Origin of the sequence: Thermosipho sp. 1244 (assembly GCF_018588215.1) — a bacterium.
Taxonomy (GTDB): Bacteria; Thermotogota; Thermotogae; order Thermotogales; family Fervidobacteriaceae; genus Thermosipho; species Thermosipho affectus.
Genome location: NZ_LNGA01000014.1, coordinates 1 through 109,302 on the forward strand (window position 1 = coordinate 1; position 109,302 = coordinate 109,302).

General features: G+C 31.4%; 101 protein-coding genes, 2 tRNA genes and 2 riboswitches. Of the genes, 41 read left to right on the plus strand and 62 right to left on the minus strand.

Going from position 1 to position 109,302, the window contains the following annotated elements; all coding sequences use genetic code 11:
- Positions 1-153 precede the first annotated feature (153 nt).
- The 6 genes from AS157_RS03360 to AS157_RS03385 all read left to right on the plus strand — a co-directional run bounded on the left by AS157_RS03360 (position 154) and on the right by AS157_RS03385 (position 5,245).
- Positions 154-230 (plus strand) — tRNA-Thr (locus AS157_RS03360).
- Positions 231-292: 62 nt separating this feature from the next.
- Entirely contained in the window at positions 293-1,192 is a 900-nt protein-coding gene (locus tag AS157_RS03365) for an ABC transporter substrate-binding protein (RefSeq protein WP_077289389.1), read from the plus strand.
- Positions 1,189-1,923, plus strand: a complete 735-nt coding sequence (locus AS157_RS03370) for an ABC transporter permease (RefSeq protein WP_075665939.1) — start codon at positions 1,189-1,191, stop codon at positions 1,921-1,923. Before AS157_RS03365 ends, AS157_RS03370 begins: the two co-directional genes overlap by 4 nt.
- Positions 1,907-2,572: an ABC transporter ATP-binding protein gene (locus AS157_RS03375; protein WP_077289388.1), complete on the plus strand. Its 666-nt coding sequence runs from the start codon at positions 1,907-1,909 to the stop codon at positions 2,570-2,572. Before AS157_RS03370 ends, AS157_RS03375 begins: the two co-directional genes overlap by 17 nt.
- Positions 2,565-3,896, plus strand: a complete 1,332-nt coding sequence (locus AS157_RS03380; protein ID WP_143611767.1) for an RtcB family protein — start codon at positions 2,565-2,567, stop codon at positions 3,894-3,896. Before AS157_RS03375 ends, AS157_RS03380 begins: the two co-directional genes overlap by 8 nt.
- Complete coding sequence (locus AS157_RS03385; RefSeq protein WP_077289387.1) at positions 3,893-5,245, plus strand: MFS transporter; 1,353 nt, start codon at positions 3,893-3,895, stop codon at positions 5,243-5,245. Before AS157_RS03380 ends, AS157_RS03385 begins: the two co-directional genes overlap by 4 nt.
- 2 nt (positions 5,246-5,247) lie before the next feature.
- Here AS157_RS03385 and AS157_RS03390 read toward each other — a convergent pair whose 3' ends face one another.
- Positions 5,248-6,021: an alpha/beta hydrolase gene (locus AS157_RS03390; RefSeq protein WP_077289386.1), complete on the minus strand. Its 774-nt coding sequence runs from the start codon at positions 6,019-6,021 to the stop codon at positions 5,248-5,250.
- A 95-nt stretch (positions 6,022-6,116) separates the two neighbouring features.
- Here AS157_RS03390 and folP point away from each other — a divergent pair, with 95 nt between their 5' ends.
- The 3 genes from folP (at position 6,117) to glpX (ending at position 8,728) form a co-directional block, all read left to right on the plus strand.
- A complete protein-coding gene (folP, locus tag AS157_RS03395; protein WP_077289385.1) occupies positions 6,117-6,917 on the plus strand; it encodes a dihydropteroate synthase in 801 nt (266 codons plus the stop codon).
- Positions 6,904-7,596, plus strand: coding sequence for a pseudouridine synthase (locus tag AS157_RS03400; RefSeq protein ID WP_077289384.1), 693 nt, complete (start codon positions 6,904-6,906; stop codon positions 7,594-7,596). The genes folP and AS157_RS03400 overlap by 14 nt, the downstream gene beginning before the upstream one ends.
- Before the next feature lie 115 nt (positions 7,597-7,711).
- Positions 7,712-8,728, plus strand: coding sequence for a class II fructose-bisphosphatase (gene glpX, locus AS157_RS03405; RefSeq protein WP_077289383.1), 1,017 nt, complete (start codon positions 7,712-7,714; stop codon positions 8,726-8,728).
- Between the two features lie 48 nt (positions 8,729-8,776).
- On the opposite strand, the gene AS157_RS03410 is transcribed toward glpX, so the two are convergent.
- The 9 genes from AS157_RS03410 to AS157_RS03450 form a co-directional block, all read right to left on the minus strand.
- Entirely contained in the window at positions 8,777-10,450 is a 1,674-nt protein-coding gene (locus AS157_RS03410; RefSeq protein WP_077289382.1) for a S8 family peptidase, read from the minus strand.
- A gap of 136 nt (positions 10,451-10,586) precedes the next feature.
- On the minus strand, positions 10,587-11,087 hold the full coding sequence (locus tag AS157_RS03415; protein WP_077289381.1) for a cob(I)yrinic acid a,c-diamide adenosyltransferase: 501 nt from the start codon (positions 11,085-11,087) through the stop codon (positions 10,587-10,589).
- Positions 11,053-12,054, minus strand: coding sequence for an aminotransferase class I/II-fold pyridoxal phosphate-dependent enzyme (locus tag AS157_RS03420; protein ID WP_077289380.1), 1,002 nt, complete (start codon positions 12,052-12,054; stop codon positions 11,053-11,055). The genes AS157_RS03415 and AS157_RS03420 overlap by 35 nt, the downstream gene beginning before the upstream one ends.
- Positions 12,003-12,839, minus strand: a complete 837-nt coding sequence (cbiB, locus tag AS157_RS03425; protein WP_077289379.1) for an adenosylcobinamide-phosphate synthase CbiB — start codon at positions 12,837-12,839, stop codon at positions 12,003-12,005. Before cbiB ends, AS157_RS03420 begins: the two co-directional genes overlap by 52 nt.
- Positions 12,823-14,202: a cobyric acid synthase gene (locus tag AS157_RS03430; RefSeq protein ID WP_231450336.1), complete on the minus strand. Its 1,380-nt coding sequence runs from the start codon at positions 14,200-14,202 to the stop codon at positions 12,823-12,825. Before AS157_RS03430 ends, cbiB begins: the two co-directional genes overlap by 17 nt.
- An 8-nt stretch (positions 14,203-14,210) precedes the next feature.
- Positions 14,211-14,903 (minus strand): adenosylcobinamide-GDP ribazoletransferase, encoded by a 693-nt coding sequence (locus AS157_RS03435; RefSeq protein WP_077289377.1) that lies wholly within the window; start codon positions 14,901-14,903, stop codon positions 14,211-14,213.
- Positions 14,893-15,510, minus strand: a complete 618-nt coding sequence (gene cbiR, locus AS157_RS03440) for a cobamide remodeling phosphodiesterase CbiR (protein ID WP_077289376.1) — start codon at positions 15,508-15,510, stop codon at positions 14,893-14,895. The genes AS157_RS03435 and cbiR overlap by 11 nt, the downstream gene beginning before the upstream one ends.
- Positions 15,507-16,004, minus strand: coding sequence for a bifunctional adenosylcobinamide kinase/adenosylcobinamide-phosphate guanylyltransferase (locus AS157_RS03445; protein ID WP_077287459.1), 498 nt, complete (start codon positions 16,002-16,004; stop codon positions 15,507-15,509). Before AS157_RS03445 ends, cbiR begins: the two co-directional genes overlap by 4 nt.
- A 54-nt stretch (positions 16,005-16,058) precedes the next feature.
- Positions 16,059-16,223, minus strand: a riboswitch (cobalamin riboswitch).
- 26 nt (positions 16,224-16,249) lie between these two features.
- A tRNA-Pro gene (locus AS157_RS03450) sits at positions 16,250-16,326 on the minus strand.
- Positions 16,327-16,400: 74 nt separating this feature from the next.
- Between AS157_RS03450 and AS157_RS03455 the strand changes: the two genes are divergently transcribed.
- Positions 16,401-17,876, plus strand: coding sequence for a GGDEF domain-containing protein (locus AS157_RS03455; RefSeq protein WP_077289375.1), 1,476 nt, complete (start codon positions 16,401-16,403; stop codon positions 17,874-17,876).
- Here the strand turns inward: AS157_RS03455 and AS157_RS03460 are convergent.
- The 15 genes from AS157_RS03460 to AS157_RS09705 all read right to left on the minus strand — a co-directional run bounded on the left by AS157_RS03460 (position 17,870) and on the right by AS157_RS09705 (position 33,441).
- On the minus strand, positions 17,870-18,607 hold the full coding sequence (locus AS157_RS03460) for an early set domain-containing protein (RefSeq protein WP_077289374.1): 738 nt from the start codon (positions 18,605-18,607) through the stop codon (positions 17,870-17,872). The genes AS157_RS03455 and AS157_RS03460 overlap by 7 nt on opposite strands.
- A gap of 83 nt (positions 18,608-18,690) precedes the next feature.
- Positions 18,691-19,008 (minus strand): sodium:proton antiporter, encoded by a 318-nt coding sequence (locus tag AS157_RS03465; protein ID WP_077289373.1) that lies wholly within the window; start codon positions 19,006-19,008, stop codon positions 18,691-18,693.
- Complete coding sequence (locus AS157_RS03470) at positions 19,002-20,225, minus strand: proton-conducting transporter transmembrane domain-containing protein (protein ID WP_231450334.1); 1,224 nt, start codon at positions 20,223-20,225, stop codon at positions 19,002-19,004. The genes AS157_RS03465 and AS157_RS03470 overlap by 7 nt, the downstream gene beginning before the upstream one ends.
- 74 nt (positions 20,226-20,299) lie before the next feature.
- Entirely contained in the window at positions 20,300-21,484 is a 1,185-nt protein-coding gene (locus AS157_RS03475) for a 6-phosphofructokinase (RefSeq protein ID WP_077289372.1), read from the minus strand.
- Between the two features lie 67 nt (positions 21,485-21,551).
- Positions 21,552-22,691, minus strand: a complete 1,140-nt coding sequence (locus AS157_RS03480; RefSeq protein ID WP_077289371.1) for an iron-containing alcohol dehydrogenase — start codon at positions 22,689-22,691, stop codon at positions 21,552-21,554.
- A gap of 4 nt (positions 22,692-22,695) precedes the next feature.
- Positions 22,696-23,595: a GTPase Era gene (era, locus tag AS157_RS03485; RefSeq protein ID WP_077289370.1), complete on the minus strand. Its 900-nt coding sequence runs from the start codon at positions 23,593-23,595 to the stop codon at positions 22,696-22,698.
- A gap of 1 nt (position 23,596) precedes the next feature.
- Complete coding sequence (gene pheT / locus AS157_RS03490; protein ID WP_077289369.1) at positions 23,597-25,933, minus strand: phenylalanine--tRNA ligase subunit beta; 2,337 nt, start codon at positions 25,931-25,933, stop codon at positions 23,597-23,599.
- An 18-nt stretch (positions 25,934-25,951) separates the two neighbouring features.
- Entirely contained in the window at positions 25,952-26,566 is a 615-nt protein-coding gene (locus tag AS157_RS03495; RefSeq protein WP_077289368.1) for a hypothetical protein, read from the minus strand.
- A gap of 1 nt (position 26,567) precedes the next feature.
- The gene (locus tag AS157_RS03500) at positions 26,568-26,987 is read right to left on the minus strand and encodes a tetratricopeptide repeat protein (RefSeq protein WP_077289367.1); all 420 of its coding nucleotides are present in this window, start codon (positions 26,985-26,987) and stop codon (positions 26,568-26,570) included.
- Complete coding sequence (locus tag AS157_RS03505) at positions 26,962-28,449, minus strand: NHL repeat-containing protein (protein WP_077289366.1); 1,488 nt, start codon at positions 28,447-28,449, stop codon at positions 26,962-26,964. Before AS157_RS03505 ends, AS157_RS03500 begins: the two co-directional genes overlap by 26 nt.
- Positions 28,446-29,048, minus strand: coding sequence for a glycerol-3-phosphate 1-O-acyltransferase PlsY (gene plsY, locus AS157_RS03510; protein WP_077287439.1), 603 nt, complete (start codon positions 29,046-29,048; stop codon positions 28,446-28,448). The genes AS157_RS03505 and plsY overlap by 4 nt, the downstream gene beginning before the upstream one ends.
- Positions 29,045-29,836 (minus strand): hypothetical protein, encoded by a 792-nt coding sequence (locus AS157_RS03515; protein WP_077289365.1) that lies wholly within the window; start codon positions 29,834-29,836, stop codon positions 29,045-29,047. Before AS157_RS03515 ends, plsY begins: the two co-directional genes overlap by 4 nt.
- Before the next feature lie 85 nt (positions 29,837-29,921).
- Entirely contained in the window at positions 29,922-31,292 is a 1,371-nt protein-coding gene (locus tag AS157_RS03520; RefSeq protein ID WP_077289364.1) for a glycosyltransferase family 4 protein, read from the minus strand.
- Between the two features lie 4 nt (positions 31,293-31,296).
- Positions 31,297-32,364: a non-hydrolyzing UDP-N-acetylglucosamine 2-epimerase gene (gene wecB, locus AS157_RS03525; protein WP_077289363.1), complete on the minus strand. Its 1,068-nt coding sequence runs from the start codon at positions 32,362-32,364 to the stop codon at positions 31,297-31,299.
- Positions 32,365-32,370: 6 nt separating this feature from the next.
- Positions 32,371-33,441, minus strand: coding sequence for an MFS transporter (locus AS157_RS09705; protein ID WP_077289362.1), 1,071 nt, complete (start codon positions 33,439-33,441; stop codon positions 32,371-32,373).
- 166 nt (positions 33,442-33,607) lie between these two features.
- On the opposite strand from AS157_RS09705, the gene AS157_RS03535 reads away from it, so the two are divergent.
- The 8 genes from AS157_RS03535 to AS157_RS03570 all read left to right on the plus strand — a co-directional run bounded on the left by AS157_RS03535 (position 33,608) and on the right by AS157_RS03570 (position 42,576).
- Positions 33,608-34,855, plus strand: coding sequence for an ABC transporter substrate-binding protein (locus AS157_RS03535; protein WP_077289361.1), 1,248 nt, complete (start codon positions 33,608-33,610; stop codon positions 34,853-34,855).
- Positions 34,856-34,891: 36 nt separating this feature from the next.
- Entirely contained in the window at positions 34,892-35,812 is a 921-nt protein-coding gene (locus AS157_RS03540; protein WP_077289360.1) for a carbohydrate ABC transporter permease, read from the plus strand.
- Positions 35,809-36,618, plus strand: a complete 810-nt coding sequence (locus AS157_RS03545; protein WP_077289359.1) for a carbohydrate ABC transporter permease — start codon at positions 35,809-35,811, stop codon at positions 36,616-36,618. The genes AS157_RS03540 and AS157_RS03545 overlap by 4 nt, the downstream gene beginning before the upstream one ends.
- Before the next feature lie 35 nt (positions 36,619-36,653).
- On the plus strand, positions 36,654-38,222 hold the full coding sequence (locus AS157_RS03550) for a sensor domain-containing diguanylate cyclase (RefSeq protein WP_077289358.1): 1,569 nt from the start codon (positions 36,654-36,656) through the stop codon (positions 38,220-38,222).
- 218 nt (positions 38,223-38,440) lie between these two features.
- Positions 38,441-39,502: a non-hydrolyzing UDP-N-acetylglucosamine 2-epimerase gene (gene wecB / locus AS157_RS03555; RefSeq protein WP_077289357.1), complete on the plus strand. Its 1,062-nt coding sequence runs from the start codon at positions 38,441-38,443 to the stop codon at positions 39,500-39,502.
- A gap of 43 nt (positions 39,503-39,545) precedes the next feature.
- A complete protein-coding gene (locus AS157_RS03560; RefSeq protein ID WP_214494962.1) occupies positions 39,546-40,190 on the plus strand; it encodes a metallophosphoesterase family protein in 645 nt (214 codons plus the stop codon).
- Positions 40,191-40,205: 15 nt separating this feature from the next.
- Complete coding sequence (locus tag AS157_RS03565) at positions 40,206-41,405, plus strand: glycosyltransferase family 4 protein (protein WP_077289355.1); 1,200 nt, start codon at positions 40,206-40,208, stop codon at positions 41,403-41,405.
- A gap of 1 nt (position 41,406) precedes the next feature.
- Positions 41,407-42,576, plus strand: a complete 1,170-nt coding sequence (locus AS157_RS03570; protein ID WP_077289354.1) for a glycosyltransferase family 4 protein — start codon at positions 41,407-41,409, stop codon at positions 42,574-42,576.
- Here AS157_RS03570 and AS157_RS03575 read toward each other — a convergent pair whose 3' ends face one another.
- The 5 genes from AS157_RS03575 to AS157_RS03595 form a co-directional block, all read right to left on the minus strand.
- A complete protein-coding gene (locus AS157_RS03575) occupies positions 42,577-43,722 on the minus strand; it encodes a glycosyltransferase (protein ID WP_077289353.1) in 1,146 nt (381 codons plus the stop codon). It lies immediately after the preceding gene.
- Between the two features lie 14 nt (positions 43,723-43,736).
- Positions 43,737-44,825, minus strand: coding sequence for a glycosyltransferase (locus AS157_RS03580; protein ID WP_077289352.1), 1,089 nt, complete (start codon positions 44,823-44,825; stop codon positions 43,737-43,739).
- Between the two features lie 12 nt (positions 44,826-44,837).
- Entirely contained in the window at positions 44,838-46,283 is a 1,446-nt protein-coding gene (locus tag AS157_RS09710) for an oligosaccharide flippase family protein (protein WP_214494963.1), read from the minus strand.
- Positions 46,274-47,380, minus strand: a complete 1,107-nt coding sequence (locus tag AS157_RS03590) for a hypothetical protein (RefSeq protein ID WP_077289350.1) — start codon at positions 47,378-47,380, stop codon at positions 46,274-46,276. Before AS157_RS03590 ends, AS157_RS09710 begins: the two co-directional genes overlap by 10 nt.
- A 109-nt stretch (positions 47,381-47,489) precedes the next feature.
- On the minus strand, positions 47,490-48,056 hold the full coding sequence (locus AS157_RS03595) for an acyltransferase (RefSeq protein WP_077289349.1): 567 nt from the start codon (positions 48,054-48,056) through the stop codon (positions 47,490-47,492).
- 149 nt (positions 48,057-48,205) lie between these two features.
- Here AS157_RS03595 and AS157_RS03600 point away from each other — a divergent pair, with 149 nt between their 5' ends.
- On the plus strand, positions 48,206-49,282 hold the full coding sequence (locus AS157_RS03600) for an NAD(P)H-dependent flavin oxidoreductase (protein ID WP_077289348.1): 1,077 nt from the start codon (positions 48,206-48,208) through the stop codon (positions 49,280-49,282).
- Here AS157_RS03600 and AS157_RS03605 read toward each other — a convergent pair.
- A complete protein-coding gene (locus tag AS157_RS03605) occupies positions 49,279-50,184 on the minus strand; it encodes an alpha/beta hydrolase (protein ID WP_077289347.1) in 906 nt (301 codons plus the stop codon). The two genes, AS157_RS03600 and AS157_RS03605, sit on opposite strands and share 4 nt — an antisense overlap.
- Positions 50,185-50,342: 158 nt before the next feature.
- Positions 50,343-50,504 (minus strand): multidrug transporter, encoded by a 162-nt coding sequence (locus AS157_RS03610; RefSeq protein WP_077289346.1) that lies wholly within the window; start codon positions 50,502-50,504, stop codon positions 50,343-50,345.
- A gap of 294 nt (positions 50,505-50,798) precedes the next feature.
- On the opposite strand from AS157_RS03610, the gene AS157_RS03615 reads away from it, so the two are divergent.
- Positions 50,799-52,970 carry a heavy metal translocating P-type ATPase gene (locus tag AS157_RS03615; RefSeq protein WP_077289345.1) on the plus strand — a complete coding sequence of 724 codons (2,172 nt, stop codon included), beginning with the start codon at positions 50,799-50,801 and terminating at the stop codon, positions 52,968-52,970.
- 27 nt (positions 52,971-52,997) lie between these two features.
- Entirely contained in the window at positions 52,998-53,204 is a 207-nt protein-coding gene (locus AS157_RS03620) for a heavy-metal-associated domain-containing protein (protein ID WP_077289344.1), read from the plus strand.
- Between the two features lie 25 nt (positions 53,205-53,229).
- Here the strand turns inward: AS157_RS03620 and glyA are convergent, their stop codons facing one another.
- The gene (gene glyA / locus AS157_RS03625; RefSeq protein WP_077289343.1) at positions 53,230-54,504 is read right to left on the minus strand and encodes a serine hydroxymethyltransferase; all 1,275 of its coding nucleotides are present in this window, start codon (positions 54,502-54,504) and stop codon (positions 53,230-53,232) included.
- 371 nt (positions 54,505-54,875) lie between these two features.
- Here glyA and AS157_RS03630 point away from each other — a divergent pair, with 371 nt between their 5' ends.
- The 10 genes from AS157_RS03630 (at position 54,876) to AS157_RS03675 (ending at position 64,946) form a co-directional block, all read left to right on the plus strand.
- Positions 54,876-55,289 carry a type II secretion system protein gene (locus AS157_RS03630; protein ID WP_214494968.1) on the plus strand — a complete coding sequence of 138 codons (414 nt, stop codon included), beginning with the start codon at positions 54,876-54,878 and terminating at the stop codon, positions 55,287-55,289.
- Positions 55,290-55,464: 175 nt separating this feature from the next.
- A complete protein-coding gene (locus AS157_RS03635; protein WP_077289342.1) occupies positions 55,465-56,472 on the plus strand; it encodes an ROK family transcriptional regulator in 1,008 nt (335 codons plus the stop codon).
- Positions 56,472-57,809: a glycoside hydrolase family 3 N-terminal domain-containing protein gene (locus AS157_RS03640; protein WP_077289341.1), complete on the plus strand. Its 1,338-nt coding sequence runs from the start codon at positions 56,472-56,474 to the stop codon at positions 57,807-57,809. Before AS157_RS03635 ends, AS157_RS03640 begins: the two co-directional genes overlap by 1 nt.
- Entirely contained in the window at positions 57,806-59,014 is a 1,209-nt protein-coding gene (locus AS157_RS03645) for an extracellular solute-binding protein (protein WP_077289340.1), read from the plus strand. Before AS157_RS03640 ends, AS157_RS03645 begins: the two co-directional genes overlap by 4 nt.
- A 35-nt stretch (positions 59,015-59,049) precedes the next feature.
- Positions 59,050-59,937, plus strand: coding sequence for a carbohydrate ABC transporter permease (locus AS157_RS03650; protein WP_077289339.1), 888 nt, complete (start codon positions 59,050-59,052; stop codon positions 59,935-59,937).
- Positions 59,934-61,106: a carbohydrate ABC transporter permease gene (locus AS157_RS03655; protein WP_077289338.1), complete on the plus strand. Its 1,173-nt coding sequence runs from the start codon at positions 59,934-59,936 to the stop codon at positions 61,104-61,106. Before AS157_RS03650 ends, AS157_RS03655 begins: the two co-directional genes overlap by 4 nt.
- The gene (locus AS157_RS03660) at positions 61,103-62,002 is read left to right on the plus strand and encodes an SIS domain-containing protein (RefSeq protein ID WP_077289337.1); all 900 of its coding nucleotides are present in this window, start codon (positions 61,103-61,105) and stop codon (positions 62,000-62,002) included. The genes AS157_RS03655 and AS157_RS03660 overlap by 4 nt, the downstream gene beginning before the upstream one ends.
- A gap of 10 nt (positions 62,003-62,012) precedes the next feature.
- A complete protein-coding gene (gene nagA / locus AS157_RS03665; RefSeq protein WP_214494964.1) occupies positions 62,013-63,065 on the plus strand; it encodes an N-acetylglucosamine-6-phosphate deacetylase in 1,053 nt (350 codons plus the stop codon).
- A riboswitch (cobalamin riboswitch) is annotated at positions 63,044-63,244 on the plus strand. (Overlaps the previous gene by 22 nt.)
- A gap of 51 nt (positions 63,245-63,295) precedes the next feature.
- Positions 63,296-64,312 carry a nicotinate-nucleotide--dimethylbenzimidazole phosphoribosyltransferase gene (gene cobT / locus AS157_RS03670; RefSeq protein ID WP_077289336.1) on the plus strand — a complete coding sequence of 339 codons (1,017 nt, stop codon included), beginning with the start codon at positions 63,296-63,298 and terminating at the stop codon, positions 64,310-64,312.
- 1 nt (position 64,313) lies between these two features.
- Positions 64,314-64,946 carry a Dph6-related ATP pyrophosphatase gene (locus AS157_RS03675; protein ID WP_077289335.1) on the plus strand — a complete coding sequence of 211 codons (633 nt, stop codon included), beginning with the start codon at positions 64,314-64,316 and terminating at the stop codon, positions 64,944-64,946.
- Between the two features lie 20 nt (positions 64,947-64,966).
- Here AS157_RS03675 and guaA read toward each other — a convergent pair whose 3' ends face one another.
- Genes guaA through AS157_RS03690 form a run of 3 tightly spaced genes read right to left on the minus strand, consistent with a single transcriptional unit; the run spans position 64,967 to position 68,803 of the window.
- Positions 64,967-66,508, minus strand: a complete 1,542-nt coding sequence (guaA, locus tag AS157_RS03680) for a glutamine-hydrolyzing GMP synthase (RefSeq protein ID WP_077289334.1) — start codon at positions 66,506-66,508, stop codon at positions 64,967-64,969.
- A 24-nt stretch (positions 66,509-66,532) separates the two neighbouring features.
- Positions 66,533-67,072, minus strand: a complete 540-nt coding sequence (locus AS157_RS03685; RefSeq protein ID WP_231450333.1) for a LemA family protein — start codon at positions 67,070-67,072, stop codon at positions 66,533-66,535.
- A 9-nt stretch (positions 67,073-67,081) separates the two neighbouring features.
- Positions 67,082-68,803 carry a DUF2207 domain-containing protein gene (locus AS157_RS03690; RefSeq protein ID WP_077289332.1) on the minus strand — a complete coding sequence of 574 codons (1,722 nt, stop codon included), beginning with the start codon at positions 68,801-68,803 and terminating at the stop codon, positions 67,082-67,084.
- A 112-nt stretch (positions 68,804-68,915) separates the two neighbouring features.
- Here AS157_RS03690 and AS157_RS03695 point away from each other — a divergent pair, with 112 nt between their 5' ends.
- From AS157_RS03695 to AS157_RS03710, 4 genes are all read left to right on the plus strand, one after another.
- Positions 68,916-70,187 (plus strand): HD domain-containing phosphohydrolase, encoded by a 1,272-nt coding sequence (locus tag AS157_RS03695; protein WP_077289331.1) that lies wholly within the window; start codon positions 68,916-68,918, stop codon positions 70,185-70,187.
- Positions 70,188-70,335: 148 nt separating this feature from the next.
- On the plus strand, positions 70,336-70,776 hold the full coding sequence (locus AS157_RS03700; RefSeq protein WP_077289330.1) for an OsmC family protein: 441 nt from the start codon (positions 70,336-70,338) through the stop codon (positions 70,774-70,776).
- A gap of 408 nt (positions 70,777-71,184) precedes the next feature.
- Entirely contained in the window at positions 71,185-71,730 is a 546-nt protein-coding gene (locus AS157_RS03705) for a C40 family peptidase (RefSeq protein WP_077289329.1), read from the plus strand.
- Positions 71,731-71,847: 117 nt separating this feature from the next.
- Positions 71,848-73,527, plus strand: coding sequence for a methyl-accepting chemotaxis protein (locus AS157_RS03710; protein WP_077289328.1), 1,680 nt, complete (start codon positions 71,848-71,850; stop codon positions 73,525-73,527).
- Positions 73,528-73,567: 40 nt separating this feature from the next.
- Here the strand turns inward: AS157_RS03710 and AS157_RS03715 are convergent, their stop codons facing one another.
- From AS157_RS03715 to AS157_RS03735, 5 genes are all read right to left on the minus strand, one after another.
- Entirely contained in the window at positions 73,568-74,020 is a 453-nt protein-coding gene (locus tag AS157_RS03715; protein WP_077289327.1) for a hypothetical protein, read from the minus strand.
- Positions 74,017-74,646: a hypothetical protein gene (locus tag AS157_RS03720; RefSeq protein ID WP_077289326.1), complete on the minus strand. Its 630-nt coding sequence runs from the start codon at positions 74,644-74,646 to the stop codon at positions 74,017-74,019. Before AS157_RS03720 ends, AS157_RS03715 begins: the two co-directional genes overlap by 4 nt.
- A 1-nt stretch (position 74,647) precedes the next feature.
- Positions 74,648-74,848, minus strand: a complete 201-nt coding sequence (locus AS157_RS03725) for a helix-turn-helix transcriptional regulator (RefSeq protein ID WP_075665874.1) — start codon at positions 74,846-74,848, stop codon at positions 74,648-74,650.
- A gap of 88 nt (positions 74,849-74,936) precedes the next feature.
- Positions 74,937-77,264, minus strand: coding sequence for a homocysteine S-methyltransferase family protein (locus AS157_RS03730; RefSeq protein ID WP_077289325.1), 2,328 nt, complete (start codon positions 77,262-77,264; stop codon positions 74,937-74,939).
- A gap of 60 nt (positions 77,265-77,324) precedes the next feature.
- Positions 77,325-78,923, minus strand: a complete 1,599-nt coding sequence (locus tag AS157_RS03735) for a methyl-accepting chemotaxis protein (RefSeq protein ID WP_231450330.1) — start codon at positions 78,921-78,923, stop codon at positions 77,325-77,327.
- 227 nt (positions 78,924-79,150) lie between these two features.
- On the opposite strand from AS157_RS03735, the gene AS157_RS03740 reads away from it, so the two are divergent.
- Positions 79,151-80,470 (plus strand): hypothetical protein, encoded by a 1,320-nt coding sequence (locus AS157_RS03740; RefSeq protein WP_077289323.1) that lies wholly within the window; start codon positions 79,151-79,153, stop codon positions 80,468-80,470.
- Positions 80,471-80,549: 79 nt separating this feature from the next.
- Entirely contained in the window at positions 80,550-82,988 is a 2,439-nt protein-coding gene (locus AS157_RS03745) for an alpha-amylase family glycosyl hydrolase (RefSeq protein ID WP_214494965.1), read from the plus strand.
- 32 nt (positions 82,989-83,020) lie between these two features.
- On the opposite strand, the gene AS157_RS03750 is transcribed toward AS157_RS03745, so the two are convergent.
- From AS157_RS03750 to AS157_RS03800, 11 genes are read right to left on the minus strand one after another with little or no spacing between them, the layout of a single operon-like run.
- On the minus strand, positions 83,021-83,494 hold the full coding sequence (locus tag AS157_RS03750) for a peroxiredoxin (RefSeq protein WP_077289321.1): 474 nt from the start codon (positions 83,492-83,494) through the stop codon (positions 83,021-83,023).
- A gap of 10 nt (positions 83,495-83,504) precedes the next feature.
- On the minus strand, positions 83,505-84,995 hold the full coding sequence (locus tag AS157_RS03755) for a permease-like membrane multi-spanning protein (protein ID WP_077289320.1): 1,491 nt from the start codon (positions 84,993-84,995) through the stop codon (positions 83,505-83,507).
- A gap of 12 nt (positions 84,996-85,007) precedes the next feature.
- Positions 85,008-85,751, minus strand: a complete 744-nt coding sequence (locus AS157_RS03760; RefSeq protein ID WP_077289319.1) for an ABC transporter ATP-binding protein — start codon at positions 85,749-85,751, stop codon at positions 85,008-85,010.
- Positions 85,726-86,352 carry a hypothetical protein gene (locus AS157_RS03765; protein ID WP_077289318.1) on the minus strand — a complete coding sequence of 209 codons (627 nt, stop codon included), beginning with the start codon at positions 86,350-86,352 and terminating at the stop codon, positions 85,726-85,728. Before AS157_RS03765 ends, AS157_RS03760 begins: the two co-directional genes overlap by 26 nt.
- A complete protein-coding gene (locus AS157_RS03770; protein WP_077289317.1) occupies positions 86,349-86,882 on the minus strand; it encodes a transcriptional regulator in 534 nt (177 codons plus the stop codon). Before AS157_RS03770 ends, AS157_RS03765 begins: the two co-directional genes overlap by 4 nt.
- A gap of 46 nt (positions 86,883-86,928) precedes the next feature.
- The gene (locus AS157_RS03775; RefSeq protein WP_077289316.1) at positions 86,929-87,225 is read right to left on the minus strand and encodes a hypothetical protein; all 297 of its coding nucleotides are present in this window, start codon (positions 87,223-87,225) and stop codon (positions 86,929-86,931) included.
- Entirely contained in the window at positions 87,225-88,481 is a 1,257-nt protein-coding gene (gene hisS / locus AS157_RS03780; protein WP_077289315.1) for a histidine--tRNA ligase, read from the minus strand. Before hisS ends, AS157_RS03775 begins: the two co-directional genes overlap by 1 nt.
- On the minus strand, positions 88,466-89,143 hold the full coding sequence (locus tag AS157_RS03785) for a hypothetical protein (RefSeq protein ID WP_231450328.1): 678 nt from the start codon (positions 89,141-89,143) through the stop codon (positions 88,466-88,468). Before AS157_RS03785 ends, hisS begins: the two co-directional genes overlap by 16 nt.
- Positions 89,133-89,963 (minus strand): HAD family hydrolase, encoded by an 831-nt coding sequence (locus AS157_RS03790; RefSeq protein ID WP_231450326.1) that lies wholly within the window; start codon positions 89,961-89,963, stop codon positions 89,133-89,135. The genes AS157_RS03785 and AS157_RS03790 overlap by 11 nt, the downstream gene beginning before the upstream one ends.
- On the minus strand, positions 89,960-91,039 hold the full coding sequence (locus AS157_RS03795) for a glucose-1-phosphate thymidylyltransferase (protein ID WP_077289312.1): 1,080 nt from the start codon (positions 91,037-91,039) through the stop codon (positions 89,960-89,962). Before AS157_RS03795 ends, AS157_RS03790 begins: the two co-directional genes overlap by 4 nt.
- A 21-nt stretch (positions 91,040-91,060) precedes the next feature.
- The gene (locus tag AS157_RS03800) at positions 91,061-91,594 is read right to left on the minus strand and encodes a hypothetical protein (protein WP_077289311.1); all 534 of its coding nucleotides are present in this window, start codon (positions 91,592-91,594) and stop codon (positions 91,061-91,063) included.
- Positions 91,595-91,941: 347 nt separating this feature from the next.
- Here AS157_RS03800 and AS157_RS03805 point away from each other — a divergent pair, with 347 nt between their 5' ends.
- Both AS157_RS03805 and AS157_RS03810 read left to right on the plus strand, forming a co-directional pair.
- Entirely contained in the window at positions 91,942-93,915 is a 1,974-nt protein-coding gene (locus tag AS157_RS03805) for a methyl-accepting chemotaxis protein (protein WP_214494966.1), read from the plus strand.
- 82 nt (positions 93,916-93,997) lie between these two features.
- Positions 93,998-96,457, plus strand: a complete 2,460-nt coding sequence (locus tag AS157_RS03810) for a sensor domain-containing protein (protein ID WP_077289308.1) — start codon at positions 93,998-94,000, stop codon at positions 96,455-96,457.
- A 23-nt stretch (positions 96,458-96,480) separates the two neighbouring features.
- Here the strand turns inward: AS157_RS03810 and AS157_RS03815 are convergent, their stop codons facing one another.
- From AS157_RS03815 to AS157_RS03855, 9 genes are all read right to left on the minus strand, one after another.
- Entirely contained in the window at positions 96,481-97,806 is a 1,326-nt protein-coding gene (locus AS157_RS03815; RefSeq protein ID WP_214494967.1) for a glycoside hydrolase family 36 protein, read from the minus strand.
- Positions 97,807-97,851: 45 nt separating this feature from the next.
- Positions 97,852-98,685 carry a carbohydrate ABC transporter permease gene (locus AS157_RS03820; protein WP_075665856.1) on the minus strand — a complete coding sequence of 278 codons (834 nt, stop codon included), beginning with the start codon at positions 98,683-98,685 and terminating at the stop codon, positions 97,852-97,854.
- A 9-nt stretch (positions 98,686-98,694) separates the two neighbouring features.
- A complete protein-coding gene (locus AS157_RS03825; RefSeq protein ID WP_077289306.1) occupies positions 98,695-99,561 on the minus strand; it encodes a carbohydrate ABC transporter permease in 867 nt (288 codons plus the stop codon).
- Between the two features lie 41 nt (positions 99,562-99,602).
- On the minus strand, positions 99,603-100,916 hold the full coding sequence (locus AS157_RS03830; RefSeq protein WP_077289305.1) for an ABC transporter substrate-binding protein: 1,314 nt from the start codon (positions 100,914-100,916) through the stop codon (positions 99,603-99,605).
- Between the two features lie 223 nt (positions 100,917-101,139).
- Positions 101,140-102,798, minus strand: coding sequence for a hydroxylamine reductase (gene hcp / locus AS157_RS03835; protein ID WP_077289304.1), 1,659 nt, complete (start codon positions 102,796-102,798; stop codon positions 101,140-101,142).
- 12 nt (positions 102,799-102,810) lie between these two features.
- Positions 102,811-104,004 (minus strand): DUF438 domain-containing protein, encoded by a 1,194-nt coding sequence (locus tag AS157_RS03840; RefSeq protein ID WP_077289303.1) that lies wholly within the window; start codon positions 104,002-104,004, stop codon positions 102,811-102,813.
- Positions 104,005-104,064: 60 nt separating this feature from the next.
- On the minus strand, positions 104,065-104,733 hold the full coding sequence (locus AS157_RS03845; RefSeq protein ID WP_077289302.1) for a Crp/Fnr family transcriptional regulator: 669 nt from the start codon (positions 104,731-104,733) through the stop codon (positions 104,065-104,067).
- 42 nt (positions 104,734-104,775) lie between these two features.
- Positions 104,776-106,482, minus strand: a complete 1,707-nt coding sequence (locus AS157_RS03850; protein WP_231450332.1) for a phospho-sugar mutase — start codon at positions 106,480-106,482, stop codon at positions 104,776-104,778.
- 13 nt (positions 106,483-106,495) lie between these two features.
- A complete protein-coding gene (locus AS157_RS03855) occupies positions 106,496-106,870 on the minus strand; it encodes a CoA-binding protein (RefSeq protein ID WP_077289300.1) in 375 nt (124 codons plus the stop codon).
- A 101-nt stretch (positions 106,871-106,971) separates the two neighbouring features.
- Here AS157_RS03855 and AS157_RS03860 point away from each other — a divergent pair, with 101 nt between their 5' ends.
- Together AS157_RS03860 and AS157_RS03865 are read left to right on the plus strand one after the other, a co-directional pair.
- Positions 106,972-107,436 carry a peroxiredoxin gene (locus AS157_RS03860; RefSeq protein WP_077289299.1) on the plus strand — a complete coding sequence of 155 codons (465 nt, stop codon included), beginning with the start codon at positions 106,972-106,974 and terminating at the stop codon, positions 107,434-107,436.
- A 4-nt stretch (positions 107,437-107,440) separates the two neighbouring features.
- On the plus strand, positions 107,441-108,262 hold the full coding sequence (locus tag AS157_RS03865) for a PhzF family phenazine biosynthesis protein (RefSeq protein ID WP_077289298.1): 822 nt from the start codon (positions 107,441-107,443) through the stop codon (positions 108,260-108,262).
- On the opposite strand, the gene pcp is transcribed toward AS157_RS03865, so the two are convergent.
- On the minus strand, positions 108,237-108,845 hold the full coding sequence (gene pcp / locus AS157_RS03870) for a pyroglutamyl-peptidase I (protein ID WP_077289297.1): 609 nt from the start codon (positions 108,843-108,845) through the stop codon (positions 108,237-108,239). The genes AS157_RS03865 and pcp overlap by 26 nt on opposite strands.
- Positions 108,846-109,302 lie beyond the last annotated feature (457 nt).

Here is a 109,302-nt window from a genome sequence, read left to right on the forward strand (position 1 = left end):
TATTGTTAGAAAAGGTTATTCAAAGGTAATTCAAAAGTATTTTATTATATTTTTGTATCTATTTTTTGATTTCGGATTAGTCTCTTACTATTTTTGAAACAGACTCTGAAAATATTGACAACTAAAACCTAATTTGTTAAAATATTTCTGGTTGCAGGCGTAGCTTCAAGAGGTGGAGCGCCTCCTTGGTAAGGAGGAGGGTGTGGGTTCGAGTCCCACCGCCTGCTCCAGAGAGGGACCTCGTAGGAGGTCCCTTTTTGTTGTGGTATAATTTATATTGGAGGTGATAAATATGAAAAAATTAATTGTTTTTCTATTATTACTTGCAGTTCTCCAATTTCCACTTACACTGTTAAATCCATTTGGTCCAACTATATTTCCAGTTGCACCAATATTAAATAAAAACGTAACTGGGAATGTAGACTTAACGGTTGAATTTTGGAAAAATCTAGATGACGTTATTGCAAAGGTTGCCACAAAGTACGCAAAATTTGTCGTATTACCCATTACCACTGCAGCAAACCTTTATACCAAAGGTATAGACATAAAACTAGTTGGGGTACACGAATGGAAGGTATTTTACCTTGTATCAAACACAGATTTTAAAGGTCTAAAATCTCTAAAAGGAAAAACAGTGTACTCTGCACACGGACGAGGACAAACTGTAGATGTGCTTTTGAGGTATCTCTTAACAAAAGAAGGACTTACTCCCGACAAAGATGTAAAATTTGCATATGCTCCACCACAAGAAATCGTTGCACTATTTAACTCTGGAAAAATAAGCTTTGCTGCTCTTCCTGAACCTTTTGTCACAATGTGTCTGTCCAAAGGAAAGATTGTTTTAGATTTTCAAGAAGAATGGAATAAAATATCGAATTCAAAACTTGGTATTCCAATTGCAGGACTTTTCGTAATAGATGATATTTCAAAGTACAAAAATACCATACTTGAAGTGGAGAAAATATTCAAAGAAAGTGTTTCATACGCAAATACTCATGTAGATGAAAGTCTTGAAATTACAAGCAAGTATTTACCAATTCCAAAACCCGTTCTCAAAAAATCACTTGAAAGAACACAATTTAAATACGTGTCTGATTGCAAAGATGAAGTCTCAAAATTTCTCGAAACGATGCATAACCTTTATAAAGAGGGGATACCAAAAATTCCAGACGAAGGATTTTATCTAAAATGAAATTTGCATATGGACTTGTTTTATTCTTGATTATTTGGTATTTTTTAGCCTTGGTTATAAATTCATCTTTAATACTCCCTACTCCACTGGAAGTAGGGAGGATTTTTATTACACTTATATTTTCTAAAAGCATTTGGAATTCCATATATTCTACACTATTAAAAGGATTTATTGCACTTTTTTTTACATTATTATTGGGATTTATATTCGGTTTTGTAATGGGGATATGTGAAAAATGCTTTGAGTTACTAAGACCTATATTTACAATATCTCAATCTGTACCAATAATATCTTGGTTAGTGCTTGTAATATTTATATGGGGAATTGGTATTACAGGACCAATAATCATCACCGTGTTATCCCTCATACCTAACGTTACTTTTTCAGTTGCACACGGTGTGAGAAACACAGATAAAAAATTATTGGAAATGGCTCAAATATATAATGTCTCAAAGAAAAAAATTATAAAAGATATATACTTTGGCTCCGTTATTCCATTTTTATTAAGCGCACTTGAAGTAGTTTCTGGTAACTTATGGAAGGTTATAATAGTTTCAGAATACCTTGCTGGAAAAGAAGGAATAGGTGTACAAATATCATGGGCAAGACAATATGTAAACATTCCAAAAGTTTATGCTCTGACTATAATAGCCGTAATACTTGGAATATCAACCGAAAGAGCTATTAAATTCCTAACTAAAAAGGTGATATTATATGATATTAAAGATTGAAAACCTAAATAAAAGTTTTGGAAGTCTAAAAGTTTTAGAAAACATCGAATTTAAAATTAAAAGAGGAGAAAAAATCACCTTTTTAGGTCCTTCGGGATGTGGTAAAACCACACTACTAAGGATTATAGCAGGTCTTGAAAAATACAGCGGAAAAGTAAAAAAAAGCTTTAAAAAAATAGGATACATATTTCAAGAACCGAGGTTAATTCCCTGGAAAACGGTATATGAAAATCTTAAATTTGTGGGAAAAGATGACCAAAAGATAAAGGAAGTTCTAATTTCACTTGATTTATTTCAATTCAAAGATTACTACCCGGCAAAGTTAAGTGGTGGAATGAATCAAAGAATAAATCTCGCACGCGCACTAATTGTAGAACCAGAAATTCTACTCTTAGATGAACCTTTTTCTTCGCTTGATATACATATAAAGTGGAAGTTGATAAATGATATTAACGCACAAATAAAAAAAAGAAAGATAACCACTATACTTGTAACCCACGACATAAAAGAGGCTATTTCACTTTCAGATAGAATCTTAATCTTATCAAACAGACCGGCAAAGATAATAAAAGAATTCATTACAAACGAAATTAATGAATTCTTTTTAGAAAGAGAAGTAATAAAACTTTGGGGTGATAAATATGTATAGGATAAAAAAGAGCGGAAAGATGAAAGTCGATGCCTTTGTACTTACAGATAGTTTAAATGAAATATCTGAAGCTATTGAACAACTCAAAAATGTTGCATCTTTACCAAGTATAGTGAAAGCTGCATATGCAATGCCCGACATACATTGGGGATATGGATTTCCAATTGGTGGTGTTGCGGCATTTTCAGAAATTATAAGCCCTGGAGGTGTGGGGTTTGATATAAATTGTGGCGTTAGACTATTAAAAAGTGAAGTTACATACAAGGAAATTTCAAAACACATACAAAAAGTTTTAGAAAAGATATACAAATTAGTACCCGTAGGACTTGGTTCAACTTCAAAAAAATTTGAAAAAAAACTCTTTAAAAAAATAATAGAAAATGGCACAAAAGCAGTTATCGAACTAGGTTTTGGTTATGAAGAAGACTTAAATTTTATAGAAGACAACGGCACATTATTACCCGCAAATATGCTAGATGTATCAGACACTGCCTACAAAAGAGGCAAAGAAGAGTTAGGTACTTTAGGCTCTGGAAATCATTTTATCGAAATTCAAAAAGTAGAAGAAATATACGATAAAAAAATAGCAAATGTATTAGGGCTTTTTGAAGGACAAATCACTGTAATGATCCATACGGGAAGCAGGGGATTTGGTCATCAAGTTGCAACGGATTACATTAAACTAATGAGAAATCTAAATATCGACCTTCCAGATAAACAACTTGTCTATGCTCAATTTAAAAGTGAAATCGGTCAAAAGTATTATTCTGCAATGAACTGTGCCGCAAATTTTGCATTCTCAAACAGACAAATAATCACACATCTTGTTCGAAAGGCTTTTTCTGATATTTCAAAACTATATTTGGTATATGATGTAGTACACAATATAGCAAAAGTTGAAATTCACGATGGTCAAAAAGTTATAGTCCACAGAAAGGGCGCAACCAGGGCTCTTGGCCCTGGTCAAAAAGAATTACCTGAAAAATACGAAAATATAGGTCAACCAGTCATAATCCCTGGTGACATGGGAACTTTCTCGTATATTCTAGTAGGAACAAACGAAAACTTTGCATTTTCTTCTACTGCACATGGAGCGGGAAGAATCCTGGGTAGAAGGCAAGCCTTAAAAAAATTAAAACTAAACGATATACTTTCAAATCTTGAAAGAAAGGGTATAATATTAAAAAGTAAATCCAAAAGAACTATAATAGAAGAAGCACCAAATGCTTACAAAGATATAGATAAAGTAGTGGAAATAGTGGACAAATTAAGACTTTCCAAAAAAGTAGCCAAATTAGTACCTTTGGGGGTTATAAAAGGTTGAATAAAAACGAAAAATTTTTAATTTTAGAAGGTATATTTTCAAACTTTTATTTTTTACTTACCCAAGGTGTTGTATTTACAGCACTTGCTTTGTATTTCAAATTTAACGAAATTCTACTTGGGATTACAGCTGCTTTTCCCATGGTCTTCCAACTACTCCAAATAGTAACGCCATACATAATAGAAAAATTTAAATACAGAAAAAAATTACTTGCAGTCTTCAACTCCTTTAAATTTTTATGGATTGTTGTACTAATCTCCATATTAACAAATAGCAAATCCCCTTTAATATTAATAACAATTTTTGCAATTTCTCAAGCTTTTACATCCCTTGCGGGAAACACGTGGTCCTCACTTGTTTCAGATATAATCCCATCAAATAAAAGGGGGAAATATTTTGGTATTAGAAGTGTTTTAATATCTTTTTCTACACTTATAATATTTTACGTTTTTTCATACATAATAGACAACGTATCTGCTCCTTTTAATTTTGTATACGTTATTTTAATTACTCTAATAGGAAATCTACTTGCACTTTTATCCTTAATTCCCGTAGATGACCCCCCCGTAAAAAGTTTGGGAACTTTAAGTGAAATAAAAGAAGTTTTTAAAGAAAAAAACTTTATGAAACTTTCTTTTGCAAACATGTACTGGAATTTTATCCTTTTACTAACCGCTCCCTTTTTCTCATACCACCAATTAAAAAATCTAAAAATATCCATGACTTACATAAGTTATGCAACCATTGCAATGACTCTAATTTCCATGATTTTTTACTTTGTTTGGGGAAAGATAAGTGATAAATACGGGAATAAAACCGTTATGATTTTAGGACTTTCGTTTGTCTCTGTTACTCCTATTATCTGGATATTAATGAATGAACAACATTGGCCTTTTGCAATGACCCTTGATGCAATAATATCAGGTGTTGGATGGGCAGCTATAAATATATCATTGTTAATTTTGCCAATGGAAACGGCAAAAAGAATGTCCCCCATGTATTTTGCCGTTTTTGGTTTTTTTGGGGGACTTGGTGGACTTATTGGTTCTATACTTGGCGGATACTTTGCCTCAATATTTAATCAATACAATTTTTACATAAATAATTATCACATATTTGGCATTCAAATATACTTTGTTATAGAAGGAATACTAAGAATGATGGCTATATTTATATTTGCAACTATAAGAACACAAAAATATGTTTCACCTACTATATTTATGTTTAACGTACTCAACATAATAGCAAGAAGACCTACTCAAAGAATATACGAAAATGCAAAGATAGAGACTGCATTTATACTTAAAAAATTAAAAATAGAAAAGAAACGCATAAATCGTTGGTGGTAACACTACCCTCTTAACCAGTTTATTATCGTTTTCGCAACCTTTTCCTTTTCAATATCATTCGTCATCACATGACCTGATTCTTTAAATACTTCCAATTTTCTTCGTTCTGATGAAACGTTTTTGTAAATATAATGAGCTGCCTTCAGAGGTACTACTTGATCTTTTTCTGATGCCAGTATAAGTATATCCGATTTTATAAATTTCAATCTTTTCCTTGCTATTTTCATCAATTTATACAAGTGTTTTGCTTGAAGTGGCCAATTATACGACCAGTACTCCTTAGACAAATATTTCAAATCCTCGTTATCATACTTTTCACCGTACCCTTCTTTCTTAACCTTTTTTGCAAAGAATGAAATTATAGGTGTTAAAGCTATTCTTTTTTCCATGGTAAAAATAGCACCTGCAATAGAAATAACTTTTCTTGGATTAACTATACTTGCTAAAACTAAAGTTAACACTCCTCCCATGGAAAGTCCTGCTACATACACATCTTTACACAAACCAGCTAAATCAAAATAACTGTCTAAAGACCTTCTAAGCCAATCTCTCCAATTACTTTCTAAAAAGTCTAAAGAAGATGTACCATGTCCAGGAAGACGTGGCACCATAACAGTATAGCCTTCCTCATTCAACCTCTTTGCAAGATACGTCATATCATGTGGGCTTCCTGTAAATCCATGGATTAACAAAATACCTTTTTCGTTGTTTCCTTTCAAAAATATCGGTTGTGAAATTTTAACTGTTTTAATATCACCAAGATCAAATAAACTCATATAACCCCCTCCTTCTTTATCCTATTATAACCCAAAATAATCCTTTACCTATTAATATTTTTCTATATAATTAAATTAGAAAAGGAGGGGATAAAATGAATTTTAATGAAACCAAAATCATGGGAATAATCAATGTAACACCAGATTCTTTTTACCCAAAAAGTCGGATAAACAAGGATAAACTACTAGAAACAGTGGATAATATGATCAAAAATGGGGCAAAAATAATCGATGTAGGTGGTGAAAGTACAAGGCCGGGTGCAGAAGAAGTATCCGAAGAAGAAGAACTGAATAGAGTTGTTCCAGCTATCGAACTTATAAAGAAAAATTTTGATATAGTTGTTTCAGTTGATACCTACAAATCAAAAGTTGCAGAAGAAAGTCTTAAAGTTGGTGCCGATATAGTAAACGATATAAGTGCACTTAGATTTGACGAAAATATGGCTAGTGTTGTAAAAAAATATAACTGTCCAGTAATACTAATGCACATGAAAGGCACTCCCAAAAATATGCAGAAAAATCCATATTATGAAGATACCATAAAAGAAATTTACTCTTTTTTTGAAGAAAGAATAAAATTTGCCCAAAACCGTGGTATACAAAAAATTATAATTGATCCAGGTATTGGCTTTGGCAAAAGACTTATAGACAACCTTCTAATTTTAAAACATCTAGATGAATTTAAAAAACTTGGCTTTCCTTTATTAATCGGTGCAAGTAGAAAATCCATGATAGGAATGATTCTTGATCTTCCAGTTGAAGAACGCTTGGAAGGCACTCTCGCAATCACGGCGTATTGTGCACTAAAAGGTGTTGAGATAATAAGAGTCCACGATGTGAAAGAAAATTATAGAGTACTAAAAGTAATTGAGGCGATTAAAAATGCGTCTAGATAAATTTTTGGCAAATGCAAAAGTTGGTTCTAGAAAAGATGTAAAAAAACTTATTAAAACAGGAATAGTTTCCGTAAATGGAATAATAATCAAAAATCCAGAATTTAAGGTAAATTACAACGATATAATAAAAGTAAATGACCAAACAATAACTCCATACCACAAAGTTTATATAATATTTAACAAACCATCTGGATATACTTCAAGTAAATCCGAATACGAAAGAAACGTATTCGAATTTATCACACATCCTTACGTTGAAAATCTTCATATTGCAGGAAGACTTGATAAAGATGTAGAAGGATTACTATTAATAACAAATGATGGTGAATTTACACACAAAGTAATTTCACCAAAATATAACGTAGAAAAAGAATACCTTGTGGAAATCAATGGTATACTTACAGTTGAAATGATAAAAAAGGCGAAAAAAGGTATCACCTTGAAAAACGGCAGATCTTTTAAACCTGCAATAATTAAAGAGATAGATAACAATTTAATATCTATAATAATTACAGAGGGTAAATATCATGAAGTAAAATTAATACTAAAATCTTTAGGTCTTTTTTACAAAAAAATAGAACGAATAAGAATAGGAAATCTAAATCTATATGATTTTAACTTAAAAAAAGGTGATTGGATCGAAATAGATTACAAAACGGCTATGAAGGCTCTTGAATAATGGTTATAAAAAAAAATTTAAAAAAAACATAATTAACCATATGTATACAATATTTTACTTTTCATTTACGCAATGCTATAATTATCCTGTAAATAAAACACGTGGGGGTGTAAAAATGTCGGGACTTTCCAAGGAAATAACACTGGAGTTGGTAAGGGTAACAGAAGCAGCCGCACTAATGTCTAGCAGGTATTTAGGTAGAGGAAATAAAGAAATGGTGGACAAAATGGCTAGTGATGCAATGAGAGGGATGTTAGATTACATAGATATGCAAGGTGTCGTAGTTATTGGTGAAGGAGAAAAAGACAAGGCTCCTATGTTATACATAGGAGAGCAAGTGGGAAATTGGGAAGAAAACACACCAGAGCTTGATATAGCTGTTGATCCTGTCGATGGAACAAGGTTAGTTGCATACGGACTTCCCAACGCAATAAGTGTCATGGCTGCAACAGATAGAGGAGCAATTGAATACCTGCCAACGTTTTACTCTTACAAACTTGCCGTTGGACCAGAACTTGCAGGAAAGTTAGATATAAACGCATCTATACGTGAAAATTTAAGGGTCGCTGCGGCTATTTTAAACATAGATATTTCCGAACTTACAGTTGTAATATTAAACAGAGATAGACATAGAGAAATAATTGAAGAAGTAAGAAAAGTAGGTGCTAGAATAAAACTAATAAGCGACGGAGATATTGCAGCGGCAATTGCAACTGCACTCCCAGAAAGTTATGTGGATATATATATTGGAATAGGTGGATCACCTGAAGCCATTCTAGCGGCAGCTGCATTAAAGTCCTTAGGCGGAGAAATTCAGATAAAATTATGGCCAATAGATGAAAAAGAAAGAAATGAATTAACAGAAAAAGGCTATGAACTTGACAAAGTGTATAAAACAGATGATTTAATAAAAAGTGATAATGTAATATTTGCGGCAACAGGCGTAACAGATGGCGATCTTTTAAGAGGTGTTAAATATTCAAAAAATGTAGCAATAACAGAATCAATAGTAATGCGCTCTAAAACAAAGACACTGAGAAAGATAATTTCTCACCACAATTTGAAATACAAAACAATTCCTCTAAAAAGTGAAGGCGAAGTAAGATTTATAAACGGTAAAAAACCAAAATAATTATCATTAAATTAAAAAATCCCCCGGATATACCGGGGGTTTCATCTTTTATTGTTCTACGGACATTTGTAGATCTATCATGTACGATCTATCACTGTAGAATGTATATGCACCTTTATATCCAAAGTAATCTCCTGTATCTATTGTTCCGTTGTTGTTGTAATCTCTCCATGCACATACATATGAATAATATCCTGGTGTTACAGAATTTAATGTATATTGACCATTTGAAACATTTCCCATTTCACTTACCACATAATATCGTCCAGACCAAAAATCATACCTCAACACAAAAACTTTTGTTTCAACATTAGATGGTTGAGGATTCGGATTTGGCGCACTTCCCCCTCCATTGTAATTTATTGCAGCATATGCATCTACCAAACCTGCACCATAGTAATCATCCTCACCAGTTGGTCCTAAATCCTTTGCCGTATTTTTTAATGCGGATCTTATTTCCTCTGGCGTGGTCTTTCCTGAAGCGTATAACAATGCTGCAACACCTGCAACATGTGGGGCAGCCATTGATGTTCCTTGTAAGAACATATACGTATCTCCGTTGTTTGGTGTCCAAGTTGTACTTAACACTCCGTCTGCATATCCATCACCGTTTTGATCTACACTTGTATCTCCACCCGGTGCTGCAACATCAACTTCTGGGCCGTAATTTGAGTATGGTGCCCTTTGAAGATCATATCTAACTGCACTTACCGCTATTGTCTCTGGATATTTTGCCGGATATGATACTGGTCCATTTTCGTTGCCCGCCGCACAAATAATTGTAACTCCTTTATCGTACGCATACTGAATTGCATCTTTTAAAATTTGAGAATCTCCTCCTCCGCCAAGGCTCATATTGATTATCTTTGCACCGTGATCTGCTGCATATCTTACACCTTGTGCAACTGCATCAAGAGTTCCAGAACCATCTGCCCCCAATACCCTTATGGGCATTATCTTAATTCCATATCCTCCCCAATTGACGCCTGCTACACCTTTTCCATTATTACTCAAAGCGGCAATTGTACCAGTAACATGTGTACCATGACTTACATCTTGTGCAGGATCCGTTGGATCAGAGTCATTATCCACAAAATCATATCCTTGTACAAATATACCTTGCAAATCTGGATGTGTAAAACTTACACCTGTATCTACAACTGCAACAATCACATTTGCGCTCTTTATAACATCCCAAGTCTTTGGAAGATTAATCGCATCATAATGCCACTGATAACTGTAATACGTATCATTTGGAACGGCGTATGCTCTATAAATATAATTGGGCTCTACATATTTTACACCGGAAACTTTCTTTAACGCTTCTACCTGCATTTTGCCTGCTTTTATCACCAAAATATGACCTTGTTTTCCATTTTCTCTAACATCATAAGTTCTTTCTACAGAAATCCCCATTTTGGATAAAATACTCAGGCTACCTTCTGTGTAAACCACATACTCTCCTTCAACATACTCCACACCTTTTGATTTTAAAAGTTTGTCACTAACCAAAAAATTAGGTGCATAGGTACCATCTGGAAGCTTCACAGTACCGTAAACAGCCGCATATCCTGTAGCTTTTGCAGTTACTTTACTGATATCTTCCAATCTTTTTCCTTGCAAATAACTAAATGGATCAGGTATACTTTTCCCCACAGAATTCATACAACCAAAAAATAAAAATCCAACCAAAGCTAACAATACCCATAAAACTTTTTTCATCCAAAAATACCCCCTTTAAAGAAAATTAACCTCTAAGATAATACCACAAAAGTTCGTTATAATAAAAAAATGTAAATTATTTTATAAAATAACTTACACCCGTTATTTTCTTGAATTTTAATGGAAATATTTCCAATTAAAATTCTATTCCTTTTCTTGCCTTTATACCTTTTTTGTAATAATGTTTTATCTCACGCATTTCCGTTACAAGGTCTGCTATATCAATAAACTCCTTTGGTGCATATCTACCAGTTAACACTATTTCTACATCTTTTATTTCTTTTAAAAATTTTAAAACCTCATCTATACTAATTAAGTTGTAATAAATGGCAATATTTATCTCATCTAATATTACCACGTCATATTCATTTACTATTTCTTTTATCCTTTTAAATCCATTTTGTGCTGCATCTATATCTTCTTTTGTTGGCTTATTAAAAATAAAACAATTTCTTCCAAATTGTTCCACCGTTATATTTGGAATATACTCTGGTACCTTTAATTCACTATATTCCATCCCCTTTACAAATTGACCTACAAAAACCCTTTTTCCGGCACATGCCGCCCTAAGTGCAAGTCCAAAAGCAGCAGTTGTCTTTCCCTTACCATCTCCCGTATAAACGTGAATCATAAACATCCCTCCATTTCTTTAAAGTATTTAAAAGCGCTTTATTATCTTCCTTATTTCTTATTCCAACACGTACCAAATTTAATCCAAAGTTTCTTGCATCTCTAACGTAAACTTTATTTTCAAGTGAAAAATCTAAAAATTCTTCTACATTTTTCACATCAATCAAAAAATAATTTGCATCTGATTTAATATACATAAATTCTTCAAAAAGTTTCTTTTGAGTGTCTATAAACTCATGTGTTTTTAAAGTAAAATCCTTCAAATCTTTTAAATTATCCAACAATTTTTCCAAAAAGGTATATCCCATTCCACCTACTCCCCACTCCATTCTATACCTTTTGAAAACATTCTCGAATTTTTTAGAAATCACATATCCTACCCTAATACCTGGTATTCCAAAAAACTTTGTAAAAGTCCTTATTCTTACAACATTTTCATAATCTATATCCACGAACTTTCCAACAAAATCAATAAATGCTTCATCGACAATAAAAATCACATCTTCATTCAATTCAATCAATTCATGCAGATCTTGATAAATACCTGTAGGATTGTTTGGGTTCCCTAAAAACACCGCAACTTTTTTGTTTTTTCTTTTTCCACACTTTATACTTTTCTCCAAAATATTTAAATCCAACTTCTTTTTTACAAAATACCAAGGACTATCTATATATTTTGATGAAAATTTTGCAACTTTAAAATAATCTAGATAGTTTGGACGTGGTATTATTACATACGTATTATTCAAAATGTGGTATCCAACTATGTGAAATGCTTCAGTCGCACCAGCAACAATAACTCCATTAAAATGTTTATAAAACTTTTCTTCAATCCATTGTATATATGTATATCTAAAAAGGTTTTCAAATGGAAGTTTTTCTATCCAACTCAACCTCAAAGGATTAACAGAAATTGAAAAATCTAATATACCTTTTTCTTTAATACCTCCATGACCATTATTAAAATTATCCATACAAATACCACCTTTTTATACAACTTTAACCCTCTATCTATATCTTCCCTCTCCACTTTTTTTCCTTCAAGTTTGTAAACTCCCACCTTTTCAAATCCCAAATTTAACACACCGGCAAAAGCTGCCATGGGATACATTGCATTTATTTTTATTTTTCTGTATTTTTTTAGATATAAAATAGATTTAAAATTAAATGGAATAATAAGGAGGGCTGTTAATCTTGCTGGTATAAAGTTTAAGATATCGTCGCACCTTGCCGCAAATTTTCCAAACCATTCGTATCTTTTTGTTCTATATCCAAAAAGTGCATCATACGTATTAACTACCCTATAAATTAGTGCACCACAAATACCAAAGAACAAATAATAAAATAACGGTGCTACTATGCTATCTGAAATATTTTCAGAAAGACTTTCAAGTGCAGCAGAGTACAGCTGATTTTTGTTAAGCATTGAAACATCTCTACTGACAATAAAAGATACGTGTCTTTTTAAAACCTTCTCATCGTCTGTTTTACACCGTTCCACATGTCTATACAAAGCCTTTATAGAAAAAGTCGACGAAAGAAAATATATACCAAAAAATTCACTAACTTTCATAGTTAATCTACAAACAAAAAACCAAAAAAATAGCTCTAATAATAAAGAAAACATTCCCCAAAAAAATCTAAAATTTTTCATCTTTTCTACTCTTTTTCCTAAAAACCCTATGTAAATAACTGGATGAATAATACTTGGAAACTCACCTAAAACTAAATCCACCAACAAACTAAAGACCAATAACATTTTCTATCTCCTTTATGTCTATCTGCCCTATTATGTAATCACTTACCCTATCTATTTCTTCTTCAAGCGTAAACAATGACAAATCTTTTGTATTATACCCTCTATTTTTTCTAATGTAATTTAAAAACTTTTTCAAAAATTCTTTATTTTTAAACAAATTATGTGTATAGCCTCCAAATATCCTTCCCTTAATAGCTCCATCTAATTTTCCGTTATCATATAACAAAAAAGGACTCTCATGCGATATTGTTCTTCCATGGTGAATTTCAAAGCCCTCTATATCCGTATTAAAAAGCATTTCCTTTGCAACTATATTCCTCAAAATTTTTGTCTCTAAGAAAATTGTTTTTAAGTTTAAGTATCCCAATCCCTCATAGCATTTACCATTGTATACAATCTTTTTTCCCAACATCTGATATCCCCCACATATTCCAAGTAAAAAGGCACCATTTAAAAGTGCTCCATTTATTTGATCTTTTCTTTGTTTTATCCATTCTAAATCAAAGATAGTTGACTTTGTTCCGGGAATTATCACTAAATCCACATCTTCACGAATGTTTTCAACAAATTTTGCATTTGTATTTAAAAATAAAGGCTCAAATTCAAAAGAATTTGAAATATGAGGAAGTTTTAAAATATCTACTTTTAAATCACCAATTCCTTCTTTTTCAAAAAACAGGTCTTCTTCAGGAAGATAGTGTTTAAAGTACTCCACTGTTCCAAAATATTTTAAATTAAACCTTTCACCAAATTTTTTGGGAGAGTCCCCAAGAACAGATTTATCCCCTCTAAACTTGTTAAAAATAAAGCCCTTAACAATGCTTTTTTCAAACTTACCAAATAACACCATAGCACCTGCTATCTGTGCAAACGCACCACCCATTTCAATATTAGATATCAAAATTACCGGTGCATTTACCGCCTTTGCAATCGCCATATTTGAAATATCCTTTATATTTATTTCAGCTGCACTTCCAGAACCTTCAATTATTACCAACTCATGTTTTTCCAACAACTTGTACAATGCTTTTAATGCTTGATCTAAAATCCATTTTTTATCTGAATACATATACTTTTTACTTTCCACGTTTTTTATTGGCTTCCCATTTACTATCAATTGAACACCCTCTACATCTGGCTTTAAAAGTATGGGGTTCATTAATACACTAGGCTTTTTATTACACGCAACTGCTTGGACATATTGAGCAACTGCCATCTCTCCTTCTTCTTTACTTACCACACTGTTTAAGGATATATTTTGCGCCTTAAACGGCACTACATCTAAACCTTTTTTTGTAAAATATCTACATAAAGCTGTGGAAATAATAGATTTTCCAACGTTTGAAGCAGTTCCCTGGATCATTAATATCACTATATCACCCCCAAAATCACTAAGAGTAACTCACTTGTTATAAGACAAGTTGCCCCCAAAACATCCCCTGTAATACCACCTATCTTTTTTTTAGATATAATACTCATAAAATAGGAAAATAAAAGAGTAATAAAAAAAGACATAACAAAGCATTTTATGTTAAACAGTAAAGGCGTTAAAAACACGGTTGAATAAATTAAATTTTTCCTTTCAAATGGATAAAATATAGCACCAAGTCCTTTTTCTTTGGCAGGTTTTGAAAACGCCATCAACGAAACCATAGCATACCTTCCAAACACCGAAGAGTAAAAAAAGAAAGTTGGTGAAAGTGTAAAATACATGTTCCAAAATATAACAATATACAATGCCCCAAAAAACACGGCAAAAGCTCCAACGTCTCCTTTAGACATTATTTCAAGTCGCTTCTCCTTATTTGATTGATTCAAAAAGCCATCTATTGTATCCAAAAATCCATCAAAATGAAAGAGATCAAAAAAATAATATCCCAAAATTAAGAAAATTATTTTAACAAAAAAATTTTCAAAATAACCCCCTAAGAAAAAAATAATCCCGGGAATATATCCCACAAGTGGGAAATACCCGGGAATGTTTTTTATTCTCTTTTCAGAATATCTAACTTTAATTGGAATCCTAGATATAAACGCCAACGAAAGTAAAAAATCATAAATCAAAACTATCCCTCCAAAGAGTTAGTGAATACAAAAAATCTCTTAAGTCAAACACTTCAAAACACACATACTCTAAATTTGGTGAATATTTCAACTTTTTCCTTACTACTTCCAAAGTATCTTTGTCCAATTTAAGATGGTCTTTTCCATTTGAAACACCCATGACATGGTATTCTATTGAATTTTTTAAAAAATTCTCCGTAACCTTTGTCCCAAGCAAATGATGTCCTATGTCAAAAACTGTCCTATCGTGTAAAAAAATATCTTCTTTCAAATTTTCAACTAATATCTTCTCAGATTTTTCTAGAAACACCTCTATACCATCTAACGGATGTACGATGTAATTTGAAATTTCCAATCTACTATTTTCAAAAAAATAAAAGGCTTTTTCAACGTTAAAAATACAATCTGTTGGTAAGTGAACGTTATACTCCAGATTAAATTCTTCTGCTATTTCCTTTAAATCTTCTATTTCGTTTAAAAAAATATTCTTTGTATTTGTATCCCAGCTAAACACCAAAAATTCCACAAAATCCACCTTATCTGCTATAACTTTTACATTTTCAAGATAAGTACCCGGAAAAAGCCAAGAAGTAGTTCCTAACTTCACTTTAATTCCACCCCTATCCCCGATACCATCAAATAGACTTTTTGCGCTATTTTTGCAATATCTTTATTTAAAAGTCCTAGTCTTTCTACATATTCTCTTACTTGTTTGTTTTCTGGAATTATTCCCCACCCCACCTCATTCGTTACACAAACCAATGTATAATCAACTTTTTTAATACTTTTTAAAAATTTTTCTAAATAATTTTCTATATCTTTCTTGTAATAGTAAAGATTTCCAAGATACGTGGTAATACAATCTAAAATAGCAAATTCATATTTTCCATTTAAACCTTCAATTACTTTATCTACTTCAACAGGCTCTTCAAAGGTGTCAAAGCCTTTTCTTTCGCTTTTATGACGGTTTATCCTATTTCTCATCTCTTCATCAAAAGGAACCCCTGTTGCAATAAATGCTTTTTTCTTGTAACGTCTTGAGAGGTCAAGCGCAAAACTACTTTTTCCAGACTTAACCCCACCAGTTACTAAAATAACCACCCTTTATCCCCCCAAAATAAAACAAATTTTTCCCACATTGCCCTAGCAATGGGGAAATATCATTTACTACAGGTAGGTCTCCCGGCTTCCGGATCATCCTACTTTCTGCGCCTTCCCAGGTTTTACCCAGTGGCATTTGCAGATTTCGTCCCCGGTTACGGTTGCTGGGCAGCTTCGGATTTTCACCGAATTCCCTTAACCTGCAGTATTGAATATTTAAAAAATGGCCGGTAAAACCGGCCAACTGGTCGGGGTGACTGGACTTGAACCAGCGACCTCTTGCGCCCCATGCAAGCGCGCTAGCCAACTGCGCTACACCCCGTTATTCTACCTTATATTATATTACATCTAAAAAAATGTGTCAAATTATGCTAAAATACTTTTGGAGGGATTTAAATGATTAAATTTTATTTAAAGTACTTTCTATATACTCTTTTTATCTTTTTAACCTTGTTTTACATATTTTATTCTCTTGGCAATCCAAAAGGCATTGAAGTTTCTAGAATAAATAATACAACTTTACCAAAAGTTATTATACTAAAGACCTCTAAAACTATATCCTTTCAAATACCCGTACCTAAAAATTCAAAATACGTATTTTTTCCATTCATAGAAGGTTCTTCTTTTTCCATTAAAAACAACAATTTTCCAATATTTACATTTGGTCTTGGAAAATCTGGACGTACGTGGTATACTCCATTTTTGATACCTATACCAAAGGGTGTAGATGTTCTTACTTTGGAAATTTCAGGAGTTTATTCAATAGGTCTTGGAAAATTCTTTTTTATAAACGAATCAGAAATATGGAAATATTCTATTTTGAAGTTCCTAACCGACAACTTTTTAAATATTTCAATTGGTCTTATTTCAACATTGGGTTTTCTTTTGTATTTACTTTCGAAAAACACCGGAATAACTAGACAAAAAGCGTATAAATATTTTGCGTTTTCTAGTTTTTTGGCAATTATATGGTTATTGGATGTTATTAGTTTCGAACACTTTTTTTATCCACTTAGGAAATTATTTATCTCCTGTGGTTATCTCTCATTTACGTTTTTAATGCGCGGGATCGATTTATATAATTTTTCAACAATACAAAAAAATACAAAAAGATTCTCCTACTTAAATATTCTGGCAAGTATATTACCACTCTTTACAGTCACACCCCAACAATTAAAAACTCTTACGATTTTCATATCCCCTATATTAATACTCAATGGTATATTTATCTTGTACAAAATCGTAAAGTCATACGTCTCGCAAAACGTAACGTTCGCAAGCCTTTTTGCAATAACAATTATATTTGACAGTATAGTACTTTTCTTTAATCTTCCCTTCAGAATGCTTTCACCATTTGGAATTATATCGTTATTTTTAAGCTTTGCCTCAAGTATTATACTAGAATACAAAGAAAAGATTCACGAATTAAATGTAATATATGCAAGAAGCCTGATTGATCCCCTAACAGGGGCATGTAATAGGGGTTTTTTAGGAAATATAAAACTAGAAAAAAACGATATATTGATATTTATAGATCTCAACAAATTTAAATATATAAATGATACATATGGGCATGACAAAGGGGATGAAATACTAAAAAAACTTTCAAGTATAATTAAAAGCAACTTAAAATCTTCGGATATATTTGTACGTATGGGGGGAGATGAATTTTTAATTATTTTAAAAAATTCCACAAAAAAAGAAGCAGAAAAACTCATCAAAAAAATTCACAATGAATTTAACAAATCCTCGGAACTTTCACCAACTTTTTCATGGGGAATAACAAATATTGAAGGTTCCCTTAAACAATCAATAAGAACCGCAGATGATCTCATGTATAAAATGAAAGGTGAAAAAAAAGCCTCTCAATAGAGAGGCTTTTTTCCTTTTAATCCAACCGTTAATTTTCCATCTTTTTTATAAACCTGGAAAAATCCATTTTTCCCACCAAATCCGTCATCTACAAAGGCAGGTGCATTGGGATCAGTAACCCAATTTGTACCATTTACCACAAATTTATACTGATAATCTCCCTCACTTAATTCTAAAACGGCTTCCCAAACACCGTCGTCAACTTCATAACATTCGGTCTCTTCTGCATTCCAATTATTAAAATTACCCGCTATCGTTACATAATCTGCACCTTTATACTCAAAACGTATCACTACATATCCTTCATCATCTACAAACATCTTTTTTGGGTCAAAATTCTTGTTTACCTCTTTTTTATTCTCTTTCTTTTCCTCACCTTTTAAAATCACTAATTTCCCATCCTTTTCAACTAAAGTAAAAATACCATTTTTCCCTCCAAATCCATCATCTACATATCCCGGTGCTTCTGGGTCTTCCTTCCAATTCTTTCCATCAATTACATATTTATACTGATACGTACCAGGCTCTAGTTTTAAAGAAATCTTCCATATACCATCCTCTTTTTCCATCGCAATGGAACTTGAAGACCAATTATTAAAAGTTCCTGCAAGGTATACAACTTTTGCATCTACTGCCTCTTTAAAAGTAAATACAACCTTACCATCTTTAACTAAAACTGCTGAAAAACTCAAAACGGAAAAAATCAAAAGAATACATATAAATTTTTTCATAAATCCTACCTCCTTTGGAAATAATTCCACTTTAAATTATACACAAAAAATAAAAAGAAAAAAATAACGTGTTATCCACGTTACTATTTTTCAATTTCATTTAAATCCTTTTTTCTTTTCTTTTCTACAACAATCATGGTAATTGAAAGAAGCAGTGAAATTGTGGCAAATCCAATAACTATAGATGTTATTATAACCGCTTGTGGAAATGGATCTACGTAATTTCCACTACCCTTTAAAGGAGGCGCATTCCCAATTTTTGACGCAATAACTACAAACAAGAAAACAATTCCCGTATTTAACACATCAAGCGCTATTATTTTTGAAATTATATGCTTTTTGAACAAAAGACCGTAAATTGATAAAAATATGATCAAAAATGGTGCTATAAAATCTACCATAACATTCCTCCAAGCAAAGTAAAAAATGAAATTGAAAATACCATAAACGTTAAAATGGATTCAGTGGTAATGGAAAAATCAAAATAAATCCTTAAAAAATATCCAAATATCAACCCTAAAAGTACAAATAGAGATGAAATAACGTTAAAATATGGATAAATCAAAAAAATCGAAAATAAAAACAAAAGTATATGCCTTTTTGAGAATACAACCCTTAGCTTTAAAACTTTCCCCGCATAAACAGCGCTAAGAAAACTTACAATATATTTAAAATATTTAAAATTTTCCACAAAAAGCTTTGATTTAACATATCCTAAAGCGGTAAATGAAAAACCAGAGATAGATAATAAAGAAATTAATAAAGCCAAAAACAAAAAAACGGAAACTTCCCTTTTTTCGGATAAATCTCTTTTAACATACCTTGTACTCAGAAACAAAATACTCTTTGATATACCATGATAAAGCACATAAACAGGTGTAAAAAGAGGATTGAGCACCATTAATCCCAGCTGAGACATAGAACTGTAAGCAAGAACTTTTTTTAAATCTTTTGAAATAATGGAAAAAAACACTCCGTAAAAAAAAGCCAATATTCCAAATAAAAAAAGGTCATCTAAGCCTATTCTCAAAAGTGGAAATAATACCGATTGTGTATACACGCTTGAAAGCATTGCGGAAATTTCAGGCTCTGAATTTGAATGTACTTCTGGAAGCCAAAGCCCAAATAGAAAAAAACCTCCCTTTGCAAGAAGTGAAAATTTCATCAAGTACCCGGAAAGTCCATCTACATTTGAAATATCAAAACTTCCAGTTGAATAATAGTGCATCCCTATTCCTATTAAATAAAAACTCATTGCAAGTGAACTTGCAAAGATGTATTTAATAGCCGTTATCTTCTGATCAAATTTTTCACTCGAAAGAATAAGTAATGTAATTAACAAAGTTGAAGTTTCAAGTATAACGTATATGTTAAACAGGTCATTTGAGATAAAGAGTAAATTCAAAATTGTATGCAAGAGTGAAAAGAAAAAATACACATGCTCATTGCCATTTTGGTAGAGAAAGTAAGACACAATAATACTACAAGAGATATTGGTAAGCAAAAAATAAAATGAATTTGAATCAAAAATTAAATGTACTCCCCCGTATCCGGAGAGTACAATATCAAATCTTTCAAAAAGTAGGAAAATAGAAGAAATAGGTATCAAAAATGGCAAAAATTTTGCCTTTTTCAATAAATACAAAAAAAATGAAAAAATGACCTGAAAAATCGAAAAAACTACAAAAAAGATTACTCTTCTACCTCCTTAAAAATGGTATAAACTGGCAGGCCATCCTTAAATTTTGGGAACAATTCACCTTCAATTAATGGTTTTGCATATTCTATATACTTTTCCGTCACTTCAAAATCCGTGTGAAAGTCGTCGGAAAGATATTTTGTTACCTCTGCAACTTTATTTAATTCCACTGTACCATATTCCACTTTATACGGTGAATTACTCACCCTGTTTATTGTAACCATAACCCCGGATACTCCATCAAGTGCAAGTTTTACAGCTTGTCTTCCAACTGCTTCTGCTTCATCTACATCGGTTTTACTTGCAATATGTCTACCACTCCTTTGTAGATAATCTGGTATTGCAACATGCGTCTTAAGTGAAAGTTCTGACCTTATCATCCCTGCAATTGTAAACCCCACACCACCTAATTGTCTATTACCAAAACTATCTGTATAGCCCATATCCGCTACAAAAAAACCATCTGGATACTTAATTCCCTCTGAAACGGCTATTGAACAATATCCTTTTCTTCTAATACTCTCATCTACCCTCTCCAAAAACTTTTCCTTGTTAAAGGGTACTTCAGGAAATAATATTAAATCTGCACCTATACCGTTTAACCATCCAAGCCCTGCCGCAGCAGAAAGCCACCCTGCGTGTCTACCCATAATTTCCATTACAAATACCCTAGTTGAATCCACATACATACTCCTCAAATCAAGTGTAGCTTCCATAACGGCAGTAGCTATATACTTTGCCGCAGAACCATATCCTGGACAATGATCCGTATGCGGTAAATCATTGTCTACTGTTTTTGGCACACCAATGACCTTTAATGGTATATTTCTCTTTTTTGCCTCCGTATACAACTTCCATGCAGTGTCCATTGAATCATTACCACCGTTATAAAAGAAATATTCTATTTCATACTTTTCAAATATCTCAAAGAGTTTATTTATATCTTCTTGTGTTTTCAACTTTCTTCTACACGATCCAAAAGCCGCAGAAGGTGTGTATTTTAACCCTTCTATATCTTTTCCATTAATTTTTAATAGATTTTCTCTTAAAACACCTGATATACCATGGATTCCCACGTATACTTCAAGCCCTGCTTTTTGTGCCTCGTCTAATACCCCATATGCGGACGCGTTGATTACACTTGTTACCCCACCTGATTGTGCGTATAAGACCTTCATCGTATACCCCCTCTAAAAATTGCTAACATAATTATATCATATAAAAAAGTTCCAGCGTGTGCTGGAACTAGAATGCAATTTCCAATATCTTCCTTACATCTTCCTTTACCAATTTTTTTAACCTTCCCATAGGTGTCATCTTTGATGCTATATCCACCAACTTATCTATATCTTCTCTTTCAAATCCTAACTCTCTCAAGGTAGTGGGAGCACCAATTTTTTTGTACCATCCCTTAAGTGCGCTAATACCATCTTCTCTTCCAAATATCTCCATTCCAAACCTCACCAGTTTATCCGAAATCAAATCCTTAACGTAAGTAAGCCATGCGGGAAAGACCACTGCAAGACCTGCACCATGTGCAACCTCTGGATTAAGTGCACTTAAAGCGTGCTCTATAGCATGTGATGACCAATCTCCACCACTATGTCCCATACCAGATATACCATTTAGTGCTAAAGTAGTCGAAAGTGCAAAATTAGCACGCGCTTCATAGTCTTTTGGATTTGCAAGTAAAATTTCAGTAGTTTCAACTAATGTTTTTATAATCCCTTCATCTACTCTATCTATCAACTGTGTGTTTTTCGTACCATCAAAGTAGTATTCCATAACATGACTTATAGCATCTACTGCGCCATTTACCGTTTGATTAGGTGGAAGTGTGTATTGTACCTCTGGATCAACTATTGATACCTTTGGATAAACATGTATAGAACTAAATGAAAATTTTTCAAGTGTTTCTTCGTTAGTTACAACACTATTCCCGTTCATTTCAGTTCCTGTGGCAGAAAGGGTAAGTATTGTATACAACGGTATTGCTTCTTTTACCCTGGTCTTTCCAGAGTAAAAATCCCACACATCTCCATCATAATTTACACCGGCTGCAACTGCCTTTGCACTATCAATTACACTACCTCCACCAACTGCAAGAATGGCATCTACCTTTTCCCTTCTTGCCACCTCTAATGCTTCTTTTACCTTAGACAATACGGGATTAGGTCTAACTCCCCAAACTTCTACCTTCTCAATAGAACTTTCAAATAAAGCCCTTGCAACTTTTTCATATACTCCATTTTTCTTTATAGATCCTCCTCCCGCTAAAAACAACACCTTTTTTATTTTATCTTTCTTTAAATACTCACCTATTTTTTCAACAGTATTTTTTCCAAAAACAAGTTTTGTCGGATTATAAAACACAAAATTGTTCATATACTCACCCCCTTAAATCATCTTTCATTCCTATCTCGTTCAAGATAATAAAATCTTTATCTCTCCATTTTTCTTTTACTTTCACATGCAAATCAAGAAATACCTTATTACCCACTAAATATTCTATCTCTTGCCGTGCATTTTGCCCTATTTTCTTTATCATATTCCCCTTATTTCCTATGATAATTCCCTTTTGACTTTTCCTATCAACATAAATATTCGCCCTGATGTACAAAACCCCATTTTCCCTTTCCTTAATTTCTTCGACAATAACCGCAACAGAATGTGGTACTTCTTCGTACGTCAAATGAAAAATTTTTTCCCTAACAATCTCGGAAACCATAAATGAAAGGGGCCTATCCGTTATCATATCCTCTGGGTAATATTGAGGCCCTTCTGGTAGATTATCCACTATTAAATCTAAAAGTTTTTTTATTCCATCACCTGTGACAGCGGAAGTCTTTACAATGGAAATACAATTTTTTAACCCATCTTCCATCTTTTTTTCCAACAATTTTATTCTTTCACCATCTACAAGATCTATCTTATTTATAACCCCAATAGTCTTTGTATTAGACTGATTTACATAATCAAAAACAAATTCTTCTGGCTTTCTTATTCCCTGTTTAGCATCAACAACGGTTAAAACAAGGTCAACACCTTTAAGTGCACTTACTGCAGCCTTAACCATGTATTCACCCAACCTGTACAAAGGTTTGTGGATACCAGGTGTATCCACAAATATTACTTGATAATCACTTGTTGTATGGATCACATTTATCCTATTTCTCGTAGTCTGTGGCTTGTCTGAAACTATGAGCACTTTTTTACCCACAATGGCGTTTACAATAGAAGATTTACCTACGTTAGGCTTTCCAGCAAGTGCAACAAATCCCGATCTCATTTCATACCTCCTCAAATCTCAATTTTAAAGGATATTTATACACCAAATCCCTTTTAAGTTTATCCCAAATTTTGTTCACTTCTTCTTCCTTTAAAGTTCTATCCTTTGCTCTAAACACACAATACACCGTAACACTTTTATATCCCTCTTCAACACCTTTTCCTTTATAAATATCCGAAATACCAACCTCTTCAACGTATTTGTACTTAAAGAGACTGTCTAATATATTCCCAAGCATAAAACTATCCGGCACCAAGAGTGATACATCTCTTCTCACTGAAGGAAATTGTACACTTTCTTTGTACGCAGGAACTTCCACGTACTTTTCGTATATAAAATCAGTTGAAAGTTCAAACGCATACACTTCGTCTTTCACGTCAAAGCGTTGATTCACAAAATCTGGATCAAACATTCCAATTATTCCAACATCTTTATCATCTATAACAACTCTTGCACACCTTGTTGGTACAAATCCCTCAATTTCACACGGTACAAAGCTTGCAGTAACATTAAATTCGTCCAACACGTTCTCAAGCATACCTTTAAACGTGTAGAAATCAACTCTTCGTTGGTCTGTGTAATCTCTTTTATTGAGCCTTCCTGTAACAACTGCAGCCACCTTTTCTATGTCCCTTGGCTTCCCATTTTCCTCTATATATACCCTACCAACTTCAAATAGCTTCACATCTTTGTTTTGTCTTTTGTAGTTATACGACAGTGATTCAAGAAGTCCATTGAGCAAAGAAGGTCGCATGACACTCAACTCTTCGTTAATTGGGTTTGATATCCGCACCTTGTATCCCGTTATACTCCAATCATCAGAAACAAATGAAAGGTTCATAGCTTCTAAAAAACCTTCTGCCTTCAACGTTTCTTTTAACATATATCTGAGTTCTTGTATTTTATTCCTTGAGGCACTATTTACAGTCACCTTAAATGGTTCACCCTCGATATTTTCCATACCGTATATTCTGGAAATTTCCTCAACAAGGTCTATAGGGCGTGTAACATCAAAATACCTAAACGTAGGTACAAACACCGTATTATCTTTGACTTCAAAACCCAATCTGTTTAATATCTTTATTTGCCTTTCTTTTGGTATATCTACACCTATTACTTTTTCAGTCATAGAAAAGTCAAAATTGATATTCGTTCTTTCAATTTTTCTCCTTACCACGTCTTTTATCTTTGAAGGTATTCCACCTGCTAACTCTAAAATAAGTTCTGTTAACCTATTTATCACATCTACTGCATCGTTTGGATCAACTCCCCTTTCGAAACGATATGAAGAATCTGTCATAATTGCATGTGCTTTTGAGGTTTTTCTCACTCTTACAGGATCAAACATAGCAACTTCAAGCAAAATATCCGTTGTATCATCTTTAACTCCTGATTCTTCTCCGCCCATAACTCCACCAAGCGCCAAAATTCTTTCCCCATTTGTTATAAGTACCTCTCCGCCTTTAAGTTTGTACTTTTTTCCATCGAGTAGTAATATTTCTTCATCTCCTTTTGCATCTTTAACCACTATCTTAGAAGTATTTCTCAAATCAAATGCGTGAATTGGATGTCCCGTTTCAATCATTACATAATTTGTAATATCCACAATATTATTTATGGGTCTAAGTCCGGATGCAATTAATCTCTTTTGTAGCCACAGAGGACTCTCTTTCACCTTTATTCCTTTTATTACTCTAGCTGTGTACCTAAAACATCCTTCACTCTCAATGGAAATTTCAACAGGACATTCTTCCTCTCCATCAAAAACCTTTGTATTTAGGTTCAAATCCACATCGTATATAGCGGATAATTCCCTTGCAATTCCCTTTACACTAAGACAATCAGGTCTATTTGGTGTAATCTCTATATCAAGTACCCTATCGTTAAGGCCAAAGTATTCAATAACATCGGTACCAACAGGTACTTCATCTTTAAACTTATACACTCCACTTGAATTTTCTTCAAGACCTAATTCTTGAAGGGAGCACATCATGCCTTCAGACATAATTCCACGCATTTTCCTAGGTTTTATTGTAATTTCACCAAGCTTTGCCCCCTCAAGTGCAACTGGAACAATACTTCCTTTTGAAACTGTTAAATCACCAGTAACAATAGTTTTCACCTCTGTTCCCACATCAACTTTACACACAATCAACCTATCTGCATTAGGGTGATTTTCTACATCGATAACTTTCCCCACAACAACTTTTCCACTTACATCAAAAGGAATTATCACTTCTTCAACATTAGTACCCGTCAAACTCAACCTTTCAGCAACTTCTTCTGGAGATTTATCTATTTTTACAAAATCCTTTAACCATTCAAAAGAAAGTTTCAAAACGGTCCACCTCCAATTTTACTCTTTTTTCTTTCTGAAATTTACAACAAAACCAATAACCACTAACAACAAAAAAATCACCAAAAAAACAGAAGAATAAAGTGGAGTAGTTAAATCTCCATGGGAAATAAATTTCATTGCTACAACTGCCAAAGTTCCCGCACCTATCAAAACAGAGAGGATACCAATTACTTCAGAACTTTTTTTGTAGGTAACTATACCCCCTAATATCCCAAAAACCAAACCTGTTCCAATTGCAATATATGTTGGATCAAAATTAATATTTAAATTCAAATACTTTAAAACAATATCTGTAAGGTAATAACCCAAAATTCCCACTATGCCAAAACCAAATATAAAGGTAATAGACTTATACAGCGCGTACAAAACTGCAGCGGTTATAATCCCAACAACTATCATGGCAATTTGATAATAATTTGAAAGTACTTCATTTAATTGCGGAACTTTTTCCACCACCACAGGGAAAATCATATTTATTCCCAGTAAGAAACCCAACACTGATATAGATATCTTTTCAACAAATTTTGCAGCAAAGAGTAAAAACACACCGGAAATTAACGAATAATACCAATATTCAAACAAGGGTTTCAAATAAAATTGCAAATTTTCCATTTTACCCCTCCTCGATATACTTTAATACTTCTTCCCTCACCTTTTCATCTTCCATCCTTTGATTTGCCCGCTTCTTATTTCCAACTGCTAAGTAACATAATGCAAGTTGTACATCCAAATCAAACTGTTTAAATCCCAATTTTTCCGCCTTTTCCATGCTAAATATAGCCATGGAATAATTATCTATCTCCATATACGCACACCCCAGATTAAAATAACACTCGGCAAAATCCGGTTTTATATCAATTGCTTTTTGATAGTATTCAATAGCCCTTGCAATTAACCCTTTCTTTCTATATATATTCCCCAAATTATTGTACGCCTCTGGTATATTTTCTTTAATAAGTTCTTTATAAATCTTTTCTGCTTCATCTAGTTTTCCCATCTTAGTAAGTTCAATTGCCTTTAGAAGTTTCCTCACCAATAACCTCCTCCGTATATATAACTATATCACTGTACTTTTTACCAAATATTTCAAATTTAACCGCCACTCTAACAAGCGGAATAGGAAAGATTTTCGCGTAATTATACGTTAATTGCCATACGTATTTTCCCCTATTTTTAAAAGCTATTTTTGCACCACCTGTATATTTCCAATTTTTATCTTCATATAAAGTCTTTCCTAAGAATCTATCTGTTAAAAGATTTTTCGATGCTATATTAGTTGCATCCTTTGTTATGGTTTTTCCATTAATATCAATATATTCCCTTACATCTTCTTCGTATAAATTTAAAAACTCACTTGCAAGGTATATATCATTCCCAAAAAAATCTTCAACGGAAACATTCAAAGTTAAAGTTGCATCTGTAGTTTCAAAGTCTTCCACCTTCACAAAAACCGGTAAATCATCCTTTAAAAGATATCTCTTTACAACATCTTCTTTCCAATCAATAACAAAGAGATTTGGATAAGAATACTCTATAAACATCGGTGTTGAGTTAACTTCAAATTGCCTTCCATCTACGTAAATCTTGTTGCCAATAAAATATATTATCCTTCCTGCTGGGGTAACTTCAAAACTCCATATCCTTTCTTTTAAAGGTATTTCATCTTTCTTTTCAAATGTATACAAATCATACACCAAAATTTTGCCGGAATATGCATCTAAAATATAGAGATTTTCGTAGTTAATCTCACAATCCAGTGTAATGGTGGGAATAGGTAACATCTTTTCTGTTTTTTTATCTCCAAATGCGTAAATCTTTGTTGCATCTACAACAATTATCCTTCCTGCTCTATCCACACCTGCAATAACAGGAGTTTTTAAATTAGAATACAAAAGTTCACCATTTTTGTAAATAGCATCATTTGATGATATATATAGATTTCCAAAACTATCCGTAGCTATACTCTTTGGAATAAAACTCAGTTTTGTAATATCTGTTATATTTCCATTTTTTATCTTGATTAATCTCCTATTTTCTTTGTCTATTAAGTATATTATCTCTCCATACACGGCAAGTCCAACAGGTGAGTAAAAATACTCGGTTAATCCTTCTTTTCCCATGTACTCTTCAACAAATTTAAAGTTATACCCCTTAATTTCTACACTTTCTGGGTTGTTAAATATGCTTATTTTATTGTACAAATCTCTTATTTCTTCTATATTGGTAAAGGTCAACAAGGTTTCTAAATTTTCTTTGGCAATATCTACACGGTCATTGTAAATATCAACTTTCGCCTTAAAATACCAAAACCATGGGATTTCACGGGCGGAAATACTTCCCGTAATGGCATCATCCATTTTCTTGCTTGCAGATTGAAAATCACCTTTTCCCCATAACTTTATGGCTTCACTTAAAAATTGCCTACTTTGCTCTTCGGTTAATATAGCAAAACAAGAAACTGTTAAGATTAAAAAAGCAACAATTATTTTCTTCAATTTTTCTTCACCTTCCCAAAGAAATATCCAACTACATCGGTTTTTCTTTCATTTCCCTTTATTAATCTTTCAATATTTCCCCTATGTCTTAATATAGAAAAGAGGGAAAGTGCTAAAAAAATAGGCCAAAAGTCTTTTCCCATAATCCAAGTAAAAAGCGCACCACATGTTAAACCAACCATAGACGCAAGAGAAACGTATTTTGTTATAGAAACAATCAAAAGCCAAAAAACAAAAAATACAAGTCCACTCCATGGATAAATTGCCAAAAACACTCCAAATGTACTTGCCACACCTTTGCCACCTCTAAATTTCAAAAAGACAGAATAACAATGTCCGAAAACGGCCATAACCCCAGCAATTAGCATGGAATTTAAACCTAAATCTCCAACTAAAATAACCGCCAAATACGCCTTAAATATATCAAAAAAGAAAGCAAGTGCACCGTAAAATGCTCCTGCATTCCTCAATACGTTTGTACCTCCTACATTTCCACTTCCCGTTTTCCTTATATCTATTCCCTTTATTTTTGCAATAAAAAAACTGAAAGGGATCGCTCCTAAAAAGTAACCTATTAAAGCAGGATAAAGATACTTCACATTTTTGCCTCCTTAAAAATAAACAACGTAAGTTCTTTTTCCTTTTTTAGATAAATTATCCTATATTTTCCATCTTCTAAACCTATATCTTTTATCAAAAGCAAAATATGATCTTTTTCCCTTGAAATTATTTTACCATTCAAAATCTCTATTACTATTACACTTCCTATTTTTTTTATCTTTTCAAATTCCTGCCTGAATTTTTCAAAATTCTCTATTTTTAAAAACTTAGTAACTTTTCTTTTTTCTATATTAAGCTTTACGTAGTACAAATTTATCTCATGTTCCCTCTGTTTTATAAATGTATCAAATGCCTCAGGATCATAAAGCACTAATACGTGATACTCAAACATACCTTTTCCCTGTGGAATCTTCCACCTTGCAATTACCTTTGAACTTGAAACAAAATTATCAACTACAATGCTTGCATCTTGGTAATATCCAAATTTTCCCCTTATTTCAGATACTTTCTCCCTTAAGTTCACATCAGAACTTACCTTTGCACCTAAAAATGCAGAAAGTTCTTGTCTTGCCTTATTCGTTGCTTGAGAAAATGCCTCATTTTCCTTTTTTTGAAAAGATACAACACTTCCCTCAAATACGAAAAGTTTTTCTTTTTCATACAATTGTTTAATCCTTTTTGCAACTGAAAGATCTTTTTCCACAATTATTGCATTAAACGGTAAAACCCTTAGTGTAACACCGTCAAAATCCAGAATTTTTTCTTTTGGAAAAAGCAAAATAGCTGACACTAACAATATCGAAATAACAATTATAATTTTCTCCACACCTTTTCCCCCTGGAATAAATTATATCATTATTATAATCACAATTTCACAACAAATGACGCAATCTGCAAAAATCAAAAGAATTTTAACTTAATTTCCCTTGTATAATCGATCTTATCTTTTGGATTTGATTTTCAAGAGAATACTTCTCAATAAACTTTCTATATTCATCTGAAGTATAGTCACCATTTGTTATCATATCCACTGCCTCATCTACTGTATTAAACAAGTATTTTTTTGGGTAAAATTCTTCTGCTATGTAAAAATTGTGTATTACAGGCTTTATACCTTTGGCCATAGCCTCCATTATAGCTATACCATAACCTTCGTGTATGCTAGTTGAAAGAAACACATCTTTATCTTCCAACCATTCGTCTGTATCGTCTACCCATCCATCGAAAACAAAATTTTCCATTATCCCCATCCTTTTCAATATATAATTTATATACCTCCACATCCTATCATCCTGTATTTGACCAGCCCAATAAAGTTTATATTTTTTATCCTTATCCGCCAATTTCTTTAGAATCTGAACAGCTAATATGGGATTCTTCTTATAGTTGAAAAATCCAAGAAAACCTATGTTGTAACCTTTTTCACGTACTTTGTATTTGTATTTTTCAAGGTTTATCCCATTTGGGACAAAGTGAATCGGAACAGTTTGTATAATTGGCTGGTTTTCCACAGCCGTTTTCATAACATTTTTCGCAACAAATATCAAATCATTAACATTATTCCAATTTATCTTTGAAAGAAAATCTATTCTCAACGATTCATATCCATGAAGTCTTAAAACAACACGCTTCCCCTTAATTTCAGGATAATTTGTAGCTATAACAGCAACTTCATTTGCCCATTCAAGCCATACAATATCTGCCCAATTAATCGCATCTTTTATTTCTTTTTCAGTTTTAACTACCCTACGCTGCACCCAATATTGATCAGATAATTTATGTACTATATCATCTATAAAATTATCAAATCCCTTTGCACACACTATTGCAAGCTTTTTTTGCAATTTTACTTTCTCCATTCTTTCCGTTAATAAGTCAAGCTTTTCTCTCAATGAATGTGCTTTTTCTTGAGGTGCTATCGCTATTGCTTTCTTTAAACTCTCATATGCACTCTCAAAAAAACCTTCAAACGTATAAATATTCGATAACATATCGTAAACATCCCACGTAGGATACATTTTTAAAAGCATTAACACGTAATCTTTTGCTTTAACATATTTTCCAAGTTGAATGTATATTTCAGAAAGATTAAAAAGCGCATCTATGTTATTTTGGTCCAAATAGAGTGCCCTTTTAAAGTTTGAAATGGCCTTATTTCTTTTTCCAAGGTTATAATACGCAAACCCCAAAGTATTGAAATCTTTCGCACTTTTTGCACCTTTTTCCAAAAATTCTACAACTTTTTTAAATTCTCCATTTAAAATAAATCTTTTTAAATCCATAATTTCACTCCAAAATGTAAGATATTATTCTTTCAGATGCCTTTCCATCACCAAACGGATTCTTCCCATCTAATTTTTCTTCAATTCCTTTGATTAACGCTTTATACACTCCCTCTTCAGATGTTCCTGCCAATATTCCATAACCTTCTCTTATAAGCTCTGGTCTTTCAGTTGTATTTCTACAAACAACCACAAATTTCCCAAAACTTGGTGCCTCTTCTTGTACCCCACCACTGTCAGATGCAACAATTGCAGCCCCAGATAAGAGGCTTAAAAATTCAACGTAATTTACAGGGTCTATTAATAAGGCATTTTCAAAACTTTCCAATTCTTCAAATACTACTTTTCTTACTTTAGGATTTAAATGCACGGGAAATACTATTTTTTTACCCGTTTCCTTTGAAAATCTCTTTATCCCTTTCAAAATGTTTGACATTTTCTCTCCCCAATTTTCTCTTCTATGTAGAGTCACAAGAATATAATCCTCTTCTTTTACTATACTTTCTCTAATACCTTTTAGATCAAACTTATCCCTTATGTAAAATAGTGCATCTACCACCGTATTACCCGTAATTACAATTCTTTTCCCCTCATGTCCCTCTTTTTTTAAATTTTCATACGACATTTTTGTAGGTGCAAACATTAAATCAGATACTTGATCAATCACACGCCTATTCATTTCCTCTGGAAACGGATCCTTTAAATTACCACTTCTTAAACCCGCCTCAATATGACCTACCTTTACCCCTCTATTAAATGCACAAAGCGCACTTGTCATAGCGGTGGTGGTATCTCCCTGAACAAATAACCAATCAAATCTTTCTTTTTGTATTATTTCATCTAACTTTAAAAACACAGCCGATGATATATTGTTTAAAGATTGATTTTTTTTCATAATGTTCATATCATAATCGGGGGAAATCCCAAAAACACCCAACATCATATCCATCATTTCTCTATGTTGCGCAGTTGCAATCATCTTTACATCTATTCCCATTTCTTTTGCCTTCAAGTAAACCGTTGCTACCTTTATAACCTCAGGTCTTGTTCCAAAAACTATGGCTAATTTCACTTTTTATCACCCCTTAAGCTGTATTATAGCAACAACTAAAAGACCAAAAACAGGTAAAACAAACATACTACTAATACTATAGTTTGAAATATACCCCATTAATGAAACAAATAAAAGTGAACCTATACCCGTTGTGGCATATGTAACACCATTTAAAAAACCTACTTCTTCTTTTTGTAAGCTCATATTTGCCCTTCTCTGTATAAGAGGAAAAATACATCCCATTGAAAATCCAAACAAGAAAAAGAAAAAGTACATTTTAAACAACAACGTAAATAAAAGAAAAAGCGCAGAAAAAACGGAAAACAAGGAAATCAATTTCCTCTCATTAAATAGTTTCAGAAAAAATTCCATCATAAATCTTGATAGCGTAAACAAAAACCAAAATACCCCTAAAAATAACGATGCTTTTTCTTTCGAATATCCAAAACTTAAAAACAAGTTAGATGCCCATGTTACCGTACTTATCTCGCTACCCGCATAAACCAAAAAAGATAATATAGAAATCAAAAATATAGGTTTAAAAATTGTCTTAGTTACTGTAGTTTCCTTTTGTAAAAAGGGGATTTCTTTAAGAAAATTCCAAATAAATAATAAAATAACAAGTAAAGAATACAATATGTACAAGAAACGATATGAAATATTAAAGCTTAATAACATTGAAATTATAATAGGCGAAAGTATTCCACCAAGTCCAAAAAAACCATGTAGAAAACCAAATTTTGGATTTTCCAAATGTGTTAAAAGAGTAGTAGAAGTTGTAAATAAAATAGAATTTCCCGCCCCAAGCAAAAAAAATGAAAATAAAGACATTTCCAAACTTTTAAAAAAAGCCAACGAAATCAAAGAAAAGAAAACAAAACCGTAAGATATTATATTTAACCTTTTTATACCGATTTTATTTATTAAAAAAGACGAAACAAACGAAAAAGTAATACTTCCAATTGTATTTAAAACTGGAATAAACGACGACAAAAAAATGGAGATACCGAATTTTTCCTGAAATATCGGCATCAAAGGAGCTATAGATGTGGCAATTAGCGCCGCCACAAAAATATTAAAAAATATGAAAGCCACAATATCCCTCCTTTACATTATTTTACCATAAAATTATTTTTACTAAATACCACTAACTATATTCAATTAATACCAAAAATTAAACAAATTCTTCTTTTTACACCAGAATTACTTTTTGACATTGAATGTTAAAATAAACTTAAGATACCAAAAAGGAGGTGGAAGTATGAAAAAATTTGTTATATTATTTTTATCGATTCTATTATCTTTAAGTGTATTTTCACAAGAAAATATCTTAGAAGTATTTAGCTGGTGGACAGGCGGAGGAGAAGCTGAAGGGTTACAGGCTTTATTTGACCTTTTCCACAAATATTACCCAGATGTAAAAATAATAAACGCTGCAGTTGCAGGGGGCGCTGGTACAAATGCAAAAGCAGTTCTTAAAACGAGAATGCTCGGTAAAAACCCTCCTGATTCTTTCCAAGTACATGCCGGCATGGAACTTACGGATACATATGTAATTCCAGGTCTTATGGAACCAATAACTTGGATTTTAAAGGAGATAGGCGCATACGACAAATTCCCAAAAGATTTAATAGACATTGTAAGCTACAAAGGAGAAATATATTCTGTTCCAGTAAATGTCCACAGAGCAAATGTTGTATTTTACAACAAAGAAATTGCCAAAAAAATCGGTATGAAAAAAGCACCTACAACCTGGCCTGAATTCTTGTCATATCTTGACAAAGCGCAAAAAATGGGCTACGTTGGAATCTCATTGGGAGATAAGAACAAATGGACGTCCCTTCACTTATTCGAAAGTATTATGTTATCACAACTTGGTCCTGAAAAGTACAATAACTTGTGGAAGGGAAAAGCATCATTCAACGATCCAGACATAAAACAAGCCTTGTTAATATTTAAAGACGTACTAAAATACGTAAATTCAGATCACTCCGCGTTAACATGGCAAGACGCCACAAGGATGCTCTTTGAAGGAAAAGCTTTCTGTAATATGATGGGAGACTGGGCCGAAGGCTATCTTAAAACATTGAATTGGAAACCAGGTGAGGATTTTGGATGGTTTGCACTTCCGGGCACTCAAAATGCATTTATGCTCGTCTCCGACACATTTGGTCTTCCAAAAAATGCACCACACAGAGAAAATGCAATTAAATGGATAAAATTACTCGCATCCGTTGAAGCACAAGATACTTTCAATCCTATTAAAGGCTCTATCCCAGCAAGAATTGATGCAGATAAATCAAAATACGATGTTTATCTAAAATGGTCTATGGACGATTTTTCAACAAAGGCAATTACACCTTCCATTATTCATGGTTCTGCTGCTCCTGAGGCTTTCGTAACAGCATTAATGGATGCTATTAATATCTTTGTAACCAAGCAAAATGTCGAAAAAACCTTTAAAGAAATTTTGTGGATAGCAGAAGATAATGGATACGTAACAGATTAACGGGGCATAAAGCCCCGCTTTTTCGAGGTGAAAGTCGTGAAAAAGAAAAACTTACTAATTGGCATTTTTGTTATTTTGCCTTCTATTATCGCCATAGCGATTTTCGTATATGGCTTTATTAGTTGGACTGCTAGAACTTCTTTTTCAAATTGGAATAGTTTTTCCGCACTATTAAGAGCTAAATACAAATTTGTAGGACTTAGAAATTACATAAGACTATTTCAAGATAGCAGGTTTCAAACGGATTTATGGAATACACTGTTTTTTACAATATTTTTTCTCTTTGGTACAATAAGTCTTGGTATAATCATGGCCATACTGGTAGATAAAGGACTTAAAGGTTCTAGATTGTTCCAAAATTTATTTTTATTTCCAATGGCTATTTCATTTGTTGTTACCGGAACAGTTTGGAGTTGGATTTTTGCACCGGGAAACATCCCCTCAAATCCCCAAGGGTTAAATCTTCTCTTACACAAATTGGGCCTCAATAAATTAATGTGGGGATGGTATACAAGTACTCAAACTATAGGTAAATTTAACGTTGCATTAATTCCAGTGATAATAGCTGCAATGTGGCAACTTTCTGGGTATACAATGGCCCTGTACCTTGCTGGATTAAGAGGTATTCCAAACGATATTATAGAAGCTGCAAAGGTAGATGGTGCATCAGAGTGGAAAATCTTCTGGAAAGTTAAAATGCCTCTTTTAACACCAATTACACTCAGTGCTTTTATTATTCTTGGACATATATCCCTTAAAATATTTGATCTAGTGTTTGCCATGACAGGAAGTGGCCCTAATTTTGTCACAGACGTTCCTGCAATTTATATGTTTGAACTTACGTTTAGAAGTAACCGATACGCATTGGGCTCTGCAATAGCAATAATAATGCTCTTATTTGTAGCACTGGTTATTATTCCATACCTTGCTACAAACTTGCGAGGTGAAAAAAGATGAAAAAGTTCTTCTCATATTTTTTCCTAGTAATTATCGCAATTTACATAATAACACCACTTTACGTTCTACTTGCCACTACATTTAAACCACTTAATGAAATAGGCATTTCCGATATGTGGAAATTGCCGCGACATTGGTCATTAAGCGGAATAATAAAGGCTTTTCAAAAGTTGTTACCTAATTTAAAAAACAGTTTCTATCTTACTATACCTGCAACTATAATATCCGCGTTTATCGGTTCGATAAATGGATATGTATTTTCAAAAGTTAGATTTAAAGGGGCAAATATAGTATTTGCACTTATATTATTTGGAATGTTTATTCCATATCAAAGCGTGTTATTTCCTCTAATTCGTTTCTTGCAAAAAATCAATCTCTATGGAACAATTACAGGACTTATAATAGTCCACATAGTATACGGTATTCCCATTACTACATTAATATTTAGAAATTATTACAGCGAAGTCCCAAACGAACTAGTAGAAGCTGCATACATGGACGGTGCAGGATTTTTTAAAACTTATTCAAAAGTACTTTTTCCCATTTCAATTCCCGCATTTGTTGTAGTAATAATCTGGCAATTTACCAACATATGGAATGAATTCCTCTTTGCGGTAACAGTCACAAGCAATCCCGCAAAGCAACCTATTACCGTAGCATTAGTTAACTTAGCTGGAAGTCAAGTAGTAGAATGGAATGTGCAAATGGCCGGTGCAATAATCACGGCACTTCCTACCATAATAATATACGTATTACTAGGAAAATATTTTATCCGTGGTTTACTTGCAGGCTCTGTTAAAGGATGATATAATTAGAAAAAATTTATATAAAGGGGATAAAAATGTCGAAAAGTATAAAAAGGGATTTTTTCTTTTTTTCCGTTATTTTAAGCATTATTATAACATTAATTTTTGGAATATTCATTGTCATCATTCTATTTGATTCGGAATTTTCCTATACAAAGAGAATAATAATGCAAAAAAATAGTGCAATTTCAAATTACATTGAAGGTTATTTCCAAAAATTTTTAATTTTATTAAATACATTGAGTGAAATTGATGAAATAAAATATCCAAAAGACGATATATCTAAAAAAAAGGTACAATATTTATACAAAAAAGTACAAGAAGAAGATAAGAATATAAATTACATATATTCTGGTTATTCAGACGGCAGTCTAATCATAAATGGTTATACTCCACCTATAGGATTTGATCCAAGAATAAGACCTTGGTATGTGGAAGCTGTTATCAACGCTCCAAATACTTCAAAAGGGGTACCGTATAAAGAGATAAAAACAGGTGAATGGTTGATATCCATTAGTAAAGCGTTATATCACAACGAAAAGATCTCCGGAGTAATATCAATAGATACCAAGTTAGACAAAATAAATCAACTTATAAATAAAAAAGACGAAAATTTCAAAAGTCTGTACAGCTATATAATTAAAGATGGGATAATTATTTTCCATCCAAAAAAATCTCTTCTTTTTAAAAAGTTTAATGATTTAACGAATACGGACATAAAATTCTCATATGCATTTGGAAAATTCGAATATAAATTCAAAAACCAAAATAAAATAGCCTATTACACAAACCTTCCAACTGTAGGTTGGATTGTTGTTACTGCTGTTGATAAAAGGGAAATTCTCTTAAAAATTTTCTTAAAAATTCTTTTTGCATTTTCTTTTGTAATAATAACATCTATATTTATGGGAATGTGGATAAGCTCTATTGCAAGAAAAAAGATTATCAATCCACTTATCTCTTTAAAAGAAAACGTTATTAATATAACAAATAATAGAAAACTAAAAAAAACAGATTATCCAAATAACGAAATAGGAATTATCGCAAACGAAATTGAAAAAATAACACAAACTGAACTTTACAAGAAAAATATAGAACTTTCACAGCTAAACGAAAAACTTAAAGAATTATCAATTAAGGACAAACTAACAGGGTTGTATAATAGACATAAAACAGACGAAGAATTAAATAGAGTATACTATAATTTCCAAAAATATGGAAAAACTTTTTCTATTCTTTTGATAGATATAGATAAATTTAAGAATATCAACGATACATATGGTCACCTTGTTGGAGATAAAGTGTTAAAAAAACTCGCAAATATATTCAAAAATACATTAAGAAAAACCGATATACCATCTAGATGGGGAGGAGAGGAATTTTTAATAATTCTTCCAGAAACAGACTTACAAGACGCTTATAACATAGCAGAAAAATTGAGAAAAAAAGTGGAAAATACGGAATTTCCGGAAAACATTAAACTTACAATAAGTATAGGTGTGGGAAATATAAACGAATACAACACAATTAAAGAGCTTTTAAATGAAACAGATAATAAGCTATACAAAGCCAAAAAACAAGGAAGAAATAAAACTATAAAATAGGATAGTTCAAATTCTCGTTTGTTGTTTAAAAATTTTATGCTTTTTCTTTTCCATATCTTCTCTGTACATAGACTTATATTTTATTTGCATCTCTTTAAGATTTTGCATACTTCTTTACTCATATTTACCGGTATCTTTTCTTCTCTTAAAGTCCTCTTTTTAAACCGAAAATAAAGATATGATATAATTTTTCTAGCACAGTAGAAAGGAGAATTGCTATGAAAATAATCTCATTAGTTGGAGCAAGACCACAGTTTATAAAAGAAGCAATTATACACAAAGAATTGAAAAAGTATAAAATAAAGGAAATACTAGTTCACTCTGGACAACATTATGATTTTAATATGTCAGATGTTTTTTTTAAAGAATTAGATATTAAAAATCCAGATTATTACTTAAATGTAGGTTCTGGAAATCATGGAAAAATGACGGGAAAAATAATGATTGAATTTGAAAAAGTGGTTATCAATGAAAAACCAGACGTTATCCTTGTTTATGGAGATACTAATACTACACTTGCAGGAGCAATAGTAGGTGCAAAATTAAAAATACCTATAGCACATATTGAAGCAGGTATAAGACAAGAGCCAAAGGATATGCCTGAAGAAATCAATAGAGTATTGACCGATAGAATATCGAAATACTTATTTTGCTCAAGTAAGCTTGCAGTTGAAAATTTAAAAAAAGAAAACATAACAAACGGTGTTCATTTTGTTGGGGATATTATGTACGATTTGTACAAAATAATGGAACCAAAATTTAAAGACGAAATACTTAACGAACTGAAACTAAAAGAAAGCGAATTCATTGTTTTAACACTTCACAGAGATTTTAATGTTGATAACAGAGAAAAACTAAAAAAAATACTTGAAAGTTTAAACAAAATAGCAAAAGAAAGACAAATAATCTTTCCTATACATCCGCGGACAAAAAAAAGAATTGTCGAGTTTGGTCTTGAAAATTATTTAGAAAATATAACAATTATCCAACCGTTAGATTATCTAAATTTAATGGGTCTAGTAAAAAATTCATGGAAAATAATAACCGACAGTGGAGGATTGCAGAAAGAAGCTTATTTTGCAAAAAAGCAAGCAATAGTCTTAATGCCTGATACAGGATGGCGAGAGTTAGTAGAATTTGGCTGGAACAAACTTGCAAACGAAAATAACTTGTATGAAAAAACATTTGAAGAAACAAAAACAATTTACCCCAAAGATATATATGGTACTGGAAATTCAAGAAAAGACATTTTAAAAATTCTTTTTGATAATCAAAGTTAATAGCAATACATCTAAAGAGATATATTACAAAAGAGGGGATATTATGAATATACTTCTCACAGCAGATATACACGGCTCATATATAGCCGTGAAAAAATTAAAGATAATCGGGAAATGTTTTGACTTAACAATAGTTTGTGGTGACATAACACCCAAAATTATTAATTACGGAGAAGACAGAAAAAAAGTCCAGAAAGAATGGTTTGAAAATGTATTTTTACCCCTTATGGATGAAATCAACGGATATTTTATTTTGGGAAACGATGATCTTTTTGATTACAATGGAGAAAGAATGCTAAGGGGAAAAATGAAATTAAACGGATTAAATATTTTTGCTTACGACAAAGTTCCTCCAACAAGTTTTGGAACATACAGAGAGGTATCAGAAGAAACCATATGGGAAGATTTAAGAGAGGTTGATACAGAAGAACCTTTCATTTTTATAACGCATGCTCCACCTCATGGAATACTAGATAATGCACGTGGGAAAAACTTTGGAAGTATTGCTATTAAAAATTTTGTTTCGTGGAAAAAACCTATCCTTCACTGTTTTGGGCATATTCATGAATCCTTTGGGAAATTTGAAAATGACCATACTGTTTTTGTAAATGCCGCATTTGAAAAAGAAATTAGATTTTACGTTGTAACTATCAAGGAAAACTACCACGTTGAAGCTTTTGATCTTTAAAGAGGATGTGATAGAATGAATATTCTAATATTAAACCACTATGCGAGTATCCCAGAATTTAGCGGCGCCGAAACAAGACATTTTGAACTTGCAAAACGTTTAAAAAATCACAATGTAACAATTGCTGTTGGAAGTTATTCACACCTTTTAAAGAAAGATTGGTACACATTAAAAGGTGGTGATTTTTCCAAAGAAGGTGTTTCATTTAAGGTTATTAAAACTAGAAAATATAAAGGAAATGGTGTAGAAAGATTCTTATCTTCATATGATTACTATCAAAACGGATTAAAAAGGCTATCTTCTGAAAAATATGACGTTATAATTGCATCATCTCCTCACCCTTTTTCTTGGAAATTGGGATATGTTTTATCAAAAAAATTTAACGCAAAATTCTTTGTTGAAATCCGAGATGTTTGGCCAGATGATCTTATCTCATCAGGACTCATTTCTAAAAAACATCCTATATCAATTTTGTTTAGATATATGGCAAAAAAATATTACAAAAAAGCAGATGGAATAATCTCGCTTGTTCCCTTTATCAACGAACATATTAGAAATTTAAAAATAAATAAAAAAGTACCCATTGAAATAATCCCAAATGGGACTTCGGTTTACTTATTTGAAAATCCTAAAAAGTGTAAAGAAGTTGATAAGTTATTTTCAAATATCAAGGAGCATACCATAAAAATTGTATACACTGGTTCACATGGTCCTTCAAATAATCTTGAATTTGTCATCAAATGTATAAAAAAACTCGAAAAAGATATAAAGAAAAAATTCTCCTTTATCTTTGTCGGTAGCGGTTCAGAAAAATCAAAACTGATAAAATTAGCCGGCAAAGAAAAAAATATTCATTTCTTTGAACCTATTCCGAAAAAATGTATCCCCTATCTATTAAAAACCAAAAGCGACATTTTACTTTTTTCATTAAAATCGTTTGACAATATAAAATACCCTGCGTATAGTTCTAACAAATTACTGGACTATATGGCAAGTGGAAAACCAATTTTGAGTGTTAACCAAGAGAATTTATTTTTAAAGCAATCAGGAGGAGCAATATTTTTTGACAATTGCGAATCATTCAAGAGCGCATTAAAAAACTTCGAAAACTACAACTTAAAAGCTTTTGGTAAACAAAACATTGAATATATAAAAAAATACAGAGACTGGGACGTATTGGCAAATAGATTTGAAAAGTTTTTAACGGGAGGATAATATGAAAAAAATATACATATTAACCAATTCATATCCAGAAAAATACGAAACATTCAATTCTCAGGAAATGGAATTTGCACTAAAAAACTTCGACAATATAAAAATTTTGAGTTTTTCAAAAACTAAAAACCATATCCAAAATGTAATTTATCTTAACATTTTCCAAGGAATTTTGGAATTTTTATTTCCCAAAAATAAATCTCGAAAAAAATATATTAAAAGCTTAAAATATGTTTTTGATAAGAATCCAAAAGAATTTCTAAGGAATCTATATTCCTATTTTATGGCATTAAGTATATTGAGAAATGTCAAATTAGAAAAATCCGAATTACTTTTTTCATATTGGCTTTCTAGAGCCACAATAATAGCGTACTATATCAACATACTAAATGGAAATAACTTTATCTGCCAAGGACATGGTTCCGATATCTACATTTATCCCCCACAAAAAAAAATATTAGAAAAAGCAAAATTTATACTTACCGTTTCAAAAAAAAACAAGGAGTTTCTGATAAAAAAATACTCCCTAATTCCAGAAAAAGTTAAAGTTTTTAGATTAGGAGTTAGTATTAATTTTTATAATAAATTAGAAAATCAAAAAAAAACAAAGAAAAACTCAAATACAAAACAATTTCTGTCCATTTCCGGTTACATACCATTAAAGGGAATTGATATATTACTCAAAGCAATATATGACCTTGTATACGAAAAGAATATTAAAAATGTACATTTTAAAATATTTGGCAGAGGAAAATATTATAGAAAATATTTAAAATCTATAAAAAAATACAAACTAGAAAAGTTTGTCGAGTTAAACCAATGGTTAACTAGGAACGAAATACCACAAGAGCTTTTAAATGCTGATTGTTTTATACTTCCAAGCAGAAGTGAAGGATTACCAGTTGTACTAATGGAAGCTTGTGCCGCATCTCTTCCTATAATAGCCACAGATGTTGGAGGGGTAAGTGAAATAGCTGTAGATAACTACAACGCCATCTTAGTTAAGAATTTAACACCAGAATCTTTAAGTATTGCTATTGAAACATTCTTAAATTTAAACCAAAATAAAATTAACAAAATGAAGAGAAAATCAAAAGAATTATACTTAAAACATTATATTCTTGAAAAAAATCTTGAAGAAAAATATAAATTTCTTCAAGAGTTTGTTTAACTATTTTATTTCTTTTAATAATTTTCCCATTTTATTATTCCAACTTAAATGTTCTTCAGCATATTTTCTCATAAACAGGCTATAATTTTTACTTTTAATCCTTTTATAAAATTTTAATATTTCTTCTATGTCTATAGGGGTTTCGTCAGATGGAAATTTTAACATAAATTCAAACTTTCTATCAAAATCTTCATCATATGACGAAATGATAAAAGGTATCCCCCTTGCACAATACTCTCTTACCTTCAAAACACTGGATTTTAAAAGTCCTATTCTATGTAATCCCAACGAACCTACTGCTACATCGCTAATATCATACAAATTATCTAATTCATCCCCTGTTTTAAATCCATGAAATATAACATAAGTATCTAAATTTCTTTCTTTTACTAATCTTCTCAGATTACAAAGCTCTTTTCCTTCTCCTACAACATGAAAGATAACTTTTATTCTCGGATCATTTTTGTAATATTCATAAAGACCGTTTATTACTCTATCATATCCATGCCATAATGAAACATTTGCCACACCTATTAAATGAAACTCGCCATCTTTTTTTATGTTCTTCTTCAGTTTATATTTTTTGACATCTATTCCATTTGTTATTTTAATTGTTCTAACTCCATATATTTTCTCAATATCGGCTGTAGTTACAACTAAATTTATATTTTTTCCAACAAATCTATTAAATATATTATCAATTACCAAATTAATCTTTGAAAGTTCTTTTTTGTAAGGATATGTAGGGACATCTAAAATAACAAATTTTGTTAATTTTTTTAATTGCTTTATAAACTTTATCGAAAGATAATTCCAAGGAAGAAGATTCCTAACGTATGCAAATTCAATTTTTTCACTTTCTACATATTTTATCAAAACATTAAAAATATGGTTCAACCTACGAACAAACTTTAATTTTCTTAAGATAATATTTTCTTCCCTTTTCAAAATATCTCTATAACTAAATTCATATATTTTTTTCATCTCTCCCTTATTTCTGATATACAAAGAATTATTTTTCACTATTAACTCATGAACATTAAAACCATTATTTTCGAAAGCTTCACATTGTTGCCTTATCTTCATAGAAGGTCCAATTGCTGAAGCATCATCTCTAATGTCAAGAGCTATAAATATTAACTCCATATCAACCCTCCATTTTATTTAGTAACAAAATTAACAAAATTTTCTTCTTTTTCTTTATCCCAAACATATAACTTTTTATACTTTTCTATATTTTTCAAAATAACCTCATAATTTTCATATGCATTAACTATTTTATCTACGGACTTTTCCACATTTTCCGGATTTATTATTACTCCTAAACCATGTTTTTTTACTTCCTTAGACATTGATATAAACCTCTCATTTACGATAACTGGTGTATTCGCCGCTATAGAATCAAAAAATTTGTGAGGAAAGGAATACTGATAATTCTTTTTTTCACTCCCAAACGATTTGTATGAAATTAAAGAAAATGAAGCCCTTGATAATTCTTTCATCATCTTTCCATAAGGTAAAAACGACGTATACTCATGTGGAATATCTTTAAAATATTCTGAATCCATACCTATAATTTTAAAACTAAAACCAAATGAAAATAGTTTCTTTATTATCTCTTTTTCAAATCTAATGTTTCTTGGTGTTTTACCAACAAATGCTATCTCTTTTACTTTTTTTGATTTTAACAAAATATTAGCATAGTTTGGTACTATCAAATAGGGTTTTTTAACATCTGTTTTTTTAAACATGTCCAATTGCATTTCTTTAGATACAAAGATCAATTTATCAGACAAAAAAAATTGTTTTTTCAAAATATACCACATAAAATTTTCTTTTAAAGTTTTTTTTACTCCTTTGAAATTTTTAAGGTGATTTTCTGGATGATATTCATGTACATCATATACTACTGTCTTACCCTTCTTTTTTGCTATTTTAAAAGCCTTTAAAGGAAACATAACTAAAAAATAGTGAAGATATAATATATCATACTCTACATTTTTTATAAGGTTTATTATTTTTTTATCAAATTTAACTAAATTCTTGATATTTTCAAACCTTGTTCTTCGCCCAAGTATATTTGAAATTTTCAAAGGAATATAAGTTATATTGTTCTTTCTATAACTTTCTTCTTTATCAGTTGAAAGATACTGATAAATAACTTCGTGTTTTTTTGATAATAATTCTACTGTTTTAAAAACTCTTTTATCGTCTTTCGTATGTGTATATCCTACAATAAAAATCTTCACTATTTTCACCTCTTATTTTCTTGTCAGTTTTTTTAAAACATATACTATGTAATTCAAAACTTCATTATTTACCATATACGACAAAATAAAAAACGAAAGTACAAACGAAAAAAACATAAATAATAATCCCACAAAAACCCCACTAGAAGTAATATCATAAAGTATATATAAACTACCGCTGATCATCAAAGATACAATTATCGACTTAATCCAATTAAACCAAGGAAACGTTTCTGAAAACTTTATTTTTAATATATTTTTTATATTAATTAACTGTAAAATAACTAAAAATACCATTGTTAAAACAGTTGCAATAACCGCACCAATTGGGCCAATTTTCATAATTAAAAATATGTCCATTACAATGTTAAAAATCAACGAATAAATGGCATTAAATAAAAATATCCTACTATTTTTAGTTGCAACAAAAATGGATCCATATACGTATATTCTAAAATATAGTATAGTTTGATAAATTCTAAAATATGGAACAGATGCTAAATACTTTTCCGAAAAAATAAACAACACAAAAGGTTTAGCAAAAAATATTAATGAGCTAGCAAGAGAAACCATTATTGGAATCATTACGTTTCCCGCACGATTCCATAATGTTTTTATACTTGAAATATTTTTTAAGTCATTTAATTTCTTTAATTCAGGTACCAAAACAGTAAAAAGTGAGGAAGTCAAAAGGGATAAAAAAGGAATCTCGTATGCTCCATTTGAAAAAATAGCGAAATTTACGTTATCGACAAAATAACCAACCACCAACTTATCAACATTTTTATTTAACATTCCTAAAATTGTTGAAAAACCTATAGGAATACCAAAAATCAAAATATCCTTAATTCTTTTTAAATTTGTATATTCAAACCTTATCATATCACAAGTTGAAAGTATCAATAAAACAATATTTAAAACATACCTAAAAATAAAAAGCACAAAAATCATGTATATTGTATACTTACCGTAAAACAATAAAAATAACAACCCAATAAACCAATAAACAGTAGGTACAATGGTGTAAATTATCAAACTTTTTATTTTGTTTAAAGCAACCAATATATTTTCAGATGCAGAAGAAAAAATTCCCAACGAATAAATCAAAGCTACAATGAAAATATTTTTCCTAAAGAAGTCCACTTTAAAATTCATGTCAAACAACATTGCCAAAAACGGAGAAACTATTATTACCAAAATCGAAAGAAAAAATAACGTAAAATATAAATTTACCAAATACTCTTTCTTTCTTTTGTTAGACAAATAATACAAAGCTGAATTTGGAACTCCCAAAATCATAATACTAATAACTAGTTGACTAGAAAGCATAAGTTGCTTGTATATACCGTAATCTGACACAAACAACAATCGAGATAAAAGCATTATTGAAGCTATATCAAATACGGTTTTTATAACTTTCGAAATAAACAAAATAGAACTAGATTTTTTTACAGACACATATGCTCCTCCATATCTCTAAAATATAAATAATTAACCAGTGAATACCAAACATGTGCTTGCTGCCTAATATATACACTATCATCCAGTTTATTATATCTAAAGTTCCCATTTTGAAACAGTTGACTCTCAATTGTTTTCAATATTTCCTCTAACTTTATCGGAAGAGTGATACCAAAAGCCTCAAGTAAAGTATGAACTCGAAGGAATGCACCAAAACTCCAAGCCCTTGATAATCTAAATTTTTTCTTGAAAAAAATTCTAAACAAAAGATGTTTTAATTTTACACCAAATTCTACATTATCGAATAACCTGAAAAAATATGTTTCAATATAAGAATTAAACATGTATTTATCCATAAATTCCACGCCTTTAATCGCTGATTTCAAAACTTTTTCTTTCAAATCTCTTTTCAACCGCGATGCCGATAAAAGCAATCCTTCACATGTATATGATTGGTGTAATAAATCAACTGTAGGATTATTTATTGAATACTTCCAAAATCCTTTTTTATTTTGTACCTTTATTAATCCCATTACAACACTGATTAAATTTTCTTTTTGCCTTTTCCAAAGATATTGCCCAGATTCTAATAATATACCACAAGCAAGGGAAGTAGCGTTATAAATATTTTCTTTTAACTTTGGAGAATAATAAAAGGCATTTTCTTTGATATTTTCATCGTAATAAAGTAATCCAAAAATCCAATTTATCGCTTTCTCTATAACATCTGAATATTTATACGAAAACTCACTATTCCACTTTGCTAAAGCCCGTAAAGAAAATACCGTCGTAATTAAAAATCCATCATTTTTTTCAGTTACTCCCCAATCATATGGTAATCCCCAACAAATTGTATTATCTTCTTTTATAGACAATGAAATTAATCTATCTATAAATTTTTCAGCTTTTTTCTTCCACTTATTATCTTTTTCTTTCTTAAAAAGATAATAATAACTCAATACGATCATTGCATATACTTCTGGATATTCTAACTTTTCTGACTTAAAATACTCGTCCTTTCCCAATACTGGTTCATTTTCATTTAATTTTTCCAAGTTCGTTATAACAAAATCAAGCATTTCATTTCGTTTCACTTTAATCCCTTCCTTTATCAATACACTATCTATATAAGCTCATTTAATATGCAACAATATAAAAAATTGCAAATAGCCCTATTTCATATAAGTCTTTGTTACGCATATTTTAGTCTTTACAATCTAATTTTTTAATAACTTCTGCAGGATTTCCCGCTATTATACAATATCCCTCTGGAAAACTTTTTGTTACAACACTTCCTGCTCCAACAATTGTTCTAGGCCCCAGTACAACTCCTGGTAATATAACAGCATTCATTCCTATCCAACATTTCTCACCAATTATCACATCTTTTCCAGGTAAATGTTTTTCTAAATTACATGGATTATGATTTCCCGTAATTATACCTACATTTGGAGCAATTAATGTACCTTTTCCTATTATTATTTTTCCATAACCAGCTTGAAAATAATTTCCAAATCTCTGGAAATTATTCAAATCGTTAACATCAAAAACTATATCCTCGGCTCTATTTACAACTATTTGATGAGAAACTGGCCATGGAACATTTCTATTAAATCCCAATATTTTTTGAAACCAAACACTTCTCCAAGCCCAAATCCATCCCTTAACTGAATTTTCAAACCATCTTCCTCTTAAATATTTTTTATCAAAAAACATCGGCAATACAATTTTGGAAAATACTATAAACATCTTTTTTAACAATCTTCTCATAAGAATCCCTCCACTAAAAATTATACCATCATATTTTTTCATATGCATTTACGTATCCCAAAAAATATGATAGAATAAAGTAAAGTTTAATTACTTTAACTTTGTTATAGTATTCTAACATTCTGACTTTAAAAAAGGGGGGGATATATATGAATAAAATTCCAATACTAAAAATAGGGGAACTTGAAGCAAAAATCCCAATTATACAAGGGGGGATGAGTGTAGGAATTTCCTTATCAGGACTAGCATCAGCTGTGGCAAACGAAGGTGGTATTGGTGTCATTGGAGCTGCCGGGATAGGTATGTTCGAAGCAGATTTTGACACAAACGAAAAGGAAGCAAATAAAAGAGCATTAAAAAAGGAAATAAGAAAAGCAAGAAAAATGACAAAGGGGATAATTGGTGTAAATATAATGGTTGCACTTTCAGATTTCAATGAATTATTGATAACCGCTATACAAGAAGGAATAGATATTGTATTCATGGGAGCAGGATTACCTTTAAACTTACCAAAATTATCCTTGGAGAAAATTAAAACAAAATTTGCACCTATAGTTTCCTCCGCAAGAGCAGCCAAAACAATTTTCAACTACTGGTCCAAACATTACAACCACATACCAGACGCACTAGTGGTGGAAGGACCACTTGCCGGGGGACATCTTGGTTTTAAAAAAGAACAAATAAATGATCCAAAATACTCTCTGGAAAAAATTCTTCCAGAAGTTATATCTACAATAAAACCTTTCGAACAAAAATTTAACAAACAAATCCCGGTAATTGCAGCTGGGGGAATTTACACGGGAAAAGATATTTATAAATTCATAAAAATGGGGGCAAGTGGAGTACAAATGGCTACAAGATTTGTCGCAACACACGAATGTGACGCCGATATAAAATTCAAAGAAGCTTACATAAAATGTAAAAAAGAAGATCTAATAATAATCGATAGTCCTGTTGGACTCCCAGGTAGAGCTATAAAAAGTGAGTTTCTTGAAAAAGTATCAAATGGATTTAAAAAACCAATAAAATGCTTGTGGAAATGTCTTAAAACTTGTGACTTTAGAAAAGCACCGTATTGTATTGCACATGCTTTAACAAACGCAAAAAAAGGAATATTAAGTGAAGGTTTTGCATTTGCCGGTGCTAATGCCTATAGAATAGAAAAAATAACATCTGTAAAAGAATTAATAGAATCACTTTTAAAAGAATATCAAGAGGCTTTTTAATTTTCAAAAAAACGCATTGTAAGTTTTAATATGCGTTTTTTAAATATATACGACGAAAGATGTCCACTTGGTAAGCTATGTATTTCTTTTTTTAAACTGCCAAAATTATTAAAAAGTTCAACAGTAGATTTTTTAGGAATAAACACATCAAAGAGCGCCCTAAACATTATAACCGGTGCTGTAACAAATTTCGCAAATACAATTGGATCATATTCATAACATGCAATGGGAGCTGAGTCTATTTCAATAGCAGGAGTTTTTAAATTTGAGATATATTTTAGAAATTCTTTGCCGTGATAATCTGCACATTTTTGCGGATTGCATTCTTTGTTTTGCTCGTATTGAACCCTTAGGACCTTTGTCACAAAACTCTTCCAGGTTATGTAATAAAAATTTCCACCTGTTACACATAGCGAAAGTCCCTTAATATCTCTGGAAAAACTAGCAGCTATTGTAGAAACCATTCCACCAAAACTAAATCCCATGAGGTATATATCTCTACCATATACTTTCTTTAGATAATTTAGAGATGTTAATACATCTACAACTGCATGTTCAAAACGTGATCTAAGAGTTGGATTGTCCGTTGTTGAAAGAAATAACTGCCCACTTTTATAACCTTTAGGTGTTCTCTCAAAATGATAAGGTAAAACCATTAATGCGGAATTATATCCAAACTCTGAAAAATTCCTTGGAAACCACTTTAAATACTTTAAATTATTTGTTCCAAGCCCATGGATAAATAAAAGCACACCCTTTATTTTATTTTTCGATTCGTACAAGTATAAAGGTAATCTTGAAGATTCTTTATATTCACATGGGTAATTTGACTGTAATAGAACCTTACCTTTATCTTTTTTAATCACATTTGGATTTACATCATATGAACTTACAAAATACATGTTTTTCCTCCAAACTTTATTATACCAACCCCGCTTTTTTTATTAAAAGTACTATATACACACTTGTCAAAAAACACAAACTACACCTGTGTATATTATTATTTGCGAAAAATTACACTATTTATATACATAAAAAATTTGTTTTTTTATTTAAAAAATTAATTATCCCTATCTAAAATAGCACCTATAAGCAAGCCCGCTCCAATTCCAATCATAATTGATGCAACAAAATAATATGGTGAGTATTTAAGCAATACAAACCCCACACCAATACCTATTAAGGTTACTCCCTTTGCAACAATAGAACTTTTCTTTGACATTATATCACCTCAAAAATAAATTATTCTTGTATAAAATTATATCATTTACAATATGCTTATTACAAATCTTATTTTCATTTCCATTCTTATCAAAAGTATGTCACACTTTTTTGTCAAACTCGAGTAAATCTTAAAAACTCCAAATATGTTAACAAAATAAATACATTATTATTTTATTTAGGATACAAACTCCATCCATTATCAATTGTATTGCGCACCTTTTTATTTGACCAAAAAAAAAATAAGTGTATAATATAAGTATACCCCCTATGACGGGGTGGGGGAGGCGAGACTATGAAAAATGAAGAGAAAAAATCCTTTACAATAACGGGTATGACTTGTGCAAATTGTGCACGTACAATTGAAAAGGCACTTCTAAAATCAGAAGATGTAAAATTTGCGGCGGTAAACCTTGCAACAAACACGGCATTTGTTGTGGGAGAAAATTTAGATATAGAAAAGATCAAAAAAATAGTTGAAAGTGTTGGATATGGAATAACGGATAAATCACCAGAAGAAATTGAAGAAAAAAGATACAAAAAAATAAAGAAAAACCTATTTATATCACTTTTGCTCACTATTCCCCTATCCATATTGATGATAATAAATATGTTTTTCAGGGAGATTCCATATTTTACATTAATGGAAGTTATCTTTGGCGGTATAGTAACATTTTATGCTGGCAGAGATACTATAAAAGGTGCGTGGATTGCGCTTACGCATAAACATACCAACATGGACACTTTGATCTTTTTTGGTGCTACCACTGCATGGTTAACATCTATACTTTCACTTTTTGGACTTAAAATAGGTTCTTTTGGAGCCATTGGAAGCATGATCATATCCTTTCACTTACTTGGAAGATTTATAGAATCCTATTTAAGGGATAAAGCCACAAAAGAAATAAAAAGTCTTATAAAACTTCAAGCAAAAGAGGCAAGAGTAATTATTGAAGGCAAAGAACTCATGCTTCCAATAGAAGCAGTTAAAGAAAAAATGATTATCCTAGTAAAACCAGGTGAGAGAATTCCTGTTGACGGTGTAATAATTTCGGGAAAATCTGGTATTGACGAATCTATGATATCTGGAGAATCTATGCCGTCTAAAAAAGGAGAAAACGATGAAGTCATAGGTGGTTCTTTAAACCTTACAAGTCCCATAAAGATAAAAGCTACAAAAGTAGGAGAAGATTCATTTCTTTCTCAAATGATAAATCTCATTAAAGAAGCACAAGGTGCAAAAGTTCCCATCCAAGCCCTTGCAGATAGAATAACAAATTGGTTTGTACCGGTAATCATCTCCCTTGCCATATTTAGTGGTATATTCTGGTATTTTGGTTTTGAAACATTTCACCCATTTATCGAAAAAGCAAGTAATTATCTTCCGTGGATTTTAAACACCAATAACCCTGTTTCTTTTGCAATATTTGTATTTGTTGCAACAGTGGTAATTGCATGTCCATGTGCATTAGGACTTGCAACCCCTATGGCATTGATAACTGGAACGGGACTTTCAGCAAAAAGGGGTCTTTTAATTAGAAATGCAGAAGCTATTCAAACGATGAAAGACGTAAAATTTGTATTAATGGATAAGACTGGAACAATAACTGAAGGTCATCCAAAAGTTATAAAGCACAACTTGGATAAGGAAACCTTGAAAGTAATAGCATCAGTTGAAAAAAACTCAAATCATCCCCTTGCAAAAGCAATATCTGAGCTTACCAACAACTACATCAAAATAGAAAAAATTGAAGAAATACCCGGTGAAGGTATTAAAGCTTTTGTAAATAACACAGAATATTTTGTGGGAAAACCACAAGATTATTCAAATTATTCAAAAATATTGGAAAAAGGATATACAGTTGTCGAAGTAAAAGTCAACAACAAAACACATGGATTTCTGGCAATTGTTGATCCAATAAGGCCTGATTCTCTTAACGCAGTTAAGATGATAAAAGACATGGGAATTACACCTATCATGGTCACAGGAGATAACGAAAAAACGGCTAATATTGTTGCAAAACAGGTGGGTATTGATAAAATCTATGCACAAGTTAAACCACAAGAAAAATTGGATATAATCAGAAAATACCAAGCAAAAGGTGGAAAAGTTTTAATGGTTGGAGATGGCATGAATGATGCCGCGGCACTAAAAGGTGCAGATGTAGGAATAGCAATAGGTACAGGTACGGATCTTGCAATTGATAACGCAGATATAATAATTACAAAAGAAGGAATTTCAAAGATAGTGGATGCAATAAAAATTTCACAGTTAACATTCAGTATAATAAAACAAAACTTATTCTGGGCATTTTTCTATAATATAATAGCAATACCAATGGCAATGATGGGGTTCCTCCATCCAGCCATAGCAGAAGCAGCAATGGCATTTAGTTCTATAACTGTTATATTAAATTCCTCGAAAATCAACGAAAAAAGATACTTAAAATCATTAACTAAGAATTGATTTGTTGTACATAAAGGAGGTGTTTTTATGAGAAAATACATTTTAAATGTACCAAATATGTCTTGTGAACACTGCGTAATGAGGATTTCAAAGGCTTTAGAAGAAATTAGTGAAGAAAATTTTAAAATTAACTTAGAAGAAAAAATCGTGGAAATTGAAACAAATAACCTTGAAAAGGTTAAAGAAAAACTTTCAGAAATTGATTATCCCATATCAGAAGTTAAAGAACTTTAAAAAACCCCATCCTTTGGATGGGGCCTTATAATTTTATCTTACCTTCGTACAACGGGAACCTTTTACACAAATCTTTTACATTATTTTGTACTTTTTCAACAATATCATCAGATACATTTCCTTCTTCATCTTTTACATTTTTCAAAACGGTAACTATTAGTTCTGCTATTTCCTCCATTTCTTCTTCCTTCATTCCCCTGGTAGTTAAAGCAGGTGTTCCAAGTCTTATACCACTTGCTACAAATGGGGATCTTGTTTCATTTGGAATAGTGTTTTTATTCACAGTTATATGACATTTTCCAAGTGCAATTTCCGCAGCTTTTCCTGTAACATTGAGTGGGGTTAAATCCACTAACATTAAGTGTGTATCGGTTCCTCCTGAAACAATTCTAAGTCCTCTCTTTTCCAATTCTTCTGCTAATTTCTTTGCATTTTTTACAACTTGTTTCTGATACTCTTTAAACTCTTCTGTTAGTGCTTCTTTGAAACAAACAGCTTTTGCAGCAATAACGTGCATTAAAGGTCCGCCTTGAATTCCAGGGAATATAGATTTATTTATCGCTTTATAAATTTCTTTATCATTTGTTAAAATCATTCCACCTCTTGGACCTCTCAAAGTTTTGTGAGTAGTACTTGTAACTATATGTGCATATTCTGCTGGATTTGGGTATAGTCCCGCTGCAACCAACCCTGCAAAGTGCGCCATATCAACAATTAAATATGCTCCAATTTCATCTGCAATTTCCCTAAATTTCTTAAAATCTATTATCCTTGAATACGCACTCCCACCTGCTATAATGATTTTTGGCTTATGCTTAATTGCCAAATCTCTTACCATATCGTAATTTATAACTTCCGTTTCTGGATCAACACCGTACGGAACAACGTTGTATATTCTACCTGAAAAATTAACGGATGCACCGTGGGTAAGGTGTCCTCCATGACTTAGAGACATTCCCATAATTGTATCTTTAGGTTCTGAAACCGCAAAGTAAGCACCCATATTAGCTTGTGATCCAGAATGCGGTTGGACATTTGCATATTTTACATTAAAAAGTTCTTTTGCCCTATCCCTTGCTAGCTTTTCCGCAACATCTACCCACTCACAACCACCATAATATCTTCTACCTGGATATCCTTCTGCATATTTATTCGTTAACACACTACCCATTGCTTCAATAACTGCAAGTGATGTAAAATTCTCAGAAGCAATAAGTTCAAGCCCATACTCTTGCCTATCCCATTCATTTAAAATAACATCATATATTTCTGGATCCACTTTCTTTACATTTTCCCACACAAGCATCCCTCCCACTCTTTTTACTCCAGTTATATTCTAACATCTATATAGCTTAATAAAAACCTCAAAAATCACATTTATTCCCAATTTAAAACAATTTCCACCTCAAAACTTATCCTTTTTCCATTTTTGTTAGCATTTAAAATTAATATAAAAATCAATCAAAATTCTAAACAAATATACTATTTTTTCAAAATAATATTATTAAACTTATGCGCAAAAAGCGTATAAAATAATTGATAAATACTTATTTTATTATAAATTTTAAAAACACAAAAACTTGTTATTAACACAAAATAAAACTTGAAGAAATGATAATTGTTTGGTATAATAAAATAGCAAAATCAAATTTAGGAGGGATAGGTATGAAGATGAAAAAAGGATTTACACTTGTAGAACTTTTAATAGTTCTGGCAGTTATAGCTGCACTACTATCCGTTGCAACACCACTTGCACTCAACGCCGTAAAAGCTGCAAAGGCAAGTCAAGTAGCTCAAAATTTCAAAGCTATCAAATCTGCTGTTGAAAATTGGTTTAACACAGAAACACCTGATGATATTTCAGAGTTAACTTTAAAAGAACTAAAAAACGCAGGTTATTTAAGCAATGTTCCAGGTAGTTTTAGTTTAACTGCTCCAAGTAGCGGAACCAATGGAGTTTATGAATTTACGATCGAATATACCGGCGGAGATGTAGAGGCTGATAAAGTTCAAAAGAATTTACCAGAAGTTTCTAAAGATTCTGATAAGCTTGTGTTAACATTCGATCTTCAAAAATGGTGGTAATAAGAAATTCCCCTCTTTTGAGGGGAATTTTTTTGCAAATCTTTGTTTTTAAAAGATTTTTTTCATTTTTCCTTTTTAATTGAATATATTTTGCTCATTTTATCTTTTGAATTATTTTTCATTTTTTATATAATTTAGTTAGTTGATTGAAACAACCAACTAATAGGAGGGGAGTATGGTTACAAAATCGCTGAAAAAAATTATTGAATTTTCTTGGAAAGAAAAAGTTGTTACTGCAAAAATACTTTCTGAAAAATTAAACCTTGAAAAATCAACTGTTTCGAGAAACGTTGCAAAACTAAGGAATTTAAATATTCTAGTAAAAACAAAGGAATTACCTGCATCCTCACAAGGTGGGCGAAAGACCGTAGTATATTCTTTTAATAAAGATTTATCATATATACTTGGCATATCTATTGAGCAAGATGGAATTGAGTATATTAAAACAAATCTTTTTTCAGAAATAATCTTTAAAAGGAAAATATCAAAAAAAATATCCTCCGAAAATATAATAGATGAAATAAATAGAATCGTTTTAAAAAACGAAGGAATAATCGCCATTGGAATTTCAATACCAGGTATTGTTAAAAATAACACTGTGGTATATTCTGAAGCATTAAACATTAAAAACTTAAATTTCAACAAGCACTTTTCAATTCCTACGTTTGTGGAAAAAGACGCCATATGCGGTGCTTTAAAATATTCCCTATTAAAAAACTCCATCCTATATTTTCAACTATCAATCCCATATTTTATAAACGAACCTGTTGGATTTGGTGTAGGTATTATTATCAATGGATTACCTGTGTATGGAACAAATCATCTCTCAGGTGAATATAAAATAAGTAAAACGCTTATTGATCAAAGGCTTTCTTTTTCAAAGTTTACCTTAATTGACATTAAGGATTTTTTAAAATTTATTTCAAAAAAAATAGCATTTTTAACGAGTATTTTTGATCCAGAGCTAGTCGTTATTGGTGGAAACATAACCTTACATCCTCAAATAAAAATGCTTAAAAATTTCATTAAAGAAGAAATATATCTTGAAAACAAAAGACAACTTGATATATTAATTGAAAATGGAAAAAAATTTGTAAATGCAGAAGGTGTTGCAATAAAAACTCTAAAAAACATCTTTTCAACAGATGATGGAATAAAATATTTTTTAAAGAAGGTGACCTAATGGATAAATTTGGCAATTTATTTTTTATTGGTTTTCAAAATAATTTTAACCAAAACATTATTGAAAAAACAAATCCATGTGGAATAATCTTATATCCTGAAAATATGAAAGACATTTATACATTTCAAATAAATATAGAAAGAATTTATTCATTATTTGAAAAAGGGTATAGTTTTTTTATCTCTTCTGATCACGAAGGTGGACAACTTGAAACTGTACCAAATATATTTCCCTCTCCAGGAAATATAGCACTTGGAAAGACAAATTACTCATACAATTATGGAAAATACCTGGGAAATATGTTGAAGTTGCATGGGTTTAACATGGTATTTGCACCAGTTTTAGATGTAAAATATAATGTATCAAGTCATGTGACAGGTTTTAGGACGTTTTCAGATAAACACGAAATTGTGGAAAAATCGGCAAAAGAATTTATCAAAGGTCTTCTTGAAAACAACATAGCACCTACCTTAAAACACTTCCCTGGCCATGGTAAGGCAAAATCAGATTCACATTACACCCTTCCTATAGTGGAAAACTTTGAAAAATATGACAAGGATATGATGCTCTTTAAAAATCTTTCTTCAAATGTAGATTTTATAATGACAGCACACGTACTTTATCCAAAAATAGACAATGAAAATATAGCAACTCTTTCAAAAAAATTAATCACCGATATCTTAAAAAAAGAATTTGAGTACAAAGGATTGGTAATTTCAGACGCATTTGAAATGAAAGCATTGTACAAGAATCATACACCAAAAGAAGTAATAAAAAAATTCTTTGAAGCAGGAGGAGATGTTATTTTAATAGGAGATTTTGAAAATTATTCATACTTTTACGATACATTCATTTCAATGGTTAAAACAGGAGAATTAGATAAAGAACTTTTAAACGAAAAAATCAAGAAGATCGAAAAGATAAAGAAAAAATACGTTGAAAAAACCTATCCCACCAGATTTTTATCACATGCTGCGAAAAAAGCAATAACTTTTAACGTAAAGCCCCCTATAGAAAATCCTATATTCTTAATACCATCTCCGAAAAACTTGAGTCTTGCAGACACGTCCAAAAACGATTTAAAACATTTAAAAAAGCTAATTTTAGATGAATTTCCAAACGCAAAAATATACAAAGAAAGTGACAATATTTCATTAGAAGATACGGTGGTATATTTCGTATTAGATAAAATAAAGAAAATAAATTCAAAAAGGGTCATATACGTATTTTTAAGGGATAAAATAAAAAACACTAATGAATATATTGTTTTAAATTCTTCAAAACTAATTTCCATATACCATGCGCTTAAACTTTTAAAAGGGGAGGGATCGTTATGAAAAAGTTTTTTGTCATCTTTTTTGCTTTGATCGTTGTATTTAGTTTTGCAAAAACCAAGCTTACATTTTGGGGATTTATGATGAACGATGAACATGCAAAGATGATTTTGGACAAATTTATGGATGAAAACCCAGATATCGAAGTAGAATACGTACAACTTTCTTGGGCAAATGGTTTTGACAAAATAGTTACAGCAATTGCAGGAGGGGAATCACTAGATGTAGTAGAACTGGGAAACACTTGGGTTGCAAACTTTGCGGAAAGAAATGCACTTGAAAACATGGATTTATTCTACAATCAATATGGGAAAAACTATGTAGGTTGGGATACGGTAAAATATCATGGAAAATATTGGGCAGTTCCTTGGCTTCTTGGAACAAGGGCACTCTTTTACAACATGGAACTTTTCGAAAAAGCAGGTTTAAATCCAGATATTCCACCTGAAACTTGGGAAGACCTATACAGAGCATCCAAAAAAATTGACGCGCTAGGTGATGAAATATACGGATTTGGTATGCCAGCAGGTGAAAGCTACAGTCCATGGCAACAATGGTTCTTACCTGCGGTATGGGGAACTGGAGGAGATATAATCTCTGAAGATGGAAAAAGGGCACTTTTAACATCGTGTAAAGTAGAAGAAACAGCACAATTTTACAAAGCACTCTCCAAATATTCTCTTAAGACGAAACAAGCAGATCTTGCCAAAGCATTTGGTGAAGGAAAGATTGGTATGTACGTAAGTGGTGCATGGGATATTGACTATCTTGAAACAAATTATCCTGAAACACCTTTTAACGTTGTATTTATACCGAAGCCCGCCTCATGGTACGGTACACATGCATCCTTTGCAGGAGCAGAAGTTCTTGCAATAATGAAACATTCAAAAAATAAAGAAGCCGCACAAAAATTGGTAGAATTTTTAATTAGACCTGATATTGCCATGGAAGTTGCCATGATTTGGCCAGCAATATTCCCATCACATGTTGAAGCGGGAAAAGATCCATGGTTTAACGATCATCCCATGCATAAGGTTTTCTACGAACAAAACACATACGCAAAACCCGTACCTTCTATTCCAGCATGGCCAAAAGTTCAAGCGGTATTAACAGAGGCAATTGAAAAAATGATACTAGAAAATGCTGATATTGATTCTACACTCTTTGAATATAACTTAAAGATTCAAAAAATATTAGATGGTGAATAAAAAAATCCCCTGCCTAAATGGCAGGGGGTTCTGGGGTGATTGGATTGAAGAAAAAAACAAAAAACAAAATTGAAACGTTCTTTTTATTATCTCCTTTTTTAATATTATTTGCAATATTTGGCTTATTTCCCATATTACGCTCTTTCTTCATGAGTTTTACAAATTATTCTGCTTTAAGTCCAGAATTTGATTTTGTTGGTTTAAAAAATTACATTCGCGCTTTCCAAGATGAAATATTCTTAAAAGCCCTTAAAAATACTGTTATATTTGTAGTCGGTACAATTCCATTTACAACAACATTTTCATTACTGCTTGCAGTTTTAATAAACAGTAAATTTCTACCTTTAAAAGATTTATTTAAAGCAGGATTTTTCCTTCCATCTGTAATTTCCATGGTAGTTATATCAACTACATGGATGTACCTTTACAGTGCTGATGGCTTTTTCAACAAAATGCTCGAATTATTTGGAAGTTCTCCTATTCCCACAAGCTGGCTTGCACATACAAAAACAGCTCTATTTTCCATAATGATCATGGATATTTGGGCAGCTATTGGATATTATACCATACTATTTCTTGCAGGTCTTCAAAGTATTCCCGAACAATTATACGAAGCAGCAGAAATAGACGGCGCAAGTAAAAGCAAAATGTTTTTTAAAATAACGCTTCCACTTTTAAAACCAACTTTATACTTTGTCATAGCGTTAAATACTATACGTTCTTTCCAAATTTTCTCGGAAATATTTACAATGACAGGTGGAGGCCCGATGAATGCCACACAAACAATAGTACATTATCTCTACATAGTGGGATTTAGAAACTTTGAAATGGGGTATGCCTCTGCAATAGCATATATCTTAGTGCTTATAATACTTACTATTACTCTAATACAAGGTAGATTACTCAGGAGTGAAAACATATGAAAAAAGCTATATTTCTTGTGATAATGTTTGGACTTTTGTTTATTTCATTATTTCCCATGCTATCCATGTTTTACACTGCAATTATACCTAGCGGTAACCTTACAAAGGTAATAAAGGAAAGGTATATAAATGATTTTGAGATAAAATACAAAAGTTATTTAAGAAGAAAATTAAACGGTCAATTCACATTAGTTAATGACTCCCCTCAAAGTACAAAATCAATATTAGCAAATGGAACAATAGTTCTATTGACAAATAAACTCGACATGCGTGTTGCAAAACAATTAGAATTCTGGGCAAAAGGAAAGGAAAAATTTTCCCTAGAAATATTCGATGCTTTTGGAAAAAGTGTAAGAAAAGAATTTTCCGGAAGTAAAGATTGGAAAAAATATATTTTAACTAACTTTGGTGAAATTAATTTAAAATACGTATCTAAAATAGTTTTTCACTTTTCAGATAAACATTACCTTGATGATGTAAAACTTATTTACCAATTCCCCACATTATTAAATTTTGTAAATGTATTAAAAGAAGATATGTTTACAAGATACATACTAAACAGTTTTATTGTTTCAACAATTGTAGTAATAGGAAACATTATATTTTCAACAATGGTAGCATATGCATTTGCAAGGAGAAATTTTCGGGGAAAAAATTTACTTTTTTCAATAATTTTAATGACAATGATGATACCACCACAAATTACAATAATTCCCATATTCATACTTATGAAAAATATAGGATGGATAGATACATATTTTGCACTTACTATACCTAAGCTTGTTACACCATTTAGTGTGTTTTTATTAAAACAATATATAGAGCAACTACCAGTTGAACTTGAACAAGCTGCATACGTAGATGGGGCAAATACATTTCAAATACTCTTCAAAATTGTATTTCCACTGTCAAAACCTGCAATTGCAGTAATGGCTATCAATACATTTATCTCAAGTTGGAACGAGCTCTTCTATCCATTAGTCATGACAAATTCACGTGAAATGAGAACCGTTCAAGTAGGTCTTGCGCTGTATCAAAAACTAAACCAAATAGACTGGCCAAGACTCATGGCCGCTTCTTCTATAATCGGAATACCAGTTATAATTATCTTTTTAGCTTTTCAAAAACATATAATCTCTGGTATCACAAAGGGGGCTCTAAAGGGATGAATTACACATATAATGAAATAATGCGTACACCTGAACTTTTGAAAAAAACAGAAAACTATTCTATTAAATTTTCAAACAACAAAAAATACGCATTTGTAGGTTGTGGTTCATCGTATAATCTTGCCTTTACCGCCTCAAAAATACTAAAAGTTAATTCGGAAACTCTAACTGGTGGTAAAATTCTCGCTTTGGATTACACACCAAAATGCGATATTGGAATATTTATCTCTCGAACAGGAGAGTCAACCGAAACAGTACTTTCCGCAGAAAAGTTCAAGAAAAACGGTATATTTACAGTAGGTATAACTTGCGAAAAAAATTCATCACTTGAAAAAGTATGTGATCAAACCTTTACTTTTGATTTTCTTCACGAGGAAAGTATAGTAATGACTGGATCATTTACGGCTATTTTATATTTTTTGATAAAAAATGGAGAAATCTCAAACATAGCAAAGAAAATAATCGAGAAAAGTAACGATTATCTTGAAAAAATAGATTTAAAAAAATACAATCATTTTGTATTTCTAGGCTTTGACGAAGAATATGGTATATCAAAAGAGGGGGCATTAAAAATACAAGAGATGGCAAAACAATTTGTAGAATTTCACGAACCCTTAGAATATAGACACGGACCTATTTCCAAATTAACCGACAAAACATTAGTGATCATTAATTCAAAAGACACAAAATACGAATACGCATTAAAGAAAGATTTGGAAAAATACTCCAAAGTTATATATTTAGGAAAAGATGGAGATATAGATATTAAATACAATAGCGGATTTGAAACTCCATTGAGGGTTATTTTCTTGCAAATACTAGCCTACAAAAAGGCTATATCAGAGGGGTTAAACCCAGATAGACCTGAAAATTTATCAAAAAGCGTGAAAATATAGGAGGTATTATATGATAATAGAAAAAGCACTCATAGTTGATCCAATTGAAGGAGAATTTACAGGAGATGTGGAGTTTGATAAAAAGATAATAAATGTAAAAAAATACGACTGTACTCCCAAACTTTTATTAATGCCAGGATTTGTTGATACACACACACATGGATACATGGGAATAGATTGTATGACTGCAACAGATAAAGATTTTAACATTTGGGGGAATAAGGTTCTGTCTAATGGTGTTACATATCTTCTTCCAACTACCGTTTCTCATTCTTTTGAAGTACTAAATAATGTAACACAAAATTTTTCAAATGCCACGCATCCTTCTCTTTTAGGACTGCACTTTGAAGGACCTTTTTTAAATAAAAAGAAAGCGGGAGCTCAAAACAAAGCATATATACAATCATTTAACGATGCACTTCCGCAACTTAAAAATGTAAAAATTTTAAGTTTTGCACCAGAACTTCCAAATTCAAAGGATCTACTGGAAAAATTAAGAAAAAACAATATAGTTCCTTCAATTGGACATTCAAATGCAAATTACGATATTTTCAAAGAATTCATTAACCTTGGAGTTAATAGAGTTACGCATTTCCCAAATGCACTTACTACATTGCACCACAGGGAAATTGGTATAGTAGGTGGTGTTTTTTTACACAAACCGTACGTTGAGATAATTGCAGATTTTGTACATTCATCTCCTGAATTTTTAAAATTAGTATACCAAACACTAGGTGCAAAAAAAATTATCCTTATCACAGATAGTATATCAGCCACAGGACTTGGCGATGGCATTTACACACTGGGAAATCTTCTTGTAAAGGTAAAAGATAATATAGCAAGGCTTGAAGATGGTACCCTTGCAGGAAGCACCCTAAAATTTATAGATGGACTCAAAAAATTCAAAAAGGCCACCAATTGCTCTCTAAAAGAACTCTCATGGGTATCTTCTTCTAACGCACTTAAAAATTTAAAAATAGACACAGGACGGATCAAAATAGGATATGATGCTAAATTTGTGTTACTAAATCAAGACCTAAATATTATAGATACTGTGGTATAATTTTAGAGAAAATTTATACTAAAAACATCCAAGAAAAGGGAACACCGGTGAAAATCCGGGGCTGCCCAGCAACCGTAACCGGGGACGAAATCTGCAAATACCACTGGGGAAAACCTGGGAAGGTGCAGAAAGTAGGATGATCCGGGAGCCGGGAAACCTATCTTGGATGTATAAATTCCACAAAAGCTCAGGGCTTTTTGTGGAAGTTTTTGTTTATAGGAGGGGATAAAATGACACTTAGAGAGAAAGTTATCAACAGACTAAACAACCTTACAAAGCCTGTAGGAAGTCTTGGATACTTAGAAGAAATAGCATTAAAAATTTCTCTTATCCAAGGAAAAGAACTTCCAGAACTTTTTAACGACAAAAGGGTTTACGTATTTGCAGGAGATCATGGAGTGGTAGAAGAGAAAGTTTCGGCATATCCAAAAGAAGTAACCTTTCAAATGGTCTTTAACTTCTTAAACCAAGGAGCGGCAATTAACGTTTTTTCAAAACACGTGGGGGCAAAAGTCTATGTTGTTGATGCAGGAGTTGACTATGATTTTGACCAACATCCATCTTTAATAGTAAAGAAAGTAGGATATGGCACAAAAAATTTCACAAAAGGTCCTGCTATGTCAAAAGATGACGCGTTAAAATCCTTAGAGTATGGACAAAAGATTGCAAAAGATGCAATTAATGATGGAGCAGATTTACTGGCTATAGGCGATATGGGTATAGGAAACACCACCACTGCAACTGCAATTTCAGCTGCTTTTGGGTTTAATCTAGATGAAATACTAGATATAGGCACCCCTATAGACAACGAAAAACTAAAAAGAAAAAAACAAGTTGTGGAAATGGCGCTAAAAGTAAACAATCCCAATCCATCAGATTCCATAGACGTCCTTTCAAAAGTGGGAAGCTATTGCATAGGAGAAATGGCGGGATTTATACTCCAAGCAGTTGAAGAAAAAATACCAGTAATTATAGACGGTTTTTCCACTACAGCGGGATTTCTCATAGCATATCATATAGATAAAAAGGTAAAAGATTACGTCCTCTTTGGTCATAAGTCCAAAGTAAAAGGACATAAAGTAATACTAGATTCAATAAACGAAAGACCTATTTTGGATTTAGATATGCGTCTTGGAGAAGGTACAGGTGCGGTACTTTCTATGTACCTAATTGAAGCTGCGATAAAAATGATAAGGGAAATGGCTACATTTGAATCTGCAAATGTTTCAAAAGGAAGCGATCAATAAAATGGGAAAAGTATTTTGCTCATGGAGTGGTGGAAAAGATTCTACACTTGCCTTGTACTACGGTCTTAAAAAATTCACAACGATTGATTATCTCTTTACAATGTTATCAGAAGATAACGTCCATTCAAGGGCACACGGCCTACAGAAACACATTTTGCAGCAACAAGCAAAAAGCTTGGGGCTACCACTTATAACTAAAAGTAGTAGCTGGGAAAATTATGAAAAAAACTTTCTTAAATTTCTAGAAGAATACGCATACAATGGTATTGGAATATTTGGAGATATTGATTTACAAGCACACTTAGATTGGGTAAAAAACGTATGTTCAAAGAAAAACGTAAAAGTATTTGAACCCCTTTGGCAACGTAAAAGAAAAGACATAGTTAAAGAGTTTCTCTTGCTTGGATTCAAAGCAAAAATAATATCCATTAAAAAAGAACTCAAAAATTTTCTAGGTAGGGACTTGTCATTAGATTTAATAGAAGAATTTGAAAAAATAGGGATAGATATATGTGGTGAAAATGGAGAATACCACACCTTTGTATATGATGGACCTATCTTTAAATTTCCAATTAGATTTAAAGAAAAGACCACTATTGAAAAATCTGATAAATTCATACTTGAAATAGTATAACACCCCAGCGGGGTGTTATACTACTCCCATTCTATGGTTGCAGGTGGTTTTGAGGTAATATCGTAAACTACTCTATTTACTCCTTCAACCTCATTTATTATTCTTTTTGCAACTTTATTTAAAAATTCATGTGGTAGTTTTGACCAATCTGCAGTCATACCATCAAAACTATTTACCGCCCTTAATGCTATTACATTTTCATAAGTTCTATAATCTCCCATAACCCCCACAGATTTTACGGGAAGAAACACGGCAAATGCCTGCCAAACTTTCTCATACAAACCATTTTTCTTCAATTCTTCTATAAATATGTAATCTGCTTGTTGTAGTATTTCAACAGCACTTTTTGTGATCTTTCCCACTATTCTTACGGCAAGTCCTGGTCCAGGAAATGGATGTCTATTAATCATATCATCTGGTAAACCCAATATCTTTCCCAATTTTCTTACTTCGTCTTTGAAAAGATACCTCAAAGGTTCTATTATTTTAAAAGGTAATTTCTCAGGGAGCCCCCCTACGTTGTGATGTGTCTTTATCTTTGCCGCAGATTTTCTTTCACTTACTTTACTTTCAATAATATCGGGGTATAACGTTCCTTGTGCCAGATATCTAATATTTCCATGTTCCTTAAGTAGACTCATGGAAGTTTCATAAAAAATATCTATGAAAGTATGACCAATTATCTTTCTTTTTTCTTCAGGATCTTCCACTCCTTCCAAAGCACTCAAAAATCTTTCTTTTGCGTCTACAACGAATATCTCTATTCCCAAATTTCTAAAATTTTTTTCCACTTCTTCCCTTTCATTTAACCTCAAAAGCCCCGTATCAACAAAAATTGGAATGGAATTTTTCCCAATTGCTTTATGTAAAAGCATTGCAACTACAGATGAATCTACTCCACCAGACAAACCAAGTATAACTTTATCATTTCCCACAACTTGCCTTATTTCTTCTATTTTTTCTTTTACAAAGTCACTCATCTGCCAATTTTTATGCATTTTTGCTATTTTTGAGACAAAATTTTCCAAAATCTTACTTCCAAATTGTGTATGTGTCACTTCCGGGTGAAATTGCACCCCGTAAATTGTTCCCTCTTTATTTCTCACAGCGGCAAATGGTGAATTTTCACTTTCACCAATAACGTAGAAATCTTCTGGAAGTTTTTCAACCCTATCTGAATGACTCATCCAAACATCAAACTTTTCGGGTAATCCTTCAAATAAAGGATCTTTTTTCACCTTTAAAACTGCATGACCAAATTCCCTTTTTTCTGATTTTTCCACCTTTCCTCCAAACTTGTGAACTAATGCCTGAAGACCATAACAAATTCCCAATATGGGTACTTTTAAACTTAAAATAAAATCTGGAACATAAGGTGCATCTTTTTCATATACACTCGATGGTCCACCGGAAAGTATAACAGAAGAAGGATTCAAAGAATTTACATCTTCTTCTGTTGCATCCCAAGGTAAAAGTTCTGCATAATAACCTTTTTCCCTGATTCTTCTGACAATAAGTTGTGTGTACTGTGAACCATAATCTAAAACAACCACCGTTTTCAAAAGGACACCCCCCACACTCTTTTTTTAAATATCTACATTTGGAACTTCCCTTTCCACTTCTTCAATTTTAAAAAATGATGCCTCTTTAAAATTAAACATCTTTGCAACTATATTTGTTGGAAAGACTGAGATTCTTGTGTTGTATTTCATAACTATATCGTTGTAAAATTGCCTTGCATATGCTATTTTATCCTCTGTTTTTTTTAGTTCCTCCATTAATTGCTTTACATTTTCATTTGCCTTTAACTCGGGATAATTTTCCACAAGTGCAAAAAGTCTTGATAGAAGACCTGTAATTTCATTCTCACTTTTTATCTTTTCATTCATATCTTTGCTAGAAATAGCAGCGGCTCTAGCTTTCATAACTTTTTCCAACGTCTCCTGTTCAAATTTCATATACCCCTTTACAGAATTGACAAGATTTGGTATCAAATCGTGTCTCCTTTTTAATTGTACATCGATTTGACTCCAGGCATTTTCCACTAACTTTTTCAATTTAACCAAATTGTTGTATAACACAACAATAAATGCAACAATCAAAATTACCCAAATCAAAATCTCCACCTCCATTTTTTAAAATGCTCCGCCGCCTCCGCCACCGGAGCCACCACCCACACCTCCTGCTCCACCACTAAACGTATTGGACGAAGATGATGAAACGGCACTCGTTGCAACTGTAGACATAACCACAAATTGTCTACCAAAGCCCATATACGGATAATAGTATAACCGACTTTCTTCAAATTCTTTTGGTGCTACTTTTTTCAAATGTTTTTCTACTTTGTCTGCTATACCAAGTGCTGTTGCATAAACTAAATAATCTTCCCACAAAATAACTGATTCTGGCGGATACATGGAAAGTGCTGAATAATCTTCCAAAAATCTCATAAAATTGATCCACTTTAGATAATATTTCCTACCTTCTTTAGACCAACTTCCAAAAACATCTCTAGGTAATATAAAGGTAATACCACCTGTTAAAAACAACAACCCTGAGAAAACAAATTGATAGAGAAAGTTTTGTTTAAAAAACACAAGAAAATAAAGAAAAGAAGATATAACGGAAATGAGCCCTATTACGTATGAAATATATGTCCCCTTCACCGAAAGGTAATTTCTCGACTTTGCTTCATCCAAAACAAGTGTTTTATATACCTTAAAATCGGCCAAAAATTCTTTTGCGAGTTTTTTGTCTTTTGATAGAGCTTTTTTTAAATCAGAAAATGAAAATATTCCATCTCTGGAATATCTTTTTAAAAATTGATAAAAATAACCCTCTGTTGAGTTTAAATTACCTTCTTTTTCCAAAACTTCAATATATCCTTTCTTATCAAGATTTAAAAATCCTTTTCTGTATAAATCCATGATAACTGCGTTGATTCCATTTTCATCTATTTTTCCTAGTTGATTGATAACTATTGCATTTACTATATCAGGTGTATCTGGATACGGTATTTCCCTTTCATATACACCTTGATACGACACTTTCTTTTCTTTTCCAAAAAAATTAAATACTAAGCCCAAAAAAATAACCACCATTGCAAAAGTTATAGGCGGTAAAAATATCGAAAATACATATTTTTTTGTAAAATCATTTTCAATTTTTTCCACCGACTTTAAAGTTAACATGGGATTTTCATACTGGTATTTAACGGGAATTTTCTCCATCAAAAATCGGGATTCTAAAAACGTATTAGGAGGGATATTTTTGGCCCTAAATATATATTCATTTCCTTTTTTTTGTACATTTAATTTGGGATGTGAATAAACTTTTAAGAGCCTTACATTTTTCGGAAAAATAAATCGCGCTACTAAGTTTTCTACAGGTGAATTCCAATCTTCTCCCCAAAATTTCCTAAATACTTGAGAAACATCTTTTCCTTTTTCGTACACATATTTTGCATCGTATTCGACATGCAAAACTACACGTTTCATCCTTTCAGGTGAAATAGGTGTTCTTGAAATCCAAACCCGTGCTTTAAATCCTTTTGAATTTTTTTCTAAAAACTCTACCCATTCACCTTCAAAATTTTCAATCCAAAGCTTTACATTTTCTATACTTACCGCCCTACTCTGAGGTACTTCTCTATATACTCCCCTAAATGGTTCTTTCATCTTAAAGGTTATTATTTCATGTACGTGAAATACCCCATCTTTATCCATTTTTTGCTCTATATTTGCAGATTCTATTTTATACATTCCACTAAAAAACCATTTAGCATATCCACTTGCCAAAAAAACAAAAACAAAATACCCAAAGATTAATGCAACCAAACCAAAAATTATCTTCTTCATGTAACCCCCCCTTTTGTCAATTATACATTAAAAAAATACAATGTGAAAGTCTATTAATTACATTAGAAAAGATTCTCATTACATGTTATAATATTGTTTAGGAGGATGGCAAATGAGATTTACGCTAAAAAACTTTATTCTTCTTTTTAAAGAAATAGGTTATAACGAATATAGAGATTTTGTATTACACTCAATACATGTTGCAAAGTTTTCTTATCTTCTTGCAAAAGAACTTGGAGTACCAAATTATGATGATGTTTTCATCGTTGGTCTTTTTCATGACATAGGATTTATCACACTAAACGAATTATTAAAATTAATAAATTCGTTAAATTATGGAGATCTCACAAAAATAGAAAATTTAGAAAACATAGAAACACATCCAAAAATTTCATATTATCTAATTAAAAACATTACATTTCTTGAAAATGACGCAGTTGAAGCGGTAAAATATCATCACAGCGAATTTTCTGATAAAACTAAAGAAAGATTTATAGGTAGTCTTATTAAATTATCCGATATTATTTCTTGGTATTTTTTCAAAATTAAAAACTTTGAAGATTACGCTGAAGTTATTCCTAGCCTATGGCAAAAAATCGAAAAGATGAAAATGCCTGAAAACATCAAAAAAGTTTCCCTAAATATACTTAAAAATTACAAGATAATTGACAAATTATTAGATAACAAACTGCATTTTGAAACATTTAAAGATTTTTCAGTAAATCTATCGTTAAGAGAAAGCATAAATTTTACCAAAATAATAGCATTGCTCCAAGAAATAAGAAGTCCAACAACAAAAGATCACGTCTTTTTTGTTTCAAAAGTTTCTAAAAAATTAGGTGAATGCATTTTGGGAAAAGCAGATGGTATGATTTTAAAAATGGGTGGTTATTTGCATGATCTTGGTAAATTAAAAACTCCACTTAAGATTTTGCACAAGCCTAGTCCTTTGTCAGAAATAGAGCAACTAATCATGAAAAAACATATCATTGATACTATTGATATGCTAAATAATTCTAATTTTGAAAATTTAGCCATATTATGTGGGACTCACCATGAAAGATTGGACGGTTCAGGCTATCCTTTTGGATTAACCGAAGAATATTTAAATGTCTACAACCGGATAATAGCTATAGCAGATTATTATTCTGCATTGGTTGAACCTAGACCATATAGAGAGGCTTTACCATACAAAAAAGCACTTTTGATTTTAAAAAAGGAAGTTGATAATGGTAAACTTGATAACAAAATCTTCTATAACCTTAAAAACCTTGCTGAATCCGATGAAAGTCTACAAAAAATTTCTTACATAGATGTCTTGGAAGATATTTTCGGGGATAATTTAAAAAATATTTTTAGTATAACTAAAAAGTTTTTCGATTAATCTGGATACGAGTTATATTGTTATTACCGCTTGTGATTTTTTTAACAATAATTCAATGTATATATTTATTAACTGCAACAAAAAAATTACTATTCATTCATTTCTTAACTATAAATAAGTATTATAATTAATATTAGGAGGTGATAATATGGCATTTGTAAAATTTGGAGTTTCAGCAGAAAGTGAAAATTTTACCAAAACACTAGTAACTGCAAGGAATTTTAAAATGACAATTGATGAACCTGAAAACCTCGGGGGAAAAGATGAAGGTCCAAATCCCGTTGAGTATCTTCTAGCAGCTTTTGCAGGCTGTTTAAATGTTGTAGGTCATTTGGTTGCAAAAGAAATGGGCTTTGAATTAAAAAAAATAAAAATAGATATCGAAGGAGATTTAAATCCAAACAAATTTTTAGGAAAACCTTCAGAAGATAGAACTGGATTCACCCAAATTAATGTTTCTCTCTCCCTTGAAACAAATGCTTCAGAAGAAACATTAAATGAATGGTTAAAAAAAGTCGAGCAAAGATGCCCTGTTTCAGACAACTTAGCAAATCCTACACCAATAAAGTTTTCATTAAGTAAAATTTAAATGCATAACGTAAGAAATAACCTGGGCAATATAACATACGCCCAGGTTTTTTGTTATTCGTTATATGTTATATACATGTTATACTTCTAATTCCCTTAAAATTCAAACACTTTAACTATTTTAGATGAAAAGCTATTTATCACTCCAAAAAGAAAAAAAGCAAATTTATATTCCTTTAGAAAACTTCCGATAAGTAAATAAACGTTTACTTAATTAAAAGTGTATTTTCCTATCAAAAAAGAACTTACAACGTTATGTTTGTATCCTATCTATAGGAATTCGATTTTTTTGATGTTTAGTTTTTTCAATTTTAGTTTCTCCACCACATATATGTAAATGGTAAAATAAAAATGGTAGCCTTCAAATAGAAGAAAAAATCAAATAACAATAAGGAGATAGTGAAAAATAATGGAAAATTACTTTGTGCTTGGATTAGTGTTAGGCTTAATTTTTGGAATATTTCTAGCAAATCACATACCACAAAATTTCCATCAAGTTCCAATTACAAATGCTGACAAAGAAATATGGTTTAAAACTTTACCTTCATTAGAAGGAATACCATATCGTTGGGGTGGCCAAAATCCTAAAAATGGATTTGATTGTTCTGGATTAATTGTTTATCTTTATAATCAACTTGGTGTCAAACATTTTGTCTATCAGGGAAAACTTGTATATGACGTTAGCGCAGATGCCTTGTTTAAATACAACGTCATATTAGAAGATGCAAACAGCGCCAAACAGGGAGATTTAATCTTTTTCGATGTAAATGGTGATGGCATCATGGATCACGTTGCAATACTTGATAAAATTGACAAAGACAGAAAAGTATGGATTTGGGATGCTACAGACATTGTTGACGGAACTAACATAAATAAAGTTTCTCATAGAGTTCTTTCCAATATATGGGATAAAAATCCTATTTTTGGAAAACCTTTAAAAGTAATTTTTAAATAAAAAATAATAAAACACATTTACGTGTGTAAAATTGTGTCAAACTTGTTTGAATCATACGTTAAATTTACACAAAAAATATGTTAAAATATATTCAGAATAATTAAAAGGAGGGATTATATGAGGCAACATATAATACTAAAACTAATAGTTCCAATGATTATTTTGGCATTTCTAATCTTTACAATCTTTATAAGTACTTATGTAATAACGAATTCTCAAAAATTTGACTCTTTAATTGTTAATTTAGCAGGAAGGCAAAGAATGTTAACACAAAAAATGTCCAAAGAATCTTTAATAATTTCACACGGTGACATGAGTTACAAAGAAAAACTCTCAAAGACTATGAAACTTTTCGAAACAACTTTATACGCATTAAAAGATGGAGGAAAAACATACACAGATCTTGCCATGAAAAATTCCGTAGAAATCCCACCTGCAGGAACCAAAGAAATCAAAAACCAATTAATTGTTGTAGAAAAACTTTTCTTACCATTCAAAAACGCAATTCAAAAAGTTATAAACAGTAACGGAAAAGATAAAGATGCAATAAAATACATAATAGACAACAACGAAAAACTTCTTTCTGAAATGAACACCGCAGTTTCTCTGTTTCAAAAATTTGCCGAACGAAAAGTTTCTTGGATGAAACAGATACAAATTTGGTTAACTATATTAGGCTTTTCCATTGTTGCACTCTTTATTTTCATCTATTTAAATACAATTTACAAACCTTTAAAACATCTCCTTAAAACACTTAAACAACTTGAATCTGGGGAAGCTGATCTTACAAAACAAATACCAGTTGTTACAAATGATGAATTGGGAAAAATTGCCAAAAGCTTCAATGCTTTTATTGAAATTGTTAAGAACATAGCAACATCAATTATTACAAACACAAAAGAAGTATCCTCTTCCGTAAACAATTTAAAAGAATTTCTCAATAATGTAGGAGTTAAATCAGAAAATATTATGAAAGTAACAGATTTATTCACAAACAACCTTCAAGAAATTGAAGAAAGTGTAAGTCAAATAGACTCTGATGTTCAGGAAGTTGCAAATTCCGCTGTATCTGTTGCTGAAACTGCAACAGAATTATCCTACAACATGAACGAAATCCTAGATGAAGCAAAAAATGGAATGGAAATCATTGACGAAATAAACAAAGATATAGAAGTAGTTAGCTTTGAATCAAATGAAATGCTAGAAAAATCTGAAATTCTCGAAAAATCTGCAAATGCGGTAAGTGATATATTGGGAGTTATAAGTGGAATAGCAGAACAAACAAACCTTTTAGCACTTAATGCGGCAATTGAAGCGGCAAGAGCGGGTGAAGCGGGAAAGGGATTTGCGGTAGTTGCCGATGAAATTAGAAATCTTGCCGAAGAAGCTAAAAAATCCACACAGGAAATTTCCATAAAACTTGGAAATATTAAGGAAGAATCAAAAGAAACAGCTGATTCAAGCCGCAAAATGGTAGCATCTATAAATGAAATAATTGAAAAGATGAAAAAGATGAACGAAAAATTTATCGTTATAAGAAAAAACGTAGAAAATACTTCAAGAAAGTCCGAAGATCTCGCCGCGGTATCTCAAGAACAAAGTGCATCTGCTGAAGAAATGGCAAGTAATATTAAAGAGATATCAAAACTAATAGATGAAATAACACAAAATATGATAGAAATTAATCAAACAATCAACGAACAAGGTGAAGAAATTATTTCTGCAAAAGATAAAGCCAATGATATTTCAGAAATTGTACAAAAACTCAAAAAAAGTGTGGAAGGTTTTAAAGTTTAAAATCAAAAATGAGGGGAATTCCCCCTCATTTTTATTTTTTTCAAAACTCATATTCGCATTCTAATATAGGTATAGGCCAACTAACCTCACTTGCCGCACTTATTGGCAATGAAATGTTCTCAGATAACAAAAAATTAATTTTTCCATTATTAAAAGGTATTCCATAGCCTATCCCAGCACCAAAGAGATATAACTGCTTTTGTTGATACGGAAACACTACTATCGTTCGAAAATTAGCCTGTATAAAAAATTGTTTAAAAGGAAAGCATGATATACTAACTTTTGGTGACAATAAAAAATCGTAAAATTCATTCTTTTCATCTTCTACAAATGACATTCCTACTGAACAACCTATTGATGTTTTTTCCAAATTGTACTTTACTTCAAAATAAGGAAAAACAGTACCAGTAATCACAACTCCGAGTATATAACTAAATCCATTTGCCAAAATCACTCCACTAAAAAACAACAGCAATAATATATATCTTTTCATATTTCCTCCTCCTTTCTCACAGACTGAACACTCAAAAATAACAAAACAGTTCCAAGCAAAGAATATACAAGTACTTTCCCTACATTTAAAGTACCTCTAAAGATATAAAAACTAAATACTAAAAAATATCCAAAGAACATTACACCGCCAATCCACCTGTGGTATATTGAAACCCATGTAGAAATTAATATTAACAAAGGCACAACACACTCAAACAAACTCTCTTTTGTAAAACCATGAGATAACAGTATAAAAATTGATATCATTATAAATAACGTATATCCGGTAACTTTTATCACTCTTTTTCTTCTATAAAAATACCCTATATACAATAGGCTTCTTAAAAGTAAAGGAAACAATATGTAAAAATAATAAATATCCCTTGTTGGAAATAATCCCAATAACAAAAATGTCACAGACATACAAATAACAATATATAATACAATATTAGACGTTTTATACCTTACCAACCTTTCAAATTCATCAACCTCTTTAGAAAACATATCTTTATATAACTCAAAAAATATAGGTAAAAGATAAAAAATAGAAAACCATCTGTTAATTGAAATCATAAATGTGATTATAAAGAGCAATACTATTTCAAAAAAAGACAAAACTTTTCTCATTTTAATCACCTTCTTCTAAAATAAATACCTCTTCAACTTGACAATTAAAAACTCTAGCTATTTTCAACGCAAGTAATACCGATGGCACATATTTTCCTCTTTCTATATAATTTATAGTTTGCCTTGAAACTCCTACTTTTTTTGCAAGTTCTTCTTGGGTTATATTATTTAAAGCCCTAAAAAACTTTATCTTATTTTTCATTACACTTTACCTCCAATAATTATTGTAAAATATAATTTACATTTTGTCAAGTATATTTGACAAAAACAATTTGGTGGTACAAGTCTTTTTAAAGTTTTTCATTTATTATATCCTTTATTTTATTTAAGGCATCTATTGCATCTTTTCCATAAATAACTCCAAACTCTTTTGCTATATCCTCGTTCATAGAAGCTCCTCCTGCAATTATTGGGATATTAATTTTCTCTTTTTCAAGTAATTTTTTTACTTCTTTTATCTTTTCAATTGTAGTAGTCATCATAGCAGAAAGCCCCAATATATCAGGTGTGTATTCTTTAACCTTCTTCAAAATAACATTTGACGGTACATTTTCGCCTAAATCTATTACATGAAACCCTACACTCTTTAAAACAACTTTAACTATCTCTTTTCCTATATCATGTACATCTCCCTCAACTGTTGCAAGTAATACTGTTTTTTCTTTGTTTTCGTTTGAGATTAAACTATTTAAAAAATCAAAAATAGGAACAATCGTTTCCATAGATATCATAAATTGCGGTAAAAAAATTTTTCCATTTGAATATAAATCACCTATACGTGTTATTGCTTTTGATAATATATTTTGCATTATTTGAAAAGGTGTATATGTTTTAAGAAGTTTATCTATTTCTTTCCTTAAACCTTCTTCATCATTTTTTAAAATCATCTCTACTATGGGATCCTCTTTTGTTTCTAATTTTTCAAGTTTTATTCCTCTTAAAAAAAGATTGCCATACACCACGTTCATAGTACATGATTCAGATGTGTTTAATATTGCCGCATTTAAGCCTTTTTCCATTGCAAGTGAAAGAAAAGCAGAATTAACCGCTTCTCTCTTAAAAATACCAAAACTTAAATTAGAAAGTCCTATACTTGTCATTATTCCCTTTTTAGATAAAAGTTTTATTGTCTTTAACGTAATATTTGGGTTGTTTCCTGTATTCAGTGGCAACACTAACGGATCTACAAAAATTCTTTCCCTTGGAATACCATTTTTTTCCAAATATGATAAAGCCTCCAAAGAAATATTAAACCTTTCTTCTGCACTTTGCGGAATTTTATCTTTCATTGCAAGAAGAATTAACATCCCACCATATCTTTTTAAAAGATATATTGCCTTATCTAAACTTTTTAAATCTGCTTTTGCTGAATTTACAATAGGTCTTCCCACATATTCTTTTAGCGCAACTTTCATAAACTCAAATTCTTGTATATCCAAAGACAACGGTAGAGCCCCTATTTTATCAAGAACAAGTACCACCTTTTTAAAGTGGTCTCTACTTAAGAGTTTTTCAATTCCCAAGTTAACATCTAAAACATGTGCGCCATCTTGCTCTTGAAGTCTAGCAAGTTTTACAACACTTTCAAAATTTTTCACTTTTATATTTTCTTGAAATTTTTTCCTTCCAAAAGCATTAATTTTTTCCCCTATAACTAAAAAGGGGGATACTTTCCTCAACCTTGTTCTATTTGAAACATACTGTGATAACACCATTTTTCTTTTCTTTGGACTTTTTTTCCTTCCAACAAAATTTATCATGTACCTTATATGATCAGGCGATGTTCCACAACACCCACCTACAATATTTGCACCAAACTCAACAAATTCCATCATATAACGTGCAAATTCTTCAGGGGTCATTTGGTAAATTAACTCTTTATTTTTTAATCTTGGCTTTCCTATATTTGGCTCAACACTTAAAGGTTTCTGCGAAAAACTTGCAAGTTTTTCAAAAACAAAAAGCAATTTTACCGGATCTAATGTACAATTTACTCCAATTACATCTACATCTAAATCGTTTAAAAGTGTTGCAAATATCTCAACACTTGTCCCTGTAATTGAAACACCATTTTCCTCAAAACTCATCTGTGCAATTATTGGCACATCATTAGAAAGGTCCCTTAGGGCAAGTACAGCCGCTTTCAATTCCTTTAAATCGGTCATAGTTTCAATTATAAATCCATCTACACCGGAGTTTAAAAGTATCTCTCCCTGCTCTTTAAAAACACTGTAGACTTCATCAAAGGTTATTTTTCCAAAAGGCTCTATTAACACCCCAGTAGATGAAATATCACCTAAGACATATACATTGTCTCCTGCAGCTTTTTTTGCTATTTTCACTGCACTGTGATTTATATCTCTTAAATCATATCTGACACCTAAAGTTTTTAATTTAAACCTATTTGCACTAAATGTATTTGTAAGAAGAAAATCAACACCTGCTTCTACATATGACTTTTGAAGGTCATATACCTTTTCTTGAGCAATAATATTCAAAATTTCCACAGGTCCTTTAAAACCCTTTTTAAAAAATTCCGTGCCATATGCTCCATCAAGAAATAAAACTCTTTGATTCAAAAGTTCTAAAAAAATATTCCTGTTTAAAACTGCTACCATCCCCCTTACTTAAAACTATTCTACCACCAAAAAAACAGGGAAGGTAAAACCTTCCCTGCATTACAATTTAAAGTATTCAATCTTTCTTTGAAGCTGCTGCGCAATCTCCGCTAGCGACTGTATCGACACACTCATTTCTTCTACTGCACCATTTGATTCTTGCAACGCGGCATTTGCATCTTCAGTTACTTCTGCGGTAGTACTTAACAGTGTATTTAATCTAGTAACTGCAGCTGACATCTCTTCTATACCTGCACTTTGTTCTTGTGTATTAGATGCAACAATTTCAACTTTTTCACGTACTTCTTTCAACATCTCTTTTATACTTTCAAATATATGCATTATTTTTTCTGAAGATACGGCAACATCATTTATAGAATGTGTTGTTTTTTCAACAAAATCAGAAGAATTTACTATTCCCGTACTTATACTCTCTAATATCTGAACAATCTGCTGTGTTGCATTTTTGCTCTCTTCTGCAAGTTTTCTTATCTCTTCTGCAACTATTGCAAAGCCTTTACCCGCTTCACCGGCACGTGCAGCCTCGATCGCAGCATTTAGTGCAAGTAAATTTGTCTGTTCTGATATAGCATTTATTGTGTTTACTATAGTATTTATATTGCTCGCCATTTGTAGTAGTTTTTCTAAACTTCTTTTTGTTATATCGCTAAGCTCCTTTGTATTTTTTATTTTATCTACAATTTCGCTTACTTTTTTTGTACTTTTATCCGATAAATTATGCAATTCATTTGTTTTTTCAAGCATATCCTGGGCTGCTTTTGCGTTAACATCCGCAGACGCTGCAAATTCCTCAATACTTGCAGTTATTTCTTGAAGAGCTGCAGAATTATCCTGGGCTTCTTTACTCAACTTATCAATTCCCTCAGAAACACTATTTAAGTTTGTAGATATTTCTTCTGACACAGCTGATAACTCCTCACTATTTGCACTCAACTCACTAGATGAATTATTTATTCCCTCTATAACATCAAATAACTTTTCCCTTAGCTTTTCAACAGATTGAGCCATACGTCCTATTTCATCTTTACTTTCTATTTTTTCTATTTCAACATTTAAAACACCATTACTTAAATTTTCAACAAGCACAGATGCTTTTTTTAAAGGAGTTATCAAACCCCTTGTTATTACCAAAACAATTATTATAACTATACTACCTACAACCGCTAAAACAAAAATTGTACTTAGAATTAAATTCTTAATCGCATTTGATGTATCCTCTTTTAGTAAATCCACTAGCTCAAGTAGTAATTTTCGAACTTGAAACTGAATGTGCACAAAGTTTTGAAAAGTTTTTTGATCAATATTTTGGATATCTATATTTTTGACACTTTCTATCAATTTTTTCAGTGTTACAATACTATTTTCAAAAATCTCTCTTTGCCTATTATTAAAAATTCCCCTCACTTTTTCCATTTCTTTTAACTTGTCTTCAAAATGCCCTATAGTGTCTTTTAATAAGTTAAAATCTCTAGTTTGTACCGCTACAAGAAAATCATTTTCATAAATTCCAAGCTCAACTATTTGACTATTAACAGTAAAGGTAACTTTTTCCCTTCTGTAAATCTTATTCATGTCAAGCCAAAATATAAATCCAAATATAACCATACCGGCAAAAATAACACCTACAATGAAAAACATCTTGGACGATATACTTCTAATAAAAATCCCTCCTTTAAATTTTTAGACATCCAAACAAATCCTGTAAATTATTATAAACATCCAATTTATATCATTTCAACTCATATTTACGTTAATATCCTTTTAAACAATTTATACAAAATCAAAATTTAAATCAAAAAAAATAAAATTTTAATATAAAAATGTTATAATTTAAAAGGTATTTAAAGTCAAAGGAGGTGGTACATATGAAAAAATTTCTAGTTATAATATCTTTATTATTCATATTATTTGGATGTGTTAACTTCAACGAAATTCCAACAAATTCAGAAATTTCAAATTTATCGAGTGATGAAACGTCCTACATTGCTTCCGTGGTCATTGACGATGAAACCCAAAACTTTATTGCAGAGCTTTCAGAAATCATTGCCCCAAAATCAACAACAAAAATGCATACCTTTTCAACTGAGGAAGAGCAAATGGAAGACATAATAGAGAACATATTAGAACTTATTGAAGAACATCCAAATTTAATCAAAAAATTTAAGAAGATATTAGAAACAACAAATAAAATTAGAGAAAAAGAGGACAGATTAGATTTCAAAGTCGTGTTTAAAAAAGATGCAAGGGAAAAGATTTTAAATGCATTTAACATTGAAACAGACAAAGAAATAGCTATGGATTACAGAGATGTCGTTATACTACACACCTTTACAACATACATTGTAAAAACATATGAAAAAAGAGAAAGGATAAGAAATTATGTAAAAAGTGTAAAAAATGCAAAAACGGGAAAAATTGATACACTTTTAACATCCCAAGCAAGTAACCTTATCTCAAATACTTCCTTTGCAGTTCCAAATACTCAAGAATTTTGGACAACACTAAAAGATTTGGGATATCAACTTTCCGAAATATCAGAAGATAAAGACATCCTTGATATGAAAGATTTATTTACAGAAACACCGTTTAAAGTTCCAGGGATAAAAGAGGAAATAAAAATTGTTAAAACTATATTAGACAGTGCTATTGAGCTATACAATTTTGAAAAAGCAAAGACCAACGAAAAGGGTTGGACCAATTGGTACAGTTTTTTTGAACTCTTTGCATTAAAATTTGGCGCAACAGAAGACTCTGATATACGCATTGGAAAAGAACTAGATGAAAAAATAGATACGGAAAACACAGATATAAAAATCAATGGAACACAGATTAATAACAAGGCGTATATTGACATATTAAAAGAATTAAATCGTTCGCTAGATTCAGAACTTGTAATAGAAGCAAGTCAAACCACATTTTCTGCAACACTTACAATAGATTTCAAAAATCTACCTGATCCAATTGATTTAAGGGATAACAACCTTGGAATCAAAAAAAGCTTCTTTGACAGTCTTTTGGGACAAGAAATATGGAAGTACTGGGAAACAGATAGCGCTTTAAATATCTTACTAAATTCACTATTAAATAATACAACATTTACAACTTTCGACGGCGAAAGTATACAAATAACAATCAAAGGGTTAAATAACGCTTTGAAAATAGATGCAATATTAAAGCTATACTAACAAATTCCAAACTCCCCTTCAATTTGAAGGGGAGTTTTGTTATAATTATTTGGAACCGTTACCACAAAGGAGGGTTTATATGAAAAAAGTTATCTTTTCTGTTTTGATAGTACTACTTCTTCTTTTTTCGTGTACCACTCCCTTAAAAATGTCTTTGAGTATATCATTAAAAGGGGCAATAGAAAGTGCTCCGAAGATCTCCGCGCAAAGTTTTGAAAAAGACGTAAAAATAGAAAAATACACACTAAAGATATTCCAAGGCTCAAAATTAGTGTTAAAAAAAGATCTAAAGGGCTCCCTTTTTACAAAGCTAGAAGGACTTACCCCAGGTAAATACAAAATAAGGATAGAGGGATACAACAAAACCCTTGTAGTTTACGGTGAAAAAGAAACTACCCTTTCATACGGTGAAAACAAAATAACTATACAAACCATTTTCACAAACGGCACTTTGGTTATTACTTTAAAGGCAAAAGGTACAGAAATCAAAGAATCGACAATTAAAGGCACATTAACTGCATCATCTGTACATAACTTTATAGAAAACAACATATTTTTTGAAAAAGATGTCTATCCGGGGGTCTGGGAAATAAACATTAATGCAACTACAACTCAAGAAAAAAACGTAAAAATTAACACCATAGCTCAAGTATTTCCCGCATCAAAAACCACATTAAATTTTGAAATAAAAGAAGAAAATATAGTTCTAGAACCTATTCTTCCATACATCGAAGAAATAAAAGACGCAACAGCAGAAATAACAAATAACGGCATTAAACTTTCTTGGAAATACACCCTTCCAGCAACTTTTTACATATACAAAGGTTCAAGTAAAGTTGATATAGACCTTCTTGGAAAAACAACAAACACAGAATTTGTCGATACAAATCCAACAAAAGAAAAATACATCTATTACATAAATGCCATCTATGATGGAAAGGAAAGTGGACTAACAAAAATAGACGCAAAAGAATTACTTAATGAAATATTCTCTTCAAATATTATGTACCTTTTGTTTGTAAGATCATTCTTTGATGGAAACAACGATGGAATAGGTGACCTACAGGGAATAACACAAAAAATAGATTACCTAAAAAAACTTGGAATAAGCACCATATGGCTTATGCCTATATTTAAATCTACATCATACCACGGATATGATGTGGTAGATTACTACAAAATAAACCCAGAATATGGTACTATTGATGATTTTATTGAACTTTTAAAGAAAGCACATGAAAATAATATAAAAATAATACTTGATATTCCACTAAATCACTCTTCAGACAAAAACCCATGGTTTTTAGATGCCATAGAAAATACGACAAATTCAAAATATTGGAACTATTATATTATGAGTCTTGAAGAAAAGAATCTTCCTCACTGGCATTACAAAGTAAATTCAAAGGGTAAGAAAATTTATTACTTTGGAATCTTTGGACCGTCCATGCCAGATTTTAACCTTGATAATCCAGAAGTTAAAGAATTACACAGGGATATTTTAAATTACTGGATTTTACAAGGTGTAGATGGGTTTAGATTTGACGCCGTAAAACATTTCTATGGAAATGATTGGGATGATGGAATAGAAAAATCCACCGAGTACTCCAAAGAACTTACAAGGTATGTAAAATCGATAAAAGAAGATATAATTGTTGTAGGTGAAGCATACGATGGAAATATAGATATCTTAAAAAAATTTGCACCTATGCCCGTCTTTGATTTTAATTTTATGTTTAACGCAAGGGAAAATTACGAAGGCAAAGATAACTTAATTTCCACCTGGTACAAAGATGTAGACTATGAAGGAATCTTTCCAAATTATTTCCCATTTTTAGACAACCATGACCTAAATAGATTTATCTCAGTTCTATGCGATGAAAAATATCATAATAATTCATATGGAACTTCACAATATGCGGTTCTAAATACTTTATTGGTATTTTTAGAAGGTCTTCCAACTATATATTACGGTAACGAAATAGGACTTAAAGGATTTAAATGGAACGGACCTGTGTATGATGAACCTGTTAGAGAACCCATGCAGTGGTATGCTTCACAATCTGGTGAAGGACAAACAAATTGGACTAAAAAAATATATCAATTAAAAAACATAACATTTGGAAATGCAAATCTAGATGGGGCCATATACGATGATCCATATGATGGTGTTTCGGTGGAAGAAGAAGAAAATGAAAAATCCTTACTAAATTATTTCAAAACTATATTCAATCTAAAAAAAGACTACTATGCACTTTCGCATGGAAATGTAAATATCGAAAAAAATTGGAAAAACCTTATTGTACTGAAAAAGTCGTATTTTAACCAAGAAGCCTTAGTACTTATCAACCCCGATCCCATTTATCCAAACAAATTTACAATTCCAAAGGGATATACCCGCATACTATACGCCGATTTAAATAATTTTACATGGGATACACAAAAGACATACATTGACACAGACGTTGAATATACAATTAATCCAAGACAAGTTTACATCTTCATACTCAACCATTGACAATAAAAAAAGTGCGCATTTGCGCACTTTTTTTATCTTTCAATTAATTCTCTTAACTTTTCAAGTACCTCTTTTGCATGTCCTTTTGCCTTTACCTTCTCCCACACATATGCTATTTTTCCATCTGGATCAACTAATACAGTAGTTCTTACAACCCCGTAATACTCTCTTCCGTACATCTTTTTCAACTGCCAAACTCCCAACTTTTCTAGTACAGCTTTATTTTCATCACTTAAAAGCTTTACTTTTAAGTTATGTTTTGCTATGAATTTTTTGTGACTTTCCACTTTATCTGGACTTACACCTATTACTTCTGCATTTAATTTTTTGAATTCGTCTATAAGCTCTGAAAACTCCAATGCTTCTGTTGTACAACCTTTTGTATTATCTTTTGGATAAAAATACAAAACAACCCATTTTCCCTTTGGAAGTTTTACTTTTTTACCTTCAAGATCTATAAACTCTACATCTAAGATATCACCTATGTCAAATTTAAAATACTTCATATATATCACCTCACAATTTTTGATAGATAAGCTTTTTTAATCTTTTAATATACACAAATGAAAGTAATACACTACACACAATAGAAGATATAAATATCAAATATAACCACCACGGTGCACTTTCACTTCTAATTATAACAAAATATGGCATAATAATTCCAAAAGCAAGACCCATAGTTATTGCTTCTATTATAAAAGTTGCGGAAACTGTAAATATTCTATTCATATTATTTGACTTAATATTAGGCGATTTTATCGCATAATATGCTCCCAAAACTCCGCTCATAAAGAATAAAATTAAAGAAAATATAAGTATCAAAAAGACAAAAATATCAAAAGGAGCAAAAAATAAAGAAACAAAAAACACCAATAAAAGTATGAAAAAATTCAATCCTAAAGGAAGTACAATTTTGGGCATCATAAGTGTTGAAAAACGTATGGGATACATTGAACTAACCTCTATTTTTGATACCTCAGAAAACGTTAATATGCCTGTTTCAAGCGCAATATAAAATGTAAAAATTGGAATAGTATAAAATATTGAATGTAAAAAATCGCTTCTGTTTATAAACATCATAAATATCCCAAAACCCAATGGATAAAGTATAAAATACAAAAACTGTTCATATCTTAAAGCGGCCTTCATATCTTTTTTGAAAACCGCTTTTATTGGAGAACCTGCACTAGATATTTTATACCCCCTCTTTCTCTTTGACTGAACAGGTTCAAACCCAACTTTCCTAGATATACTAACAAATGAAAATGTAAGTAAAACGGTAGAAACAAGTGAATAAAAAAATGTTTTTTCAGAAATGAAACTCCACGCAAGGAAATTGTACTCTTTTGAGGAAAAAACAAACAATTTTGCCATATTTTGAAGTTTTGAAACATCTACATCCATCATTGCAATTACAAAAAAGTAGAAAAACATAGATAAAAGTAAGACTATCATGTAAAACCTTCTTGTGAAAGATTTTGAAGTTTTTCCACCTATCAATACAGCAACTACAGAAGAAAAAACAATCAAAAAGAAAATATGTAAAATTATCTGCAAAATCCCCCATAATATATTTTGATTTGCGGATATAATGTAAGATAGAGAAACAAACACAAAAAATGAAAGAGTATATAACTGCGACAATGTTGCAGAAAATATTTGAAAAGCAGTTAACACAGTCCTTGAAATAGGCATAGTTAGTAATAATTCCATTTCATCGTTTCTTGAAAGTGAATACATGGCAAGTCCAATAAATCCCACAACAAAAAACAAAGAAAGTATGGAATTCCACATTAAAAACATATACTTTGCAGCCATTTGATCCACTTTATACAATTCTACAAAGATTTTCTTTGAAAAGAAAAATACCATTATTCCTAGTGGAATAGCACCTATCATATATGCCAACAATTGCCTGAGAAAATTACCTTTAACCGATGATTTTTTCTTCCCGTATAAATGGGGATTACTCAAATATTTGAGTAATATAACAAATTCTCTCATATAACCACCCCCTTAAAGTGAATCCACAATATTTTTTATATCTTCTTCTTGTGCAGTTAATTCTAAAAAGAGGTCTTCAAGTGATTTGTTTTCTCCTTGTTTTAAAGTTTCAATATCCCCCTGTGCTATTATCTCTCCTTTGTTTATAATAGCTATTTCATCACACATCTTTTCTGCAATTTCCAATATATGAGTTGTTAGAAAAATTGTAATTCCTTGATTTGCATATTTCCTCAAAAGTTCTTTTAAAATCTTTGCGCTTTTTGCATCTAATCCTACAGTTGGTTCATCTAAAAATATAACCTCTGGTTTTCTCATTAAAACACTTATCACCATTAATTTTTGTTTCATACCATGCGACATATCGGAAATTTGCTTGTCAAGATAATCAACTCCAAATGCTTCAGATAGTTCTTCTATCCTCTTTTTAACTTCATTAGTATTTTGCCTGTAAATGTCCATTATAAACTCTAGATATTCATATCCTCTCAAATGATCGTAAATTCTTGGTTCATCTGGTACAACTCCTATTCTTCTTTTTATCTCTAATTCATGTGTTTTCATATCAAGCCCTAAAATTTCCACCTTACCACTTGTAGGTCTTAAAGCCCCCGTCAACATGCGAATTGTCGTTGTTTTTCCCGCACCATTTGGACCCAAAAATCCAAAAATTTTCCCCTTTTCAATATACAAATCAATACCATTTACCGCAATAAAATCTCCAAATTTCCTAGTTAACTTTTCCGCTTTTATCATCCAACCACCCCCTAATGACTTTTGACATTTTTTCACAAAATTCGTATAGATTTGGCTCACCTAACGCTTTATGAGCATTTCTCGTTATTCTAAACACCATCTTATCATTCAAAACATTAACTATTATTCCCCTTCCATTTATTATTACCCTTTTTCCAAAATTACCAAAAATCACCACGGGCTTTCTAGAATACCCTCCCTTCCCACATTCACTTGCTATATTTTCAGCTTCACTTGAAACGTAAATCCAATTATACATTGGTATTAACTTCATACGAATAAATTGAATTAAAACAAAAAAGGATGAAACCCAAATGTATTTAGGAAACAAAAAACAGGTAATAATTGCTAAATTTAGAAGAAAATTAACAAATGTTATTCTATACGTAAAAAAATAAAACATGTTAAATAATAGTCCGACTACAATTACAAAGTAAAAAACATAAGAAGAAAAATTAACACTTAAAAAAAGTATTAAAATTAAAATAAAGAAATTCCAATAATCATATCTTAATAATTTGCTTTTCTCTCCTCCAAAACATTTTAATATCGCATACCTTAAAATAAAATAAAAAAACACAAAAAACAATATTATGTTCACTTTACCACCTCTACAATATCCATTAAAACAAGGTTATTAACCGCAAATAAAACATCAAATTCTGGGAAATTTAACTTTTCAACAATTTCAGAAATTAAAATCCCCGCACTATCTATTGGAGGTACTAAAAATAACACCCTTCCCTCTACCTCAGAAAGCTTTATAATTTCCCCATTTTTAACAACACCGTTTATAGTTTCTTTCTTTAAATCATAGTTATACCTTGCTTTACTTTCTCTTTCACGTATCTTTTTTGATTTTAATTCAAAAACTTTTAAAACCTCGTCAAAATCTATTGTTATCTTACCACCACAGTACCTATATTTTTTTGAAGGTCTTCCTATTTTTCTTTCAACTTTTGAGGATACAATTCCAAATCTCTCCAATATCTCCAAATACTTTTGAACTGTAAACGTATGGAACCCCAATTCCTTTGCAATAGAACTTGGGTTTTTATTGGAATTATCCTTTAAAAAATTTAAAACTTCAAAAAGCTGTGGCGAAGACAAAATTTTCAAAAGTTCATTCATTCTTTCACCTTTTTTCATTTCTATTGAAATTATAAATTACATGAAATTAAAAGTCAAGATTTTCAAAATAAAATACCTTCACTTTTATGTTATTTTCCATATCAAATTCGACAAATTTGATTTCACTTTTAATTTTCACTCCATTTTCTGATACATAAACCCAAGATAATTGAGGATGGAGATTAGGTAGGGAAATTAGCAATAAATCCTCGGCATGAAGTTTGGAAAGTTCGATTTGTAAGATTTTATTGTACATTGCCCTTTGACTTTCAATGGTAAAAAGAATAGCAGTTATAGCTATAAGTGTAACAACTATAGCTATAACTGCTTCTATATAACTCATTATTTTTCAATCCACTCTTTTGTGGTTCCAACTATGTAGTCTCTTTCTATCTCTATTTGTTCGCCTGTTTCCATATTCCTTAAAATAACAATATTTCTCTCCAATTCGTTCTCACCAACAATTATACAAAGTTTACACTTTAATCTTGCAGCATGTTTTAATTGCGCGCTCAATCCCCTTTCCATGGTGTTAAATACAACCGAAATATCACTATCTCTTAGCTCCTCAGATATCTTTATTGCTTCAACTCTTGCTCTTTCTCCAAGGTGAGCTACATACACTTCGTTATTTTTTATATCATCTACTGGTATATTTTCTTCTTTTATCGCTATTATTAACCTTTCAATCCCCATCGCAAATCCCAAAGATGGGGTTTTTGGACCACCTAATTCCTTTATCAGATTATCGTATCTACCCCCACCACCTACTGCACTTTGAGCTCCAAGTTTTCCGTGATGTATTTCAAATACCACTCTATTGTAATAATCAAGACCTCTTACAAGCAATGGATCCTCTTCATATTTTATTTCCAAATCATCTAAAATCTCTTTAGTTTTAAGATAGTGCTCTTTACAATCATCACATAAATAATCCGTTATCTTTGGTGCTCCTTTTACATATTCAACGTCTACTTTACAATCAAGAAGCCTTAATACATTTGTCTCATACCGTCTTTTGCAATCATCACAAACTTTATCCAACTTATCCTCATAATATTTCTTAAGCGCTTTTTTATATTCACTCCTACATTTCTCACAACCAATTGAATTTATCTTTATAGTATAATCTACTAATCCCAATTTTTTTAGAAATCGGTCTGCAAGTACAATAGCTTCTGCATCTGCAAGAGATGAAGGAGAACCTATAAGTTCTACCCCAAATTGATGAAATTGCCTCTGTCTTCCAGATTGTGGTCTTTCGTATCTAAACATAGGACCAATGTAAAATAACCTCTTTGGAAGACCTGTTGCCAACATCGAATTTTCAACAAATGCCCTTATAGTAGGTGCTGTTCCTTCCGGTCTAAGGGTAATACTCCTATTTCCCTTATCTTCAAATGTGTACATTTCCTTTTGTACAATATCCGTATCTTCCCCTACACCCCTTACAAAAAGCTCCGTCCTCTCAAATATAGGTGTTCTAATTTCGGAATATCCATACAACCTTGCCGTTTCCCTTGCAACGTTTTCTACAAAGTACCAATATTTCATATCCTCTCCATAAATATCATCTGTTCCTTTTACCCGTTTGTACACTTTTTTTCCACCTCCAACAACCTTTCACTCGCCTCTCTTTTTGCCTCTTTATTTATATAACTCCAAATTTCAAGTCCATTTAACTTCAATGCCTTTTCATACATCTCTTTTGCGCGTTTACAATCATGTACCTTTTCGTAATATTTTCCCAATTCAACATACGTATATATATGATTTTTATTCAGTTGCAACGCTTTCAAGAGGTGATCTTTTGCAACATTTAAATCACCAAATGGTGTTTCAAGGTGAAGTATTCCATATAAAAGATGGGCAAGATATTGATCTTGCCCGTATTCCACGGCTTTTTTTGCAAAATCAAACACTTTTTTATAGTAAATCAACGCTAAAAAATAATTTTTTTGAACGTAGTGTCCATATACTAAAGCCGCTGCATAGTATACTTTCCAGTAGTTTGTCTCTAAAAGTGCATCTATGTATTTTTTTGCTAAATCTTGGTATCTTTTTACATCTCCATGTCCCCAAAAATACAAGTCGGTATATGCTAGTATTACCTCACACTTAAAATCAATTTGGAGAGCATCATAATCTATTGAATTTAAAATCTTTAAAACCTCTTGTTGTTCTCGCTTTCCAACTGCAAGCTGTAAATCGTATATAGTATACGAAAAAACACTCACAAAGAAAAAAACACTAAAGAACAAACTTTTCCACCGCAAAACCTACTCCTCCATCGTTGTTAGAAAGCGTAATAAACTTTGCTACCTTCTTAACTTCTTCAACTGCATTTTCCATTGCAACTGGGAAACCCACTAATTTCATAACACCAATATCGTTATAATTATCACCTAAGAACATTGTTTCATTTTCCGAGACTTTAAAATAATTAAGCAAAAATCTCAACGCATCTTCTTTAGATGCCCCTTTGCCGAAAAATTCAAAAAACGCCCAACCATCCACCACATTATTCTTTATAGCACTAAATTGACCTGTATATTTTTTACCAACAAATTCTATTATATTTCTAATTTTTGCTTCATTTCCCATAAGTACTACTTCTGCAACTTTGTCTTTTGTTATAAATTTAATTACATCGTCAACTCTGTTAATTCGCCAACTATTTTGTTCTAAATACCTTACATATCCACCTTTATGTTCTTTGTCCATATACATATCTTTTTCATCTAGAAAATCTGAAAATAGAATGTAATCTACCTTCTCTTTTCTGGCATAATCTATTAATTCTTTTGCAATTTTAGATGGCAAGGGAGATTCATACAACACTTTATTTTCAAATGGCATATAAATGAACGCCCCATTTTGAAATACAACTGGCACATCCAATCCCAACTCTTCCACATATCTTTTTGCAGAATAATAATTTCTTCCAGTTGCAATACTAATGTGAATTCCCTTCTCCATAGCCCTTTTTAACGCAATTATATTCCGCTCTGGTACGTGTTTTTCATCATTTAAAAGTGTTCCATCTAAATCCGTTAAGATAAGCTTAATCAAAAATATCACCTCACTATTTCCACTTTTCCCATGTCTCCAATTACAAACTTCATTGCCTTTGGCTTTCTTTCATTGTTAACAATTTGTACGTTTTTACCTATTAAAGAAGAATCTATGGGATATGGCAAGTTAAGTAATTTTACATGATCCATTAAAATACTATTTTCAAGTTCACAATTTTCAACTAAAACGTTATCCCCAATAGATGTATATGGACCAATATAGGAATCCTTAACAACACAATTTGCCCCTATAACAACAGGTCCCCTTATAGTAGAATTAATTATTTCACTATTTTCACCAATATACACCCTACCTTGTATGTCCGATAAAGTATCCACAATTCCTTTGTTTTCCAACTTAAAATGATTATCATCCAATATCTTTCTATTTGCTTCTATCAAATCTTCGGGTTTTCCCGTATCTTTCCACCAACCATAAACAATATGTCCTTTTACATTGTATCCTTTTTCTATCAAATATCCTATTGCATCTGTAATTTCAAGTTCTCCTCTCCAAGAAGGTTTTATATTATCTATCCCCTCAAATATTGTATTTCTAAACAAATACATTCCAATAATTGCAAGATTTGAAATAGGGTCTTTTGGTTTTTCCACGACCTTTACTATCTTTTCTCCTTTTACAACTGCAACACCAAATCTTGAAGGATCTTTTACCGGAGAAAGTAATATAGAAGCTTTTAGTTCCTCTTCTTTTCTAAATTCATTTACAAATTTTGAGATATCATCTAATATGAGGTTATCACCCAAATACATTAAAAAATCATCATTTCCAATAAAATCCCTTGCAATAGAGACGGCATGCGCTAGACCCTTTGGTTCATTTTGCAATATGTATTCTATATTTAACCCAAATTTTTTTCCATCTCCCAAAAAATTTTTAAAATCGTTTATGTTTTCATTGTTTACAATGAGACCAACTTGATCAATCCCAACACTTTTTATTTTTTCCAAACTATAGTAAATAACTGGTTTATTTGCAATGGGAATAAGATGTTTTGCTATGGTAAAAGTTAAAGGTCTTAGCCTTGTACCCTTTCCAGCACAAAGTATAATCGCTTTCATTTTATCCCTCCTCAAATCAGATTATATCATAGCTTTTACTTTTTCTATTATCCTTTCTGGGGCAATTTTACTCACCTTTGCCATATTAAAATTCGTATATTCTTCAAAATCTTCTACAGAGTGTTTTAAGCCAAACATTTCTTCGTATTTTTCAAACTCCTCATTTGTTTCTATTTCTGCAAGATACTTTATTTTCAATGGAAAATCAAGAAAAATAAATTCATCAATCGAAACTTCTGCAGGAGAAAACATCAGGAAATACCTAATTTTTGCAATTACTGGGTATTTCTTTAAAAAATCTATACTCTTTAAATCTACATCATGCTCATCTTCCAACCTTTGAAAGTCTCCAAAAACCTTTGACTTAAATGCAACAACCCATTTTTCGCTAAAATCACCATCAACCGTATACCTCAATCTACATCTTTGTACCTTTACAAAAACACACCTTTCCAGATACCACTGGATAACACCCACTTTATATTTTGCCTTTCGAATAAGTTTTTTAAACAAATATTCATCCAAAAGATACTTTTTTTCACGTTCTATTTTCATATTTCATATTATATCATCAAAGTTTTCATTTTCAAAAAATCAAAAAAAAACAAACATCATCAATAAAATATGTATATAAAAATAATATATTTTTAGCTCGTAATTTTGATTAAAATTTTGATTAATTTCACAAAATAGACATTCATGTTATTAATATAACTTACTAAAATAATTATAACTTAAAATGCAAACTACATATGTATAAGAGTACAATTTGCATAAAAATATAATTTGAAGTCGGATTATAAAAGTTAACAATAACATTATCATCAATTAACATAAATATTATATAATTACTTGGGGCCTAAAATAAAATAACCATATTTTTAACATAGGAGGTGTTAAGTATGAAGAGTATAAAGACGAAAATGGTTGTATTTATATCCTTGCCCATAGCTATATTGCTTCTCATAGCAGGAATAATAATATTAAAAATTTCTACTAACGAAATCACTCAAATTTCATTTGATTTTTCACAAAGCATTCTCAAAGAAACAAATAACGCTTTTGTTGAATATTTCAACAGATTTGTAGATTTTGTAAAATACACATCAAAAATGGATAAAATCAAGTCCTTAGATGAAAATGCTATAATTTTTTTAAAAAAGCAAATAAAAGATTTTCCAGAAGTTGATGATTTTTTCGTTGCGGATATAAAAGGGAATTTTTACGCAACAAGTGGTGCCAGGGGTAATATAAAAGATAGAACATATTTTAATGAAATAATAAAAGGAAAAGATATATCAATCAGCGATGTGGTTTTTTCCAAAGCTTCTGGAAAACCTGTTTTTGTAATAGCAAGTGCTGTAAAAAAAGATGGAAAAACAATAGGACTTTTGGGATCCGCAATATACGTTGATGTCCTTACCAAGAAAATAAAGACCATAAAAATTGGGAAAACAGGATATGCAACCTTAATAAATTCTTCGGGACTTACCATTGCACATCCAAATAAAGATTATATTTTGAAACTCAACATTCTCACAGCAGAAGGATTTAAAGGCCTAAAAGAAGCTGGTGAAAAAATGATAAAAGGTGAAACAGGATTTTCAAAAATTATTGATCCAAATAATGAAGAAAAATATATTTTTTACTCACCACTTAAAGGAACTCCTGGATGGTCACTCGCCGTTATAGTACCAAAAAGGGAAATTCTCTCAGGTGTGTACTTCATTTCCGATACCATACTTATTTCGTTCTTCATTATAATTTTAATATCAATCATTCCAATCCTTATCGTATCCAAATACATTTCAAAAAGTGTCCAAAAACTATCGGAAAAAGCCTTAGATTTTGGAGGAGGAAATTTGAAAGTAAGTTTTGAAGTAAAGGGAAACGATGAAATAGCACAAATTGGAAATACATTAGACAAAATGGCACAAAACCTAAAAGATGTTCTATTTAAAATCAAAAATACAGCAGATACACTTGCTAACTCTTCAAAAACATTTTTCAGCAAATCTATTGATCTAGAAAAAATAGGAAATAATGTATTTGAAAGTATATCACACCTTAATTCTTCTGCACAAAATATTTCCGCCACTATGGAGGAACTTACAAGCAGTATAGAAGAAATAGCATCAGCTGCACAAAATGTATCCAATGCCGCTCAAAATCTTTCAGAAAGTGCACAAAAGGTTAACAACAATGCAAAAGAAGGAGAAATTGCCATTAATACAATTGTAGATGTTATCGAAAAAACAAAAGAAAAGGCAACCTCTACCAATGAAATAGTTGAAACTCTATCACAAAATGCACAAAATATAGGGGAAATAGTTGAAACAATAAATTCTATTGCAGAGCAAACAAATCTACTTGCACTAAATGCTGCGATCGAGGCTGCACGTGCAGGTGAAGCAGGTAAAGGTTTTGCAGTAGTTGCAGATGAGATAAGAAAACTTGCAGAAGAAAGTAAAAATGCAACACAAAAAATCAATGAAATACTTGTATCCATAAAAAATGCTTCAGAAGACGCTTCAAATGCCACAAAAGAAACTGTCAATGAAATATTGAACACCAAAGAAAAGGCTTTGTATGCAAAGGATGCAATAATAGATATACTAAGTCAAATTGAAAACATATCACAAATGATAGAATCTCTTGCATCAAGTGCCCAAGAACAAAGCGCTTCAACACAGGAAATTAGCAGTGCAATTGAAGCGGCAACACAGGAAATAACAGATGTTTCAAATACACTGGATAACACAAGCAAAATAACAAAAGAGCAATTTGAATTAATTAAAATCATAAAAAATGAAAGTGAGACTCTATCATCACTTTCCATAAATTTGGACAACGAAGTTAATAAATTTAAATTTTAAGTTACAAAGCCCCTTAAGGGGCTTTTATTTTCCTTAATTAGATGTATAATTTTAATACAAAGAAACTTTGTGGAGGGATTAAATGATCTCAGTTGTGTTAACAATAAACATTGTTTTTGTTATATATCTACTTGAAAGGAAACTATACAGACTATCTAAAGTTTTTATTCACGTAGTTTCTATATTATTCATTCTAACATTTTTAGAAGCTTTGAAATTCAAAACAAATAACCTTTACATACAATATTTAGAAGATATCATAGGCCTCACGCTAATTCCCGCTTTTTATGTCTTTTCAAAAGATATAAACGGAGAAAAAACAAATATAAAAGAAAGAATTCTTATCTCTATTCCAATCTTCTTGCTAAACATCCCAAATTTATTTTTATTCGGTAAATCAGATATTTTACTTGAAAATAGAATATTTTTTATGTTATTAGTAATCTACAGTGCAATTATTCTTTTTCTCTCTTTTTCAAATATTTTAAAAGCAAATATAAAGAAAAGTATAAAATATAGCATTATCCTCATATCTTCAACACTATTCTTTTACATCTCCCTTGAAGTATTGTTTTTTTCTAGAAATACGTTAAGAATCTTGTTATTTATCTCTTTGTCTTTTTTTATTATTATGTCTATATTGATAAGAAGATCTTGGCTCAATATCTTAGATGAATTAAAAGACGAACTCTTAATGTCCTTTTCCGATGGAATAATAGTATTAGACAACCAGGGATACGTCTTAGACTTAAATAAAACAGCAAGCAAGATTTTAAATCTTAATTTCAACAATATAATAAACAAAAAACTAGAAGAAGATTTTAACAACGATGAAGTAATATTCAAAAACAACACATACTATATCGTCAAAAAACTATCGTTTAAAAATGGAATTGTATATCTATTTAGAAATATTACCAAAGAGATGGAATACTCAAAGAAACACACTATAGCGGACAAACTTTTTTCTACGCTCTTTAAAAACATACCTGATGCTGTTGCAATAATCACTCCAAAAGGAAAGATAATAGAATGCAACAGACAATTTACCAACCTTTTCAAACTTAAAAGACTTGAAAATATAGAAAGTATCGTACCATCATATTTAAAATCAGAATCAAAACTCATTATACTTGAAGTCTTAAAAAATGGATATGCAACATATGAAACTATAAGAAAGGCAAAAGATGGAAAAAGCATTTTCGTAAAAATTCGTGCGGTAAAATTTGAAATTGACGATAAAGTATTTCTTTATACGATATATACTGATATTTCTAAAGAAAAGATGCTTTCATCAAAACTTTCAAATCTACTGGAAAAAGACCCTTTAACGGACACATTTAACAAAACATACATTGTAAAACAAATGGGAAATTTATCCTCTCTTCTCTATCATTCACTAATATTAATAGATATAAAGGGCTTTAAATGGATAAATTCCATAAAAGGACATAAGTTTGGTGATCAACTTCTAAGAGAAGTTTCAAACACATTAAAAGAATTCACAAAAAAAGAAGGCCTTGATGTGATAATCTCAAGAGCACAAAATGACGAATTTTGGTTTTTGATAAAGGATTTGGATATAGATCCCATAAATGCACTCGAGAAAACCAAAAAAATTATTGCAAAGCTAAAAAAAGACTTTTCAACACTAGAACAAGATTTCTTTATAGGATCTTACGTATTTAAAAATTCTGAAGATCTAGAAGAAATAATCAGAAAAGCAACCCTTTCACTTTCAAAAGCAAAAGAAAGTGATAAAGAAGTCATATATTCTAAAGAAATAGAAGACCAAATCCAAAAAGAAATAAAAAAGGAAAATCTTATAAAAATAGCAATTAGAAACCAAGAATTTATTCCTTTCTTGCAACCTATATCCACAGAAGATAGAAAGATAATTGGTGCCGAAGTATTAATAAGATGGAAAAAAGATGGAAAAATCATTCCACCTAGTGAATTTCTTAATTTTCTGGAAAAATCCGGAAAGATAACAGATATTTCTCTACAGATTTTTGAAAAAGTTATGGATTTTTTGAAAAAAAATCCAAAACTCAAGTTTATAGATATAAACATAAGTCCCGTTCAAATTAAAGAACAAGACTTTCCAATTAACTACTTAAAGATAATGGAAAAATACAATATTCCATCCCAAAAAATCGTCTTTGAAATAACAGAAAACTTATTCTTAAGCTACGATGACACAGTAAAAGAAAATATTTCTAGATTAAAAGCAGAAGGTATAAAATTGTGTCTTGATGATTTTGGAACAGGGTATTCCTCTCTAAGTTACCTTAGAAATTTACCTTTCGACATACTAAAAATTGACAGAGAATTTGTTAAAAACATTGATGATGAAAAAAACATCAACCTTTTAAAAGCAATCTACAGTATTTGCGAAACTTTTAATCTAATAGCAATTCCTGAAGGTGTGGAAAACGCTCGACAACTTGAAATTCTCTCTATGATAGGGTTTAAACTTTTTCAAGGATATTATTTTGGCAAACCACAATCTTTAAGCGAGTTTTCAAAGTTGATAAATTAACTCCACTATTAACAGTTTTATCGTTACTCTATATAAAATTCCGATTTTTCCGTTTCTATACACAATCTAAAACGTACATCTCCTATATTTGTACCAATTGCTTTTATTTCATATCCTTTTGCTCCTATATTCTTTACAAAAACCTTGCCTCCACGTAATTTCAACGCTGCTTTAAAAAGGTAATTCTCCAAATTTCCTTTTAGACTATCTGACAAAAATAACATATTATTTAAAATTCCTACAGTCATGAAAAACAACTTTTTTTGGGTGGTACTTATATTATTTCCAAGTAAAAAATCTGGAGCATTCCACCACCATCTACCGTTCATAAAATATCTTGTTATAACATCCCTTAGTACACCATACAGACCTTTTTCTGATATATCCGTTATCTTCATTCCATCCACATAGCCTATAGAAGGTAAAAGAGGAGCCCTTACTCCAACTATAAATTCACCAAGTAAGTCTCTAATTAATTTTAACCCTTTTCTGTATGCCTGAATTGGTGTTAAATTCTTCTTTCTCTTTCCTTCAACAATACCAGCAAAAAGAAAATCTAACTTAAAGTATTCAAACCCCGCATTTTTAATTCTTAAAAAAATATTCCTTATATGCTCTTCCACTTCATTATTTGTTAAATCGAGCGCGTATAATCCTTTTCCATCGATATTGTATATCTTCTTTGGATTCCCTTTTTCATCTTTTACAACCCAATTCTTTTTTTCTTTAAAAATATCTGATCCTTCCAAAACTACAAAAGGGGCTATCCAGATCCCAGGTTTCATCCCATAACTTTTAATTTCTTTTGCTATTTCTTCAAATGATGAAAATTTAGGTTCCCAATCTCCTATATTTTTATACCAAAAATCTATTTGAAAAACTTCAAATGGATATTTTTTTGCATAGTCTAAGCTCTCTTTGAAATTAGTAAGACAATTCCATTTACATGACCACCCTATTGGATTCCAATTGGAAAATGAAGGTTCTAAATTTTTTTTAACCATATCAGCATATACGTTCACCAACATATCCACGTTTCCGTGCAAAATAACCAATGGTTCTATTTCTACATAATCGTCAAATTCTGTGTCGTAATAATCTATATAGCATTCCACTATATCATCTTTTACAACGAAAAATGGATGCCCAATTTTCGAAGATAAATAACCAAAAAAGCTTTTTTCTGTTGCAAAAAAATAATCAATTTTTTTGTTATCATCCCATCCCTTTAAAACAATATCCCCTTGAAGTCTAGTTTCATATATTTTAACTTTTCCCAATTTTCCTTTAACTTTTCCCGTAATTATTTCCCCGTTTTTTATTTCTTCTTTCTCTATCAACAACTCCATACAAACAGCTCCCATGTTGTTATTCAACTATATTATATACAAAATTCATCCCTTTAGTCCACTACTTACCAAACTCTTAACAAATAAGTTTTGTATTAAAAAGAAAATCAACAATGTAGGAGCAAGTGCTATCATAGTACCTGCCATAATAGTCCCCCAATTGTTTGCCGCTTCCGCATCAATAAGCATTTTAACACCTATTTGTACTGTTTTCATTTTATCATCCATTGTTATAACAAGTGGCCAAAGATACATATTCCAGGCATATACAAAGTTTATAAGTGCAGCACCTCCAATCATAGACTTTGACAGTGGTAATAATACCTTCAAAAGATATTGCATGGGAGTTGCTCCATCTATTCTTGCAGCATCACTTAATTCCAAAGGTATAGTTCTAAAATGTTGCCTCATAAGAAATGTATTTGTTGCACTTGCGGTAAACGGAATTATCAACGCATAGTATGTATTTACCCAACCAAGAGATTTCATTAGCAAAAACATTGGAACTATCATTACAGTTTCAGCTGGTAAAAATAACGTTACAAATAACGTAGAAAAGGCTATTTTTTTACCTTTGAAATTAAAATTAGAAAATGCATACCCCGCTAAAACACCCGTTATCAACTTTCCGACAGTTATAAATACCGAAACAATTAAAGAATTAACCAACATTCTTCCTAAAGGAACCAATTTTAATGCCTCTTTATAATTTTGCCAATAAAAACTACTTGGAATAACCTTCGGTGGAAACCTAAAAACTTCTGAAGGTTTCATAAAACTCATGAAAAAGGCGAGTAAAATAGGCGCAAACATTACCAATCCCACAAATATTAAAAGTATTTCAAAGATAATAAAGGTCCATCTATTCTTTATCTTCATATTTTCACCTCACTGATAGTGAACTTTTCCTTCGACAAATTTAAAGTAAAGATAAGTAATTATCGACATTATACCAAACATGACCACCGATTGAGCTGATGCAAGCCCGTTATCCTGAAACGCAAAACCATCCAAATAAAGTCTGTATATCATGTTAGTTGTACTATTCAATGGTCCTCCGCGAGTCATAATATCAATAATTCCAAATGATGAAAACATCGTAGTTGTAAAATTCATAATAAACAAATAAAACGTTATAGGTGTAACTAGTGGAAATTTTATTCTCCACATCCTAATCCACCCATTTGCACCATCCATTAAAGAAGATTCCAAAATGGAATCTGGTATATTTTGAAGAGCTGCTATATAGAAAATTAAATCAAATGGTAACATCTTCCAAACCGTTGCAGCTATAATTGCAATCATTGCATATGGCTTGGTTGTTAACCACTTAACATCTAAGTTAAATGTAATCTGAAATAAATAACTAAACAACCCTGCAGTTGGTGTAAACAACATAGCCCACAAAGTTGCAGAAATAGCAGGCGAAACTGCGTATGGTGAAAAAATCAAAGTCCTAACAACTTTTGTACCTGGTAAATCCAATATTAGTAGCTGTGAAATCAAAAAAGATAAAAATATAGTAAGTCCTACACTTACAAATGAATAAATAAAAGTATTTTTCAAAACGTTATAATACTCATTGTCACTAAACAAATCTATGTAGTTATCAAATCCTACAAATACTTTTCTATCTCCAAAATAAGTTTCTTGAAAAAAACTCATTTTAAATGAGTTAAAAGCAGGCGTATATATAAATAGTATTATAATAACAAAAGTGGGAATTAAAAGAAAATAAGGCGTTAATTTTCTCAACATTACACCTCCCAAGAAAGTGCCCCAAACGGGGCACAATTTTACTTGTACAACCTGTTATATTTTTTCAGTGCCTTTGTTACTTCTCCAGCAGCCCAATTAAGTGCTTGTTCTACTGTCATTTGATCATTTATCACTTTTTCATACGCTGTTTCAATAATTTCCCTTGTTTCTGGGAATACACCTATTATTGCACCATTTGTATTTGGTGTTTGTTTTGACAATAACAATTGGAAAATAGCGGTTAAATAATTCGGTTTTTCTGCATAGAATCCTTCCATTAACAGTTGTTCTACGGCATCTTTTCTTACTGGGAAATAACCTGTTTCATTGTGCCATCTTATTTGTTGTTTTGGTTCAGTCATCCATTTTACAAATTCCCATGCTGCATCTATCTCTTCCTTTGGATGATTCTTCAAGATCCAGAGAGAGCCTCCACCAATTACAACTCCACCTTGTATAGAAAGAGATGGCTTTGGAAGGAATGCTGTTCCTACTTCCCAACCATTTTTCTTTGCAGTTTCCGTTATAAACTTTACATCAGACGTAGAATACAGTAACATTGCAGCTTTTCCAGATAAAAAGATTTGCCTTGCTCCACTCCAATCTTCTCTCTTTGTATTTATTAACAATCCTTCTTTTGTCATCTGTGCAAGAAGTTCAAAAATTCTCTTTCCAGCTTCGCTGTTGAAAACTGCTTCATCTGGTCTTTTACTTCCCCTACCATTATCGTTATTAACAAGTGGTGCATCTTGAACAGCCATTAATTGTTCAAAGAACCAAGAGTGTGTAGGCCAAGTAAGTCCATATCTTATTATATTTCCCTTTTCATCTTTCTTTACTAATTTTCTACTGTATTCTATTAATTCATCAAATGTCCTTGGTGGTCTTTTTGGGTCAAGACCTGCTTCTTTAAATGCAGTTTTATTGTAAAATAAAATGGCATTTGAAGAGTTAAATGGCATAGAATATAACTTTCCATCCACTGTATAGTAATTTAAAACTTGTGGCAAAAATGCTCCCAAATCAATTGTAGGATCCTCTTCAATTAAATTTCCTATTGGAACGGCAATATTTCCATCTATCATAGCCCTTGTACCTATATCGTAAATCTGAACAACATGTGGAGGATTTCCAGCCTTTACAGCCGCTATCGTTTTGTTAAATGTATCTCTATACGATCCCGTATACTGAACCTTAATTTCTATGTTTGGATGAGTTGCCATAAATTCCTTTGCCATGTTTTCTAATAGTTCTATCCTCCATCCACTCATAGCATGCCAAAATTCTATAGTAACCTTTGAAAAACTCAAAACACTTAAAATAACAAGAGCAAAAATTAACACTTTTTTCATAACTTAACACCTCCTGTTTTTTGGTTTAATTTATTATAAAAAAAAATAATTAAGATAAAAAAGGGTGAAATATAATAAAAATAAAAAATATTCCAATATATATACATCAAATACATGTATATAGCCATTTTTTACACTTTTTATTTTATATTTACATTTTTAAGTAAATATGAAGAATTTTTAAGGAAGGAAAAATCCCCATCCGATTGGATGGGGATTTTCTTTATGCAAGTAATGTTTTTAAATCTTCTTCAACTGTTGTGATAGGGGCAATATTGAATTTCTCAATTAACACTTTTAACACATTTTCAGAAACAAATGCCGGTAAAACTGGCCCCAATCTTATTCCTTTTATTCCCAAGTACAATAGCGCCAATAACACTGCAACTGCTTTTTGTTCGTACCACGCTATATTATACACAATTGGTAATTCGTTTATATCGTTTAATCCTAGGGCTTCTTTTAATTTTAAAGCAATCACGGCAAGCGAATAAGAATCGTTACATTGACCTGCATCCAAAATTCTTGGAATACCGTCTATATCACCCAAATCAAGGTGGTTATACCTATACTTTGCACAACCTGCAGTTAAAATAACCGTATCTTTTGGAAGTTTCTTTGCAAATTCAGTGTAATATTCCCTTCCAGGATGTCTTCCATCACAACCACCCATAACTACGAACTTTCTAATTGCTCCTGATTTTACCGCGTCAATTACTTTATCTGCAAGTTTTAAGACTTGGTTATGTGCAAAACCAATCACAAGCTTTTTACCTTTTCTCTCAGGAATTGGTCCTAACTCGAGAGCCTTCTTAATCACAGGTGAAAAATCCTTTGGTTTTCCATCTGTTCTATTTGGAATATGTGTTAGCTTATCAAATCCTACAAGTCCAGTTGTAAAAACCCTGTCTTTGTAAGAACCTTTTGGTGGGACTAAACAATTTGTAGTCATCAATATTGCTCCACCAAATTCCTCAAATTCCTGTGTTTGTTTCCACCATGCACTTCCAAAGTTTCCCGCAAGGTGTTTGTATTTTTTTAACTTTGGATAGGCGTGTGCTGGAAGCATTTCTCCGTGCGTATAAACCATTATTCCCGTTCCTTCTGTTTGTTTTAACAATTCTTCAAGATCCAACAAGTCGTGTCCACTAACCAATATTGCAGGTGTGTTGTAAGTTCCCGTATACACTTCTGTAATCTCTGGATTTCCAAATTCTGTTGTATTTGCCTTATCAAGTAATGCCATTGCATCTACCGCAAATTTTCCAGCTTCTAGTACCAAGGATACTAATTCATCTGCTGTTATATCATCTCTCAATGTTTCAACAAGTCCTCTTTGAATGAAATATAAAATATCATCATTTGTGTGCTTCAAAATATACGCATGATCTGTATATGCAGCTATACCTTTTAACCCGTAAATTAACAGCTGTTTTAGAGATCTAATATCCTCATCTTTATCCGAAAGCACTCCTACTTCCATTCCCTTTAATTCGTATAGATCAGCCCCACCTTTTTTATACCATTCCGCAGCTTCTGGAACCTTTTCGTCAAATGGTTTTCCCTCTTTTTGTGCGTATACGTCTAAAAATTTATGCTTTATTCTATCCCTTAATTCAAATGCCCTCTCAATAAATTCAACCATTCTTTCAACCGAAAAATTCACATTTGTAATAGTTGCAAACAACATTTCCGCAACAAACAAGTTAACTTCATCATCTTTTACACCGTACTCTTTTGCCTTTAAAGACCAATAGGATATTCCCTTTACAAGCCAAACAACTAAATCTTGAAGATGTGCTACTTCTGGTGTCTTACCACACACTCCAACAGTTGTACAACCTACACCCTTTGATGCCTCTGAACATTGATAACAAAACATTCCAACACCTCCTTATTTATCATCATAAATTCTTTTTTCTCCCGAAATCTCCTGAATAGGCTTTATATCCTGTGTAACCTCAAGAGTTCCTAAATATTCTCCTTTTTCATTGCGCACAGCAAAATATCTAATGTATACATACCTTTCTCCAAGCTTTAGCCAAAAATCTGCATGATCTCTTTTTCCAGACTTAAAATCTTTCAATATCTTATTAACAATATCTATACTCTTTTCTGGATGGCAGTTTTGTACTTTTCTTCCAATAATTGCCCTACTTCTTACAAATACCCTATCTTTTGTCTCACTAAAATATTTAACTTCGTCATTTTTATCAACAAATGTTATATCCACCGGTAATGTATTTAAAATATGTTTTAATTCCTCTAATGTAAACTCTCCACTTGGAAGTTTTATATTTTCATTGTAAACTCTTTCCTCAATCTTTACCCTTTTTTCCACACTCACAGGGGTTATCCCTATATATCCTATTTCATCAAATTGTTCCCTTATATCTAACCATTCCTCATCACTTATCAACTTCAATGCAGTTGGAAACAAAACAGAATGTTCTTTGTGCACATGGTTTAAAAATAATTCAAGTAATCCCATTGAAATTTCATACAATTTATTCTTTGCAAACTCCAAATCCCTTTTTTCTTTAATACCCATGAGTTTCTTTCTTAAAAGTCTTACCTGATCATGCTCTTTCCACATCACCGCAGGGGGTTTTGTAATACCATGTTTTTCTATATACGGGAATAAAACATTTTCTTCCTTTTGAAAATATTTTTCCGCTTCGTTTAAATCATCTATATACCTTTGAAGATTTAAAAGTATGGGCAAAGCAGATGGAACATCACTTTTTTTAAATAATTTATCCGATAATTCTTTTAACCCTTCTAGACTTTTGATTATATATTCATGTTCCTTCATTAATATATAAATGGGATGCCATTCTTCCACATCTATCTTTTCGGAATCAATATACTCTTTAAAAAGTTCCAGGTGTACATCACAGACTGATTGAATCTTCTCAATTGACAATCCTTCTTCTTCCATTAGTTCTTGTTCAACCTTTGCAATCTCTTCGGCAGATAATTCCTTTATGGTTTCTTTTAGTTCTTTTTTTAATCTTTCGTCATCTTTTTGAGATACTCTCAAGATTAAATTCTTTAAATACTCCTTTTTATTGAATAACTCACTCATATTTCCAACTCCTTTCGATTTGATTATACAAATCCTATACCATTTTGTCTGTAACATATGTTACACGTAAAAATCTATTACATCTTTATCCAATATGTATATTTTATTTCCATCTTTTCTAATTATTCCTTCACTTTCAAGCGCAGAAAATGCCCTAGAAAGTGCAGGTCTTGTTGAACCAAAAAGCTGTGAAAGCTGTTCTATTGACTTATCCAAAACCACAACCTCACCACCACTGTACTTTGATGCAAGATATATCAATATTTTTTCCTTTAGACTATTTAAAGTTACAAACCAAAGTTTTTGTGATATAAAATAAAACTTTGATCCCAAAAATTCCACCAATGCTTTTAAAAAATCTATATTTTCACTTGCAAGCTCAAATATCTTTGCTTTTTTTAAATACGCAACTTCGCATCTGTCCTCGGAAATTATATCAACAGGTAATATTGCTTCTTTGGAAAAAGAAATATTGACAGCCAAAAAATTGGGGGCTTTTATTTCTTCAACCACGAGATTTTTCCCGTTAAAATCGTTCATCTCACCACGTACCTTACCACTTATTAAAACCATTACCTCATCTATTTTTTCTCCTCTTCCCTTTATTAATTCACCTCTTTTATATCTTCTAAAAATGATCTCCCTATTTTTTACTAATCTTTCTATCTGCGATATTTTCAATTTTTTAAACACTTCTATCTTTGAAAACGTTTCAATTAGCGGATGCATACCTATCACCTCGAAAATAAAAGCCTGGGAATCCCCCAGGCTTCATATTTTTTCAATTATTTTCCTAAATTCAGATTCAATCAATTCTAACTTTTTCTCAGATTCATCACGTGTCCTTGCAAATGAATAAATATACACTTTAAGTTTGGGCTCCGTACCAGAAGGCCTAATTGCATACCAACTACCATCATCAAAGAAAAATCTCAACACGTTCGAAGATGGTATTCTCTCTACCTTTCCAATTACATTTCCGTCTATATCGTAAATATTCCCATCTAAATAATCTATATAACTTTTGACTTTTAAATTTCCAATTTCTTTTGGAAAACTCTTTCTGTAAAATTCCATAATTTTTGAAATTTTTTCCATACCTTCTATACCTTCGTATATAAGCGAAAAATTATTTTCCAGGTAATAACCGTACTTTTCGTATAACTCATTTAAGACATCTACCAATGTTCTTCCAAATTTTTTGTAATATCCAGCTGCTTCTGAAAGCATCATTGCAGATATTACACCATCTTTATCCCTTACAAAATTTCCAGTGACAAAACCTATACTTTCTTCATATCCAAATTCAAATTGATATCCCTCTTTTTCCAATTCATTTTCAAGTCCACATATATTTTTAAATCCTGTAAGTGTTTCAAATGTTTCTACGTTGTACTCTTTTGCAATTAACTTTCCCAAATTACCGGTAACAATGGATTTTATTATAACGCTTTTATCCGAAAGAAGTTGCTTTTCTTTTCTTTGAGATAAAAGATATTGAATCAAAATAGCCCCCGTTTGGTTTCCATTTAATGCCACGTATTGATCATTGTGCTTTACCATAACGGCAAGTCTATCACAATCCGGATCAGTTGCAATTATTAAATCTGCATCCTTTTCCCTTGCAAGCTTAAGTGCCAACTCAAACGCCTTTATATCTTCTGGATTTGGATACCCAACTGTCGTAAAATCTGGATCAGGCAATTCTTGTTCTTTCACCACAAAAACATTTTTAAAACCTCTTTCTTTTAATACATGACGTACCGGTATATTACCTGTACCGTTTAGTGGCGTGTAAACTATTTTTATACCTTTATCTATATCTTCGTTTAGAGCAAGTGATAACACTTTTTTGTAGTACTCTTCATCCACTTCTTTTCCAATTATATGGATCAAATTGTTTAATCCTTCTTCAAAAGGTATTCTCTTTATCATTCCAAAATCTTTTAATGCCTTTATATTGTTTTGAACCGGTATTGCAACATCATCCAAAATTTGTGAACCTTTATCCCAATACACTTTGTAACCATTATATTCTGGAGGATTGTGACTTGCGGTAATAACTATACCCGCAGTTGCATTTAAATATCTAACTGCAAAAGAAAGTTCTGGTGTAGGTCTTATATCATCAAAAATATACACTTTAATTCCATTTCCAGCAAGTACACTTGCAGCTTCCCTTGCAAACTCTTTCGAATAATGTCTTACATCGTAGGCAATGACAACTCCCCTTTTTGCTCTATCTTCACCTTTGGAGTTTATAAAGTCTGCAAGACCTTGTGTGGCTCTTGCAATAACGTACTTATTCATTCTATTAGTTCCTGCTCCTATTTTTCCCCTTAAACCTGCTGTTCCAAATTCTAAATCCTTGAAAAACCTCTCTTTTATCTCCTCTTCGTTGTCTTTTATCTCATAAAGTTCTTTTTTTGTTTCCTCATCAATATATGGACTTTCAAGCCACCTTTTGTATTCTTCCATGTAATGCACAATCTCACCTCCCAGTCTCAACCATTATACATCTTTCACGTACTACCTCTACACCACTTTGCTTTAAAACCTCTTCAATTTCACTAGAATACGCTCCCGGTTGGTACCAAAGATTTTTAAACCCACGTTCTAAAACCTCTTTAGTAACAACAGCTCCTACCTTAGGGGGCACAACAAAAACTATTAAATCCACATCTCCATCCAATTCTTTAATTGTTTTTGCAACTTTTATTCCTTCTATTTCTTCATATTTTGGTGTTACAGGTATAACTTCAAATCCTTTACTTATTAGATCTTTTAAAATAATATAACCAAACTTTTCTTTATTCGTAGTTGCACCAACTAGGGCTATTTTTTTCACCTTGTTTAAATCTACCATATCTACCCCTCCTGGATATATTATACCACTTTTGCTTTTTAATTAAATTTGTAGTATAATAGTTATGTACTAAGTCTAAACTAACTTGTGAGGTGATTTTTATGTTAAAAAAAGGTGATATGTATGTTGATTTTGAACTTGTAGATACAAATTTAAATAGGGTAAAGCTTTCAAATGAAATAGGAGAAAAAATAGTGCTTGTATTTTATCCAGGTGCTTTCACAAGTGTGTGTGAAAAAGAGCTTTGCTCATTTAGAGACATAATAGCAAAGTTTAATAATTTAGATGCAAAAGTATTCGGAATAAGTGTAGATACACCATTTTCAAACAAGGCATTTGCAGAAAAAAACAGGTTAAATTTCACACTTCTTTCAGATTTTGGAGGAAAAGTATCTGAAAAATATGGAGGCGTACACAAAAACTTTATAGATATCGAAAATTACACAGTTTCTAAAAGGGCTGTATATATTATCGACGAAAGTGGTAAAATTATTTACAATTGGGTTTCTGATGATCCTGGAAAAGAACCTCCATACGAGGAAATCGAAAAGATATTGACGAGGTGATACTTTGAATTTTTTCATAGTCGATGCATTTACAAATGAACCTTTTAAAGGTAATCCCGCTGGTGTGGTTTTATTAGATAAAAATCTTCCCAAAGAACTCAAACAAAATATTGCAAAAGAAATAGGTTTTTCCGAAACTTCATTTGTTTTGAAAAAAGGAAAAGAATTTTTTATTGAATATTTTACACCTGTAAGTGAAATTGATCTTTGCGGGCATGCCACAATTGCAACTTTTTACGTTTTACATCACTTAAAACTTTTAGAATCAAAGAAAGTTTTACTGCATACAAAGGCAGGAAAATTAAATATCTACATTTCTGAGGAAAAAATATTCATGGAACAAGCTCGGCCAAAATTAGGAGAAACTATTGAAAAAGAAAAGATTTCCAAAGCTTTAAACATATCTGTTGATGATTTTGATACGCTTCCCGTACAAAAAGCATTTACAGGTCTTTGGGATCTTATAGTGCCTGTAAAATCAAAGAAAATTTTGTTAAATATTAACCCAGATTTGGAATATATGAAACAATTTAAGGATGTTGCAAGCTTTCACGTTTTTACACTAGATGAAAGTAACGGGCTTTGCAATACTAGAAATTTTGCCCCACTTTATGGAATAAATGAAGAGGCCGCCACAGGCACTGCAAATGGCGCCCTTTTTTATTATCTTTATAAACACAATATAGTTAAGAAAGATAAGGTGTATAAAATAATCCAAGGTGAATCTTTAAATAGAAAATCAGAAATATTTGTAACTTTCGATGAAAAAATTAAAGTTGGTGGAACAGCCAAGATAATCTTTAAAGGACAACTTTTAGACTTTTAATAGCACAGTACAAGGCCCTTGCAATATCATCAAGCGACATACTTGGCACGTTTTTCTTTTCTATTACTTGTTCGTGTGCATATGGTACATGTATAAATCCACCTTTTATATGTGGATATTTTTTATTTATAAGGTACAATAATCCATATAAAGTGTGGTTGCATACATAAGTTCCAGCAGAATTACTTATATCTGCAGGAATATTGCATTTTTTTATACTTTCCACCATGTGTTTAATAGGTAAATTTGAAAAGTAGGCATTTTCTCCATCTTCAAAAATTTTTTCATCTTCTGGTTTATTTCCCATATTGTCTGGAATATTTGTATCATCAATGTTGATCGCAACACGTTCTATTGTAATTTTGCTTCTTCCACCCGCCTGTCCAACACAAATTACAATATCTGGATTTTCTCTAATAATTAATCGCTCAATTTCTTCTATACTCTTTCTAAAAACCGTTGGAACTTGTGCCTTTACAACCTTTATACCTTCTATTTCTTCGGGTAATTTCTTTAATGCCTCATATGAAGGATTTATCTTTTCTTTGTTAAATGGTTCAAATCCTGTGATTAGTACTTTCACAAACTTTCCCTCCTAACTCTCACATACAAATTATTATTAATTGGAATTTCTCGATTTTCACCAACAATTGCAAGTGTATTAGATATACCATTTTTTACATTGTAGTTTTAGCATTTTCATCTACTACTACAAGAAAAGAATTAAATCCCACAAATATGTATTTTCATTATTCAATTACATCCATATCAACACTTTTTTATAAAGTTATTTAACAAAAATAACAGCCAGCTTTTCCATGTAAGGTACTGTAAAAAAATATATTACCATTTCATCTTTTTAAACATATTATAACATCAAATTAGTTAGTAAAACAAATTATTTTCGCTTTCTGGCTTGGATCTTCTTTATCATTTCTTCCTCTTTATCACTTCCTTCATTCTGATCATGTGTATTTATCTAACCATATAATATCGTTTTTGTATGTTATAAATTTCTTACCTTTCATTTTTGTTTTTTA

What these genes read in the sequence shown, in the direction of transcription:
- AS157_RS03365 (WP_077289389.1), top strand. Translation starts at nt 293, where the DNA reads ATGAAAAAATTAATTGTTTTTCTATTATTACTTGCAGTTCTCCAATTT.
- AS157_RS03370 (WP_075665939.1), top strand. Translation starts at nt 1,189, where the DNA reads ATGAAATTTGCATATGGACTTGTTTTATTCTTGATTATTTGGTATTTT.
- AS157_RS03375 (WP_077289388.1), top strand. Translation starts at nt 1,907, where the DNA reads ATGATATTAAAGATTGAAAACCTAAATAAAAGTTTTGGAAGTCTAAAA.
- AS157_RS03380 (WP_143611767.1), top strand. Translation starts at nt 2,565, where the DNA reads ATGTATAGGATAAAAAAGAGCGGAAAGATGAAAGTCGATGCCTTTGTA.
- AS157_RS03390 (WP_077289386.1), bottom strand. Translation starts at nt 6,021, where the DNA reads ATGAGTTTATTTGATCTTGGTGATATTAAAACAGTTAAAATTTCACAA.
- folP (WP_077289385.1), top strand. Translation starts at nt 6,117, where the DNA reads ATGAATTTTAATGAAACCAAAATCATGGGAATAATCAATGTAACACCA.
- AS157_RS03400 (WP_077289384.1), top strand. Translation starts at nt 6,904, where the DNA reads ATGCGTCTAGATAAATTTTTGGCAAATGCAAAAGTTGGTTCTAGAAAA.
- glpX (WP_077289383.1), top strand. Translation starts at nt 7,712, where the DNA reads ATGTCGGGACTTTCCAAGGAAATAACACTGGAGTTGGTAAGGGTAACA.
- AS157_RS03410 (WP_077289382.1), bottom strand. Translation starts at nt 10,450, where the DNA reads ATGAAAAAAGTTTTATGGGTATTGTTAGCTTTGGTTGGATTTTTATTT.
- AS157_RS03415 (WP_077289381.1), bottom strand. Translation starts at nt 11,087, where the DNA reads ATGTTTATGATTCACGTTTATACGGGAGATGGTAAGGGAAAGACAACT.
- AS157_RS03420 (WP_077289380.1), bottom strand. Translation starts at nt 12,054, where the DNA reads ATGGATAATTTTAATAATGGTCATGGAGGTATTAAAGAAAAAGGTATA.
- cbiB (WP_077289379.1), bottom strand. Translation starts at nt 12,839, where the DNA reads ATGTTATTGGTCTTTAGTTTGTTGGTGGATTTAGTTTTAGGTGAGTTT.
- AS157_RS03430 (WP_231450336.1), bottom strand. Translation starts at nt 14,202, where the DNA reads ATGATCCAGGGAACTGCTTCAAACGTTGGAAAATCTATTATTTCCACA.
- AS157_RS03455 (WP_077289375.1), top strand. Translation starts at nt 16,401, where the DNA reads ATGATTAAATTTTATTTAAAGTACTTTCTATATACTCTTTTTATCTTT.
- AS157_RS03460 (WP_077289374.1), bottom strand. Translation starts at nt 18,607, where the DNA reads ATGAAAAAATTTATATGTATTCTTTTGATTTTTTCCGTTTTGAGTTTT.
- AS157_RS03465 (WP_077289373.1), bottom strand. Translation starts at nt 19,008, where the DNA reads ATGGTAGATTTTATAGCACCATTTTTGATCATATTTTTATCAATTTAC.
- AS157_RS03475 (WP_077289372.1), bottom strand. Translation starts at nt 21,484, where the DNA reads ATGAAGGTCTTATACGCACAATCAGGTGGGGTAACAAGTGTAATCAAC.
- AS157_RS03480 (WP_077289371.1), bottom strand. Translation starts at nt 22,691, where the DNA reads ATGAACAATTTTGTGTTTTATAATCCGACAAAACTTGTTTTTGGAAAA.
- era (WP_077289370.1), bottom strand. Translation starts at nt 23,595, where the DNA reads ATGAGATCGGGATTTGTTGCACTTGCTGGAAAGCCTAACGTAGGTAAA.
- AS157_RS03495 (WP_077289368.1), bottom strand. Translation starts at nt 26,566, where the DNA reads ATGGAAAATTTGCAATTTTATTTGAAACCCTTGTTTGAATATTGGTAT.
- AS157_RS03520 (WP_077289364.1), bottom strand. Translation starts at nt 31,292, where the DNA reads ATGGATTTAAAAAGATTTATTTTAAATGGAGAATTTAAAAAAGTTGTA.
- AS157_RS03535 (WP_077289361.1), top strand. Translation starts at nt 33,608, where the DNA reads ATGAAAAAATTTGTTATATTATTTTTATCGATTCTATTATCTTTAAGT.
- AS157_RS03545 (WP_077289359.1), top strand. Translation starts at nt 35,809, where the DNA reads ATGAAAAAGTTCTTCTCATATTTTTTCCTAGTAATTATCGCAATTTAC.
- AS157_RS03550 (WP_077289358.1), top strand. Translation starts at nt 36,654, where the DNA reads ATGTCGAAAAGTATAAAAAGGGATTTTTTCTTTTTTTCCGTTATTTTA.
- wecB (WP_077289357.1), top strand. Translation starts at nt 38,441, where the DNA reads ATGAAAATAATCTCATTAGTTGGAGCAAGACCACAGTTTATAAAAGAA.
- AS157_RS03560 (WP_214494962.1), top strand. Translation starts at nt 39,546, where the DNA reads ATGAATATACTTCTCACAGCAGATATACACGGCTCATATATAGCCGTG.
- AS157_RS03565 (WP_077289355.1), top strand. Translation starts at nt 40,206, where the DNA reads ATGAATATTCTAATATTAAACCACTATGCGAGTATCCCAGAATTTAGC.
- AS157_RS03570 (WP_077289354.1), top strand. Translation starts at nt 41,407, where the DNA reads ATGAAAAAAATATACATATTAACCAATTCATATCCAGAAAAATACGAA.
- AS157_RS03575 (WP_077289353.1), bottom strand. Translation starts at nt 43,722, where the DNA reads ATGGAGTTAATATTTATAGCTCTTGACATTAGAGATGATGCTTCAGCA.
- AS157_RS03595 (WP_077289349.1), bottom strand. Translation starts at nt 48,056, where the DNA reads ATGAGAAGATTGTTAAAAAAGATGTTTATAGTATTTTCCAAAATTGTA.
- AS157_RS03600 (WP_077289348.1), top strand. Translation starts at nt 48,206, where the DNA reads ATGAATAAAATTCCAATACTAAAAATAGGGGAACTTGAAGCAAAAATC.
- AS157_RS03605 (WP_077289347.1), bottom strand. Translation starts at nt 50,184, where the DNA reads ATGTATTTTGTAAGTTCATATGATGTAAATCCAAATGTGATTAAAAAA.
- AS157_RS03610 (WP_077289346.1), bottom strand. Translation starts at nt 50,504, where the DNA reads ATGTCAAAGAAAAGTTCTATTGTTGCAAAGGGAGTAACCTTAATAGGT.
- AS157_RS03615 (WP_077289345.1), top strand. Translation starts at nt 50,799, where the DNA reads ATGAAAAATGAAGAGAAAAAATCCTTTACAATAACGGGTATGACTTGT.
- AS157_RS03620 (WP_077289344.1), top strand. Translation starts at nt 52,998, where the DNA reads ATGAGAAAATACATTTTAAATGTACCAAATATGTCTTGTGAACACTGC.
- AS157_RS03630 (WP_214494968.1), top strand. Translation starts at nt 54,876, where the DNA reads ATGAAAAAAGGATTTACACTTGTAGAACTTTTAATAGTTCTGGCAGTT.
- AS157_RS03635 (WP_077289342.1), top strand. Translation starts at nt 55,465, where the DNA reads ATGGTTACAAAATCGCTGAAAAAAATTATTGAATTTTCTTGGAAAGAA.
- AS157_RS03640 (WP_077289341.1), top strand. Translation starts at nt 56,472, where the DNA reads ATGGATAAATTTGGCAATTTATTTTTTATTGGTTTTCAAAATAATTTT.
- AS157_RS03645 (WP_077289340.1), top strand. Translation starts at nt 57,806, where the DNA reads ATGAAAAAGTTTTTTGTCATCTTTTTTGCTTTGATCGTTGTATTTAGT.
- AS157_RS03655 (WP_077289338.1), top strand. Translation starts at nt 59,934, where the DNA reads ATGAAAAAAGCTATATTTCTTGTGATAATGTTTGGACTTTTGTTTATT.
- AS157_RS03660 (WP_077289337.1), top strand. Translation starts at nt 61,103, where the DNA reads ATGAATTACACATATAATGAAATAATGCGTACACCTGAACTTTTGAAA.
- nagA (WP_214494964.1), top strand. Translation starts at nt 62,013, where the DNA reads ATGATAATAGAAAAAGCACTCATAGTTGATCCAATTGAAGGAGAATTT.
- cobT (WP_077289336.1), top strand. Translation starts at nt 63,296, where the DNA reads ATGACACTTAGAGAGAAAGTTATCAACAGACTAAACAACCTTACAAAG.
- AS157_RS03675 (WP_077289335.1), top strand. Translation starts at nt 64,314, where the DNA reads ATGGGAAAAGTATTTTGCTCATGGAGTGGTGGAAAAGATTCTACACTT.
- AS157_RS03690 (WP_077289332.1), bottom strand. Translation starts at nt 68,803, where the DNA reads ATGAAGAAGATAATTTTTGGTTTGGTTGCATTAATCTTTGGGTATTTT.
- AS157_RS03695 (WP_077289331.1), top strand. Translation starts at nt 68,916, where the DNA reads ATGAGATTTACGCTAAAAAACTTTATTCTTCTTTTTAAAGAAATAGGT.
- AS157_RS03700 (WP_077289330.1), top strand. Translation starts at nt 70,336, where the DNA reads ATGGCATTTGTAAAATTTGGAGTTTCAGCAGAAAGTGAAAATTTTACC.
- AS157_RS03705 (WP_077289329.1), top strand. Translation starts at nt 71,185, where the DNA reads ATGGAAAATTACTTTGTGCTTGGATTAGTGTTAGGCTTAATTTTTGGA.
- AS157_RS03710 (WP_077289328.1), top strand. Translation starts at nt 71,848, where the DNA reads ATGAGGCAACATATAATACTAAAACTAATAGTTCCAATGATTATTTTG.
- AS157_RS03715 (WP_077289327.1), bottom strand. Translation starts at nt 74,020, where the DNA reads ATGAAAAGATATATATTATTGCTGTTGTTTTTTAGTGGAGTGATTTTG.
- AS157_RS03720 (WP_077289326.1), bottom strand. Translation starts at nt 74,646, where the DNA reads ATGAGAAAAGTTTTGTCTTTTTTTGAAATAGTATTGCTCTTTATAATC.
- AS157_RS03725 (WP_075665874.1), bottom strand. Translation starts at nt 74,848, where the DNA reads ATGAAAAATAAGATAAAGTTTTTTAGGGCTTTAAATAATATAACCCAA.
- AS157_RS03730 (WP_077289325.1), bottom strand. Translation starts at nt 77,264, where the DNA reads ATGGTAGCAGTTTTAAACAGGAATATTTTTTTAGAACTTTTGAATCAA.
- AS157_RS03735 (WP_231450330.1), bottom strand. Translation starts at nt 78,923, where the DNA reads ATGTTTTTCATTGTAGGTGTTATTTTTGCCGGTATGGTTATATTTGGA.
- AS157_RS03740 (WP_077289323.1), top strand. Translation starts at nt 79,151, where the DNA reads ATGAAAAAATTTCTAGTTATAATATCTTTATTATTCATATTATTTGGA.
- AS157_RS03745 (WP_214494965.1), top strand. Translation starts at nt 80,550, where the DNA reads ATGAAAAAAGTTATCTTTTCTGTTTTGATAGTACTACTTCTTCTTTTT.
- AS157_RS03750 (WP_077289321.1), bottom strand. Translation starts at nt 83,494, where the DNA reads ATGAAGTATTTTAAATTTGACATAGGTGATATCTTAGATGTAGAGTTT.
- AS157_RS03755 (WP_077289320.1), bottom strand. Translation starts at nt 84,995, where the DNA reads ATGAGAGAATTTGTTATATTACTCAAATATTTGAGTAATCCCCATTTA.
- AS157_RS03760 (WP_077289319.1), bottom strand. Translation starts at nt 85,751, where the DNA reads ATGATAAAAGCGGAAAAGTTAACTAGGAAATTTGGAGATTTTATTGCG.
- AS157_RS03770 (WP_077289317.1), bottom strand. Translation starts at nt 86,882, where the DNA reads ATGAATGAACTTTTGAAAATTTTGTCTTCGCCACAGCTTTTTGAAGTT.
- AS157_RS03775 (WP_077289316.1), bottom strand. Translation starts at nt 87,225, where the DNA reads ATGAGTTATATAGAAGCAGTTATAGCTATAGTTGTTACACTTATAGCT.
- AS157_RS03795 (WP_077289312.1), bottom strand. Translation starts at nt 91,039, where the DNA reads ATGAAAGCGATTATACTTTGTGCTGGAAAGGGTACAAGGCTAAGACCT.
- AS157_RS03800 (WP_077289311.1), bottom strand. Translation starts at nt 91,594, where the DNA reads ATGAAAATAGAACGTGAAAAAAAGTATCTTTTGGATGAATATTTGTTT.
- AS157_RS03805 (WP_214494966.1), top strand. Translation starts at nt 91,942, where the DNA reads ATGAAGAGTATAAAGACGAAAATGGTTGTATTTATATCCTTGCCCATA.
- AS157_RS03810 (WP_077289308.1), top strand. Translation starts at nt 93,998, where the DNA reads ATGATCTCAGTTGTGTTAACAATAAACATTGTTTTTGTTATATATCTA.
- AS157_RS03815 (WP_214494967.1), bottom strand. Translation starts at nt 97,806, where the DNA reads ATGGAGTTGTTGATAGAGAAAGAAGAAATAAAAAACGGGGAAATAATT.
- AS157_RS03820 (WP_075665856.1), bottom strand. Translation starts at nt 98,685, where the DNA reads ATGAAGATAAAGAATAGATGGACCTTTATTATCTTTGAAATACTTTTA.
- AS157_RS03830 (WP_077289305.1), bottom strand. Translation starts at nt 100,916, where the DNA reads ATGAAAAAAGTGTTAATTTTTGCTCTTGTTATTTTAAGTGTTTTGAGT.
- hcp (WP_077289304.1), bottom strand. Translation starts at nt 102,798, where the DNA reads ATGTTTTGTTATCAATGTTCAGAGGCATCAAAGGGTGTAGGTTGTACA.
- AS157_RS03840 (WP_077289303.1), bottom strand. Translation starts at nt 104,004, where the DNA reads ATGAGTGAGTTATTCAATAAAAAGGAGTATTTAAAGAATTTAATCTTG.
- AS157_RS03845 (WP_077289302.1), bottom strand. Translation starts at nt 104,733, where the DNA reads ATGCATCCGCTAATTGAAACGTTTTCAAAGATAGAAGTGTTTAAAAAA.
- AS157_RS03850 (WP_231450332.1), bottom strand. Translation starts at nt 106,482, where the DNA reads ATGGAAGAATACAAAAGGTGGCTTGAAAGTCCATATATTGATGAGGAA.
- AS157_RS03855 (WP_077289300.1), bottom strand. Translation starts at nt 106,870, where the DNA reads ATGGTAGATTTAAACAAGGTGAAAAAAATAGCCCTAGTTGGTGCAACT.
- AS157_RS03860 (WP_077289299.1), top strand. Translation starts at nt 106,972, where the DNA reads ATGTTAAAAAAAGGTGATATGTATGTTGATTTTGAACTTGTAGATACA.